Source organism: Halomonas sp. GFAJ-1 (genome assembly GCA_002966495.1).
Taxonomy (GTDB): domain Bacteria; phylum Pseudomonadota; class Gammaproteobacteria; order Pseudomonadales; family Halomonadaceae; genus Vreelandella.
Window position 1 is genome coordinate 2,188,264 of sequence record CP016490.1, and the last position, 115,343, is coordinate 2,303,606.

At 54.3% G+C, this 115,343-nt stretch carries 95 protein-coding genes, 1 tRNA gene and 2 CRISPR repeat arrays (2 of these 98 only partly in view); of the genes, 60 read left to right on the top strand and 36 right to left on the bottom strand.

The genetic code is table 11. The annotated features are described in order from the left end of the window. The 6 genes from BB497_09840 to BB497_09865 all read left to right on the top strand — a co-directional run. A protein-coding gene (locus BB497_09840; GenBank protein AVI62971.1) for a type III-B CRISPR-associated protein Cas10/Cmr2 crosses the window boundary here: on the top strand, positions 1–573 show its end. It extends 1,416 nt beyond the left edge of the window; the window shows 573 of its 1,989 coding nt (coding positions 1,417–1,989); its start codon lies beyond the left edge, outside the window; the stop codon is at positions 571–573. 24 nt (positions 574–597) lie between these two features. Beyond that, positions 598–1,818: a hypothetical protein gene (locus BB497_09845; GenBank protein ID AVI62972.1), complete on the top strand. Its 1,221-nt coding sequence runs from the start codon at positions 598–600 to the stop codon at positions 1,816–1,818. A gap of 70 nt (positions 1,819–1,888) precedes the next feature. Then, positions 1,889–2,773, top strand: a complete 885-nt coding sequence (locus BB497_09850; protein AVI64323.1) for a type III-B CRISPR module RAMP protein Cmr4 — start codon at positions 1,889–1,891, stop codon at positions 2,771–2,773. After that, positions 2,760–3,290 (top strand): type III-B CRISPR module-associated protein Cmr5, encoded by a 531-nt coding sequence (locus tag BB497_09855; GenBank protein ID AVI62973.1) that lies wholly within the window; start codon positions 2,760–2,762, stop codon positions 3,288–3,290. The genes BB497_09850 and BB497_09855 overlap by 14 nt, the downstream gene beginning before the upstream one ends. Further along, entirely contained in the window at positions 3,290–4,483 is a 1,194-nt protein-coding gene (locus BB497_09860) for a type III-B CRISPR module RAMP protein Cmr6 (GenBank protein AVI62974.1), read from the top strand. Before BB497_09855 ends, BB497_09860 begins: the two co-directional genes overlap by 1 nt. 839 nt (positions 4,484–5,322) lie before the next feature. Continuing rightward, a CRISPR array of direct repeats spans positions 5,323–5,969; the repeat unit is 22 nt; unit sequence GAAGTCAGGGAAGTGTCCGGAC. Between the two features lie 305 nt (positions 5,970–6,274). Continuing rightward, positions 6,275–6,568 carry a putative CRISPR-associated protein gene (locus BB497_09865; protein AVI62975.1) on the top strand — a complete coding sequence of 98 codons (294 nt, stop codon included), beginning with the start codon at positions 6,275–6,277 and terminating at the stop codon, positions 6,566–6,568. A gap of 150 nt (positions 6,569–6,718) precedes the next feature. Here BB497_09865 and BB497_09870 read toward each other — a convergent pair whose 3' ends face one another. After that, on the bottom strand, positions 6,719–10,501 hold the full coding sequence (locus tag BB497_09870) for a hypothetical protein (protein AVI62976.1): 3,783 nt from the start codon (positions 10,499–10,501) through the stop codon (positions 6,719–6,721). Between the two features lie 140 nt (positions 10,502–10,641). Here BB497_09870 and BB497_09875 point away from each other — a divergent pair, with 140 nt between their 5' ends. From BB497_09875 to BB497_09885, 3 genes are all read left to right on the top strand, one after another. After that, positions 10,642–11,607, top strand: a complete 966-nt coding sequence (locus tag BB497_09875; GenBank protein ID AVI62977.1) for a hypothetical protein — start codon at positions 10,642–10,644, stop codon at positions 11,605–11,607. A gap of 91 nt (positions 11,608–11,698) precedes the next feature. Next, complete coding sequence (locus tag BB497_09880) at positions 11,699–12,484, top strand: hypothetical protein (protein ID AVI62978.1); 786 nt, start codon at positions 11,699–11,701, stop codon at positions 12,482–12,484. A 10-nt stretch (positions 12,485–12,494) separates the two neighbouring features. Beyond that, the gene (locus tag BB497_09885) at positions 12,495–13,205 is read left to right on the top strand and encodes an Appr-1-p processing protein (protein AVI62979.1); all 711 of its coding nucleotides are present in this window, start codon (positions 12,495–12,497) and stop codon (positions 13,203–13,205) included. Positions 13,206–13,268: 63 nt separating this feature from the next. Continuing rightward, a CRISPR array of direct repeats spans positions 13,269–13,986; the repeat unit is 36 nt; unit sequence GTCTTAATCCCTTCAAAGTCAGGGAAGGATCCGGAC. A 120-nt stretch (positions 13,987–14,106) separates the two neighbouring features. On the opposite strand, the gene BB497_09890 is transcribed toward BB497_09885, so the two are convergent. The 4 genes from BB497_09890 to BB497_09905 all read right to left on the bottom strand — a co-directional run bounded on the left by BB497_09890 (position 14,107) and on the right by BB497_09905 (position 15,887). Then, positions 14,107–14,430: a CRISPR-associated endonuclease Cas2 gene (locus BB497_09890; GenBank protein AVI62980.1), complete on the bottom strand. Its 324-nt coding sequence runs from the start codon at positions 14,428–14,430 to the stop codon at positions 14,107–14,109. Continuing rightward, a complete protein-coding gene (locus BB497_09895) occupies positions 14,427–14,780 on the bottom strand; it encodes a hypothetical protein (protein AVI62981.1) in 354 nt (117 codons plus the stop codon). Before BB497_09895 ends, BB497_09890 begins: the two co-directional genes overlap by 4 nt. A 600-nt stretch (positions 14,781–15,380) precedes the next feature. Further along, entirely contained in the window at positions 15,381–15,659 is a 279-nt protein-coding gene (locus BB497_09900) for a hypothetical protein (protein AVI62982.1), read from the bottom strand. Positions 15,660–15,662: 3 nt separating this feature from the next. Beyond that, positions 15,663–15,887: a hypothetical protein gene (locus BB497_09905; protein ID AVI62983.1), complete on the bottom strand. Its 225-nt coding sequence runs from the start codon at positions 15,885–15,887 to the stop codon at positions 15,663–15,665. A 180-nt stretch (positions 15,888–16,067) separates the two neighbouring features. On the opposite strand from BB497_09905, the gene BB497_09910 reads away from it, so the two are divergent. Next, entirely contained in the window at positions 16,068–17,303 is a 1,236-nt protein-coding gene (locus BB497_09910) for a CRISPR-associated protein (protein ID AVI62984.1), read from the top strand. A gap of 611 nt (positions 17,304–17,914) precedes the next feature. Here the strand turns inward: BB497_09910 and BB497_09915 are convergent. The 5 genes from BB497_09915 to BB497_09935 all read right to left on the bottom strand — a co-directional run bounded on the left by BB497_09915 (position 17,915) and on the right by BB497_09935 (position 24,033). Next, positions 17,915–17,991, bottom strand: a tRNA-Arg gene (locus tag BB497_09915). A 72-nt stretch (positions 17,992–18,063) separates the two neighbouring features. Then, positions 18,064–19,395, bottom strand: a complete 1,332-nt coding sequence (locus BB497_09920) for an AAA family ATPase (GenBank protein AVI62985.1) — start codon at positions 19,393–19,395, stop codon at positions 18,064–18,066. A gap of 344 nt (positions 19,396–19,739) precedes the next feature. Beyond that, positions 19,740–20,891: an iron ABC transporter permease gene (locus BB497_09925; protein ID AVI62986.1), complete on the bottom strand. Its 1,152-nt coding sequence runs from the start codon at positions 20,889–20,891 to the stop codon at positions 19,740–19,742. Further along, on the bottom strand, positions 20,888–23,371 hold the full coding sequence (locus BB497_09930; GenBank protein ID AVI62987.1) for an ABC transporter permease: 2,484 nt from the start codon (positions 23,369–23,371) through the stop codon (positions 20,888–20,890). Before BB497_09930 ends, BB497_09925 begins: the two co-directional genes overlap by 4 nt. Next, positions 23,368–24,033 (bottom strand): ABC transporter ATP-binding protein, encoded by a 666-nt coding sequence (locus BB497_09935; GenBank protein ID AVI62988.1) that lies wholly within the window; start codon positions 24,031–24,033, stop codon positions 23,368–23,370. Before BB497_09935 ends, BB497_09930 begins: the two co-directional genes overlap by 4 nt. Before the next feature lie 493 nt (positions 24,034–24,526). Here BB497_09935 and BB497_09940 point away from each other — a divergent pair, with 493 nt between their 5' ends. From BB497_09940 to BB497_10005, 14 genes are all read left to right on the top strand, one after another. Further along, positions 24,527–26,044, top strand: a complete 1,518-nt coding sequence (locus BB497_09940; protein AVI62989.1) for a hypothetical protein — start codon at positions 24,527–24,529, stop codon at positions 26,042–26,044. Between the two features lie 30 nt (positions 26,045–26,074). Beyond that, positions 26,075–29,155 carry a virulence factor SrfB gene (locus tag BB497_09945; GenBank protein AVI62990.1) on the top strand — a complete coding sequence of 1,027 codons (3,081 nt, stop codon included), beginning with the start codon at positions 26,075–26,077 and terminating at the stop codon, positions 29,153–29,155. Continuing rightward, positions 29,152–31,893 carry a hypothetical protein gene (locus tag BB497_09950; GenBank protein ID AVI62991.1) on the top strand — a complete coding sequence of 914 codons (2,742 nt, stop codon included), beginning with the start codon at positions 29,152–29,154 and terminating at the stop codon, positions 31,891–31,893. The genes BB497_09945 and BB497_09950 overlap by 4 nt, the downstream gene beginning before the upstream one ends. Continuing rightward, positions 31,883–32,998 carry a hypothetical protein gene (locus BB497_09955; GenBank protein AVI62992.1) on the top strand — a complete coding sequence of 372 codons (1,116 nt, stop codon included), beginning with the start codon at positions 31,883–31,885 and terminating at the stop codon, positions 32,996–32,998. The genes BB497_09950 and BB497_09955 overlap by 11 nt, the downstream gene beginning before the upstream one ends. Beyond that, the gene (locus BB497_09960) at positions 32,995–34,995 is read left to right on the top strand and encodes a serine/threonine protein kinase (protein ID AVI62993.1); all 2,001 of its coding nucleotides are present in this window, start codon (positions 32,995–32,997) and stop codon (positions 34,993–34,995) included. The genes BB497_09955 and BB497_09960 overlap by 4 nt, the downstream gene beginning before the upstream one ends. 32 nt (positions 34,996–35,027) lie before the next feature. Beyond that, entirely contained in the window at positions 35,028–35,726 is a 699-nt protein-coding gene (locus BB497_09965; GenBank protein AVI62994.1) for an ABC transporter ATP-binding protein, read from the top strand. Then, on the top strand, positions 35,710–36,939 hold the full coding sequence (locus BB497_09970; protein AVI62995.1) for an ABC transporter permease: 1,230 nt from the start codon (positions 35,710–35,712) through the stop codon (positions 36,937–36,939). The genes BB497_09965 and BB497_09970 overlap by 17 nt, the downstream gene beginning before the upstream one ends. 52 nt (positions 36,940–36,991) lie before the next feature. After that, entirely contained in the window at positions 36,992–38,500 is a 1,509-nt protein-coding gene (locus tag BB497_09975) for a hypothetical protein (GenBank protein AVI62996.1), read from the top strand. A gap of 37 nt (positions 38,501–38,537) precedes the next feature. Then, positions 38,538–39,287: a hypothetical protein gene (locus tag BB497_09980; GenBank protein AVI64324.1), complete on the top strand. Its 750-nt coding sequence runs from the start codon at positions 38,538–38,540 to the stop codon at positions 39,285–39,287. A gap of 30 nt (positions 39,288–39,317) precedes the next feature. Then, positions 39,318–39,812 (top strand): hypothetical protein, encoded by a 495-nt coding sequence (locus BB497_09985; protein ID AVI64325.1) that lies wholly within the window; start codon positions 39,318–39,320, stop codon positions 39,810–39,812. Positions 39,813–39,827: 15 nt separating this feature from the next. Next, positions 39,828–41,117 (top strand): hypothetical protein, encoded by a 1,290-nt coding sequence (locus BB497_09990; protein ID AVI62997.1) that lies wholly within the window; start codon positions 39,828–39,830, stop codon positions 41,115–41,117. 116 nt (positions 41,118–41,233) lie between these two features. After that, positions 41,234–41,686: a hypothetical protein gene (locus BB497_09995; protein AVI62998.1), complete on the top strand. Its 453-nt coding sequence runs from the start codon at positions 41,234–41,236 to the stop codon at positions 41,684–41,686. A gap of 215 nt (positions 41,687–41,901) precedes the next feature. After that, entirely contained in the window at positions 41,902–42,873 is a 972-nt protein-coding gene (locus BB497_10000) for an AraC family transcriptional regulator (protein ID AVI62999.1), read from the top strand. 109 nt (positions 42,874–42,982) lie between these two features. Further along, positions 42,983–43,930 carry an ABC transporter substrate-binding protein gene (locus tag BB497_10005; protein AVI63000.1) on the top strand — a complete coding sequence of 316 codons (948 nt, stop codon included), beginning with the start codon at positions 42,983–42,985 and terminating at the stop codon, positions 43,928–43,930. A 7-nt stretch (positions 43,931–43,937) separates the two neighbouring features. On the opposite strand, the gene BB497_10010 is transcribed toward BB497_10005, so the two are convergent. The 7 genes from BB497_10010 to BB497_10040 form a co-directional block, all read right to left on the bottom strand. Next, positions 43,938–44,756, bottom strand: a complete 819-nt coding sequence (locus BB497_10010) for a lipolytic protein (GenBank protein AVI63001.1) — start codon at positions 44,754–44,756, stop codon at positions 43,938–43,940. 99 nt (positions 44,757–44,855) lie between these two features. After that, positions 44,856–46,541 (bottom strand): choline transporter, encoded by a 1,686-nt coding sequence (locus BB497_10015; GenBank protein ID AVI63002.1) that lies wholly within the window; start codon positions 46,539–46,541, stop codon positions 44,856–44,858. Between the two features lie 81 nt (positions 46,542–46,622). Continuing rightward, positions 46,623–47,078, bottom strand: a complete 456-nt coding sequence (locus BB497_10020; GenBank protein AVI63003.1) for a hypothetical protein — start codon at positions 47,076–47,078, stop codon at positions 46,623–46,625. Further along, positions 47,078–48,034 carry a 3-hydroxybutyryl-CoA dehydrogenase gene (locus BB497_10025; protein ID AVI63004.1) on the bottom strand — a complete coding sequence of 319 codons (957 nt, stop codon included), beginning with the start codon at positions 48,032–48,034 and terminating at the stop codon, positions 47,078–47,080. Before BB497_10025 ends, BB497_10020 begins: the two co-directional genes overlap by 1 nt. Then, positions 48,031–48,951 (bottom strand): NADPH:quinone reductase, encoded by a 921-nt coding sequence (locus BB497_10030; GenBank protein ID AVI63005.1) that lies wholly within the window; start codon positions 48,949–48,951, stop codon positions 48,031–48,033. Before BB497_10030 ends, BB497_10025 begins: the two co-directional genes overlap by 4 nt. A 320-nt stretch (positions 48,952–49,271) precedes the next feature. Continuing rightward, complete coding sequence (locus BB497_10035; GenBank protein AVI64326.1) at positions 49,272–50,351, bottom strand: hydrolase; 1,080 nt, start codon at positions 50,349–50,351, stop codon at positions 49,272–49,274. Between the two features lie 245 nt (positions 50,352–50,596). Continuing rightward, positions 50,597–51,994 (bottom strand): glutamate decarboxylase, encoded by a 1,398-nt coding sequence (locus BB497_10040; GenBank protein AVI63006.1) that lies wholly within the window; start codon positions 51,992–51,994, stop codon positions 50,597–50,599. A gap of 364 nt (positions 51,995–52,358) precedes the next feature. Here BB497_10040 and BB497_10045 point away from each other — a divergent pair, with 364 nt between their 5' ends. Genes BB497_10045 through BB497_10065 form a run of 5 tightly spaced genes read left to right on the top strand, consistent with a single transcriptional unit; the run spans position 52,359 to position 58,807 of the window. After that, complete coding sequence (locus BB497_10045) at positions 52,359–54,071, top strand: aspartate-alanine antiporter (protein AVI63007.1); 1,713 nt, start codon at positions 52,359–52,361, stop codon at positions 54,069–54,071. A 36-nt stretch (positions 54,072–54,107) separates the two neighbouring features. Then, entirely contained in the window at positions 54,108–54,401 is a 294-nt protein-coding gene (locus tag BB497_10050; protein AVI64327.1) for a hypothetical protein, read from the top strand. Between the two features lie 47 nt (positions 54,402–54,448). After that, complete coding sequence (locus BB497_10055) at positions 54,449–55,465, top strand: multidrug transporter (protein AVI64328.1); 1,017 nt, start codon at positions 54,449–54,451, stop codon at positions 55,463–55,465. Further along, positions 55,458–57,281: a transporter gene (locus BB497_10060; protein ID AVI63008.1), complete on the top strand. Its 1,824-nt coding sequence runs from the start codon at positions 55,458–55,460 to the stop codon at positions 57,279–57,281. The genes BB497_10055 and BB497_10060 overlap by 8 nt, the downstream gene beginning before the upstream one ends. After that, positions 57,278–58,807, top strand: coding sequence for a transporter (locus BB497_10065; GenBank protein ID AVI63009.1), 1,530 nt, complete (start codon positions 57,278–57,280; stop codon positions 58,805–58,807). Before BB497_10060 ends, BB497_10065 begins: the two co-directional genes overlap by 4 nt. A 55-nt stretch (positions 58,808–58,862) precedes the next feature. On the opposite strand, the gene BB497_10070 is transcribed toward BB497_10065, so the two are convergent. Next, entirely contained in the window at positions 58,863–59,351 is a 489-nt protein-coding gene (locus tag BB497_10070) for a pyridoxamine 5'-phosphate oxidase (protein ID AVI63010.1), read from the bottom strand. Between the two features lie 329 nt (positions 59,352–59,680). Here BB497_10070 and BB497_10075 point away from each other — a divergent pair, with 329 nt between their 5' ends. Continuing rightward, positions 59,681–60,922, top strand: a complete 1,242-nt coding sequence (locus tag BB497_10075; protein ID AVI63011.1) for an alanine racemase — start codon at positions 59,681–59,683, stop codon at positions 60,920–60,922. 85 nt (positions 60,923–61,007) lie between these two features. Here BB497_10075 and BB497_10080 read toward each other — a convergent pair whose 3' ends face one another. The 6 genes from BB497_10080 to BB497_10105 all read right to left on the bottom strand — a co-directional run bounded on the left by BB497_10080 (position 61,008) and on the right by BB497_10105 (position 68,916). Then, a complete protein-coding gene (locus tag BB497_10080; GenBank protein ID AVI63012.1) occupies positions 61,008–62,354 on the bottom strand; it encodes a sodium:proton antiporter in 1,347 nt (448 codons plus the stop codon). 74 nt (positions 62,355–62,428) lie between these two features. Next, positions 62,429–63,964 carry a histidine ammonia-lyase gene (locus BB497_10085; GenBank protein AVI63013.1) on the bottom strand — a complete coding sequence of 512 codons (1,536 nt, stop codon included), beginning with the start codon at positions 63,962–63,964 and terminating at the stop codon, positions 62,429–62,431. Between the two features lie 29 nt (positions 63,965–63,993). Next, entirely contained in the window at positions 63,994–65,673 is a 1,680-nt protein-coding gene (locus BB497_10090; GenBank protein ID AVI63014.1) for a urocanate hydratase, read from the bottom strand. A gap of 54 nt (positions 65,674–65,727) precedes the next feature. Continuing rightward, positions 65,728–66,690 (bottom strand): formimidoylglutamase, encoded by a 963-nt coding sequence (locus BB497_10095; GenBank protein AVI63015.1) that lies wholly within the window; start codon positions 66,688–66,690, stop codon positions 65,728–65,730. Beyond that, on the bottom strand, positions 66,680–67,894 hold the full coding sequence (locus BB497_10100; protein ID AVI63016.1) for an imidazolonepropionase: 1,215 nt from the start codon (positions 67,892–67,894) through the stop codon (positions 66,680–66,682). The genes BB497_10095 and BB497_10100 overlap by 11 nt, the downstream gene beginning before the upstream one ends. Positions 67,895–68,199: 305 nt before the next feature. Then, complete coding sequence (locus tag BB497_10105; protein AVI63017.1) at positions 68,200–68,916, bottom strand: histidine utilization repressor; 717 nt, start codon at positions 68,914–68,916, stop codon at positions 68,200–68,202. 186 nt (positions 68,917–69,102) lie between these two features. On the opposite strand from BB497_10105, the gene BB497_10110 reads away from it, so the two are divergent. The 3 genes from BB497_10110 to BB497_10120 are packed head-to-tail and all read left to right on the top strand — an operon-like array spanning position 69,103 to position 72,529. After that, the gene (locus BB497_10110; protein AVI63018.1) at positions 69,103–70,611 is read left to right on the top strand and encodes an amidase; all 1,509 of its coding nucleotides are present in this window, start codon (positions 69,103–69,105) and stop codon (positions 70,609–70,611) included. Between the two features lie 44 nt (positions 70,612–70,655). After that, on the top strand, positions 70,656–71,489 hold the full coding sequence (locus BB497_10115; GenBank protein ID AVI63019.1) for an SAM-dependent methyltransferase: 834 nt from the start codon (positions 70,656–70,658) through the stop codon (positions 71,487–71,489). Continuing rightward, a complete protein-coding gene (locus BB497_10120; GenBank protein ID AVI63020.1) occupies positions 71,486–72,529 on the top strand; it encodes a 16S rRNA methyltransferase in 1,044 nt (347 codons plus the stop codon). Before BB497_10115 ends, BB497_10120 begins: the two co-directional genes overlap by 4 nt. Before the next feature lie 7 nt (positions 72,530–72,536). Here BB497_10120 and BB497_10125 read toward each other — a convergent pair whose 3' ends face one another. Continuing rightward, positions 72,537–73,058: a transcription elongation factor GreB gene (locus tag BB497_10125; GenBank protein AVI64329.1), complete on the bottom strand. Its 522-nt coding sequence runs from the start codon at positions 73,056–73,058 to the stop codon at positions 72,537–72,539. Positions 73,059–73,229: 171 nt separating this feature from the next. Here BB497_10125 and BB497_10130 point away from each other — a divergent pair, with 171 nt between their 5' ends. The 7 genes from BB497_10130 to BB497_10160 all read left to right on the top strand — a co-directional run bounded on the left by BB497_10130 (position 73,230) and on the right by BB497_10160 (position 79,089). Further along, on the top strand, positions 73,230–73,874 hold the full coding sequence (locus tag BB497_10130) for a hypothetical protein (GenBank protein ID AVI63021.1): 645 nt from the start codon (positions 73,230–73,232) through the stop codon (positions 73,872–73,874). A 132-nt stretch (positions 73,875–74,006) separates the two neighbouring features. Then, the gene (nudF, locus tag BB497_10135; protein ID AVI63022.1) at positions 74,007–74,678 is read left to right on the top strand and encodes an ADP-ribose diphosphatase; all 672 of its coding nucleotides are present in this window, start codon (positions 74,007–74,009) and stop codon (positions 74,676–74,678) included. Between the two features lie 13 nt (positions 74,679–74,691). After that, positions 74,692–75,138: a hypothetical protein gene (locus tag BB497_10140; GenBank protein ID AVI63023.1), complete on the top strand. Its 447-nt coding sequence runs from the start codon at positions 74,692–74,694 to the stop codon at positions 75,136–75,138. Continuing rightward, complete coding sequence (locus tag BB497_10145; GenBank protein AVI63024.1) at positions 75,139–75,873, top strand: metallophosphoesterase; 735 nt, start codon at positions 75,139–75,141, stop codon at positions 75,871–75,873. Positions 75,874–75,913: 40 nt separating this feature from the next. Beyond that, positions 75,914–76,501 (top strand): hypothetical protein, encoded by a 588-nt coding sequence (locus BB497_10150; protein ID AVI63025.1) that lies wholly within the window; start codon positions 75,914–75,916, stop codon positions 76,499–76,501. 246 nt (positions 76,502–76,747) lie between these two features. Beyond that, entirely contained in the window at positions 76,748–77,641 is an 894-nt protein-coding gene (locus BB497_10155; GenBank protein AVI64330.1) for a sulfate adenylyltransferase small subunit, read from the top strand. Next, the gene (locus tag BB497_10160; protein ID AVI63026.1) at positions 77,641–79,089 is read left to right on the top strand and encodes a sulfate adenylyltransferase subunit CysN; all 1,449 of its coding nucleotides are present in this window, start codon (positions 77,641–77,643) and stop codon (positions 79,087–79,089) included. The genes BB497_10155 and BB497_10160 overlap by 1 nt, the downstream gene beginning before the upstream one ends. Positions 79,090–79,174: 85 nt before the next feature. Here the strand turns inward: BB497_10160 and BB497_10165 are convergent, their stop codons facing one another. The 3 genes from BB497_10165 to BB497_10175 are packed head-to-tail and all read right to left on the bottom strand — an operon-like array spanning position 79,175 to position 81,464. After that, positions 79,175–79,981 (bottom strand): sulfate transporter, encoded by an 807-nt coding sequence (locus tag BB497_10165; GenBank protein ID AVI63027.1) that lies wholly within the window; start codon positions 79,979–79,981, stop codon positions 79,175–79,177. Positions 79,982–80,025: 44 nt separating this feature from the next. Beyond that, positions 80,026–80,739, bottom strand: coding sequence for an ABC transporter ATP-binding protein (locus BB497_10170; protein ID AVI64331.1), 714 nt, complete (start codon positions 80,737–80,739; stop codon positions 80,026–80,028). Positions 80,740–80,759: 20 nt separating this feature from the next. After that, positions 80,760–81,464, bottom strand: coding sequence for an ABC transporter permease (locus tag BB497_10175; protein ID AVI63028.1), 705 nt, complete (start codon positions 81,462–81,464; stop codon positions 80,760–80,762). A gap of 259 nt (positions 81,465–81,723) precedes the next feature. Between BB497_10175 and BB497_10180 the strand changes: the two genes are divergently transcribed. The 3 genes from BB497_10180 to BB497_10190 all read left to right on the top strand — a co-directional run bounded on the left by BB497_10180 (position 81,724) and on the right by BB497_10190 (position 85,248). Next, a complete protein-coding gene (locus tag BB497_10180) occupies positions 81,724–83,055 on the top strand; it encodes a transposase (GenBank protein ID AVI63029.1) in 1,332 nt (443 codons plus the stop codon). A 264-nt stretch (positions 83,056–83,319) separates the two neighbouring features. Further along, complete coding sequence (locus BB497_10185; GenBank protein ID AVI64332.1) at positions 83,320–84,438, top strand: hypothetical protein; 1,119 nt, start codon at positions 83,320–83,322, stop codon at positions 84,436–84,438. A 135-nt stretch (positions 84,439–84,573) separates the two neighbouring features. Beyond that, positions 84,574–85,248 carry a peptidase gene (locus BB497_10190; protein AVI63030.1) on the top strand — a complete coding sequence of 225 codons (675 nt, stop codon included), beginning with the start codon at positions 84,574–84,576 and terminating at the stop codon, positions 85,246–85,248. Position 85,249: 1 nt separating this feature from the next. Here the strand turns inward: BB497_10190 and BB497_10195 are convergent, their stop codons facing one another. After that, entirely contained in the window at positions 85,250–86,275 is a 1,026-nt protein-coding gene (locus BB497_10195) for a tRNA 5-methoxyuridine(34) synthase CmoB (GenBank protein ID AVI63031.1), read from the bottom strand. Between the two features lies 1 nt (position 86,276). After that, on the bottom strand, positions 86,277–87,020 hold the full coding sequence (locus BB497_10200; GenBank protein ID AVI63032.1) for a tRNA (uridine-5-oxyacetic acid methyl ester)(34) synthase TrmP: 744 nt from the start codon (positions 87,018–87,020) through the stop codon (positions 86,277–86,279). 114 nt (positions 87,021–87,134) lie between these two features. Between BB497_10200 and BB497_10205 the strand changes: the two genes are divergently transcribed. From BB497_10205 to BB497_10225, 5 genes are all read left to right on the top strand, one after another. Continuing rightward, positions 87,135–88,865, top strand: coding sequence for a glucose-6-phosphate isomerase (locus tag BB497_10205; protein ID AVI63033.1), 1,731 nt, complete (start codon positions 87,135–87,137; stop codon positions 88,863–88,865). A gap of 187 nt (positions 88,866–89,052) precedes the next feature. Next, a complete protein-coding gene (locus BB497_10210) occupies positions 89,053–90,948 on the top strand; it encodes a DNA topoisomerase IV subunit B (protein AVI63034.1) in 1,896 nt (631 codons plus the stop codon). Between the two features lie 168 nt (positions 90,949–91,116). Then, entirely contained in the window at positions 91,117–93,036 is a 1,920-nt protein-coding gene (locus BB497_10215; GenBank protein AVI64333.1) for a chemotaxis protein, read from the top strand. 83 nt (positions 93,037–93,119) lie between these two features. Then, the gene (locus BB497_10220; protein ID AVI63035.1) at positions 93,120–95,366 is read left to right on the top strand and encodes a DNA topoisomerase IV subunit A; all 2,247 of its coding nucleotides are present in this window, start codon (positions 93,120–93,122) and stop codon (positions 95,364–95,366) included. A 3-nt stretch (positions 95,367–95,369) separates the two neighbouring features. Then, positions 95,370–96,296, top strand: coding sequence for a phosphoserine phosphatase SerB (locus tag BB497_10225; protein ID AVI63036.1), 927 nt, complete (start codon positions 95,370–95,372; stop codon positions 96,294–96,296). Here BB497_10225 and BB497_10230 read toward each other — a convergent pair. Further along, a complete protein-coding gene (locus BB497_10230; protein AVI63037.1) occupies positions 96,285–97,025 on the bottom strand; it encodes a hypothetical protein in 741 nt (246 codons plus the stop codon). The two genes, BB497_10225 and BB497_10230, sit on opposite strands and share 12 nt — an antisense overlap. Positions 97,026–97,272: 247 nt before the next feature. On the opposite strand from BB497_10230, the gene BB497_10235 reads away from it, so the two are divergent. The 3 genes from BB497_10235 to BB497_10245 are packed head-to-tail and all read left to right on the top strand — an operon-like array spanning position 97,273 to position 100,998. Further along, positions 97,273–98,118: a cation transporter gene (locus BB497_10235; GenBank protein ID AVI63038.1), complete on the top strand. Its 846-nt coding sequence runs from the start codon at positions 97,273–97,275 to the stop codon at positions 98,116–98,118. A 16-nt stretch (positions 98,119–98,134) separates the two neighbouring features. Further along, a complete protein-coding gene (locus tag BB497_10240) occupies positions 98,135–99,841 on the top strand; it encodes a 2-isopropylmalate synthase (protein ID AVI63039.1) in 1,707 nt (568 codons plus the stop codon). A 35-nt stretch (positions 99,842–99,876) separates the two neighbouring features. Continuing rightward, positions 99,877–100,998 carry a hypothetical protein gene (locus tag BB497_10245; protein AVI63040.1) on the top strand — a complete coding sequence of 374 codons (1,122 nt, stop codon included), beginning with the start codon at positions 99,877–99,879 and terminating at the stop codon, positions 100,996–100,998. 134 nt (positions 100,999–101,132) lie between these two features. Here BB497_10245 and BB497_10250 read toward each other — a convergent pair whose 3' ends face one another. Beyond that, positions 101,133–102,155, bottom strand: a complete 1,023-nt coding sequence (locus BB497_10250; GenBank protein ID AVI63041.1) for an EF-P beta-lysylation protein EpmB — start codon at positions 102,153–102,155, stop codon at positions 101,133–101,135. A gap of 151 nt (positions 102,156–102,306) precedes the next feature. Here BB497_10250 and BB497_10255 point away from each other — a divergent pair, with 151 nt between their 5' ends. Beyond that, on the top strand, positions 102,307–102,873 hold the full coding sequence (locus tag BB497_10255; protein AVI63042.1) for an elongation factor P: 567 nt from the start codon (positions 102,307–102,309) through the stop codon (positions 102,871–102,873). A 101-nt stretch (positions 102,874–102,974) separates the two neighbouring features. Then, entirely contained in the window at positions 102,975–103,955 is a 981-nt protein-coding gene (locus BB497_10260) for an EF-P lysine aminoacylase GenX (protein AVI63043.1), read from the top strand. Positions 103,956–103,958: 3 nt separating this feature from the next. On the opposite strand, the gene BB497_10265 is transcribed toward BB497_10260, so the two are convergent. The 3 genes from BB497_10265 to BB497_10275 all read right to left on the bottom strand — a co-directional run bounded on the left by BB497_10265 (position 103,959) and on the right by BB497_10275 (position 106,729). Then, entirely contained in the window at positions 103,959–104,792 is an 834-nt protein-coding gene (locus tag BB497_10265; protein AVI63044.1) for a phosphatidylserine decarboxylase, read from the bottom strand. 10 nt (positions 104,793–104,802) lie between these two features. Beyond that, a complete protein-coding gene (locus tag BB497_10270; GenBank protein AVI63045.1) occupies positions 104,803–105,645 on the bottom strand; it encodes a thiosulfate sulfurtransferase in 843 nt (280 codons plus the stop codon). Between the two features lie 64 nt (positions 105,646–105,709). Beyond that, positions 105,710–106,729 carry a ribosome biogenesis GTPase RsgA gene (locus BB497_10275; protein AVI63046.1) on the bottom strand — a complete coding sequence of 340 codons (1,020 nt, stop codon included), beginning with the start codon at positions 106,727–106,729 and terminating at the stop codon, positions 105,710–105,712. A 146-nt stretch (positions 106,730–106,875) separates the two neighbouring features. Here BB497_10275 and BB497_10280 point away from each other — a divergent pair, with 146 nt between their 5' ends. Beyond that, positions 106,876–107,469, top strand: coding sequence for an oligoribonuclease (locus tag BB497_10280; GenBank protein ID AVI63047.1), 594 nt, complete (start codon positions 106,876–106,878; stop codon positions 107,467–107,469). A gap of 5 nt (positions 107,470–107,474) precedes the next feature. Here BB497_10280 and BB497_10285 read toward each other — a convergent pair whose 3' ends face one another. Next, on the bottom strand, positions 107,475–108,587 hold the full coding sequence (locus BB497_10285; protein AVI63048.1) for a tRNA epoxyqueuosine(34) reductase QueG: 1,113 nt from the start codon (positions 108,585–108,587) through the stop codon (positions 107,475–107,477). Between the two features lie 140 nt (positions 108,588–108,727). Here BB497_10285 and BB497_10290 point away from each other — a divergent pair, with 140 nt between their 5' ends. The 6 genes from BB497_10290 to BB497_10315 form a co-directional block, all read left to right on the top strand. After that, positions 108,728–110,221, top strand: coding sequence for a bifunctional ADP-dependent (S)-NAD(P)H-hydrate dehydratase/NAD(P)H-hydrate epimerase (locus BB497_10290; protein ID AVI63049.1), 1,494 nt, complete (start codon positions 108,728–108,730; stop codon positions 110,219–110,221). A gap of 11 nt (positions 110,222–110,232) precedes the next feature. After that, complete coding sequence (locus BB497_10295; protein ID AVI63050.1) at positions 110,233–110,730, top strand: tRNA (N6-adenosine(37)-N6)-threonylcarbamoyltransferase complex ATPase TsaE; 498 nt, start codon at positions 110,233–110,235, stop codon at positions 110,728–110,730. Beyond that, positions 110,721–112,199: an N-acetylmuramoyl-L-alanine amidase gene (locus BB497_10300; GenBank protein ID AVI63051.1), complete on the top strand. Its 1,479-nt coding sequence runs from the start codon at positions 110,721–110,723 to the stop codon at positions 112,197–112,199. The genes BB497_10295 and BB497_10300 overlap by 10 nt, the downstream gene beginning before the upstream one ends. Before the next feature lie 46 nt (positions 112,200–112,245). Further along, positions 112,246–114,162, top strand: a complete 1,917-nt coding sequence (locus BB497_10305) for a DNA mismatch repair protein MutL (GenBank protein AVI63052.1) — start codon at positions 112,246–112,248, stop codon at positions 114,160–114,162. 37 nt (positions 114,163–114,199) lie between these two features. Further along, entirely contained in the window at positions 114,200–115,138 is a 939-nt protein-coding gene (locus BB497_10310) for a tRNA (adenosine(37)-N6)-dimethylallyltransferase MiaA (protein ID AVI64334.1), read from the top strand. 137 nt (positions 115,139–115,275) lie between these two features. Further along, positions 115,276–115,343 carry the 5' portion of an RNA chaperone Hfq gene (locus BB497_10315; GenBank protein AVI63053.1) on the top strand. 181 nt of this gene lie beyond the right edge of the window, so 68 of the gene's 249 nt are visible here — the first part of the coding sequence; its start codon is at positions 115,276–115,278; the stop codon falls past the right edge of the window.

Sequence of the window (115,343 nt, forward strand, 5' to 3'; positions counted from 1 at the left end):
CTTTCTGGGGCGGCGCTGTTCTGTCATATCAAGCGTCCTCTGGTCAGCGTGTTAATGGATGCTCACCATGTACTCGATGATATCGCCAAGGACACCACCGGCCGCGATGCCCTGGCCGTGCGTGTGTGGCAGCCAGGCGGGGTGCATGCCACTTGGTCGGTGCCCTGGGAAACGGCACTGGACAATAACGCTGTGGTCATCGAGCAGCTTGCGGCTACCCTGCGCGAGCAGGACAACGCCCGCTTTACCCATGGTTTCCTATTCCGGATCAAGGCCCTTGGTGAGCAGCTCGGCTGGCTGGCGGAAAAGGACGACGCCGAAGCGCACAATTTGCTACGCCAACTGGTGCGTGCCGAGATGCTCCACTCTGGGCTGGAGCTCAATACCAGCTTCAACAGCCAGGCACTGGATAAGCTGATTGAACGGCTGTTGAGGCAGGCCCGTACAACGGTCAGGGATTTTGATGCCGCAACCGGTACCGCCACTTTTGCCACCACGCCTGCACTAATGGGCGATACCTTCAAGGTGCTGCGTTTTCTGGCCCGTGAAGGCCATATCGACCGTGACCGCTAACCGTCCGCTTTCAAGGAGACAATCATGACGGAACCCACTAGCCGCGACCAACTAAGTTGCTGGCGTTTTCAGGCGGTCGATTCCTGGTTCTTCCGCGAGACCCGAGCCCACGATGCGGTGGGGGTAAGCGAGCTGAACAGCGTCTTTCCTCCGCCGGTGCGCACACTGTTTGGGGCGGTGCGCACCTGGCTGGGTGATCAGCAGGGCGTGAACTGGAAGGCATTTGCCGGTAACCCGGAACACGCCTGGCTGGGGGATGCCGACTCTCCCGGGCAGCTGTCACTGGTGGGCATGCAGCTACGTGCCCGGGATAACAAGGGGAAATGGCAGAGGCTATGGCCTTGCCCTGCCAACCTGCTGCAGGGAAAAAAAGCCGCTGATAAGCGTGAGGATACGCCTAAGCTGACTATCACACGTCTGGTGCCGGGCAAGGTGGAATATACCGATCTGGGCCATGTGGCACTGCCAGAGGCCGACCCTGCGGCACCTAAACCGCCGCCGGGCAGCAAGGTGCTGGAAGATGCCTGGCTCACTGATGCCGGGGCCAGTGCTTGGCTGGCCGGAAAGGTGCCGTTGCCCTCGGATATCTGGACACTGGATGACCTGGTGGCCAGCGAGCCACGCCTGGGCATTGCCCGTAACAACCAAAGCGCCACCGTGGTCAAGGGGCAGCTCTACCAGACCCGCCACCTGCGCTTTACCCGCGATGTCACGGTGGAGCTATGGCTACGCGGTGTGCCTGATGCTTTGCTAGGCACTGCCACCGCTCACCCGCAGACCCTGCGCCTGGGGGGTGAAGGCCGAATGGCTGAAGTAACTGTCACTCGGGAAGTCCGCATGGCCCTTCCAGCCGCTGGCACCCCAGCACAAACCCAGCAGCTGGCGCTCTGGCTGACCAGCCCGTTACCGTTGGCCACGCTGGATGCAGATGCTGGCTTGCCTGGCTTTAAAGACAAACGGGTAACGGTAGGCAACGCATCACAGGATGTGTGGGAAGGGGAGTTGAACGGTATCCCGTTGCAGATTATCGCTAATTGCCGCCCTCGGGCTTACCGCGAAGGCGGCTGGGATCAGCAGAACCACCGCCCGAAAGCCGTGCGTAGCTACCTGCCACCGGGCAGCGTGGTGTTCTGCCAATGCCTGGATGATACTCCTTGGCAGCAGGTGGTGGACGCCCTGCACGGCAGGTTTATTGGCGGAGAACCGGATTGGGGCAGGGGCCATTGTCTGGTAGGCCTGTACTGACAAGAAAGTATTGAAATAGCCAGTAAGAAATGGATAGACCAAGCATTTAAAGGAGATACTCATGGTAGCAATGGCACACCGTTTGATCGGGCTGATGACCCAGACCCCCCTACACGCCGGCGCAGGCAGCGCCACCGAAGTGATTGATCTGCCTATTCAGCGTGAAGCTCACACGGATTGGCCCTGCGTGTTCGGCTCTTCCATGAAAGGGGCGCTGCGTGCCGCTGCCGAAACTCATGGCGGCCTGAATGAGCAACGCATCACGACCCTGTTCGGTCCAGATGCTGCCAATGCCTCGGAGCACGCCGGTAACCTGCTGGTCAGTGATGCACGGCTGCTGCTGTTGCCGATACGCTCGCTGACCGGTCATTACCGCTGGGTCACCTGCCCTGCACTTTTGCGCCGTTGCCTGCGTGATGCCCAGCGCTGTGGCCATGTGATGGACGCACCAACGCTTCCAGCGGTGGCTGAAGGTGAAGCTCTGGTGGCACGCGCCGTGGCGAACCAGGCGCTTTATCTGGAAGAATTCAGCTTTACGCCCCGGGTGGAGGATACTCTGAATACGCTAGCCGAGTTGATTGCCGTGCTGGTGGACGCTGATCGCGAGGAGGAACTTGCTAGCCAGCTGACGTTGGTGGACGACGACAGTTTCCGTCATCTTTGCCGCAGCGCGATTCCGGTGCAGCCGCATATCCGCATCAAGAATGACACCAAGACTGTCGCGGACGGGGCACTTTGGTACGAAGAGAATATTTCGCCGGATACGCTGTTCTACTGGACACTGACGGCTCAGCCTTCGCGCAATACCAAGGATGAGGAGGCACCCGACGCCATGTTGAACGATTTGCTGGGTACATTATTCCCAGTAGGGCAGGCCTGGCTGCAGGTCGGTGGCAACGAAACCGTAGGCATGGGCTGGTGCCAGGTACAGGAGGTGCGTTATGGCCAAGTATAAAAAGAAAAAGCAGCCTCACGAGATGGCAAGTGTTGCTGAGGTAGCAAAAAAACAGACACAACCGTCAAGCCAGCCGCAGACTGGAAAAAACACCCCACAGCTGATGACCCAGCAGCGTGCCAACTTTGCCTTGCAGGCGGTACAGGATGCTATCGCCAATCCGTCCATCGAGAGCAAGGAGTTCAAAAGCCAGGTGCGCCGTTTGCCCGGTATGCTCCAGGTCAACGGCTTTGGCCAGGCGATTGCCTTTTATTACGCCAAGGGAAAAAGTGGCAAACTGCCCGCCTGTGGCGAGGTCTACGCCCTGTTGGAGCGCTGGCTGTGCGAGAAGAGTCCTCACTCCCCTTACCGTGGGGTTGGCGCGGCTGAACCGCGTTTGCTGACAGCTATAACAAGCGCCGACCAGCAAGCCTACCGCCAGGCCCAGGCCGAAACCCAGGCGCTGCTGCAGTGGGTCAAACGCTTCTGTGAAGGCCTGATCGTCAAGGAAGATAGCGAGCCACGCGAGGAGACCTGATGCAGCCGTTATATAAGGATGAGCACCATACACCACCGCGCACACGCGGTACTGGCCACCCGGGCCTATGGTTCGAGCGCTTTTACAACCGCTACCAGCCGGACTGGCAGGTTGACGCCACCGCCAAGCGCGATTTTCTCCAATCCTTGTTGGGGCACGGTGAAAACGAACACCAGTGTCAGGTGGGAGATGTCAACGCGCTGCAACAGCAGGCTAATGCTCTGGCCTCGATTGCCCAGCAGCAGGGTGGGCTGGCGATTGAACGCCAGTCCAGCTGGCACTTTTTGACCGGGCTTGGCAACCCGCACCCGGTGGAAAATGGCCTGACCTGGCACTCTGTGCTAGGAGTCCCTTACCTGCCCGGTAGTGCCGTAAAAGGCATTACCCGCGCCTGGCTGGAACTTAATGGCTACGATGCCCAGGTTCGCAAGCGCCTGTTCGGCAGCGATGACAAAGACCCTCGCGAGGCGCGCACCTTCGCGGATGAGCCCGAGTTGATCAGCGGTGAGGTGATTTTCTTTGATGCCCTGCCGGTTGAGCCTGTCACCCTGATGATTGATACCATGACGCCGCACATGGGCAAATGGTATGAGAGCGGCGACAAACAGCCGGGCAGCGCAGCCAACACCCCTGCCGACTGGCATGCCCCTAACCCGGTGGTATTCTTGGCGGCGACCAAGGTGGTAATGCGTTTTGCCGTGGCCCCGCGCCTGCGCCCGGGAATGACGGATGATCAGCGCGAAGAGGCCAAGGCATTGGCAGAACTGGCCAGCCAGGCCTTGAGCGATGCCCTTGAACACTTGGGCGCAGGGGCCAAGACCGCTGCCGGTTATGGCACCTTTGTGGCGCTGGACGAAGATAATCAGCGTAAGGCCGACAGGCGCCTCAAGGACTACGAAGCCGACCGTCAGGCCCAGGCCGAGCAGGCCGCCCTAGCGCAACTATCGCCGGAGCAGCGTACCCTTGAGGCACTGAAAAAAGGCATGGACGTACCGGCTAACCAGAACGCAGGCAGCGGCGGGGAGTTTCACCGAGAACTGTTGACGACATTGGAAGGTGCGGTGGACTGGCCCCAGCCTGAGCAGGATGAGCTGATCACCGAAGTGCGCAGGTTCATGAAGCAATACAGGCTCAAAAACAAGGAGAAGGAGGCCAAACGCATCATCCGTGAGGTGCTTAAACGCGAGCTGTAAGCAAGGCTTCCAGCAACGCAAAAAGCCCGCCAACCGTCAGGTCAGTGGGCTTTTCTCATCTATTTGAAATCCCTTACCATGGCGCGAGCCTTATTGACCATGCTAACGGCTTCCCGCCAGGCATAACCGGCGTGATTAAAACCTTCTATCAGCGTTTTTGGTGTCTCGGATTCTTCTTGTAGCCATATCGCCATGGTAGAAACGGAAATACCGACCAGATGCGAATAATCCCGCCTCTTGTCGGCAGCGACCGGCGTTTTTCATTGTTGCGAAAACTTCATCGCAATGGCCTTGTTGGCTGCCGCAATACCAATATTACCCAGCCCCCACAGCAGAGTGATTTGCGACAGTTTCAAACCACAGAAAAAGCCCAACTCCCGAGGAGTCGGTAGCAAAGTAACCCCAATGAGAATCTTCCGGTATTTTTTTGTGATGGCTTTACAGGCGCTGTTGAAAGGCCTGAATCTTCTTGTCATTCAGCATGAAAAGGTTAACGAAGCATAGATATTCGAGTAAAGCAGCAAGATGAACCACCTGCTGTCTCGCTGCTACTCAAGCGCTGATTTAAACGCGCAGTAGTGCCAGCACTAAAATCGCTACCAGGATAACGTCACCCATGTGCACCTCCTTTGTCACTGCGATATTGCCATGGTCTGAACCCCTTGATTCCCGGTCCAGAGCGTGAAGACCTCATCTTAATTTCTTTGCAAGCAGTGAAGGGGCCGTAAAAATTATTGGCCAGTCGTGTTGGTCGGTGCGTTCCAGGGACTGACTCAACCTCAACACTGTCATTACTGAGAGGGTTGGCGGGAATGACGGGGTGCAGGGCATGCGTGTACGTCTTAATCCCTTCGAAGTCAGAGAAGTGTCCGGACGGCGTTGATAGTTACATTGTACGCTATGGCTTGGTCTTAATCCCTTCGAAGTCAGGGAAGTGTCCGGACAATGCGCTTATTCTTATACTTAACTCTACTAGTCTTAATCCCTTTGAAGTCAGGGAAGTGTCCGGACGCACTGGCGAACCGGGCATATCGTCACCCCTAGTCTTAATCCCTTCGAAGTCAGGGAAGTGTCCGGACACGGCGTCATGATGCAGAACATGGCGTCCTTGGTCTTAATCCCTTCGAAGTCAGGGAAGTGTCCGGACCAAAACGTTGACATCTTCAATCAGGCAACCCGTCTTAATCCCTTTGAAGTCAGGGAAGTGTCCGGACGCCAACCTCAAGGAACCCCAACCATGCAGAGTGTCTTAATCCCTTTGAAGTCAGGGAAGTGTCCGGACAATAAACTGGCTGAAGTTGTCCAGCAGTATCTGTCTTAATCCCTTTGAAGTCAGGGAAGTGTCCGGACGGTTCGGCAGTGGTGGCGCCGTGCTGGCGCAAGTCTTAATCCCTTTGAAGTCAGGGAAGTGTCCGGACGTAGACCGCCTGTTGAAGGCTTGGGAAGTCGAGTCTTAATCCCTTTGAAGTCAGGGAAGTGTCCGGACCGCAGGCTAAAAAATAGTCGTTTCATATCAATTAGTTGGAAGCGATTTTTTATGACTGTTTTTGACATAAAAAGTTTGCTATTTATCTAAAAGTGTGAAGGTAATTTTTAGCCATTGCCAGCATCATCATGCCGCAGATATGGCAGTGGTGCAAGTTGCGCTTGCCAACGTCTTTCACATTACACCTACACCTTTCTCTGAACCTACAGAACAGTGCGGTCTGAATGTGAATCACTAAAAATTTTTGCATAGATTGCCGAAGGGCAGACTCAGTTACTATAGGGCATCAGAAGGAGGGAGCCGCTATGTCAACAACTTGGATTATCTCACGTCACCCAGGCGCTATTGATTGGTTGAATTTAAAAGGTGTTAACGGAAAGCTGTTGGATCACTTGGATATAGAGTGTGTGGCGCCGGGCGATACGGTAATCGGTACGTTGCCAGTTAATCTTGCGTCTCGTGTCTGTGAAAAAGGAGCTGCGTATTGGCACCTGAGCCTTGAACTGCCCCGGAAGTGGCGGGGGTGCGAGCTGACGCCTGATCAGATGGAAGCCTTTGGCGCTACGTTAACGGCGTATCAAGTTCAGCCAATCGTGTGAGGGTTTTCAGCCTTATTGTCCCTAAAACGCCAGAGAACATTAACATATGGTCCTATGGGGATTGCGAGCCTGAACACTTCTCTGACGTGTTATATGCGTCGCCAGAGCTGGCGGCAGAAGGCTTACTTGCAGGCAGCTCTGGCTAATGCGTTAATGAAAATTAAAGGGTAAGCATTCAGCTAATAAAGCATAGCGGGCGTCATGTGGTGCCTGTGGTGACAGTTGCGCAAGCTTATTACGTGCCTGGTGTGGGGCTGAGGCTAACGTTTGGTTAAGTGTTTTAGGGGCCGATACCTTGGCTTGAAAAGCAGGTAGCAAGGAGGTGGCAAGTGCGTTAAGCACTACGCCCATCCAGTGCAACGTGATACCACTAGCGCTATCAAAGCAGATAGCCAACGCCGCATGAAAGTGCTGTTCAGCTCGCACTTTATCAGGTGTGGCTGCCAGCAACAGCAGCCAACCACGATACGCATGAATCAGCCCCCACGGATGGCCGGTGTGCCACTGCCAAGCATGTGACTGCTCCCGATAAGCTATTATCACGTCTTGCAGCTTATCAGGATACCCAAGGCAGGCACGCAGCAGCAAATGATGCAGATACACGTCGCTGCCGCTTCCGCCTGCAGCGAAACGCCTTGCCACCCCTGGCAAATCCTGTCTTCTTGTGATGCTGAGTAGCAGGGCTTCTAGTTCGCTTCGCGGTTCTAAGGCGGGGCGAGACGTGTCATCTAAGCGTGCCATTACTTGATAGCTACGTGTTTGCTGATGCTCGCGCGCCGCCTGCTGAGCATCTGAGAGCGGTGCCAGAACCGCCAATGCTTTTGTAAAGTGCGCATCGGCATCTTTTAAACGGTGTTCAAAGGCGGCCAATTGGCCCAGTGTTGAATGCAGCTTAACGTGATTGAGACGCCCAGCGACTGCAATAGGCTTATTAACCCATTCATTGAGCATAGGAGCCATGACCCCAAACTCAAAGTGATTAGTGGTAGTAACCGCTGCTCTCAGCAGCGCCTGACACACCGCTGGCGCATTCTCGTCTTCGAGCTGTTGGCTGAGTTTTAACAACGTCTTTAGCGCGTCCATATCCACGTGGCCATGATGGTTAGCCAACGCCAGCCGAGCGCTGACAAACTCTAGCCTCAGCTCACCACTCAATGTTGTATCAGCAGGCATAAAGCGCTCCAGCCAGGCCAGTGCCGCTGAAAGGGTTACTAGCGAAGTATCTTTGTAACGTAATCGTTGCTGGACTTCATTAAGCAGCCTGTGCCAATGGCCGCGCTCTTTTTTTACCTTTTCTCCTAGCCTTGTCAGCCATCGTTCTAGCAAACCATAAGGACCATCACGTTCGGCAGCGCCGCATAATTCGTACCACTGATCGGGTGGTAACTGGTCATGGTAGGAGAGCGCTTGGTAAAGATGTGCCAGTGTATTATCGGCATATGGGTGCAGCAGACATGGCCCTAGCAGTTTGGCCTTTTTTAGGCGATCATCGCTAACGGCTGACGGGCTTCCCCAGGTATAAGCAACGGCATCTGCATACGCCAGCTGCGGGTGCGTTTTGCCCACAATAGATAACCTGAGTGAAAGACGGGCAAAGCGCGCCTGATCAAGTGCCTTAAACTCACCCTCTAACGTTTGTGAAAGTGCTTTTAGGTGGTTGTGGTCGGGCGTGTAACCGCTGCGTTGCTCAATGCTGACGTCCACACGCGTCGGTTGATTCTCTTCTACTGGTAGCATGTATAGCACCCAGCGTACTAGCTGCGAGACATGGTTCATCCAGTAGCTACCAAAGGCAATAGGGTCTTTTACAGAAAAGCCAAAAATGCCCACTTGGGGCGTATCAATCAAGTGCTGCAAAGCCCGGTCGACAGCCTCCGGCGGCTCATCTTTGCCATGAAAGTGAGGAGAAATAGGGGGTAAGCGGGCGTCGTGCGCTTTGACAATAGCGACAACACGGCCCAATCCTACCTCTTTTAAAGAAGCCGGCTCCGCTGTGCTGTCAAATTCACGGCCTGTTTCGTCAATAAGAATTTCCCAGCGAGAGGCGGGTGAAAGGCTGGCGAGGCTTTTTGGGTGGTGGCTACCAGTCTTCCATTTAACGGGTGTTAGAGTAGAACGGAACGTGCGGGTGCCTGTTTGGTGCCGCTGTTGACGGCGCAGCTGATCTTTGCGCCACTTGTCAAGTTCGATACTGAGGTGTCGAAAAACGCGAGCCGCGCTATGTTGTTTGATCGTTTTTAGCCACTCTTTGACGCTCTCACCATCTCCGTGCGTTGCTAGTTTTTGCTTAAGCTGTTGATGCAATTCATAAGCGTGGCGGCCATGGCGCTGAGCCAACTCAAACGTCGATAAACCATGTGGGTGATTCAAGGCAAGAATGTCGCGTTGGATTTGTTCAATATCACGGCACCGTTCCGGATCGTTTTCTCCCCAAGCGGTATAGATAAATACCTTATGGCAGTGTTGTTTCAATGTTTCTGGCAGGTTATGACGCGAAGGAGAGCGCTGCGGTGCCAGTGAAGGTGTTTGTGGCTTGGGTGGCGCCTTATCCAGAGCGACGCAATGAGAGCGTTTGTCTACGGCCCCGTCATTGGCATCCCCAAGACGCTGGGTAGTTTCCATTGGCTGGCCGGATAGCTTTAGTGCCGCCAGCAATTCATGGCGGTTAGTGCATAAAATGCTCTTGCTAGCAGTCACTCGGTCAACAAAAGCCAACCACTTCTCTTCACTTATCTGGCGGCGAAACTGCGGGCCGACAAAAAGCAACAGCTGCGCACGCCCAAAGTGATCTTGAAGGCTAGTAAGCTGTGTTTGGATGGCGCGCATGTCGGGTGTGGGGGGCGCCGTTACTTTGACCTCTATTACATGGGTACGGCTATGGTGTTGAATAAGCAGATCGGCTTCGCGCTGTGTACTACTATTACGCTTATCTTCACCACCTTCCACGTTGAGTGCAATGCTGTGAGCAGGGACACCTCCTTCTTGTATCCAGTCATACAATAATTGCTCAAGCCACTCGCTGGTTAGCCATCGTTTAAGCGTACTGGCTTGTGGGGATAACTTGCCGTTGCCTGGGAAGGTGAGTCTGCCGGTGTTCAGCATAAAGTGACCAGGTAATAGCGCGTCAAACGCGTTTACCCATTGCTGGATGTCAGCAGTCAGCGGTTGTCCTATTAGTAAAGTTATTTCGGCATCCGTTAATGTGACTGCGGCGACGTTAAAGGTAGGGTCGCTTTTGTTTGCATACCACACTTCATTTAAAAGTTTAAATAGCGCAAGCAGCGCGGCATCATTATCGTCAAGCGCCTTAAATATCTCGCCAGCCAGCGTAGTCCGTATATCAGCAGCCAGTGGCGACTCATCGGTTGATCGTGCTGTGACATTCGTGTTGTAAAGTCGTGCGACATCTATTGCGGCGACTTCAAGCAGCGGGGTGCGAAGGGAGGCTTCAGTGGGGCTTTCAAGGTGTGCGATTTCAGGCTGACAGGGCGATAGCGTAAAGTGCAACAGCTCATTGGTGCCGGCAGGTTTATAGTCGACTCCGTCCCAGGTCAGTCGGGTTAGCAGCGCTAATGAAAGCGCTTTTGTGCCGCCGGTCATATTTAGCCAGCAGCGCTTATCCGCAAATGCAGAAGCGTTGAGAAGAGGGCGTAAGACCTTGTCTACCCACTGCTGGGCGTCTAATGGGTGCTCGCCTGGCAATGCAGCTGAATCAACCAGTTGGTCGGTACGATGAATTAATAGTGCTGGTAGGCGCTGATGAAGCACGTTGGTGAGACGCTCAGCGGCCACGCGTGCGGGTTCAAAGTCGCTCACGATCAACACAAGCTCTTCAGGCTCGCGCGTTATGATTGCCTCAAGGTTAGGCAATGAGTAGTTTGACATCACACAAACATAAACTAGGGGTTTGCGATGAGCTGTAGAGTCAGCCATAGGGTGCGTCCTTTCGGTGGCGGAGTGCGAGCTTTTGGAGACCTTAAACAGAATATGTTGACGATACCATGGCTCCTCTACACGCTATATTCCTAGAAGTCATTTCATATATTCAAGGTGTTAATGCAAGGAGTGCTCTTATGCCCATCGCTTTTCCTGATGCTATGCCCATAGCGCGTTATCGCTTAACGCTACGTGCTGAAGCGCCTTTTCGGCTGACGGGGTATCCAGGTGCCATGCTGCGTGGGGCTTGGGGACATGCCTTGCGCCGTTTGGCGTGCAGCACAGGGCGTGATGATTGTCAGGGATGCCCAGTACGGCCAAGTTGCCGTTATGTTCAGTTGTTTGAGCCTGTACCGGATAAGGTTCGAGAGGTGGCGCGGGATATTCCACCACCCTATATCGTACAAGCGGCGCTTTCACAGCCTAAAGCGTTGTCGGTAGGAGATAGCTGGGCGTTTGAGATGGTGCTATTTGGCAAAGCGCTAGCAGAGCTACCGCTGATTGTGTGGGCATGGCAGCTGGCAGCACGCGCTGGACTGGGTGATCAACAGTCACCTATGCGCCTAGTGAGTGTCGATTATCAGGTCGCTACCCATCACTGGGAGACGGTTTGGGAGGCAGGAGAGACAGCATTGGTGCCCACCCAAGCGCCACGTATACGTGCGCATCACGCAGTGCTCAACCTGGGGTCGGCGCTTGAACCAGTGCCTACTAGCGTGAAATTAGCGCTTATCACGCCGATGCGTTTGCAGCATAAAGGAAGGATCTGTGAGCCACACCAGCTCACAGCAGATGTGTTTTTTAACAGCTTATGGCGAAAGCTAGCGTTGTATCTTGGCCATTATGCCAGCATGACGTTACCAACCATGCCTTCAAAACAGGGGTTACGGCTGCAGCCGCTCTCTTTGGAGCGCCAACGGTGGGCGCGACACTCGCGAAGGCAGCAACATGCCATGCGATTAGATGGCGTGACGGGCACACTAAGCATACATGGCGCGTTACAGGAGTGGTGGCCTTGGCTGTTGCTTGGCCAGTATACGCATCTAGGTAAGAATACTAGCTTTGGCTTAGGGCAGTACCACTTGGTGTTAGAAGCCGCCTGATCAACGCGATTAGGCGCAAAAATTTTCGCTCCCAGCGTTGACGAATGATAGGCCTTACTGTGTGTGCACATCCGCTGTCGAGGAGTTGCCCATGCAGAAAGGCCACAAAGTTGTTCACGTTGCACGTCCTGAATTGGGAGTGGGCGAAATTGAATCCGTGGTAGGTGAACGGTTCAACGTACGCTTTGGATCTTCTGGTTTCAGTGGTATCCCTACGAGTGCCCTTGCCCCTGCGGCACTAGCTGCTACAAGCAAGACGGACGCTCCTTTGGCGCTAACGCCCGAAGCTCATCTGCAAAGCGTTAGCCAACGCTACGGCATTGGCTCACTCTGGCACATAACAAGCCGTGAAAACGTAGCGACGATTTTAGGCAGGGGCCTTATGAGCCGCCACCTTATGCAGCAGTCAGGGCTGGCTATGGTTGATATCTCCGACGCAACGGTTCAGGACTACCGTGTGGCTAAGGGTATCCGCAATGGGCTATCACTCCACGACTACGTACCGCTATATTTGCGCGCCCAGAATCCTATGCTGTTTTGCCGTCGTGCTTACAACCGTACGCTGTGCCTGCTGGAAATCGACATTTCGGCTTGGTTGCAACAAGGCGTGCTTTTCACCGACGGCAATGCGGCGTCCTTAAATACATGTTTTTACGAGCGCCTTTCGGATTTGCGGTTCCTGGACTGGGATGCACTAAATGCCACATATTGGACCAATGTGCCCGATGGCAAACGTAAGCGCTGTGCGGAAGTGCTCGTACCTAATCGCCTGCCGGCGCGCTTTATTTTGCGTGTGCACACAGCGTCACTGGAAAGCGCTGCTTGGTTAGCGCAGCAGGGTGTTCAGGCGACATTTTCACCGCACCGTTTCTTTTAAGGAGTAGGCCATGGCCTTTCATATTATTGAAGGCAATATATTTACCAGTGACTGTCAGACGATAGTGAATACTGTTAACTGCGTTGGCGTGATGGGTGCCGGTATTGCGTTAGAGTGCCGCCTGCGCTATCCGAAAATGTATGAGCGATATGTAGAGATCTGTCAAAAAGGCCAGTTAGATATTGGCAGGCTATGGTTGTACCGAACGGATAGCCGTTGGATCTTAAACTTTCCGACCAAGAAACACTGGCGCTACCCCTCAAAGGAGGCTTATCTACGTCAAGGGCTAGAAAAATTCACCGCCACTTATGCCCAGAAAGGAATCCGCTCTATTGCGATGCCGCTGCTAGGTGCCGATAAAGGGGGGATTGATCCAGAGATTAGCCTAAGCCTTATACAAGAGCATTTAGCGAACGGCCATGAAGGCCTGCATATAGAAGTGTACCGCTATGATCCCACTGCCCATGATGACGTATTTGAACGCTTCAAAGCGCGCCTTCTCCGCGAAACCAGTGTCCATATCCAAAACGCGAGTGGTTTGAAGCCAAAAGCACTGGAAAATCTACGTGAGGCCTTGCAAAGAGATGACATTGTTCAGCTTAACCAGTTATTGCAAGTAAAAGGTGTTGGGCTAGCAACGTTGGAAAAAGCATTTCGTTACGCGCAGGCACCAGACGCTACAGCTCACGATCTGTTTGCGGCTGAATCCGCGACTAATTGATGGTGAATATTGTAAGTACGGTTCTTGGCACTACGCCACTAGGCGAACGGCCAAGGCTTTCCCTTGCTAATCCCTTCAAAGTCAGGGAAGGATCCGGACCTAACCCGTGAGGGGTGGAATCGACTTGCGCAGTCTTAATCCCTTCAAAGTCAGGGAAGGATCCGGACTTTCCTGTACGACCTGGGAGTCCACCCAGCGAGTCTTAATCCCTTCAAAGTCAGGGAAGGATCCGGACAGGTGTATCTAGTCTGTGCCGTCATCGTCGGTTGTCTTAATCCCTTCAAAGTCAGGGAAGGATCCGGACGATGCTAATGGCTCTGGCGATTCCGGCGACGGTCTTAATCCCTTCAAAGTCAGGGAAGGATCCGGACCTTAAATACGATGACCCTACCTTCCTAAGGGGAGTCTTAATCCCTTCAAAGTCAGGGAAGGATCCGGACATAACGAAGACATTGAGCAGTGGGCGGCTATCGTCTTAATCCCTTCAAAGTCAGGGAAGGATCCGGACATATTGCGTCGTTATCCTACTAATACCACTAAGGTCTTAATCCCTTCAAAGTCAGGGAAGGATCCGGACTGAAAATGGTATTCAGACCGTTTCCATCAAAATGTCTTAATCCCTTCAAAGTCAGGGAAGGATCCGGACTGAATCTCGAAAATCCTGAGCGCCGAAAATTGTCTTAATCCCTTCAAAGTCAGGGAAGGATCCGGACGATCAAGAGGTTTGGATCATGCCAAACACTCAGTCTTAATCCCTTCAAAGTCAGGGAAGGATCCGGACCCCGAGGCCTTTAAAAAGTCGTTGACTATCAAAGGGTTGGAAGCGAAATTTTATGACTGTTTTTGCCATGAAAAGTTTGCTTGTTTTCCTTGGATGTGCTAAGTGGATTTTTAATGAGCCTCAAGGGGCATCTTGCCCGAAAAAACCGCGCTGCTCAAGCGTTGGAAAGCCTTCGATATGCAGCCCCGCGGGTAACGGCATCTTTCCCCACCAAACGATATTGTGTTCGGCCAACAGCGGATAACCGCGAACATCGTCGGCCTTTGGGTCTATCGCCAGGGCGAGTTCCGATTTGAGCCGCTGTAGCTGGCGGGGGGTGCCATGCCATGCAAAGACGGAGGCCTGCAGGGAAAAGGCGCAACGCTTGAGCAGGCCATGCACTTTGCGCAGGCGTTTAATGTCCCGGATGTCATAAACGATGATCTGCCATTGTGTATCGCTCATAGGGCTTCCTCAGGTAGGCGGTGTTGGTCAATTTTACGCGCCAAAGTGCGGGCATACCCGGCTAGGCAGCGGCGCCATTGACGCTGGGCGTCGTCCAGATGCGCGTAGTAGATTTCCCGCCCACCTTTGCCTAGCCAGCAACCACGCTCGCTAGGCGGTGAAAAATGCCGGCCAGTGAGAATACCCTCGTTGAACAACTCGACCACCCAGGCCTCAATGCGTGGGCGCAGGGGTTCCATCAAGTCGCAGGCCAACGATTTTCGGCCACTGACCAGTCGGTGGTAGCAGCCTAGCTCTGGGTCGAGCCCCATTTTTTTGAGTTGACGAACGCTTTCTTCATAAGCCAGCACATAGCTGAGCGAAAGAGTCGCGTTGACCGGGTCTGGCGGCGGGCGGCGCTGGCGCTGCTGAAACCCCAGCGAGGCAGGCAGTTTTTTGCGCCAGAAGGCAAACAGGGATTTCTGGCGTTGCCTTCCCAGCCCCGCAGAGTGGCCTCGTTGGGGGTGTCAAGGACCTGTGTTACGCCTGTCATGATGGAGGTATATGGTGTGTTGGCAGTCTCCCCCTGGGCACGCAGCACACTGGCAGTGACTTTGAGTTTGTGGCTGACTAGATGCCGAGACCATATCAGCCGGTCATTGGCATGGGATTGCCAGTGATATTGCACGCTGCGCCGGTGCGCTTGCTGGCTGTGGTTGGCATAGAGCGAGAAGCTGTTATCCGCGTGGCGCTGATTGACCACGATAAAGTCGATGCCGCGCTGGAGCAGCTGGCCTACCAGCTGCGTGGTCACTTGAACACTGTGCATGCAGATGAGTTGAGTCATGCGTGATAGCGGCAGGCTGCGAGGAGGCTGTTCCGGCTCGCGGATAATTAGACAATCAGTGGTGTATTCCAGGGACAGCTTGCGACGGTCAAGAATGACTCGGCTCATGTGGTTTACCTCTAGGTCAGCTAATCACCAATAAATCGCCACTGGGCGAACAAAAACCGGTGCCCAGTTGCCAAGCATGCTGGTAAGGCAGGGTGCGGGCAGCAAAGAGACTGTCTTGGATATCCAGTTCGCAAGCCAGGGTGTCCAGCCAGACCAGCATTTCATCGCGTTTTTCCTGCATTTCAAACACGGATTTCTGATACCCCTCGGCATGTCCCCGCAGGGCACGCAGGCAGCGACAACGCGTGCGGTTGTCGTGAATGTCATAGGCCACGACCCAGGCGGATAACGCCATGTATCACCGCTTGCCCACACGCTCATTTGAATCACCTGCCGCGAGGTCATTCATCCTGGCTAAATGTCTCTCTACCTTCTGCCAGGTGGCGCGGGTATCTCGCTTCAGTGACTCCTGGCTCTGGGTCAAACGTTGCTCATGAGTATCGGCTAGCCGCTGATCAAAAGTTCGCAGCGCCTTAGCCCTAGCACGTAAGAGCCTTTTCAGCCCTTGGCCGTGTGTCGCCATTGGGTGTCTCCTGGTTGAGCAAGTTACTGTCAGTGTGCTGAATCGCAAAACAACAAAGGAGAAAGGAAAATTTGTGGATGGCCTGCTAAAAATTTTTGCTAGTGGACGCCTAAAGCGAGCAGGCTAGAATGGCTCTGCTTAAGCAAACTAAAAATTGGCCCTATCTGACATGGAGATGTTATGTCCCTCACCCTTCTTGCTGTTACCGGCATGACCCCGCAGGTGATTACTGAAACGCTGTATGGTCTGCATCGTCAACGCAGCCCCTGGCCGTCTCGTATTCACATCATTACTACTGAGGTAGGTAAAGGAGTGCTGGAGCAGAGTTTGTTGGCGGACCGAAAACTAGCGTCGCTATGTGAAGAGCTAGAAAGGCCAGACTTTTCTCGTGAACAAGTGCGGATTGATGTCGTGCCGGATGCCGAGGGCAACCCCGTGGATGATGCCAGAACACTCGCGGATCATGAGGCATTGGCCGATTTTATTATGCAGACCGTACGTGAATTGACAGCAGACGAACGTATTGACCTGCATGCCTCCATTGCTGGAGGGCGCAAGACGATGACCTTTTATCTAGGCTATGCGATGAGCCTGTTCGGGCGCCCAGGTGACCGCATGTCACATGTGCTAGTGAGCGAGGGTTATGAGAGCCATCCCGAGTTCTTTTTTCCGACCGCTACTACACAATGGATCACTGATCGTCACGGTAACCAATGGGATGCGGCAAAAGCGGATGTCAGCCTGGCGGATATTCCGTTTATCCGTCAGCGCGATCAGTTGCCGAACCTTTTGCAGCAACAGGGTGATTCTAATGGTAAGCGGATGCGTTTTCGCCAGCTGGTGGAGCTGATCAACCTGGGTGCGCAGTCGCATCGCCTTGGTATCCGGCTAAATGCGTCGGAGCAGCAGCTGGAGATACTGGCAGAGGGTGAGTGTGTATACCGCCTGGCTTTTGCTGGCTTGTTTGACTGGTGTTGGTATGAGGTAGTGGCACGGGCAACCCGGGAAAACGATGGTTCTCTGCGGCGTCATACTGATGACGGTAGCGAGAACACGGCATATTTTGGTCATGCGGTGATGGCGCGTCTGGCGGTTCATCTGGGCTTGCCCTATGACGCCGAGCGGGACTTGCGGCCTCAGGTGGAAGAGTGGCTTGATCAACACGTAGCTACTTTGGAGGCGGCTCGTATCCGGTCGGTGGATTTTGAATCCAGCATGTTGCGCGGGCTGGATGTTAGCCAGGCAACCAACCGTATCAAACGTCGTTTGACTGCAGAGCTCCCGGCAGGCATCGCTACACGCCTAGCCCCTGGGCTGTATTTTGATGGTGCGGGCATTAAGCACACCCGTACGCGCCGGGGAGGGGGGTATGGGCTGAACCTTGACCCGGAGCAGATCCTGCTGAGTGAGGAGTAGCCGCAGGCGGCTCAACGGCTGAGCCAGCATTTCCCGTATACAGGCAGTACGCTTTTTTGCATGGATATTGATAAGGAAAGGATGCGCATTAATGGAGAGCTCGCGGGAAAGGCAATCGACGAAGGATTGGATGAGGGCGTATCTGGCCAGGCGAGGGTGAACCGCGCCGGCTTGACCAGTGCGGTTGGAAGATTGGCTTTGGGTGTCGCCTTAAACGTCCCTCCCTGCTGCATGGCGTAGTCAAGGATTAACGACAAGTAGCGCATGAGTGGGCTGGTGGATAAGTCGTCGGGTGGGTGGATGTTAACTCCAGAGACCTCATTAAACGGTGCATATAGCCAGTTGTACCTTTGCTCGGGCGTGCGTCCACAAAACGCTTCCACGGCGGACAACCACTGACGCGTGAAATAAGCCCCCCAAAAACGCAGCGCAAATAAAAATTTTCCAGACACAGACAGACACAGCAGCAAAAGCCAATCTGAGATTACAGTCAGCGGCTAAGGCCATCATAAGTAACCTAATGCTTGCAAAACTAGGGGAACCACTAGGGGAACCGAAGCAAAAAGCGCAGATGCTTCAAAGGAAGGGAAAGTATAACTCACTGATTTACATGGCGTCCCTGGCAGGAGTCGAACCTGCGACCTGCCGCTTAGGAGGCGGCTGCTCTATCCTACTGAGCTACAGGGACTTATGGCGCGCGTAGTATAGCGCGTCACAGCGCCACGGCCAACCGCATCGGTTTATGGGAGTTGGGTGGGGTCTAGCTGCCACTCTCCAGCCCGACCCTCTGCTGTAAAAACTGGGTATAGTAAAGGGGCATCACAATATTGGTTTGCGCTAGGGCTGAGGAACCCTGTGTGCCCGTTAGCTTAAATGTTTTGTTTGGTGAGCATTTTTCGATGTAGGACGCCAGTGATTTGGCTCGTGTGCGTTTCCCGCTTTTGACTTCGACTGGGACAATGCCCCCTTCATCCGTTGCTAAAATAAATTCAATTTCGGCGCGTGCGTCATTCCACGAATAGCTTGGATCGACGCCAATGGCCGTGAGCTCTTGCTGCACAAAATTTTCTGCCACATACCCTTTGTACTCATAGTTTTGTTGTTTGAGCTCTTTGTAACTGCTACCCAACATGTGGTTGAGCAGCCCAACATCAAACATAAATAGTTTCACCATATTCGCTTTTTTATAGGCCGCCAGAGGTGATCTTGGTTTACCTTCAGTGGGGTAGTTCGCCAAGGCCAGTCGGCAGCATGTTAACCAATGGATGGCGGTCTCAAAATCGCTATAACGTGATTTACGCTCATGCACATGTTTAAACTTAAAACGTTTAACGGACGCATCGGCAACCAGAGACAGCTGTGACGGAATGCTGTTGAATACTGATTCAATCAGCGTTGCATCAACTTTGCCCGCATATTTGCCAAAATCGCGACGATAGCCTTCGACTAAATCAGCATGAATTTTAGACACCTTTTCAACGCGTTCTAAAATGCTCGAGTCTTTATATTGATACCAAGTAGCTACTGCTTCCGGCATACCACCGGTAAAAAAGTAATCTGTCAGTTTATCCATCAATTTAGTGTGGACTGCCGGTGTGTTTGCTTGGCTATCAAAGGCTTTGATCAGCGCCTGTTCCTGTGATGCATAAATAAATTCTTGGAAGGTTAGCGGGCGTAGGTTGTATTGTTCTACCTTGCCAACAGGAAAGGTATTGAGCAAACCAATGTTTGAGCCACTGGCGGCGATAAAATAAGACGGCGCTTTTTCGGCAAAATACTTTAGTGCCGTAACGGCGCGTTCACACTCACCAATCTCATCTAAGATCAGTAGGTCAGTTTCTGGGTTAAATGTCTGGTTGGTCAGTAGCTCAATGTTCATCATCAGGTCGTCAGGTGACAGTGAACCATCGAACGCTTCTTTGTAAGCAGGACTTTCCAGGAAGTCGATACGGAGGATGTTGGTAAAGGTGTTGCCAAATAACTCCTGCAGCAAGAAAGTTTTACCCGTTTGCCTCGCGCCATCAATCAGTAATGGCTTACGCGTAGGTTGTTTTTTCCATGCTATTAAGGCGTTGAGTAAAGTACGCTGCATAGTATCGTCCTGCTCATAAATGGCTTACTGGTATACAGTATAGCTCAATAAACACTTTCATGCGCATAAAAGTGTAAAATATAGCATTTTTATGCGCATGAAAGTGTTTGATTTTGCGCTCTGTTTGGACTAAACGGAAGCGCCTTTAGCTGCAGGTCTTCTTGCGGATCCTCCACAGCGGGGACAGTGTGGTAGTTTACTCAAGTTAACCAATAATTCCTTAGGACACGGCACACGAAGTCTTCATCCTATGAGACATTCCCAAACATGCTTACAAATCTGCATAGATCAATCGACTCTCCTTGCTTGGTCAAGCGAGTATCAGTCAATCCAGGTCATCAAAACTACTCATAGCCTGTCATTTCAAGGTAGCCAACGCCGATCTCTTCTTGGGTCGGTGTACTGCGTACGATTACGTCGCCTTCCCAGTAGGGAACGCTGGTGGGCATCCAGCGGTTGGGGTGGCGCGCTTCAATGGTCATATCAATCTCAGCGTTGGGGAGTGTTAGTTGCCAACGGGTGGGAATATCTCGCTCAGCCACGCGTGCGGTGGAAAGAGGCGTGAGTGTCAGGATATCGGTGCCTATTTGCTGGGTATTGCCTTCGGCATCAAATAAGTGAGCGAACAGGTAGTCGCCACCGTTTTCACCTCCGCCTCTTAGTCGGTAGGCCATTAGCTTGCGGCCGTCGTTTAAATGCAGCGAAAACCAGTCCCAACCGGTTTGTTCGGGGGTCAGCAGTTGGCTGCTCCACTCCCGATCCAGCCAGCCGTTGCCCTGAACCTCATGGGTTTCTCCGTTCAACGTTACGCTGCCTTTAACGGTTAGAAAGGGCTGGCTGTAGTAGTGAGAGCCTTGGCCTTCCACGGTCTTGGCGTTAAACCCGTTTTCGCCGTGCCATACTAGAGGGCCTTCTGCCTGTAGGGTAAGTTCATAGCCAAAACGTTCTTCGCCTTCACCGCTGTAGGCGTTTAGGGTGAAGCGTTCAAAGTTATCATCTGAAGGGCTTTGCAGCGTCCAGTCGTCAATCCACGCTTGAAAAGGAAGAGCGATTACGCCGGCTTGCCCTTGGGGTTGGGCGCTATGGCTGCGTGCAAAGCGTTCCGCGGCGAGATGGGTGTCTTGTTGTGAGATGCCCATATGCGCCATCCATACTTGGTCGCTGGCCCAAGGGGATGGGGAGGGCCGCTCCTGTGGCGGCATTAACGCCTGGCGAAAGAGCGTCCATTGCAGCCCTAGAGGTTCACCTGACTCATCTTCAAGGTTAGCGGTTAGGTACCACCACTCAATACGATAATCAGGGTGGGGGCCGTGATCGTCAGGAAACATCAGCGGCGTAGAAGCGTCAGCGTGGGCAAACCCTTCTGCCTGTGCGCCAAGCCCAGCAAAGCCCTCCTGAGCAGGCGGCGAGCTTTCAGTGCCGCCTTCGCTACAGCCGCTGAGACTCATTAACGCCAGGGCGCTAAACACTATTGTGCTTAACCAGTGTCTGTTCATGTGTTGCCCTCATTGAGTAGGGCGCGGGGCGACGTGCGCCAGAGCTGTACGCAGGGCAGGGCAGCGGCAAGTAGAGCAACGCCAATTGCCGTTAGTAGCATTGTGACGATATCCAGCGGGAATAGCTGCAGTGGGAGCCGCCACCCGAAGGCGGAGACGTTGATCACCGCCACTAACAACCAGGTAATGGCGATACCAAGCGGTAAGGCGATAAGGCCCGTTAATAGCGCAAGCCCGCCCAGCTGAAGTAACGGTAGTTTCACCAGCGTGGCGCGAGGAACGCCCAGCGCCCAGAGGGCTGCCAGCTGGCGCTGTCGTTGATGCGCCTGGGCCAGCAGCGTCGCGAGTAGCGCCAGAGCAGCCACGCCGAGCGTTAACCCATTAAGGGCGCGGGTAATGCTAAAAGTGCGCTCAAAAATTTGGGTGGCGATCCGCTTAACTTCTTGCTGGTTCACTAGTGCTTCGGCGGAGAGGTTGAATTCATTCATCAGGGTCTGGCGAAACTGATCTTCATCGGCATTCTCGTTTAGGGCAACACCGATTGAAGCTAGCTCCCCGTCAAAGCGCTGCGTTAACGCTTCTACCGTTAGCAGTATCTGCTGTTGGGGGTTGCCGTAGTCAGGGTAAATAGCGGCTATCTTAAAATTGTCAGCGCCTTGTCGGGTATTGAGTGTCACTGTATCGCCCGGTGCCAGGGCGCGCGCTATCGCCATCTGTTCGTTGATAAAGACGCTGTCGCTACCTAGCGCTTGCCAAGCGGACGCGGCATCGTCGTGAGTGTCCAGTAGTGGCCAGTTTGCGGTTAATAACGGCGAGGAGCTAACGCCAAACAGCGTAACCGTGCCTTGGGAGGTTAATTCAGTATTGGTGGGTGAAGGTGTGGCCAGTAGGTCTGTACTTCCTCTTGCGGTGGGTAACGTTGCCATTACGCTCTCTTGCGTTAGCAGCCACTCGTTCAGTGGGGCTAATGTCGACGGCACGGCATTGATATAGAGTGGCGCGCTTAGGCGTTGGTCTAGCCACTCTAAAAACGTCAGCCGGAAACCGCCTACCATGCTACTCACCCCCAGGTTAGTTGCCAGTGCAATCAACAGCGCCACCATGGCAAGCGATAAACGAGGCAGCTGTAGCTGCATATCGGCCACGGCCCACTGCATTAACGCAAAGCGGCGCAATACTTTTTGCAGGGTGTGAAGCACACCATAGAGTAGCGGCGGTAAACACAGGGCGCAGGTCAGCAGTAGCGCCGCCACTAGGCTAAAGCTCGCCACCAGACCGCTGCCAGCGGGAAGCCTACTCAGCCAGAATGCCAGGCCAAGGGTGAGCAGAGCCGCTAAGCCGCCTGCTTTTAGCATACGCGTGAGCTGGCGCTGATAGCCGCTGCGCCACGCGAAGGCGTGACCGAGTGCCAGTACATTTAATCGTGCCGCGCGCCACAGCGTTCCGCTGCCGGCGAGCAGTAGACCGCCCAGGGTAATCGCGACGCTGCCGAGCCAGTAGTGCCAGGGGAGCGATAACGACTGTTGAACATCTGCTCGGTAGAGCGAGGAAATAGTGCTCGCAACGTCTGGTAGAAGCTTTCCGGCGAGCCAAAGTCCGCTGGTTAGGCCAAGAGAAGCGCCGAGTATCCCAAAAACGAGCAGCTCCATGAGGATGGCGAGCGTTAAGGTGGTGGCTGGCACGCCCAGTGCGCGTAGCGTGCGCAGCGTGGCTAAGCGCTGTTCCATGGCCAACCCTAAAGCGGCTTGAACAATAAATAGCCCAACCACCAGCGAGAGTAGCGCTAAGGCCGTTAAATTAAGATGGAAACTATCGGTAAGCTGCTCTGGTGACGCCAGATTGGCTGCACGGGTTATCCGGTAGCCATCCGGCGGCTGGTCAAGCGCTCCTGTAGCGGATGCCAGGCTAAGCGTTGCCTGCTCACCAAACAGGTTGGAAGCCGCCGCAATATCCATGATGAGCGTGTCAGGCGGTAAGTCGTTACGCAGTGTAAGGGGCGGTAGCGCCTGCCCGGCAACAGTAGGCGTTGCGCCTGTGGCCTCCTCGCGGCGAAGCCCTAAGGATGGCAAGGTGTCTGGCGCTAGCTGTGTTTGCCAAGGTGGGGTGATGAAATCGTTGAGAGACCCATCACCTCCAGCACCTGAGGAGGGCAGTGTGAAAGGGTCAATGCCCAGTACGGAAAAGCGGGTGCCATTATGCGTGAAGGTGGCCTCTAGCAGCGGCGAAACGGGGAGGCCTGCACGACGAAGCGTTAAATAGTCGTCAATAGTTAGCGGGTTACCATTACGTCGGTCAAGCTGGTCGGTGTCAGCGCTGAAGAGCGCATTGGCTCGGGCATAGCTCTCTTTTGCTGTGGTGTTAATCGCTTGAACACTGCTCCATAGGGCGCTGGCCACCCACAGCCCCACCAGCAGCATTACAAGCTGTGCCGGGTGGCGCTTGTAGTGGCTCAGTAGCGTAATAAGCACGCGCCCTATCATGCGCTCATTTCCTGCAGTTGGCCTAGGTGAAGCCGATAGGTGCGGTCGAGTGGGGCGGCGACGCGCGCGCTGTGGGTCACCATCAGTAGGGCGCACTGCGTCTCTTTAACGAGTGCTAATAGCAGGTTGAGTACAATATCTGCCGTTTGCTCGTCCAGGTTGCCCGTAGGTTCGTCGGCTAATAGCAACGCTGGGCGAACGGCTAATGCGCGGCCAATGGCAAGGCGTTGCTGTTGGCCGCCGGAGAGTTGCTCTGGGTAGTTCGATTCTCGTCCGCCAAGCCCTAATCGTTCCAGCAGGTGGCGGCTCCATTCGGGGTTTTCTCGGCCCGCAAGACGTGCTTGCAACCGAAGATTATCGGCAACGTTTAAGCTGGGCACCAGATGGAATTGTTGAAAGATAAGCCCCAGTTGTTGGCGGCGCAGTGCAGAGCGTGCGGTCTCATTCAGGCCAGAAAGCGTCTGCCCATTGATAGTGACACTACCGTGGTCCGGCGTATCTAGCCCCGCGGCAAGGTGAAGTAGGGTCGATTTACCGCTGCCTGATTCGCCCATAAGCGCCACACTGCTTCCTTGCGGGAGGGTTAGGTCAACGTGGTTGAGCACATGAATATCGCCCTGCGGCGTGCTGAACGTTTTGCTGATGTGTTGCAGGGCTAACATGGCGCCGCTCCTGAGGGACTTTAAGCATCACTATAGCAAAGCCCCAAAAGAAGTGGTTAAACCTATACGCATGTGAAGATTGATTTTATTTTTGTATAGCCTTTGGTTGCGTTGGTGGCGGACATGATGCTAGTGCGCCTGGCATGACGCGTATCTGTTGAGCAATGGCTTACTCCAAAAGATAGTTTATTTACTAAACAGAATTAGTTAATGTGTATTAGTTTTTTCATGATAACGAACAAAAAATTGTTGGCTCGTATGGCCTAGCTAACCTTATGTCGTATCGAAAAAATTGACGCACATCAGATAAATAGTAGAGAACGAAAAAAAGAGAAGGCTGTTTGTCTATTGTGAGCTAAAAAGTGGCATTTTTGGGAAAGTGCCATTTGGGGAGCGCGCCTGCACGTTTTTTTTATTCTAAAAATCACCTCTCTATTTTTAAAACGAGTGCCTGTTGGTGCTGGGTAAAATATAAAAACTCAAGGGTTCAAGTATGCAGGGCGTATTACTACGCAGCGGTAAAAGTGAGCAGTTTTCAGCGTTGGGGGAGACTGGACAGCCTGTCTTTCGCTCGGCTCTTCAGCTCCGTGAGTCCATCCGGCGTGAGTCGCATAAACGGAAGTTGCAAGAGCCTGGTTTTCCAAACATGGAGCGCCATCTAGCAATTCCCCAAAGTGACCAGCAGGGTGAACTCCTAGATTGGTACAGCGCAATTGAAGGCGACGTTATACCGTGGAGCGCGGCCAGCGAAGAAGAGCGAGCACCGGCTCGACAGGAGTTGCGTCAATTTGAAAGCTTTTTAAAAAGCTTCAGCGACACTTCAATGGCCAAAGCAGATGGGGCACATAACGACCGCGGCGTGTTGGCGAAGTTGCTCAAGCAAGTCATTAGAATTCCCGATCAAGACCATGTTTACCTTGTAAACGGCACGCCCGTGCTTACCTTTTGGGGGTTTGAGTACCCCGATGCGAAGCGCTCTTCCGATCCCTTGCATTTTCTTTATCCACAAGAGCACGCACCTGCTCCGAAACCAACCATACCGCTAGCGGCAGCTACTCCGGTTGAGCCAGTTTCTGAGCCGGAGTCGCCTTTGATGGTTGCAAGGCGCCCCTGGTGGCGGCGTTGGTGGCCGTTAGCTCTCCTCTTGCCATTGCTACTTCTTCTAGGTTTCTTTGGACTGCGCAGTTGCACACCACAAGCTAATTTGCCTGGCGTTGGCACTGGTAATTTGCAAGCACCTGACTTCCAGGCACCCGGTACGGGCTCGAACAATCTACGTATGCCTAAGATACCCGATTTGCATTTTCCTGCTATTTCAATGCCGGATCTTTCTAGCCCGCGGTGGTGGGGAGGTGCCGGTAATAGCGGTTTGGCGCTGGATGGTCGTGGCTCAGGATTACCAGCCGTTGGTTTGCCGGAGATAGGAGCGCCAGATCTGGGTGTTCCTGGCTTAGGTATGCCGGAAGCTGGTATGCCTGAACTGCCCACTTTGCCTGAAGGCGGCGGGGCGGTAAGTGAGCTATCAGCGGAGGGAACCGCTCCTGAAATACCCGCTGGTAATCAGCCCGAAGCGCCGATGGCCCCACCCGAGCTGGGGCAAGAAATGTTGCCTGATAATGCAGCGTTAGCTCCTCCGGCCTCGTTTGAGCCGCTTACTATTCCCTCCCAGGCGGCGGATGGCCCCGCTAACTTTTTAAATGGTAACTGGCGTGCGGCAGGCGTCATGGATAGCGATACAGGACGCCCGTTACGTGTCTCGTATGAGTTTGAAGAGGGCAGGGGGCAAGTGCAGCTGCGTCAAGGTGGCGTTACCTGTACAGGCCCAATCGATGCGGCAATGCAGGGGGGCGCACTTTCGATCCAAAGTCAGGGCCAAGCTAGCTGTGAAGATGGCAGCCATTACGATATGCCCGAAGTGCTTTGCGAGCAGGGTGCCACTGACATGGCCGACTGCGCTGTCAGCTACGCCAACGAGACCTTTCCCATGCAAATGTGGAAAGACAACGAATAATTGCGGAATAGTTGAGAGAAGAGTTACGACATGTTGCCTGAAGTCACTCAGTTCCAAGACGTTGTCCCGTTGGTCAACGATACCGGTGTTCAGTTTGTAGATTTTGCCCTGACGCTTGAGCCTCGTAAGGAAGCCGGCGGTGAGTTTGCTAAATTGGCAGATGACCTTTTGGTACGCCTGCTCACCAATGAAGAAGATGGCACTACTTTTTATGAGCCGGAACCCAACAAGGTTGAGCGAGTTAGTAAGCCGTACCTCGACATGGATATGGAGTCGAGTTTGGCATTGTTGGATCGGCAGTGGGTGCCGATACCGTTTTTTCGGCACATGCCGCCGCATCGATTTGATGAGGGCCCCAGCAACTGGTCGCGTCTGCGTTTGGTAGCGCTGGATACGCCCGATGTTGATGGCCACACCCATCGTATGACGATCGCGTTTGATACGCGGAGTATGCTTAAGCGCGAAGGCACGGCTTACTTGGCACCCAATGAAGAAGACGTGCGTTCGGGAGAGACATTTAAGCTTGCCTTGACTCCCCATGAAATGGGCTGGTTCATGGACTTGGCTTGGGTTAAAGAGTGGCTCAATGATTTATACCGGGAAGGCCATCCGGAGATGGATCAGAATGAGCTGGAGGATGACATTAAGGCGCTACATCCCCAGGCCCACTACTTGAACCTGCTGAGTCTGTTGTGGAAACCGATTCCCGCCGAGCGTACACAGCGAAAGCCCAAGGTGCGAGTACCTGAGGTTCGCTTAGTAGGTAAAGATGCTAGCCAGAAAACCCCCATCTCTGTCGACCTTGTTTTGGATGTGGGCAATTCGCGCACCTGCGGTATTCTGATTGAGCACCATGAGCAGTCAGGCTCTGGTTTAAAGCAGAACTATGTTCTCGAGTTACGTGACCTGGTCGACCCAGAGTGCGTTTACAACGAACCTTTCGAAAGTCGTGTCGAGTTTTCCCAGACTTTCTTTGGTAAGGATCATCTCTCGGTTAAGAGCGGCCGCCATGATGCTTTCCGCTGGCCCACCATTGCTCGAGTGGGAGGTGAGGCGGGGCGCCTGGCTAGTCGTCGTCGCGGTACCGAAGGCTCGACGGGTCTTTCAAGCCCCAAGCGTTATTTGTGGGACGGCAGTCGGTACACACACGGCTGGCGGTTTAATAGTGCTTATGTCAAAGCAGATAAAGAGCCTTTCGCCACGGCCGCTCCTTTTTCCAACCTGATCAATGAGCGCGGCAAAGCGATCTATGCGGTCATGCGTGATGATGAGGAGGATGATCTTCCAGTCTTCAAACCGCACTATTCGCGTAGCTCCTTGATGACTTTCATGCTTTCGGAAGTGTTGGCGCAGGCGCTGATGCAAATCAATAGCCCGGCCCAACGCTCTCGTCAGGGCAATATCGATGTTCCGCGCCGCCTACGTTCAATCATCTTGACGGTGCCCCCGGCTATGCCGCTTGCAGAGCGCAGTATCCTGGATGAGCGTATGCGTGAAGCGGTGGGACTGATTTGGCAGGGCATGGGGTGGTATCAGGGTGAGGATGACCCCTTTGAGCCTGTTGAGGCTGACGCGCCGTCACCACCGCTGCCAAAAATTCGTGTCGAGTGGGACGAAGCGACCTGCGGGCAGCTGGTTTATCTATATACCGAAATCAATGAAAACTTCGCAGGCCATCCTGAAGAATTTTTCGACACTTTGGCGCGCCCAGAAAAACAGCAGCGGGATCGGATAACGCTTGCCAGTATCGATATTGGTGGTGGCACCACCGATTTAGTGATCACCGATTACCGTATCGAGAGCGATGAAAGAAGCGGCAACAGTAGCAATGTTCATATCGTTCCTGAGCAACGTTTTCGTGATGGCTTCCGTATTGCCGGCGATGACATTCTGCTTGATGTCATTCAGACCTTTGTACTGAAGAGCTTTGAAGAGGCACTTAGGCTGACGGGGGTGTCTTCCCCGGATGCCATGATGTCACGCTTGCTGGGTGGAGAAAGCCTGAGTGCTCAGGAGCAGGTGCTGCGTCAGCAGCTCAATTTGCAGGTCTTCACGCCTCTTGGGTTGAAATTGCTCAGTTATTACGAAAATTTTGATCCTCAAGAAAAAGAAAGTGAGGAGAACCCGCACGTCATCACTGCGACGTACCGAGAGCTGTTGGGTGATCACGCGGCAAGCGAGGCGGTTAGGGAATATGTACATGGGGCCGTGCGACGTGATGTGAAAAACCATAGCGCCACACCGTTCGAGCTAATGGACATCCCGATTACCTTTAACCTCCCTCACGTGCATAAAGCGTTTTTGGGCGATGGCATCAATATCGGTAAAACCCTCGGCGCTCTATGTGAGGTGATCCATCAATATAGCTGCGACATGTTGCTGCTAACGGGCCGTCCATCACGATTACCAGGTATCCAAGCGTTTTTACGCAAAATGCTGCCGCTACCCCCTGGGCGGATTCTGCCCATGCAGAACTATCGCACTGGTAACTGGTACCCCTTCCACTCTAATGGCGAGATTGATGACCCCAAAAGTACTGCGGCGGTCGGCGCGATGCTGTGCCTGTTGTGTGATCAGTTAGATTTACCCAGTTTTTACTTCCGTACTCAGGAGCTCAGGCCTTACTCATTGATTCGCCACTTAGGCTCGATTGATAACAACAACGTCATGAAAAGCGACGACGTGGTCTATCGGGATATCAAAGCCAATGAAAACGGCACCGCGATTGAGCTGCCAGAAGACGACGAAACAAAAGTACAGGTGCGCGGGGGGATTGTGCGTCTTGGTTATCGTCAGTTAGATGCCGAGCGTTGGGTGGCCTCACCGCTCTATACCCTTGAGCTGACCGAGTCGGGCAAGGATAAATATAGAGAAGCAGTAGTGAATGATGGAAACGGCAACCAGCCGGTGGTCGAAGTGGAACTCAAAGTCGTTGATAAAAAAGACAAAGTCGGCCTCATCAGTGATGAGCTAAAAGTTAGCCGAGTTAGCTCCAATACCAACAAGTCATTTAGCAAAACAGATATTAATCTTCAGCTCAATACGATGATTGATGCAGGGCTGGGCGATTCTAATTACTGGCTGGACAGCGGGAGTGTGAAGCGCAAATGAGCAATCTGACGGCTAAACAACACCAACTGGGCCAAGGCTGGAATGCTGTGCACGCCGGTGCCGGTCAAGCTATCGAGTGGATCGAAAATGTCCGTGGCAATGCCCCGCGTCTGGATAGTGAAGCGGATAACTTGATTCTGGAATTGCACAAGGCACGTAACCTAGCCTCAAGCCTGGGGCGTGCTGCGGGCACCCCAATGACCATTGGTTTTTTCGGGCTTTCCCAAGCAGGGAAGTCCTACTTGATCTCGGCAATGGCCGCGGGACACAACGGCAAGCTGGAAACCGATTACGGCGGCAAGCGTCTTGATTTCATTGAGCACGTAAACCCTGTTGGTGGGGGTAAGGAAGCCACTGGTTTGGTAACCCGCTTCAGTCGTACGGCGATGAGCGGGCCAGCAGATTCGCCTGTTGAACTGCGCCTTTTCAGTGAAGTTGAAATTGCCAAGATATTGGCTAACGCCTGGTTTAACGATTTCGACCATGAACAGCTGCACTATGAACTTGATGAAGCACGTATTGAGCGAATTCTCAGGCCGTTCGAAGGTGTTGATATTACGGCAGACGAACAGCCAGGGTTAAGCGGTGATGATGTAGTGTCATTATGGGATTACCTCACTGGCAGCTTTAAGAAATCGATTAGCAAACTGGAAGCGCGTTACTGGCCGCGGGTTCTCAAATTAGCGCCGCGCCTCTCCTGCGAACAGCGTGCTGATCTATTCTCTCTGCTGTGGGGCGAGCAAGAAGAGCTTACTCGTCTTTATGTGCAGTTGGCGTCCACCTTACGGCGCCTTGGCAACGCCCCTACCGTTTATGCGCCGCTGACGTGTCTCGTGACCCCCGAAGGCGAGGGCTATAGCCAGCGTGACAGCATTATGAACGTGGATATTCTTGAGCGTTTAGGAAGTGCCAGTGATCATAGTTTAGAGGTGCGCCCAGTAGAGCAGGAAGCGCCCGGCAAAGCGGTAGCGGTATCGGTAGCTCAGTTAGCAGCACTGACCGCCGAGCTTACGTTCCCGCTGATTGAGCCAACCCAAGACCCTCACGTTGAAAAAGTTGATTTATTAGACTTTCCTGGTTATCGCGGCCGCCTTAGCCTGAAGAGTGTTACTGAAGCTGCCAGTCAAGCCAGTAGCGAAGGGGGCAACCCAGTTTCACAGCTAGTACTGCGCGGCAAAGTAGCTTATTTATTCGAACGGTATACAGACAGCCAGGAAATGAACGCTCTGGTGGTGTGTACGAGCTCGGATAAACAAAGCGACGTGACCTCGGTCGGCCCGGTGCTAACGCGCTGGATTGAAAAGACCCAAGGCGTAACCAGCCAAGACCGTGCGGGTAAAGCGCCGGGGCTAATCTGGACGCTTACCATGTTTGATAAGCGTATCAGTGGCGCGTTGAACCTGACGGAAAGCCAGTTACGTGAAGGCTGGGAAGGGTTGATTAAGATGACTCTGTTGGAGCGTTTTGGTCAGTACGACTGGATGAGCCAGTGGGCGCCGGGTGAACCCTTCAACAATACTTTTCTAGTGCGCAAGCCGCGGCTGCCCGTTCCTTTCCTTGATAGCCGTGATAACGAAGAGCTGGGTATTAACGACGACTGCGCAGCGCCTCTTGTGCGTATGGCGTCTACCTTTGCTGAGAATGCCAGCGTTCAAAAGCACGTGCACGCGCCTGACGAAGCTTGGGAAGCGATGCTGGCGCTTAACGATGGCGGCATCAAGCGCATCAGCCAGTACTTAGGCCGCATTGCCACGCTGGACTTTAAGTTGGCCAGTATCGAAAAGCAGCTGAACGACACACTAACCTCTTTGGTTGAAAAACGCTTGGCTCCTCTTCATCACACCGATGGCAGTGGCGAAGTGGCTAAAAAACGCGAGGCCGCCAAGCTTTTGTGGCAAAGCCTAGGGCAGCGCCTGGCAACCCTAGGTGAGTTGCAGCACCAGTTGGAGCTACCCCAGCAAACAGTTCGCGATCTGTACTTGAGCGATAGCGAAGAAGAAGGTGTGCCAGCCACAGAAGGCGATGCAGATAAAGAGGAAGCTAAGCAGGCCGATAGCCTCTACTGCAATAGCGGCTTTAGCCTGAATGATGACCCCTTCTCCAGCGGCTCTCCCTTTGATGATAATGCCGCGGCTGCACCTGCCTCCAATAACGCGCCAGTGCTACAAGGTGCGGATCACCGCTTCGCACGCAAGGTTTTCCAGGCATGGGTGGCTCATCTGCGAGAAATACCCGGGCGGCAGGCGTTGCTTCAACTGTTGGGATTGGAAAAAGCCGTGGTTGAGTCGCTGACCGACGAGCTGATCACAGCCGCTAATCGTATGGAGCTACAGCAGCATTTGGATCAAGCGCTGCTAAGGCGTGCCCAAAGCAGTGCTAAACGTGATCAGTTGGTAGAGCGTCAAGTATTAGCCGCTCAATTGGTGCTGCGCGACTTTATTGCATGGCTGGGGTATCAGAATGTGCCGGTTGACCAGCGACCTAACAGCCTCGCGGGTAAAAAAGAAAAGCTGTTTTTGCCGAATCCCCCCATTTTGCCGGGGGAGCTACCGCACCTTGCGCCTCAACCGGTGAATCAAGCCGTACTTTACTTGGCCGACTGGCTTTCAGGACTGTGTATCGTGACGCAGGAAAATGCAGGTCATACCGCGGGACGGGAAATTACCATGGAACAAAACGAGCGCCTGGGTGCTGTACTGTCAACGTTTCGCCAACCGGAGGTGACCCATGCGGGTTGAACTGCGTCCGCTGGAATCCGGTACGCCGGGTCAAGGCCGTTTACTGCTCAAGGGATGGAAAGGAGCAACGACGACACTGCAACTGACGATTCAAGAAAGCCAGGATCAACAATTTCTGCATCCGGGCAAAACGTGGAGCACTAAGACTCACTCGTTTGAATTGGCAAGGTTGGAAGAAGCCGATGCCGAGCGTCTCCAGGTAGTGCTCGACAGCACGATTATTGATCCTCTTTTAGAGCTTCCCGGCTCTACGCAATATCTGCTGACACTGCAGGATGCTCAGGGAACGAAAGGTGAAGGGGTAATTCGGCTATCACGCGATTTAATGCCGTCCAGCGCTGCGGGTTCTACGCCTTCTGCAGCTGCCAGTACGGCCCTGCATTCGCCCCCTGTCACGGACAAAACGCCTGACCCAGCGCCAGAGACAGAACCTGAATTAAAAGCGCCGCCTAAGCCTGAACCCGTGCCGGTCGTGGAAACTCCGCCAGTGAACAAGACAAGCAAGCGGGGGCCTTTGTTGTTTCTATTGTTGGGGCTTGGACTCTTGGCTGCCGTGGCATTCGGTGCTTGGTACTGGTTTAGCAACAATGCCAATACCACGGAAACTGAGCCGACTACTCAAGAGAACATCGAGGAAGAAGGCAGTTTCGAAGAGGAGGAAATCGTACAAGAAGATAACGACGTTAGCGAAGCAGAGGCTGACCTCTCTTCTGAAGAAAATCTGCAAGAAAGCAGTGCTGAATCATCGGCCGGCCCGGCAATGGCATGTTCGATAGAAGCACTGGGTGAGCAGGATGAGTTGGCATTTGTACAAGGCTGTTCCCAAGCAGATATGACGTCAGAAGCGCTGCTGTCTGTGATCGAAGCAGCACGTGATGCCAATCAGTGCGGAATAGCGCGGCGTCTATACGCCAACCGCGCTATCGCTGGCGATGCCACTATTGCGCTGGCTTATGCTCGTGAATACGACCCAGCCTATCACCAGGCTAACACCTGCTTTAGCTCAGCCGATGCGGAAACCGCGGGCTATTGGTACCAGATCGTACTCGATGTTGAGCCTGAAAATAGTGAAGCACAGGCACGTTTTGAGGAGTTGGGCGGATGATGCGTAAAACGCTCGCGACCTTCGTTTTTTCGACGGTTGCTTTATCAGGCATAGGGCTGGGTGCCACTGTAGCGCTGGCCGATCCACGTCCGCTACTGCAAGAAGGTAAGCAAACTCTGCATCAGCGTGTGCTGACGACACCCGGGTGTGAATTAACGCAGACGGCGGGAAGCAGTGGCGAACTTCAGCCAGCGTTTACCCGTTTTTATGTTTATGAGCGCAGCGACGTTGATGGACGTGAGTGGCTGAAAGTTGGGCCGGATAGCTATGGTGACACGAGCGGGTGGTTACCGGCGGATTGCAGTGTTGCATGGAAAATGCAGTTAACGCTGGCGTTCACTAATCCAGCAAACCGTCAGCGCCTGTTGTTCTTCCGTGAGAGAAATGACCTGCAAGACATTCTCGATGAATACGAGCCTTCCAGTCAGGTAGTTCCTTTACATGCTGCTCTGGATCGTGATGAAGAGGTGTCTGCGGTTTTGGCACGGGAGCCTGAGTACTTTGTCGATCTTCAGGAACAGTTTTACTTGTTGCCCATACTCGAAGGTGAAGAGGTATTCACTGAAGCTGGCTTTCGTGCACGCTTATTGAACGTGGCGTCAGTTAGTAAAGCGGGTGAGCTGGATCCTGCTGGGGTTGAAACAGGCCCTGAAGGTGGCACGCAGGCCAGTCAGTTGCGTGAATTTAACGCAGGCGTTGTGTTCGTGATTGACTCGACGATTTCCATGGGGCCGTATATCGAGCGTACTCGTGAAGCAGTGAGCAAGATACTCGATCGAATCGAAGCGGAAAACCTTGATCAGCAAGTCAAATTTGGTTTGGTGTCTTTTCGCGACAGCGTAGAGATGGTGCCTGAACTTGAGTACGTCAGCCGCATGTATGCCAACCCGATGGAGGTTCAAGGCAGGGAAGACTTGATGGCGCGCATGGATAAGCTCCATGAAGCTACGGTTTCCACGCCGGGTTTTGAAGAAGATGCTTATGCCGGGGTGATGCAGGCAATTGATGAAGTAGATTGGAGCCAGTATGGCGCTCGCTATATTGTTTTAATTACCGATGCCAGCGCCATCGAGGGTGATCATGAGCGCTCCTCAACCGGGTTAAGTGCTGACCAAGTGCGGCTAGAGGCTGCTAATCCAGGTGTGGCCATTTACACACTTCACTTGAAAACGGCAAGCGGCGAACGTTTTAACGACCATGCTAGGGCTGCAGCCCAATACGCAAACCTCTCGACCTATGCGGGCACCAACACCTCTTTGTACTACCCAGTGGAAGCAGGCGATGTCGAGGCTTTCGGCGCTAAAGTGGATGCCTTGGCTGAGGCAATTACGTCTCAAGTGCGTGCGGCTTACCTGGGTGACGGTGCTATCGGAAGCGCCTTGAATGCGCAACAGTCTGACCCTGATGAGACTGACCCCGATCAGCAGCGCCTGCTGGAAGATGCGAGCCTCATTGGCCACGCGATGCAACTTGCTTACCTTGGCCAGCAGAAGGGGAGTGTAGCTCCGCCGGTTTTCGAGGCCTGGATTAGCGATCGTGATCTAGTACAGCAAAACCGTCCAAGTACTGACGTTCGAGTGCTACTGACGAAATCGCAGTTGAGCGATCTTAGTGATGTTGTAACGCAGATTTTGGATGCTGCCAACCAGGGGCTTATTTCACCTACTGACATGTTTGATCGGCTGCGTTCGGTGGCAGCAGCCATGGGCACCGACCCTAATCAGCTGCAGCAAAACGAGACTACACAGTTGGCCGAGTTGGGTTTGATGGGAGAGTACCTAGAAGACCTACCTTACCAGAGCGAAGTGCTCAATTTAGATGAAGCCACCTGGAAGAGCTGGGATGGTCTATCTCAAGAGCGCTTCATTCGTAATCTGAGCATTAAGCTGCGTCACTATCAGCGCTATAACGAGGATGTCGATCGATGGGTTTCGCTTGCTGAAGGCAGTGATCCAAGAGACGACGTCTATCCTGTTCCTCTTGAAATGATGCCCTGATATAGGCATTTAAAACAACTGAGGTAAACAGGATGTTGGCGATACAGGGCATGGTGGTGCAGCGTGGTCAAGGCACGCAAGCACATAAAATACGCTTGCCAAAATTATGCCTATCACCAGGTGAGTGCTTGGCGATTACCGGCCCTAGTGGGTGTGGAAAAAGCACCTTATTAGAAGCGGTGGGGCTGCTTTTGGCACCCAGCGCGCTTGAGCATTTTATTCTGGGGAAAGCACAGCACGACGTTGCAACGCTTTGGCGTAATCACGAGCAAGGTGAACTGGCTAAGCTTCGTGCACGTGATATAGGGTTTGTGCTGCAAAACGGTGGGTTACTGCCGTTTTTAAATGTGGCTGACAATATTGCCCTGCCGCGTCGTCTGCAGGGGTTGCCCAATAAAAGCGATCGTGTTGAGCAAGCCGTCGAACGCCTGGGTTTAACGCTGCTGATGGATAAACGTCCGGCAATGCTTTCCATTGGTGAGCGTCAACGGGTCGCTTTTGTGCGTGCTTTGGCACACGAGCCACATCTGTTATTGGCTGATGAACCCACCGCCGCACTTGACCCTCATAGCGCGCATGGGCTCTTTGCACTGTTTATGGAAGTAGTGGAAGAGCTACAGCTTGCCGCGCTAGTCGTCTCTCATGACTGGGATCTCGTTCAGACATTCGGTTTAGCGCGCTTTGATGCCATCACGTTAAAAGGGGAGACCGTCTTTGAACCCCGCAACTAAGCGTTTTCGACTGCTGGCATCGTTAGCATTAAAAGATCTCTGGCATGACCGCAAGGTGTCGATGTGTATTGCCGCGGCGCTGGTTGCCGTGATTGCGCCCTTATTATTGCTGTTCGGGCTTAAGCATGGGGTCGTCAGCCAATTACAGTCGGAGCTACTTAATGACCCTCGCAATTTGGAAATTCGTATGATTTCCAGCGGTCGTTATGATGCTGAATGGCTTGAAGAGCTGCGCAACCGCGCTGAGGTGGGTTTTGCAATTGGTATGACACGCTCACTTAATACCCAAGCAGATTTAGTGCGGGATCGCCGCCATTTCGTCGATAACGCTGAAATTATTCCCACAGCGGAAGGTGATCCTCTACTGGCATCACTTTCGCTATCTCAGCCCCTTCAAGGAACTGCGGTCGTACTGAGTGAATCGGCTGCTCGTCGCTTAAATGTGGGCGTTGACGAAGAGTTGAGTTTGTTTGTCAGCCGCCGTCTTGATGGCCGAGCAGAGCGTGGTCAGCAATCTGTCATTGTGAAAGGTATTTTACCCGCTGACGTTTTCCCCCGACCGGCTGCTTTTGTCACGCTACCGCTATTGATTGCACTTGAAGATTTTCGCGATGGCTACCGTATAGACTCCCTTGGGGTGGAGACAGGTGAGCAACGAGGTGACAGGGAAACACATTTTTCTCGTGCTCGTTTGTATGCCGCCGACATGGATCAGGTGGCGAAACTGGAACAGTGGCTCAATGCCCAGCATATCGATACGGCCAGCCGCTTGGCTGAGATCGAGAATGTAAAGGCCATCAACCATGTGTTGGGGCTGGTGTTTGGGGTTATTGCGAGTACCGCGTTGGTAGGTTGTTTAGCGTCAATGCTAGGCGCTTTCTTAGCTAACATCGATCGTAAGCGCAAGGATTTAGCAGTGCTTCGCCTATTGGGCTTTGATCGTCCGGCAATCGCGGGATATATCGTCTTGCAGGCCAGCACGCTAACGCTTGCAGCGTACGGGGTTGGACTTGCTCTCTATGGGCTGGGAAGCCAGATATTTAACCAGGCCCTGGCAATGAGTACGACAACCGGGAGCGTTGTCTGCCGGATCACCTTCGTGCACGGCGTGATGGCCCTTTTATTGGCGTTGTTAGTTGCCCTCGTCGTGGCGTTGATTGGCATGCTGCGCGCTTTCAGTATTGAACCTGCGGAGAGTCTGCGTGAATTATAAATCCCTTAGAGAGTTTTCCCGACATTGGGGTGGTGCAGGGTGCGCTGCTGTTTTGCTTTTTCAGGTGGGCACTGCCTCAGCCGAATGGGATGAGCGATTGTATAATCCCATGCCTCAAGATGATGATGTCATTCTGCCGATGCCTTGTGATGGCGCCATGGCGTTTCGCAAAGTGCATATTCCGGCGACTGGACCCCTTGATGATTTCCCAATCAATATCGGTCAGGACGGTACTGGCTGGGGGTATGTTGAGCAGCGTCGGCCTTCCTATGTTTCCGGTAATTTCAGTGAAAGCGAAGGCGTCTCGCGTTACTACCTACTGGCTAAGTATGAAACAACGCAATTGCAGTATGACGCCTTAATGAGGGACGAGTGTCCGTCACCTTCAACGCGCTTACGCTTGCCGGTGGTATCAGTGAGTTGGTTCGAGGCAACAGCGGCAGCGGACCGTTATAACCTTTGGCTGCGTGAGAACAGTGAAGATGCTTTGCCGCAGGAGGATGGAGTGCTGGGTTTTGTGCGCTTGCCCACAGAAATTGAGTGGGAATATGCCGCGCGGGGTGGCTTAGAAGTTGATGTTGCTGAGTTTCGTGATGGTCGATATCCCATGCCGGAAGGCTTGAATGCATATGAGTGGTTTGCTGGCCCCCAGTCGGCTAACGGTCAATTGCAATTAGCGGGTTTACTGCATCCTAACCCACTGGGCCTGCATGACATGTTGGGAAATGCGGCAGAAATGATGTTTGAGCCGTTTCGCCTCAATAAATTAGATCGCCAGCATGGGCAAGCAGGTGGATTCGTTGTGCGCGGCGGCAGTTATCTAACACCCCAGAGCGATATTCGCACAGCATTACGCGGCGAAGAGCCTTATTACCGGGACAGCGGCCAATCCCAAAGTGGACAAGTAGGCTTTCGCTTGTCGCTGGTGGCACCGACTTTGACCTCGCGGGATCGAATTGCTGAGATCGAAGCCAGCTGGCGCGAACTGGGCGCAGATTTAGAGTCTACAGACGGATCTCAAGATACAGCCGGAACGGTTGAGCAGCTGAGTAACTTGGCGTCTGAGCTTCAAGATAGTGCATTACAAGAGCAGTTGCGCGACTTAGAGAGCCAGCTAAGAGCAAGTAACCAGCGCCAAGAAGAAGCACGCAACTTAGCCGTGCGCGCGAGTCTTAATCTGGGGAGTTTTCTCTGCACTAAGTTAGAGGATGACGGCGTTTTCCTCGATTTTCTCCATAATAATTACCAAATTAACTGTGAGTCTGGCAACGCAGATGCAAGCTGCGGCATGCGTCAACAGCGCCTAGAAGAGCAGGATGCGAGGCTGCAGGCATTAAGCCGTTACTACGCCAGTAGCTTGGTCGAGTCAGCCACGTTGTACGGTGAAAGCTTGCTCAAAGAGCAAGTTGAAGTATTTGAGGAAATTATCACTCGTAATCGACAGCTCACTCCGCTTAAGCCCTATCTACACACTCACTGGGAAAACCAGCGGGAGTATCTGCAAGAGCAACACATTTCCACCAATGCCTGGCTGGAAAACTGCAAAGCTATGGCCAATTAAAAAAAACGCAAGGGAACTTACTATGCAAAGCAATCAGATGTCTTTTAAAGCACGCACGTTAAGTTTGAAGAAAGCACTAATGATGTCAGCAGTGGCTGGCAGTATGTTGGTGCTCAGCGGCTGTGTGACGACAGGAAGCTCGATGCTATCTGGTAACGGCAGTAACGCTGCTGCGGACCCGCGACTAACCCAAGGTAGTGATGCGCAGTTCTTTAGTCGTTCAGGTTATCAAGCCTGTGCAGCCGGTGCCGCAGCAGGCATGTTGGGTTGTGCTATCACCAATCCGAGTAATAGGACGCAGTGCATGATTATTGCCGGGTTAGGTGCTTGCGGTGTTGCCATGGGTGCCAACTATTATCTTGATCAACGTCGCAGCGAGTATGCCAATACCAGCGAGCGTTTAGAGGCAATGAGTGCGGATATTCAAGAAGACACTCGTAATGTCATCGCGCGGACTGAAACCGTGCGCGAGGTGATGGAAGAAGATAAAGCGCGTATTCAGCGCATTCAAACTGATATGGAAGCACAGCAACTTGACCAAGCGGCCGCGGAGCGTGACTTGGCAGCTATCGATAGCAATATTGGGATTTTGCGTCGTGAACTAGCTAACATGCGTAAGAAAGCAGATAGTTATCAAGAGGTTGCTGCCGCAGAGAGAGTGGAAGCCAGTCCCGCAGAAATGGCGCGTGTCGAACAGGATATCGACGTGATGAACCAGCAGGTGTTGGCACTGCAGCAAGAAGTGGATGAACTCTACAACATGCGCTCTGCTATCACGTTGGGTTAAGGAATCGAGCAAAACATTATGAAAAACGCCATGATAAGTAAAACCATAATGATAGCCAGCAGCGTGGTGTTGCTGGCCGGTTGTGCGACTACGCCGGAACAGTGTGATCCTTATAATCGCGATGCGAGCCTTGTAGCAAAACTCTCTTGTGATACCTCTGGGGCCTATCGTGCTCAAGTTGAGCAGCGCGAACAGCAGGTTCGTCTGGATCAAGAAGAAAACGCCTTGTTTCATCAAGTTTATAGCGACATTCGCGCCCAGCAGCAGGCTACCCGCGAGGACTTGAGTGTTCAGCAAGAAAAGCAGCAAGCACTCAATAGCTCTCTACAAACATTACTGACACGCTTGCAAGCGCGTAGTGGTGAGGAACTTGGGCTTCAGCATCGTCTTAATGCCATTGAGCAGCAATTGAACGCTAATCAAGAGCCTGCCCGTGACGAAGCAGAAATTGAGGCCCGCAGAGCGCGTTTAGCTGAACTTGAGCAGCAGGTAAGCCGTCTTCAGCAAAGCTTAGGCTATGAATAAGGCGGAAGAGTAACAATGCAACGGATCCTGCGTGATACCCAAGTGATGCTGGGTGGTACTTTTGAAAGCTATCAGGCCAAAGTCGCGCTTATTCATCGTCATTTTCCTCCTAGCATTGGCAGTATGTTCGCCCTACCACGTAACGGTCAGGGGGATACGCTGGAGTGGTGGACGGAACTGCCGGGTCAGCCGCTGGTGTTTGATGCTTTAACAAAAGATGAGCAATCTTTATTGTTGGAGCGTTATGAGCAACGCCAGCAGAGCTTAGGGCGTTTGGCCGATGAGCTGGTTAGACGCGGTGATAGTGACGCTGGCGAAAGCTTGCGAACCTTAATAGGCCCCGCTGAAAAGCAGCACCTTTATAGCCTCAACGGCGAACCCGTAGTGATTCGTTGGGGCGCGGATATGGTGAAAGCCACCGCGCCTATCGTTACGCCTAAGCCTGCTCCGGTGGTTACGCCCGTTGCCCCTGTAGCAGCGGCGTCACGCCGTAGATCGTTCAAGCCGCTGTTGTGGTTGTTGCCGTTACTTCTACTCTTTGCTCTGGGCTGGCTGCTGTATCTATTTTGGCCTTTGGATCGCTACTGGCCGCGCTGGTTTGGAAACGATTCAGGGGCCGTGCCTTACGCATGCCGTGAGGGTGAGCAAGGCTTACCACCAGAGTTTGTATTGATTTTTGATACGTCCGGTTCGATGAATCTCAATATTGCGGCAACACAAGAGGATGAAGAGTGGTATTTCGGCTTATCTGGGTTTCATCAGATGATGCTGCGTAATACAGGCAATGAGCGTCTCTTATCATTGGAGTCAGGAACCTCTCGATTAGAGGTCGCCAAGGATTCTGTATCTCATATTATTAACCAGCTTCACCCCGATATTGATACTGGCCTCATTACCTATGCAGGGTGTGGTTCTCCAGTCAAACAAGGGATATTCAGCTTTGACCAGCGAGAGCAGCTGATTGCCGGTATCCAGTCTTTACATGCCTATGATGGCACCCCCTTGGCTGAAAGCTTGGTGGCAGCAGCCGGCTTAGTGGATGGCCGGGAGCGGGATGCAACCATCATCGCTTTTGTCGACGGAACCGACGGTTGTGGGCAGGATCAGTGTCACATTGCAGCAGAGATTGCCCAAAATCAGCCACGGCTTACGATTAACGTCGTCGATGTGACTAAAGATGGTCTCTCTAATTGCTTGGCGGAACAGACCGGTGGTCAAGTGTTTAGCTCACAGGATGCTATTGAAATTAGCAGCATGCTGGAAAAAGCCAGCGCTCAGCTACTCAATGCTAACTATTGTGAGTAAGAAGAACTTGCCAGCCGGTCAGGTTGGTTCTACTGCGAGTAATAAACAAGCAGTTAACGGTGAGGCAATGATGCCTCTGCGCCAATGGCGCGACAAAAATTCAAAAGGAAACGGAAATGTCTCAGTTAAAAAACCAAATTGGTACGGCTATTGTGCCAGCGGTTATCCAGGCGCTTATGGTATGTGTCGTACGATTTTTTACTATTCCCTGGTCAATTTGGAAAGGAGCGGCGTTACGCCTGGCTGCAATGCGCCAAAGTAGCGATGAAGAAAAAGTTGCTTCTAGCAAGTCCGAATTTCCGGTTTTTGATTGGTTCAGGGCCGCTTGGGATGGTGCTATTTTTTTGTCTTGGTTTGTTGGCATACTGGCAAGTGTCATTGCGCTGATTGGCGGTAGTATGGGGTATGGGGGCCTCATGGCAGGTATAGCGGCGGGTATTACCGTGTTGGTGTATTTTTACTTCGCGGTTATTGGCATGTCGCTGCTAAAAGAAGGTTTAATCTTGGTGTTGTCAATTGCATTGAATATGGAACGCTTAGTCAATAAAGGCGAAAAACAGTCTTCATAGTTGTTTGGCACCCAATCAACTAGCAACACGGCAAGTTCTTCTTCGTTCGAAACGCCATAGGATAACGTGATCCTGAATGCAGCGGAGATCTCCCTGCACTCCTCTTCAACCCGTCGGCCACCGTCTAGGGTGGTCAACGGCTACATACTTCAGCAAGCCGGAAATGTGGCTGCTGCGCGGTTTCTCTCCGCAAAGCCTAATAAGGAGTTAGCCACGTGCGTTTGCATTACCACGGCCTTATGCCCGAGCGAATAGGGTTTGTTTTATTGCCCCGCTTTTCAATGATGGCATTTTTTTCCGCTGTTGAACCCTTACGTATTGCCAACCGTATGAGCGGTCGCCCCCTGTTTGACTGGACGCTGTTTAGTTTGGATGGTGAACCCGTCAGTGCCAGCAACGGCATGACGCTGATGGTTGATCAGCCGATTGGCGACTGTTGGGACTTACCCTCGCTGGCTGTCTGCAGCGGCTTTGAACCAGAAGCGTATCTAACGCGGCCTTTGGTCAGTTGGCTACACCGTTTAGACCAGGCTGGCTGCGCACTGGGCGGCATTGATACCGGCTGTTTTCTACTGGCTGCTGCCGAACTGCTGAAAGGTGAGCGAGTAACGCTGCACTGGGAGAGCCTGCCTGCTTTCCGTGAACGTTTTCCGCTGATTGACACATCCGATGAGCTGTTTGAGCTAGGGGAGCGCCGGTTTTCCTGTGCAGGCGGTGCGGCGGCGATGGACATGGCGTTAGAGGTTATCAAGCAGCGCCACGGCGCCAAGCTGGCGGTGGATGTCTCTGAGCAGCTAATTCATGAGCGCTTAAGAAATCGCCACGATCAGCAGCGTATGTCGCTGGCGCGCCGATTAGGCTCGCATAATCGGCGTTTAATTGAAGCGGTTGCGTTAATGGAGCGCCACCTGGAAGCGCCGTTACCCCTGATAAAGATTGCCGAGCGAACGGGGGTGTCGTTACGCCATCTTCAACGGCTATTTGAGGAGCATCTTCATCGAACGCCGCGTCAGTGGTATTTGTCACTTCGTTTGTCGCGGGCGCAGCGCCTGCTGATGGAAACCGATATGGACGTGTTAGAGGTAGGTATTGCGTGTGGCTTTGCATCAAGCTCCAGCTTTGCACGTGCGTATCGCACGCATTTTGGCTGTTCACCGGTAGAAGCACGACGCCAGTCACGTCAGTAGCTAAGCGGTAATTTGTCGCTTTATGAGTGTTTTATGTCGCTCAATGTCGTTTGAATTGTTGTTTAGTTGGCAGACTTGACGAGGTATATCGCCAAAAGAGGACATAATAATGCAGCGTACATTCATTGGTGTGAAAAGTATTGGCGCACTCAGCTTGGCAGGTTTCACGGCGTTGGCTGTCTCCGCCCCTGCATCGGCTGGCCTTGATGAGGTGCGGTTTGGTGTGCCGCCCTGGCCTGGAGTTACCGTGAAGTCCGAGGTAGCGGCACAGCTGATGGAAACGATGGGCTACCAAACCCGCCAACGAGATTTAGCGGTTAGTGTTATTTTGGCTGGCTTAACCCGTAACGATGTGGATGTTTACTTGGGCGGTTGGTATCCGGTGCAGACGGATATGGTAGAGCCGCTGGTGGCCGATAATAAAGTGGAAAAACTGGTCTCCAATATTCAGGGAGCGAACTCTGGTTTAGTGGTACCGCAGTACGTGTATGACGCCGGCGTAACGTCGGTGGCCGACCTGGACGCCCACCGAGACCGCTTCGACGGCGAGATACAGGGCATCGAGGCGGGCACCGGTATTAACACGGCGATCCTCGCGGCGATTGATAACGATATTGTGGGGCTAGGCGACTGGTCGCTCAGAGAGAGCTCTACGGCGGCAATGCTGGCGCAAGCCGAGCAGAAAATGGCCAACGGCGAGTGGGTGACCTTTGTAGGCTGGGAACCCCACTGGATGAACGTCAGCTTCGATATGGCCTATCTGGATGATGCCGAAGGTGCCGGTATTGCTCAAATTGGGAGCACTGTATGGACGATTGTGCCTGCCAGCATGGCGGCAGAAGACCCCCAGTTGCATAGGTTCCTTTCTCAATATGTGGTGGATATTGAGGATCAAAATGCCTGGGTGCATAGCTATAGCTACGAAGATCGTCCCGCGGATGAGGTGGCCTCTGAGTGGATCAGTGCCAATTTAAGCACTGTAGAGACTTGGCTGGAGGGGGTCATGGCGAAAAATGGTCAGCCGGCAATAGAGGCAGTGCGCGCCAATTACCAGTAACTGAGCGTTAATGCTCTAATCGTTGGTTGAGCGCCTGGCAAAAATCTTGCCAGGCGCTTTGCATTTCTGGCAGCAGGGCATGGGCATGTAAGGCGGCGTGCACCATCGTGCTGGCGCTGCGATACCCTACCTGCACACCGTTACGGCGCCAGGCAGCAACGGCTTGTTCAAGTGGAGCGGTTAATGGGTCGTGCTCAACGCTAAGCACTTCCAGCTGCGCTTTGGGTGGGAGTGCATCGATCTGAGTGTTCAACCCCGGGCAGAAAGAAAGCAGTGATAAGACATCGTTACGGCTAAGCAGCGGGGCATCAGGACCCAGCGTTTGTGGGTTAAGCGGGCCAACCGGCGGATAAATAAGCCCTAGCGGAACGCTATGCGTTAGCCGCGTTAACACGTCCAGCGCCAAGCGCCCGCCTGCGCTATCACCAACGATGGCAGCAGGCGTTATCACGCGGGTGGCGCTTAAGCACTCCCCCAGCATGTCGCTGTAGTCCGCTTCAGGCGCTAAGCAATAGTCGAGACTGACAACGTGGCGCGAGAGTCGGTCAGCTAGGCTTGCCGCAATACCATGGTGGCTGTGGACGGATCCCAGCGTAAACCCCCCGCCGTGAATATACATAATGCGACCCGGCTTGGCGGAGGCAGGAATAAAATGCCGAAGTACGCTGCCTTCCCAAGGCTCGTCGGTAATGCGCATGCCGGCTGGGTTAGGTGGGGCAAATGTTTGGCACAGCTGGTCGTAGCGCTGGCGCGCCTCTGCGGGCGTACTACGCGTGACGTTAGCTAAGCCTCGCTCAAAGCGGGTGATAAAGGTGTCGATATTCATAGCGATACTCGTTATTCACGGCTGCTTTCGTTAACCTCCCGAGGCTTATTGAGCACTAGGCGTCAACGAGAGACGCCTAGTGTCATCGTGTGCCTTAGCTCAACGTTTCTTACGGCCTGTATTAAGCGACTCGCGGAACAGCGAAAGCAGTACGCCGGCTGTCATTACCAGCACCACCACGCTCAGCGGTAGAGCAGCTGCAATCAGCGCTGTTTGCAGTGCGCTTAGACCGCCTGCCACCAGCAGCACCGCCGCGACTAAGCCAATCACTACGCCCCAGAAAACGCGAAAGCGTATGGGCGGCTCGTTATCGCCTAGCGACAAAATAGTGGTGAGCACTAACGTCCCTGAGTCTGAAGAGGTAACAAACCAGCTCATTAGCAGAAAGACCATGAGGGCTGAGAGAATCCACCCAAAGGTACCGCTACCCACAATCCCATCCGCCGTGGCAAACAGTGCAGCCGGTAGGTTCCAGGCGTTTACTAGCTCTATAATGCCAGCGCTGCCCGGTCCGCCCGTGGCATAAAGCTCCTGGTGCATGGCGTTGCCCCCGAAGATGATCAGCCAAACAAAGATGATCAGGGTAGGCACTAACAGAACGCCCAGTACAAACTCGCGCAATGTACGGCCCTTGGAAATGCGGGCAATGAAAAGGCCCACAAAGGGAGCCCAGGCGAGCCACCAGCCCCAGTAGAAGATTGTCCAGCCCTGTTGCCAGGCGGCGTCTCCCTCCTCATCGGCGTACCAAAGCCCCATGGGAATGAAGTTGATGGCGTAGTCGAGTAACGTCTCGCCGAAGGTCATGATGAGCCACAGCGTGGGGCCTGCAATGAGGAAAATGCCGACGACAATCAGGGATACCCAAATATTCAACTCTGAAATAAGACGAATACCGCCACGTACGCCGGATACAGCGGAAAGTATTGAGATAACTGAAATGCCAGCAATCAGCATCAGCTGAGTAGTTAGCCCAGGGTCAACCCCCACGAGCCGCTCTAACCCAACGGCCATTTGGCTAACCCCAAGGCCCAGAGATGTTGCCACACCAAATACGCAGCCCAGTACGCCCAGGATATCGAAGAGATGACCAATAGGGCCAAAAATGCGTTCACCTATAAACGGATAAAGCGCCGAGCGCAGTGCGAGTGGCAAGCCTTTTCGGTAAGCAAAATAAGCCAGTGACATACCCACGATGACATAGATGGCCCAGCCGTGAAGCCCCCAGTGAAAAAGGGTCACGCGTAGCGCATCGATAGCACGTTCGTGCCCAATCGCGGTAGCACCCGCCATATCTGCATGAGGGTTGTTGGGATAGCCAAAGGCGCCGGTATCGTCGAGATAGAAGACGGGTTCTGCGACGCCGAAAAACAGAATGCCAATGCCAATGCCGGCAGACAGCAACATCGCAAACCACGCAAAATTGCTGAACTCCGGGCGGCTATCGTCAGCGCCAAGCCTTACGCTGCCGAAGCGACTAAAGATGATAAAGGCACAGACGGCGAGTAGCAGCATGACGGTTACGAGGTAGTAGCCGCTGAAGGTGCTCTCAATCCAGGCGCGTGTGGTACCAAAGACGCCGCTCGCGGTCTCTGAACCAAACCCAGTGAAAAGTACAAAAAGCAGCACAAGCGCGCTCGCGGTTAGCGTCATGCCCTTGTGCATGCCTTGGAAAAAGCCGCCTTGCGCCAGCTCAGTCACCATGTAGTCAGTGCTGAGCTCGGCCTTTGGTGAATTGTTATGAGGCGGCGTGGGTCGATGAGGGGGGGTTGGCGTAGCGATATTCATGTCCTCCTGGGCCGGGCGTCGGGCCGGCAGTCCCGATGAACCGCCCGTATTGGCGGACGGTTCTTATTGTTTTTCGTGTTGTTATCGCCGTATAGCGATGATTCGGCTAGCCTGTGACGGCCAAGCCGAGGGCGCCGCTAGGGGCAGCGCATCAATGGCTTGCTCAACGGATAGGGGGAAGGGGGCAGGGCGGCCGGTATCACTGTCGATGCCCATTAGCATCTGCTCGCTGGTCGCTAACAGGCTGCCTTCCTCGTCATGCAGCTTGAAGAAAATATGCAGCCGTTTAGTGTCGCGATCCAGCAGCGTCAGTTCTACGCTGAGTGGCTGCCCTTCGTGAGCCTCGCGGCGATAGCAGAGGTGTGTTTCAAGGGTATAGAGGGTGTAGCCGTGGCGCGCACGGCCTGGTTCGTCTAGGCCGACGTGCTCCATTAACGCCTCGACCGCCAGCGAGAAGACCCGAGCGTATTCGGCATCGTTCATATGTCCGTTGTAGTCGACCCAGTTTGAAGCCACACGGCTCTCTAAAATGACCATTAGATACGTCCTTCCAAGCCCTCGGCTTCGGGCCAATACTTTTGTACCAAGCCCAGCAGCTCCACCAAAAAGTCATCGCGGCGGCGGTCAAGCTCAGCCACTGGACGCCCCGCAGCTTGGTGCTCACAGCCCTCCACCACACGGTCGATCAGCTCATCGGTGAGTTCCGGGGCTTCCAGTTTTGTCCAAGGGAGTTTTAGCGCTGGGCCAAACTGCTCCAGCATGTGGCGCATGCCCTGTTCGCCACCTGCCAAATGGAAGGTGAGGAAGGTGCCCATCAACGACCAGCGCAGACCGCAGCCGTAAACTACTGCGGCATCGATCTCTTCGGTCGTTGCCACTCCATCATTGACTAAGTGCAGCGCTTCACGCCAGAGTGCTTCCATCAGGCGATCGGCAATGTGCCCTTCAATCTCTCGGCGCACAACCAGAGGGCGCATAGCAAGCGCCTGGTAAAGCGTGCGGGCGCGCTCTAGTTGGTTAGATGCGGTCGCTTCACCGCCCACCAGTTCCACAAGCGGCAATAGATAAACTGGATTAAAGGGGTGCGCAACGATCACGCGCCCCGGCGCCCGTGTACAGGCCTGCTGCAAGTCGCTGGGCTTGAAGCCGGATGTAGAGGAACCGATCAGCACCTCTGGCGCGCTAGCCGCATCCAACGCAGCCAGAATCTTACGCTTGAGATCCAAACGCTCTGGCACGTTTTCTTGGATCAGATCAGCACCTTCCACCGCTGCTTCTAAGCTGTCTACAAAGCGCAGCCGCGTTGGGCTGGCGTCTTTAGCGAGACCATGCTTTTCCAGCGCTGCCCAGGCATTGTCAACGAAAGCGCGGGTACGCTGTGGTGCATCGGGGTCTGGGTCGAAGGCCACAACATCCCAGCCGTTTGCGAGCGCCCGTGCAATCCAGCCGTTGCCGATAACGCCCGTGCCGATAACCGTGAGCTGTTGGCTCATGATTGACCTCCATTAGCCTGACCTTCAATACCACCGGTATGCGGGTTACGTAGTTTGAGGTGCGCGCGCGTTTCAGCGGGTGTCATCACGCGGGCGCCCAGGTTCTCAATCAACGTAGCTGCGTGCTCTACCAGCTGGGCGTTGGTGGCTAGGGTGCCTTTTTTTAGGTAGAGGTTATCTTCCAGGCCAACGCGGGCATGGCCGCCTAGCAGCACGGCTTGGGCTGCCATGGGCATTTGATGACGACCGATACCGAAGGCGGCCCACTGGGCGTTTTCTGGCAGCTTATTGCGCATGGCTAACATGGTTTCAGGATCGGCCTCAGCGCCCCAGGGAATACCCAAGCAGAGCTGATAAAGAGGATCGCCTTCAATCAATCCCTCTTTCTGCAGTTGCCGGGCAAACCACACGTGGCCCAGGTCAAAACACTCAAGCTCCGGTTTAACGCCCGCAGCTTGTACCAAGCGGGCGTGTTCGCGAAGCCAGTCAGCGGGGTTTACGTAGACCATATCGCCAAAATTGAGGCTGCCGCAGTCGAGCGTACACAGTTCGGGCAGTAGTTCACCGACCGGCTCATGGCGCTGAGCCGGTGTTTGAATGTCCGTGCCGGGGCCACCACGGGTGGGGTCATTAGCGTCAGGAATCCAGTCGCCGCCACCGCCTGCGGTGATGTTCATAACGATATCCACGTCGGCTTCGCGCACACGCTCCATCACTTCGCGAAAGTGATCTAGCGAGTGGCTGATGCCACCCGTTTCTGGGTCGCGCACATGAATATGCGCTATGCTAGCCCCGGCTTTCGCGGCGGCAATGCAGTCATCGGCTATTTGCTTCGGCGTGATGGGTACGTGTTGGCTTTTTGTTGTCGTGTCGCCAGCGCCAGTGACTGCACAGGTTAAAATCACGTTTCTATTCACTTGCTGCTCCTTTTAGGGCTAAGGGTTTGGCCCTATTGTGGCAACAAGTGCTGACTCTGAGTGTGCGCTAAGCGACGCAAAGAAATTGCAAGGCGACATAAGTGGCTCGACTTAGTTACTGATCTCGGGTTCAGAAGGTACGAGGTGCGTAGCTGCATTATTTGCAAAAAGAAATGCCGCCCCTAGCATAGGCTAGCAGGGCGGCGCTGAGTGTAGACCTTAAAACGTACGTTTAGACCAGTGGTAGGCGATGGCAAGCTAAAAGAATAGTGTTGTTCACTATACTATTAGTAAATCGGTCGTTTTAATTAACCTTTGACTCAGTTAGCGAGAGCGGCTGTCGCGTTATGCATGTCACTATGAAGATCACTGAGTGACACATGCTTGATCTCTTCAATATCGGTCAGTTCTGTAAGGTCAATACTCATATAGTTAAGACTGTCATATGTGCGAACGTAGAGCTTCCTCTGCGCCAAATCAGTAAGCGTGACCCATGACGTATACTCTGAAGTATAGACGCGGTTGTCATGCACACCCGGTGCCGTAATGTTGGCGATACCGTCTTTAAAACGGTTATCTATTGTGATGCCTCGGGGGCGGTCAAAGTTATTCATTATTTGCGACAGCGTTGTGATAGCTCTCTCGGGGGTTTCTGCTTTTTCAGCGAAGTTTGCATAGTAAAAAGCACGCACAAACCTGCCAACTGAGGTGTTAGAAGAAGGTAGTGCGGCTGTTGCTATACCTGAATCTGGTTGCTCTAAACGAACACCTTGGGCGTCAAGGCGTGAGTGGTCAATATTGCTTAAGTGAGTGTAGTTATTCATGTTTGTCATGTGCCAGGAGAACTCTGGGCCATTCGTCATAACACCTAAAGGGTTATCAATGATGTTTTTTTCACCATTAAAGAACTCAATAACCGCCGACTCTCCGCTAGCATCATGAATAACATAGTGAAACGGCGTACTGAGCAGGTGTCCGGGAAGTAACGACGTTACCATAGTCGGCTGCTCTGCTAGTGCATCTTTCACCGCTGAAACCGTATCAAACTGTGACAGAGCCCAGGCACCGAGATCTATGGCCGCTAGTACCGCTTGGGTGTTATCCACCATGTCGGTTGGGCCTTCTGCACTTGGGAACGCCAGAAGGCTGAACGTTAAACCCTTGTCGTTGAGACCCTCAACCACTTTAACATCACCGGATATTGGGTCGGGCACGCCGATAGAGACAAAAGCGTTTTGCCCTGTAAAATCAAGCGCATGGTGTTTATCTGCTTGTGAGCCGTACGTAGCGCCCTGTGGGAAGTACGATACCTTATAAGGAAGCTCCATAGGCAGCTCCAATGTCCGCCCAGCATAGGCGTTGTTGTGAGCATCACTGTAGAGTAGTGATGTGCACGCCAGGAGTGCGGGCGCTATCAACAACCCTGATACAGCCACCGTTAGCGCAGATAGTGTCGATTTTTTACGTTGGGACATGTCGTGATCCTTGCAGAAAGGCATAGCCTTGAAACACACAATAGAGGGCAGCGTTTATTAGCGTTGTGAGTGGCAGCCTTCTGACTGTTTTACACTGCCACTCCTGGCTTCCGCAGGCTATCAGATGCTCCAGCCAGCGCTCTGTGATTAGGCGCGAGCTACATATTTAATCAACATTTGCTGGGCGCGACTTTGTACGCCGTTGCGGCATGGGTATGTAGTTCGGGAGGCTTGCTGTTGCCACCGTACTCCTCTAACCACTTGCAGGCGTTGATGATATCGTTGGCTAACCCTTTGAGAACGTTCTTGTTTAGGTGTGGGCGTACGACGATGCGCAACGAGCGAACTTCTTCAGCGGCGGGTGGCATGGTGTAGGCGGATAGCACCCAGCCACGCTCGCGCACTTTGGCGGACACGTCGAACTCATTAAAATTGCTGTACTGCTCTTTAAGCGTAAGGGCGACCACAGGGATGCGTTGGGTCTCATTCATGATGGTGAAGTAGCCACTGTCTATCAGCAGGTCGCGCAGATACTGAGAGTTCTCGACCGTTTTGGTCATGATGCGCTGATAGCCATCAAACCCCAGTCGTATGAAGCCATAGTATTGCAAAGCGATCTGAACGGCATTGCGCGAGAAGTTAAGCGTTGCTGTAGGCATCTCCCCGCCCAGGTAGTTCACATAAAAAATTAGATCCTTATTAAAGACCTCTTTTTCACGGAATATCACCCATCCAAGACCAGGCGGTACAAGCCCAAATTTATGTCCAGAAGCATTGATGGACTTTACACGGGGAAGGCGGAAATCCCATTCATATTCCGGGTAACAGAAGGGGTTAACAAACCCACCTGAGGCGCCATCGATATGCATAGGAATAGAGATGCCCGTGCGCTTCTCATAGTCATCTAGCCAGTCATGAATTTCCTGAATATCATCATCTTCACCGGTGAAGGTCTGACCCGCAATCGCCACAACGCATATCGTATTTTCATCGACATACTCTTCAAGATGCTCGGCGGTCAGGCGGTAGTTGCCAGGTTTGAGGGGCACGATTCTTGGTTCAACGTCGAAATAGCGAAGGAATTTTTTCCACACAATTTGGACATTTCCGCCTGTGACCATATTCGGGCGTGTTGTGTCTTTACCAGCCTTTTCCCGGGCCTGTCGCCAGTTCCATTTATGAGCAAGCCCTGCAAGCATGCAGGCTTCGGATGAGCCGACGGTAGCCGCGCCGTAGGGCTCAACATCCTGTGGGCCGTTCCACAGCGTATGCAGCCACTTCACCATTCGGCGTTCCATGTTGAACAGTTGTGGATACATATCGTGGTCGATATGGTTTTTAAGAATGTGTTCTTTGGCTAGCTCGACCTCTTCCGGCTCCATAAATGTTGTAACAAAGGATGACAGGTTCATCTCCGGGCGAGCATCTGTCCATGCTTCACTGTTAACAATCGCTTTAGCAGCACGTGGATGAATACCTTGGCGTGGCATATGATCTTCAGGGACTTCCATGTTAAACATATCCCAAGGCGACATTTTGCTTGATTCAGTATGGTTCTGATCACTCATTTCTGCTCTCTCCATGATGTCTTTCTGTAAAGATAAGCCTAAGGCTATCGAAATTTAAAGTTTTTTTATTCAAAAATAAATTATTATTTGGCTTCTCTTTGATGATTGTTTTAGCTTGCTATCTTTTTGGTAGGATTTTTTTATCCTGAATGTAGGAAAGGAAATGATTTTTTTGTTATAAAAATTATTTTTCTTATAATCTGCGAGCGCTGCTATAGAGATGCTGCTTAAATTTTATTGCGTGGATCTGTAGCGTAGTTGTATTGTAAATAAAAACTAAATTAAGCATTGATGGCGATTTTTGACGACTAGCGTTAAATATGAGGTAACGTTAAATTAACGCTAGCAGGGAGCGAACAAGACGATGGTTAATTATTTAGTTGAGTGGATACCGACCACTCTTCGCAATCATCAGGAGCTGGCGATTTTTATTACGTTAGCAGTCGGCTACTGGATCGGAGCGAGACGGTTTGGATCATTTAGCCTTGGCGCTGTAACGGGAACGCTGCTGACCGGTATTGTGGTTGGGCAACTAGGTATTGATATATCAGATCAGATTAAGTCTATCTTTTTTATTATGTTTCTATTTGCCGTTGGTTTTGGCGTGGGGCCGCAGTTTGTTAGAGGTATCGCCTCTGATGGCTTGCCTCAAGCACTGTTTGCTGTGGTGGTTTGTTGCGTCATCTTGGCCTGTGTTGCAGGAGCCGCCATGGTAGCGGGATACGGCCCGGGTCTGGCCGCTGGCTTACTGGCAGGCTCACAAACGATCTCCGCTTCTATCGGTATTGCGACGGATGCGATGGCGCGCACTGGTATGTCGCCAGAGCAAATAGCTGACCAAGAAAATCTCATTCCCGTTGCCTACGCCATTACCTATATTTTTGGCACCGTTGGAACAGGCTGGATATTGGCGTATCTGGGGCCAAAACTGCTGCGCGTTGATATCGCGGCGGAGTGCGCGCGTTATGAGCGCGAGCACTCCATTGGAGCACCTTCAGGAGGAATGGGAAGTGCCTGGCATCAGCATGAAATTCGCGCATTTCGAATTCCTGCAGGTGGTCGCGTGGAGGGAATGACCCTTGCCCAGGCTGAGGCGGCAGCCGGCGAGCGGCTATTTATTGAAGGGGTGCGCCAACATAATCAGGTTGTCGAGCCTACCCCCGACCTGGTGTTGAAAGCAGGCGATGTAGTGGCTGTTTCCGGTCGTCGGCAAGCGCTGGTAGCGCTATCAAATATGACCGAAGAAGTTGAAGATCGGGCGCTTATTGATATCCCTGTGGAGGCTGTGGATGTTTTGGTAACCGCTAAATCCGTTGATGGTTGTCAATTGATTGAACTTGCCAAGGAGCCTTTTGCCCGCGGTGTCTACTTAAACAGCGTTCGCCGTGGCTCGGCTGGTGTAGAGGTGCCGATACTGGCGCAAACCAAGCTCCATCGGGGTGATATCGTGCGCATCACGGGTACCGCTACCCATACTGCGAGAGTGGTTGAAGCGCTTGGCTATGCAGATAGGCCAGCCACAATCACTAACATGGTATTAGTGGGGCTTGGGATCTGTGTCGGGGGGCTAATAGGCTCGCTGATTCTACCTCTCCACGGGGTGCCGATTACGCTTGGAACTTCTGGCGGTGCGTTGATAGCGGGTATTATTTTGGGCTGGTATCGCACGGTGAACCCAAGAGTGGGCAATGTGCCAGAGTCAACACTCTGGTTTATGAACTCGGTGGGCCTTAACGTCTTTATTGCGGTGGTGGGCATTAGTGCTGGTCCTACTTTTATTGCAGGCCTTCAGCAGGCGGGGTTCGGTATTTTCTTTGCAGGCCTATTTGCAACGGGTATGCCCATGGTACTTGCGCCTCTAATTGGTAAGTATATTTTCCGCTTTGATCCTGCTATTAATCTTGGCTGCTGTGGTGGTGCTCGAACGTCCACCGCTTCTGGTGCCATGGTGTCAGAGGTGGCCAAAAGCAACGTACCTATGCTTGGTTACACCGTACCTTACGCAGTTTCCAACACGCTGCTAACGCTATGGGGGCTCGCTATTGTCTTGCTTCTCAATATTGGGTCAGGGGGATGAGTAGTGCTGACGCTTAATAGGTTGTTAACTGCTGCGATGATTGTAAGGCACGTTTTTAAGCAACTGACCCTAGGGAGCGTGGCGCTTGTGCTGCTCACTGGCTGCACCATGCAGGCCCATGCGCCATCGATGCCACTGTATGGTTCCTTCTTTCCTGTATGGCTGCTGGCTTCTTTGCTCGGCATTATGGGTGCCGTACTTATCAGAGTGGCCTTTATACGTGTCGGATTAAATGAACATCTTCCGGCCCCGGTGCTGGTGTACTTATGTTTAGCGATCCTATTTAGCGTGATTATTTGGGCGCTATGGACTGGAGAGCTGGCACTATGAGCGAAACAAAACATAAGCCTGCATTGAACCGCATTCCAATTAAGGCGATGTTCGTCCGCATAGTAGGTTTTGCAATAATAGCTGCAGCCGCCATGGCTGTTATATGGGTTATTACGCTCCGAGAAAGCTCGCTCAGTACCGACCACGCTTCCATTAGAGCGACGACCGTGCCCATTGCTAGCCACGTTCCGGGGCGTGTTGTGGATGTCTTCGTCGAGAATAATACGTTTGTCGAGGCGGGAGACTTACTCTTTCGTATCGACCCTGAGTTTTACGAGCTAAGAGTCGAGCAAGCGCAAGCAGTTCTACGTACTGCCGAGGCAGAAGTTGCGACAGGTCGCCGCTTAATTGCCGCCCAAGACACAAATGTGGACATCGCCACTCGCCAGATTGATCGAGCCCGCAATCATGTAGAGCTCACTCGTCAGACGCTAGAGCGCCTGGAAAACCTATTGCCCCGCGGTATGGTTACGGCTCAGCAAGTCGATAACGCACGCTCTTTGTATCAAGATGCTCTGATCTCGCTGGATGAGACGTTGAGTCAGCAGGCCGCCGCTCAAACGTTGGTGGGTTCGCTAGACGCTGCAATGGCGCAGGTTGATCTGGCACGCTCAGCGCTAACGATGGCAGAGCGAGAGCTGCGCGATACCCACGTCTATGCCCCTATTTCTGGTCGTATTACCGGTGCAGATATTGGAGTAGGCACCCATGTCATGGTGGGCGTTCCCCTATTTACGCTGATTGATACTGATGAATGGAGAGTGTCTGCGCTGTTCCGTGAAACAGAGCTGCCAAATATTCATATTGGAGCGCCGGTCGATGTCTTTGTCATGTCGGCACCCAATCAGCGCTTGAGCGGGCGGGTTGAAAGTCTAGGATATGGCGTCAGAACCACGGATGAGATCAATATCATTGGTTTGCCGATTGTGGATAGCTCGGTTGACTGGGTACGTGTGGCGCAGCGCTTTCCAGTGACCATTCGTCTTGATGATCCACCGGAGGAACTGATGCGCATTGGTGCTTCGGCCTCGGTGATCATCCGTTCGGTGCAGTTGCATGAGTAGCGCGCCCCAGCGATCCCCTCGAGGGGTTGGCGGCACGCTGCTTGCAGAGCTGAAGCCGTTTGATGGACGGCTAGTGATGTCTTTGCATATTGCGTTACTGTGCGGCATGACCGCCGTGCTGACCATGACGCTTCAAGTGCCGTTGGCGCTGCTCTCCTGCTATCTCATTTTTCTCATGTACCGAGATAACGCAGGGGAGAATATTGTCATCGGCGTTGGTCTGATTCTGGCCGTAACGATCATTATTGCGCTTAGCGTGGTGCTGATGATGCTGGTGGCAGGCTCACCTGCTTTGCGGCTAGCCATGATGGGGGGCGTTACCTTCGGGAGCATGTGGCTGGCACGTGCGAGTAAATTGGGAGAGCCCGCGGGTCTACTTGGGTTTATTCTCGTCTTCATCCTGTCTGCTTACGACTATATCGGCATGCCAGGGCTGGTGGTGCGCGCATTAACCTGGGTATGGATGGTGGTGTTTGTGCCTATGGTGCTGCTTGCCGCCTTGGGAGTGTGTGCTGGTCGCAGTCCATATCGCTTGGTGCAGAAACGGCTGCGTGAACGGTTGGAAGTATCGGCGCACCTATTGTCAGGCGGAGATCCCGTCGATGCTGAACCGCTGCTGCAAGAAGGTAACACTGCGGGGGAGAAGCACCTTGGGATGGCACGCCTTTTGGGCCAAGTATCGCGGGAATCGCATGAGCGGATGGCGCAACAACTGTCGGCTAGCTTCCAGCTGCTTGCGGTCGCACAGTCAGCGGCAGTGGCAGGAAAGCGTTCACCGGAATGGAGTTCGCTTTTGTCTCAGTTGTCACAGGGTGAGGCTAAAACGCCTTTACCCACAGAGGAAGATCCAGTGGCGCAGGCTATACGTGCTTATGCCGAGCCTCTGGCTACTCAGCCGAACTCGGCACCACACGCTGCAAAAAGCGCATTTTTCCATCAGGATGCGTTTTCTAACCCCACCTATATCAGGTTCGCTCTTAAGGTGTTGTTGGCTGTTTTTTTGACCTACACCTTGTATACCAGTATCGGTCTTTTTGAAATTCACACTGCTATGGTGACCTGCTTTGTGGTGGCGCTTAGCTCCTCCGGTGACACCCTTCAAAAAAGCACCCTGCGCATTATTGGCTGTCTTGTTGGCGTCGCCATGGGCGTTTTTTCTGTGTATTTCGTCGTGCCTCACCTGAGTGATCCAGGGCACCTCTTTTTGTTGATCACGATAGGCAGCTTTATAGCCGGCTGGGTAGCAACGGGATCATATAGAGTGCAGTACGCTGGTTTCCAAATGGCGTTGGCGTTTTTTATCTGTGTGCTGCCCGGTTCACCGCTAAGCTTTGGCCCAAACTATGACCTGGCGGATGCCGGCTACCGTATCCTCGGCATTCTTGTGGGTATCGCCATCATGGGGCTAGTATTTTCATTGATCTGGCCGGAAAAAGCGGGGGATTCTCGAGCGTTGGAGACCGATAAGGCGCTCGCGAGTATGGCCAGAGTTCTGAGGGGTGAGGACGCGCTAGAAACCGTTTATGGCCATCTTGATACCGCTCAGCATGCGAGTGAAGTGATGAAGTTTGAGTGGCCTCGCTTTGAAAGCGCAGCAGACGCCGCAGGTACCCAGCGGCTTGCGGTAGCCTTACAGTTGGCACAGCTGCTACCTCTTATGAGCGCCTCTGCCGCCGCGCCGCTGGCTGCTGCCTTGGAAGCATCTGCGAATCACGAACGCTTTGAAACACTCAACGCTGTGGGAAGCGGTGATGTCGCGCTCGACCGTGCGTTTGCGCTGATCCATCTATTGTCTGAAGAGGGGGAAAAAGCATGAGGAGAGCGCTTCAGCGATTAATGCTCGTCGCAGCGTGTGGGGCAATAACGGGCTGTGTGCAGCAAGGAGGATACTCAAATACATTGGCGTCTATCGACGAGATGCCAATGCATCTCGGTGATAATAGTGCTGCTTTGCCCGCGACCTTACAAACTACCGAAAGCTCCTTGGCTCCTTTTCAGTTTTCTACCCAGTCGTCTCTCGATGTTGATATTGATTCTGAACATCGCTACACCCTCCCAGAGCTGATTGATATTGCACAGCGTAATAGCCCCGCCACCCGCGCTGCATGGCTGCGTGCCCGTGAGGCTGAGCTGGCGATAGACGTGGTGGATTCTACACGGCTCCCTCAGTTATCAGCCAATGTGCTGGCAGGGTATGAAAGGGTTTCTCGTCCTGAGCCGGGCATTCCTGAGCTTGGGATCGGCTCAGGTCGTCTTACTGCGACAGGGTATCAGCTGTTTCCTAACCTAGCCGTAGAGTGGCTGCTGTTTGATTTTGGTGCTCGTGATGCGGCTCGCGAAGTGGCAGAGCAGACTGCTATCGCCAGCAATGTTATTTTTGATGGGGCACACCAAAAGGTAATATTTGATGTTAGCGAGGCCTACTTTCAATTAATGGCAGCTAAGTCTGAGGTGGAAATTGACCAGGAACGCCTAGAAGATGCGCAAACGTTGCGCGAAGTAGCACAAGGTCGGCTTCAAGAGGGAGTGGCTATTAGGGCTGAGGTGGCGCAGGCTCAGCAAATAGAGGCTCGGGCTCAGTTCGATCTTACGTTGGCGAACAATCGGGTAGAGCGTGCTCATGCCGCTCTCATCCATGCCATGGGGCTTCCACCGATGACAGCACTGGAAGTTGCTGATCTGTCGGGGAGAACGTTACCACGCGAGGTGCCCAGGCCGCTTGATGAACTCATAGAGACCTCTTTGGCCCAGCGCCCTGATATTCAGGCGGCTCTGGCACGCGTGCGCGCATCGCAATCAGGCATTGATCTTATAGCCGCAGGCTCTCGCCCCAAAGTAGCCGCCGTCGCTAACATTGGGCAGTTACATGGGCACGTGGAGTTGAGTGACAGCCGCTTTGGCAGCATAGGCTCGATGAATCGTCCATTGGATGAAATTCTGGCGGGCGTAGTGTTTACCATGCCGCTTTTTGATGGAGGGCGGCGTCAAGCCCAGCAGGCACAGGCGAGAATCCAGGCCGAGGCTGCCGAAGAAGATCTGCGAGAAATTCGCAGCGCCGCCGCTTACCAGATAGTTGAAGCGTATAACCTACTACATAGCAGCTTAGCGGCTTACACAGCATCTGGCCCATTGGTAGAAGCCGGACGCGAAACTTATGATACATCGCTTGGCCTTTACGAAAATGGCCTAGCAACGCTGGCAGAAGTTAGCTTAGCTAAGATTGCTTTGAACGATGCGCGTCTGATTCAGACACGTGCTTTTTCCGATACGTTTGCAGCGTCAACAGCGCTCGCCTTTGCCACAGGTCGTCTCAACCACCGCACTGCACCCGCCACCTTTTAATCCTGAATTGAAAGCTCCCTGTGTCTATCTAAACACAGGGAGCTTAAACAGACGTTTAGCCACCAAATTTTTCGTTTTCACCTAAATTTGGGGTTTCATCTTTTTTAATATTTGCTTTAGCGATCTCATAAAGCTGGAATGCTTTGCTCTCTTTTGCCTTCCAGTGCTCGCCCATTTGCACCTTGATTTCCATAAGAGCGACATCGGGGTCATCTTTACCTTCAGGGAACCAGGCAGCGATGAAAGGGTTCCAGTATTTTTCAATCAGCTCGCGGTTATCGGTCAGGCTCGCTTTGCCTGAAAGCGAAACATACACACCCTCTTCTTGGTCAGAAAAGCTGAGGCATACATCGTGATCACTCTTCGCTTCAAACACTTTTTCAGCGCTTCGGCGTGTAAAGAACCATAGCGTACCGTCATATTCATCCTGGACTAGGTGCATCGGGCGTGCGCGGGGCACCTCATTATCCAACGTCACTAACATGCCTACCTTGATATCTTTGATCATTTTCCAGATCTTCTGCTTATGTTCCGGGCTGGACATAGCGCCACACTCCTTATGAATTTGAAAATGAGTAATTGCCAAATAGGGGTGCTACTACACACCACTTGGCTAGAATTTATACCAAAGCTATTTTTTATGATTGCTTTTTGTACAAACCCTGACAACAGCGTAGCTATCATTGTCGATATCAGCAAATCGATTTGAGTTTGCCCTTAGCTCGTTGGCGCGCTGTTAGGTTTTTCAGAAGAATGTTGTGTTTAAAAGCTGCTTTTTTTACCAAACGCGGCATGTGCTCTCGTGGGTAATTCTTAAGATGAGTTAATGTGATTGGTGGGTTGTTAACAATAAAACTAATCAAGGATTCGATCATGAAATATCCACGTACCTTATTAGCTGTGGCCATCACGGCTGCTGTTACTAGCACAAGCTATGCGGCTCCGCTGCTAAGCGATCAGGCTCTGCTTGTTGATAGCCCCGAGCACATTAGTGCCAATGCCTGGGTAGAGGTCTCTCAATCTGCTTTCGAAAGTAACGTTCGTGATGTTCAGGAGTTATTGGGGGAAGAGGCTGAACTCTGCGCCATCATGAAAGCCGATGCTTATGGCCATGGCATTGCTAATTTAATGCCTTCCGTTATTGCGTTAGGTATTCCTTGCATTGGTGTCGCGAGCAATGAAGAGGCTCGTGTGGTTAGGGCCAGTGGTTTCGAAGGGCGTTTAATGCGGGTACGCAGTGCAACACCTGCTGAGATACGTGGCGCATTTGATTACGATATGGAAGAGCTATTCGGCGACATAGCTGCTGCACGTCAGGCTTCTGAGGATGCGGCTGAAGCGGGTGTTACGCTGCGCTACCATTTAGGCTTGAATGCTGGGGGCATGGGGCGTAACGGCATGGCACTTGAAAGCGAATCAGGACGCCAGGAAGCCTTAGAGCTTCAAGAGTTAGCATCGTTGGAGCTGGTGGGCATCATGACTCACTTTGCCTTTGAAGATGAGGACTTTGTTCGCCAGGGGCTAGAGGTTTTTCATGAGCAGAGTGATTGGCTAATCGAGACGGCCAACCTAGATCGTGATGGCTTAATTCTTCATGCAGCTAACTCGTTTGCCACTATGGAAGTGCCTGAAGCACGCCTTGATATGGTGCGTCCTGGCGGTCTGCTATATGGTGATTTGCCCCATTATGAACAGTTCAAGCCTGTGATGTCTTTCCGAACGCGTGTTGCATCGGTGAACGATTATGCTCAGGGCAGCGGAGTGGGGTATGACCATGTAAGGGTGTTAGAGCGTGACAGCCTGCTGGCGAACTTGCCCGTTGGCTACTCTGATGGTTATCGGCGTGTGTTCACGGATGCCGCATTCGTGCTGATCAACGGTGAGCGAGTGCCAGTATTTGGGAAAGTATCAATGAACACGACCATGGTGGACGTTACTGATATAGAAGGTGTGGCACCGGGTGATGAAGTGGTGCTCTACGGTCTCCAGGGCGAAGAGCGTATTACCATTGAAGAGCTTGAGGAGCTCAACGACGCACTATTAGCTGATCTTTATACGGTGTGGGGGAACTCCAACCCAAAAGTACTGAGACCGAGTGACCGCGATAACGAGTGATTCTGTGAATTAGGCTTCGTGCTATGAAACCACCCCGCTTAAATGAGCGGGGTGGTTGTGTTTTGGGGAAAGGTCTGGGGGAGTGTTAGAGCATCATGGCGGCTACCCACCCAAAGGCAATCAGCGGGATGTTGTAGTGCAGGAACGTTGGCACAACGCTGTCCCAGATATGGTCGTGCTGGCCATCAGCATTGAGACCGGCGGTAGGGCCAAGCGTCGAGTCGGAGGCTGGCGAGCCGGCATCGCCCAAGGCGGCTGCAGTACCTACCAGCGCCACCGTGGCGAGTTGTGAAAAGCCAAAGTTAAGCGCGAGTGGTACGTAAAGCGAGGCGATGATGGGTATCGTTGAGAACGAAGAGCCGATGCCCATCGTAATAAAGAGACCGACGAGCAGCATAATCAATGCTGCCAAGCCTTTGTTATCACCAATTATTTCCGTGGAACTACTCACCAACGCTTCAACTTCACCACTGGCCTGCATCACGCTGGCGAAGCCAGCCGCGGTAATCATAATGAACCCGACCAGGGCCATCATGCGCATGCCTTCGGTAAAGATGCCGTCCTGCTCGTGCCAACGGAAGACGCCACTCAGTGATAGCAGGGCAAAACCAAAGATACCCCCCAGCACCATTGAACCGGTGTAGAGCTGAACGGCAACAGTTCCAATGAGTGCAATTGCCAGCACAGCTTTTTGCCAGCCTTTCAGATGTTGGGCCGCTTCTGCTTGCGTCTCGTCGCCTTTGGCGAGGTCACGGTCTTGATAGTGACGGCTTTTGCGGTAGCTAAATAGCACAGCCACTGCAAGGCCAAGCGCCATCCCGCCGATAGGAATCACCATCGCCATGGGTACCATACCTCGGGTGACTTCCAGCCCAAATTCGGCACCGCTTTCGTTCAGGTTGGTCAGCAGGATGTCGTTGAGAAAGATGGCACCAAATCCCACTGGTAGAAGCATGTAGGGGGCAGTAATACCAAAGGTGATCACGCAGGCGACGAGTCGGCGGTCAAGCTCAAGGTGGTTCATCAGCTTGAGTAGTGGCGGAACCAGTACCGGGATGAAGGCAATGTGCACCGGAATCAGGTTCTGAGAGCTGACTGCTGCGGCTAGCAAGGCGGCTAGTAAGGTGTAGGTCACCATACGTCGACTGCCGCCTGAATTATCTACCTGAAAGCGCGCAATGGCGCGGCTTGCCATCACCTCGGTGATACCCGAACGTGAGAGTGCGACGGCGAAGGCACCCAGTACGGCGTAGGCCAGGGCCACGGTGGCACCGTTACCGAGGCCATCGTTAAAGGAATCAAGGATGGCATTGACGGGCATGCCCGCATAAAGCCCGCCGACCAATGTTGCGACGATTAAAGCAAAGACAACGGAAACGCGAGCCAAGCTGAGGCTGACCATCACTAAAATGGCCAAAACGATAGCATTCATGGAAGCTACTCTTGTCGTTGGAATTGAATGCGGTGAAGCCCCGCAGTCGTTCGCTGCGGGGCTGGAAAAGCCGCTTAGTGCTGGCTTGGCAGGGTGCCAGGCCGAAGCAGGTGGCTTAGTGTTCTGGCGGCTAAAAGGTCGCTGGCTGCTTCAATGTCTGGGGCAAAGAAGCGATCCTGGTCGTAATGGGTAACATGCTTACGCAGCAACTGTTTGGCTTGCTCCAGTGGCTCGGTGGTGTTTAAACCGTGGCGCATATCGAGTCCTTGGCAGGCACTGAGCCATTCGATCGCGAGAATGCCACGCACGTTGTCGGCCATTTCCCACAACCGCTTGCCAGCCGCCGGGGCCATAGAAACGTGGTCTTCCTGATTGGCCGAGGTAGGCAGGCTATCCACGCTATGCGGATGCGCTAGCGCTTTGTTTTCACTGGCAAGGGCGGCCGCCGTCACCTGGGCGATCATAAACCCGGAGTTGACGCCGCCTTTTTCGACCAGGAAGGGCGGCAGTTGGGACATGTGCTTGTCCATCATCAAGGAGATGCGTCGTTCCGCCAGCGAACCGATTTCAGCGATGGCAAGCGCCAGGTTATCGGCAGCCATGGCGACCGGCTCAGCATGGAAGTTACCACCGGAGATAATGTCGTCGGTATCTTCAAACACCAATGGGTTGTCGGATACCGCGTTGACTTCAACCGCCAGTACGTCAGCCACATGGCGAATTTGAGTCAGTGCTGCCCCCATTACCTGCGGCTGACAACGCAGGGAGTAAGGGTCCTGCACTCTATCGCAGTTGGCATGGGAGTCGCCGATGTCGCTGGTTTCGCCGAGCAGATGCCGATAAGCCGCCGCTGCGTCGATTTGGCCGCGTTGGCCACGCACTTCATGAATGCGCGCATCGAACGGCGAGCGCGAGCCTAACGTGGCTTCAACCGTCAGAGAGCCGCAGACCGTGGCGGCGGCATATAAGTCTTCGGCATCGAACAGGCCGCGTAGCGCGTAAGCGGTGGATACCTGGGTGCCGTTGAGCAGTGCCAGGCCCTCTTTGGGAGCCAGCGCAATGGGGCTAAGACCGGCGACTTTGAGCGCTTCCTCAGCGGAGAGCCATTCGCCTTTGTGGCGTGCTTTGCCTTCACCAATCAGTACTACACTCATATGTGCTAGCGGCGCTAAGTCACCAGAGGCGCCCACCGAACCCTTAAGCGGAATATGCGGGTATACCTCGGCGTTGATCAAGGCGATCAGCGCATCGAGGACTTCCCGGCGAATGCCAGAAAAGCCCCGCGCCAGACTGTTAACCTTAAGCACCATGATGAGCCGTACAAGGCTATCATCCATCGCAGCGCCAACGCCGGTGGCGTGGGAGAGCACTAGCGAGCGCTGCAGTGCTTCCAGGTCTTCATCGGCGATACGTGTTTGAGCAAGCAGCCCAAACCCAGTGTTAATGCCGTAGACCGTGCGGTTCTCGTCGACCACACGGTTGACGCAATCCACGCTTTTTTGAATGGCTTCGTCAGCACTGCTTGGCAGGCTAACCTTGACCGGTGATTGAAAGACCTGGCGCGCCTGCGCCAGTGTCATTTTGCCGGGCTGAATATCAAGGTGGGGCATGATTCGTACTCCTTGTCGTTGTTAAATTTCTAGCGGTTCAGCATCGGCAAATCGAGGCCGTTTTCACGGGCAGATTCTTTAGCGATTTCGTAGCCTGCATCGGCGTGGCGCATAACGCCGGTACCTGGATCGTTACGCAGCACGCGGCCAAGGCGTGCGTGGGCATCATCGGTGCCGTCGGCGACAATAACCACACCCGAGTGCTGGGAGTAGCCCATGCCGACACCGCCACCGTGGTGTAGCGATACCCAAGTGGCACCCCCGGCGGTGTTAAGTAGGGCATTCAACAGCGGCCAGTCGGAGACGGCGTCAGAGCCATCCATCATCGACTCGGTCTCGCGGTTGGGGCTCGCCACGGAACCGGAATCCAGGTGGTCGCGACCGATAACCACCGGTGCTTTAAGCTCGCCGTTTTTGACCATCTCGTTAAAGGCTTGGCCAAGACGAGCGCGATCTTTCAGGCCGACCCAGCAGATACGTGCCGGAAGGCCTTGGAAGCTGATGCGTTCGCGCGCCATATCTAGCCAGTTGTGCAGGTGTGGGTCGTCGGGGATCAGCTCTTTGACCTTCTGGTCGGTTTTGTAAATATCTTCCGGGTCGCCGGAAAGCGCTGCCCAGCGGAACGGGCCAATTCCCTGGCAGAATAAAGGACGGATATAGGCCGGTACAAAGCCTGGGAAGTCGAAAGCATTCTCAACCCCTTCTTCTTGAGCCATCTGACGAATATTGTTGCCATAATCGAAAGTCGGCACGCCCATTTTCTGGAAGTCGAGCATGGCTTGAACATGTACTGCCATCGACTGCTTGGCGGCTTTAACGGTGGCTTGGGGTTGTGATTTACCACGGGCGACGTACTCTTCCCAGGTCCAGCCTGCTGGCAGGTAGCCATGCAGCGGGTCATGGGCGCTGGTTTGGTCCGTTACCATATCGGGTTTTACGCCACGCTTGACCAGCTCGGGCAGCACATCTGCCGCGTTGGCACACAGGCCAATCGAGATCGCTTTGCCTTCTGCGGTGTAGCGCTCTATGCGCGCCAGTGCATCGTCCAGGTCATCGGCTTGCTCATCCAGGTAGCGTGTGCGCAGGCGGAAATCGATGCTGGTTTGCTGGCACTCGATATTGAGCGAGCAGGCACCGGCGAGGGTGGCGGCGAGAGGTTGAGCGCCGCCCATGCCGCCAAGGCCCGCAGTGAGAATCCAGCGGCCTGTCAGGTTACCATCAAAGTGCTGGCGGCCCGCCTCAACAAAGGTTTCGTAGGTGCCTTGAACAATGCCCTGGGAGCCGATGTAGATCCAAGACCCGGCGGTCATCTGGCCGTACATCATCAGGCCTTTTTTATCCAACTCGTTAAAGTGCTCCCAGTTGGCCCAGGCAGGTACCAGGTTAGAGTTGGCAATCAGCACCCGCGGGGCGTCTTTGTGGGTTTCAAATACGCCTACCGGCTTACCAGACTGAACCAGCAGGGTTTGATGATCTTCCAGGCGTTGCAACGTCTCAACAATTTTGTCGTAGCACTCCCAGTCACGCGCTGCGCGGCCAATACCGCCATATACCACCAGATCCTCTGGGCGCTCGGCCACGTCAGGGTGAAGGTTGTTCATCAGCATGCGCATGGGGGCTTCGGTCAGCCAGCTTTTACAGCTAAGCGTGCTACCGGTGGGGGCGCCAATCTTGCGAGATGCGTCGTGACGTTTGTCGTTAGGTAACATGGCGAAATTCCTCTGGTTAGTCGATTTGTTGTTGATTGCTGTAAGCAGGGCTCGCTAGGTGTCGAGCGCCAACTGAAAAACAAGCCGGGCCGCCGCGCGGGCAGTACGGCTATCGGTGTCGTGAGCTGGGTTTAGCTCGGCTAGGTCGGCTAGGCGTAGCTTGCCGCTGTCGCGGATGGCCTCGATCAGCGGTTCAATCACTGAGAGTGAGACACCTCTGGCGGCAGGAGCACTTACGCCAGGTGCTTCGGATGCAGGTAGAACATCCAGATCGATCGTTAAATAGAGGTGGTCACAGCGCACCATTAAGCGCTCCAGGTCGCGTCGAATGCTCTCCAGTTGGGCGGGCTGAAAGTCTCTATCTTCGCGAACCATCACTCCGAGTTCCGCTGCGCGGCTAAACAGAGCGCGGGTATTGGCAGCGCGGCTTACGCCTAAGCAGGCGTAGCGAAATGGCCAGCCGCGTTGGGCGCATTCATCAGCAATTTGCGCAAAGGGGGTGCCCGAAGAGCGGACGTGGGAGGGGTCCCGAAGATCGAAGTGGGCATCAAAATTGATAATGCCTATGCGCGGTGCTTTCTCACCCTTATCTGTGAGGTGTTGGGCAAGCCCCAACCAGCTGCCATAGGCCACCTCATGACCACCACCCGCGACAATGGGAAAATGATCCGCGTTGAGTAACGCACTTAAATGATCGGCAAGGTGCTGTTGTGCCGTTTCTAGTGCGTCGCCTTCGCAGCGTATATTCCCGGCATCATAAGCTGGCCCAGTACGGTGCCAGGCAAGTGGTGCCAGCGCTTTACGCAAAGCTGTCGGGCCTTTAGCTGCGCCGGTACGTCCTTGGTTGCGGGCAACCCCTGCATCACTTTCAAAACCCACCAGTGCGCAGCCCGGAATTGCCGTTTGGCTGAGTGGCTGGATCTTTTGATGCCAACGCTCGCTGTTGGCTTCAGGGTCTGTTCGGCCTTGCCAGAGTGACATGTCGATCATTGTTGCCGTTGTCTTATTAGCCGCCATGGGTCACTACTCCCTGAAGCAAACGTTGGCGCAAACGCCCCGGCTGCACTGCATAGGCGAGCTCGGCGGGGGCTTCAACATTCCAAACACACAGGTCAGCTGCTGCACCCTCGTAGATTCGCCCTTGTTCCTTCAGCCCCAGCGCGCTAGCGCCATGGGCGGTCATTCCTGCAAGCGCTTCTTGAGGCGTCATACGGAACAGTGTGCAGGCCAGGTTGAGCATTAGTGTGGGCATAAACAGCGGGGAGCTGCCGGGGTTGGCATCGGTTGCCACTGCCATGGGCACACCTGCATTGCGTAGCGCGGCGATAGGTGGTTGTTGCGTTTCACGCAGGGTGTGGAAAGCGCCGGGCAGAATGACGGCTACGCTGCCTGCCTCACGCATGGCGGCGATGCCGGCGTCATCCAGGTATTCGATATGATCAGCGGATAACGCCCCGTGGCGAGCGGCCATGGCCGTGCCACCTAGGTTGGAGAGCTGTTCAGCATGGGCCTTAATGGGGAGGCCGTGGTGCTGTGCCGCTTCGAAGACGCGTTCACACTGTGCTACGGAAAAAGCGATTTTTTCGCAGAAAACATCGACAGCATCAGCCAGACCTTCAGCCACTGCTGCGGGAATCATTTCTTGGCAGACCAGATCGATATAGCCGTCGCTATCGTTTTTGAATTCAGGGGGGAGGGCATGAGCACCCAATAGTGTGGTGACCACCCGTACAGGCAATATCTCGCCAAGCCGCCGTGCGACGCGCAGCATTTTTAGCTCGTCTTTGACGGTTAGCCCATAGCCAGACTTAATCTCCACGGTAGTGACGCCGTCGGCGATCAGGGCTTCAAGGCGCGGTTTAGCGAGCATAAGCAGGGTATCTTCGCTAGCCTCGCGGGTGGCGCGAACGGTGCTGAGAATACCGCCGCCGCGTTTAGCGATCTCTTCATAGCTTGCCCCTTCCAACCGCGCTTCGAACTCCTCTGCTCGGGAGCCCCCAAAGACAAGGTGCGTGTGGCAATCCACAAGCCCTGGGGTCATGACACCGCCGTGGCCCATCTCAATGCAGCTACTGGCGAGTTGCTCATTGAACTCAGCCATGGGCGACAAGGAGATTATGTGCGCTCCCTCGGTGATAACGGCCATGCGGCCGGGCAGTGTCCACACGCCATCGAAGACGCTGATGTCGCGCCAGAGACGACGATTCGTTGCATTCGCCATAGGGAGCTCCTCTCAAGAAATCTTATTTCAAATGCATAATGTATATACAATTAAGGTCAATTGAAGTGAATTCGTCAAGGTGCCTAAAAATAAGAAAATGGAGAGCGGTCAAGCGAAAGATCAGGAGTTTTTGTTCTTTCCAATAAAATCAATTGTTTAATTTATTTATGTGGTTTGGGACTAAATTTTAGCACATAAAGAATTAGACTAATGTCTAGTCTTTATAGGAGGCGGGGGTTCGGTCGTTTCCTTAATGTATATACATTTGTGCGTCGCGCAAGTCGTCAATACCTGCACCGGGGGTTTTATGAGGCTTGGCGATGTACCGAGGAGCGCAGCTTGTACCGGTTGCCTGGGTGCAGTAAGCGGGCATAGCTGATGAGCTGCTCACCGGACCACGTTCGCCGGATCATGCTCAGGCAGGGGGTTGAGGTATCGATAGCGAGCCATTCGGCGGTTTGCTGATCAACGAGCACGGCTTCAACGATGTGCTCTACGTCAGTGATTGGGCAGGCCGCTACCAATATTTCGTTGGGTGTATGTACCGAAAAATCACTCTTTAAATAATTGGGTACCCAGCGGGGGTTAACATAGCGGTTTTCAAGCTGAATGGGCGTGTCGTTTTCCAAGTGCACCAACAGTGTTTGAAACACGCGACTGCCAAGACGCACGCCCAGGCGCAAAGCGATTTCGTCATCAGCTTTAATGGCTTCGCAGAGCAACACGATGCTGCTGTAATGATGCCCTCGGGAGCGTACTTCATCGGCAATGTTGTACACCTCAACCAGAGATGACTCTGCTTTGCGATCTGTTACAAAAGTGCCCAGCCCAGGTTGGCGGGTTAGGTAGCCTTTTTGGACGAGATCACGAATCGCTTTATTGGCCGTCATTCGGCTTACCCCAAAATCTCGGGCAAGCTGCTCTTCGGGTGGGATCTGGTGGTGCGCAGGCCAGGCACCGCCCTGGATTTTCTCTAGCAGGTGCTGCTGTATTTGCAGATAAAGTGGGGGAGCGCTGGTCATGAAGTGCCTTTCAAATGAATCTATTGTCTAACCATATCCAGTGTACCTTGTGCGATAGCTAAGGGCATCAACTCGACACTTACTGGGGCGTTATCTCAGCGAGGAGATAGTAAGACTGGCGTCTAACAACCGCTTGTTATCCTTGCTAGTCTTGAATGAATGTCTCAACAACAACGAGCGAATACGATGCACGTTCATGAGTATCAACAGTACGATGCCACCGGCCTCGCTGAGCTGATTCGTGGTGGTGAGGTTAGCTCAAAAGAGGTGTTCGAAGCGGCGATGAGTGCGATTACAGCGCTAAATCCTACGCTGCATGGGGTGGTGAGAGCGCGTTTTGAGCGAGCCAGCCAGGAGCTGTTGAACGTTACTGAGAAGTCCCCTTTTGCTGGCGTTCCCACGTTAAGCAAAGACCTATTGATGGCGCTTGAAGGGGAGCCGCTCGCTTTTGGCAGCGCCGCCCTAGCCAACTGGCGCCCTAAAGAGGATTCGCTACTGATTAAGCGCGTGCGAGAGGCCGGTTTGGTGGTGATGGGGCAGACCGCAACCCCAGAGCTTGGGCTAATGGGCATCACCGAACCAAAGGCGTTTCCACATCCACAAAACCCGTGGCGGGAGGGGTACTCCCCCGGCGGTTCAAGCGGTGGTGCCGCCGCGGCGGTAGCCAGTGGCATGGTGCCCATTGCGCTAGCGGGGGATGGCGGTGGCTCTATTCGCATTCCCGCCAGTTACTGTGGCCTGTTTGGTTTTAAACCTTCCCGTGGCCGGGTGCCACTCGCGCCTGCCCACGGTGAGGTGTGGCAAGGGGCGGTGGTTGAGCATGCGCTGACGCGTAGCGTGCGGGATAGCGCGGCGCTGTTAGAGCATATTAATGGCATGGCGCCCTCTGGGCCGTACCCCACTCCCCGTGAGACGGGCTATGTGGCTGCGTTATCGTCTTCCAGCAAGCCGCTGCGTATCGCTGTGTCGCTAGGCGGTTTTTTGAGTCGCGGCCTTGGCACCCAGGTAAGTGCGGAGGTGACAGCCGCCGTTGAGAAAGCTGCCCATGCGTTGGCCGCCATGGGGCATGAGGTAGAGTGGTGCGACCCGCCGGTTGAGGGTGATGCCCTGGCGGACAGCTATTTAACGCTCTATTTAGGCCACCTAGCCGCAGACCTGCATTGGGTGAGCCAGCAAACGGGAGTGCCGGTGCATCGGCTAGCCATTGAGCCTTCCACCCGAGCTGTCGGTAGGCTGGGAGCCAAGCTTTCTGCAAGAGATTATGAGCTTGCCAAGCGTTACTGGCATTTGGCTGCTGAGCAGATGAGTCACTTTCACCAGCGCTTTGATGCGTTGGTTATGCCGGTGGCTGCAGATACCGCCCCTAAAATGGGTGAGCTATATCCGACTGCCGCCCGCGAGCGGTTAATGGCGCTGTTAGCCATACCCGGGGTGCCTTCATTGGCACTAAAAGCGGGCATGTTAAAACGCTTAGCGGTGGATGCGCTTCGCCGGACCCCGTTTACACAACTGGCTAACCTTACCGGCCAGCCGGCGATGTCTGTGCCTTTTCATGTGGCAGCTAATGGCTTGCCCGTTGGTGTGCAAGTGGTGGGGCGCCTTGGGGAGGATAAACAGCTGTTTCAGCTAGCGGCCGCCATGGAGCAACATGACGATTGGCAATGCCGTATTAGCCCGCAAGCGTTTGGCGTTTAAGCAGGGTAAACTACGCGGCTTTGAAACAACGCTTGGCGCTCTGCATGAACCCCACAGATACACCTATAAGCTACGAGTTAACGTCGGCGGGAGATCGCTACTTCGATGGCTTAGTCGATAAGTTCTCGCGCTCACTTTATCAAGCACCCCGGGGCGAGCTGCGCTTGGCTATGCTGGATTACTTACTGCCCGATATGCTGACGCTAAACGCGCAGCCTGTGCTTGATGTAGGCGGCGGCTTGGGGCAGCTTTCAGCGTGGTTTGCCGAGCGTGGGCACGCGGTGACCATGGCAGAGCCTTCCCTGGATATGCTAGCTCATGCAAGCGTTTGGCATGCTGAGCGTATTGCCGCAGGCGCCATGCTGCCCGAACAGCTTGATTACCTGTCGGCGCCGCTTCAAGCATTGCCCCAGCAAGCCCCAGGGCCATGGCCGCTGATTACTTGCCACGCAGTGCTTGAGTGGTTGGGAGAGCCTCGGCAGGCCATGCAAACCCTCGCTAGCCTCTTAGCCCCTGGCGGGCAGTTAAGCCTAATGGTGTTTAACCGCGATGCGCTGCGTTTTTCTAACGTGGTGAAGGGCAACCTGCAAAAAGCATTCAGTGACCAGTTGGAAGGTAAGGGCAAGCGGCAGCGCTTAACACCGATTTCCCCGGTTACCCATGATGAAATATGCCAGTGGGGATCGGAGAACGGCTTAATCATGGATAGCGTTGCAGGGGTACGTATCTTTCAAGACTACCTACGCCAGCCCCCTGGCAAAGAGAGTGAGCAGGCATCGCTGCTGGCGCTAGAAAAGCAGTATTGTCGCCAAGACCCTCACTGGCGGCTAGGCCGCTATCTACTTTATACCTTCACCAAACCCGAGGCTGACCAATGAGTGCTCAACTGCCCGCTTGCCAACTCCTTGAACGTTATTATGGGCAGGCAGCCCAGCTTTGGCCGATTGCCCCCCCGGAAGACCCTTGGCTGATCGATCGCTCCAAAGCGATGGTGAGCGATAATGTGGCGCTGCGTGGACAGTGGGAAGGCCGCGATAAAGCCGCCGTTAGCCCGTTCGATGTGCCTTTTATTCAGCAGGCTGGGCAGGTGGTACTATTTTGGCCAAAAGCCCACCAGTTGGGGATCTGGTGGCTTGAGTGGCTGTGCCGCATGCTGCCTGAAAATACACCGATTGACGTGGTGGGTGAACACCAGGGCGGTATCAAGCGCGTGCCAAAAATACTGAGCGGGCTGGGGATGCGCTGCGACAAGCTGGATAACGCTCGGCGTTGCTCTTTGTTTGCTACCCGGACCGTGGCTATTGAAAATCCTGACAGCGCATGGCAACGCTTTGAAGCATTGTCGCTGACGCTGATGAGCCATCCTGGTGTGTTTGGTCATGGCAAAGTGGATGAAGGAACCCAGCTACTGCTGCACGCTGTAGAAACAGCCCTAGAGCCCCTGCCCCCAAAAGCATTAAAGGTGCTGGATATGGGCTGTGGCGATGGCATTTTGAGTGCGTGGCTAGCGGCCCGTGGCCATGAAGTTACCGCCGTGGATGTAAGCGCTTTTGCAGTAGAAGCCTGCCGCCGAACGCTAGCGGCTAACCACCTTAGCGGCCAGGTATTGGAAAGTGATGTTTACTCGGCGCTTGAAGGGCAGCGTTTTGACCTGATTGTGAGTAATCCACCGTTTCACCAAGAGCGCGAGATTAGTTATGGATCCAGTGCGCGGTTGATAGAAGAGGCGCCTAATCATTTAACCGGTAAAGGGCAGCTGGTGTTAGTGGCCAATGCGTTTTTACCTTATCCCGGCCTGCTTGAGCGCACGTTTGGCAGCTTCGAAACGCTGGCGGATAATCGACGCTTTCGGGTTTACCGTGCCAAGCCGGAAGACAGTAGCAAAACCAGCGTTCAGGCGTCCAAAAAACGGCGCTGAACGCAGATTAAGCTTTGCCAGTGTAGCGAATGGCGGTAATGGTGTAGAGCGTTTCGCCGTTGGGCGTAAGCACCGTTACGTCGTCGCCTACCTCTTTGCCTAGCAGCGCTTTGGCCATGGGGGCATCGATACTGATCCAGCGTTTTTTAGTATCGATTTCATCGTGGCCAACAATCCGAATGGAGAGTGCTTCGCCTTCCTCATCTTCCAAATCTACAAAGGCACCAAAAAACACCTTATCGGTGTTGGCCGGTAACCTATCAACGACCTGCAGCTCATCCAAACGATTGGTTAAGTAGCTAATCCGCGCAATAACGCGATTTAACTCTTTTTTGTTGTAGGTGTAATCCGCGTTCTCGCTACGGTCGCCCTGGGCGGCGGCCTCGCCTACCTTGGCCGATATTTCTGGCCGCTTCACCCGGGACAGGTGATCTAAAATGCTGCGCAGGCGGGCAGCGCCTTCGGCGGTAATTAAATTGCTTTTGGGCGCTTGGCGCGGATCTTTAGCTGGGTCGCGCCAGCGCGTCATATTGCGGCCTTTCATCGGTTTTCTTCGCCTTGAACAAAATGACTAGCTTACGCTAAGGGCGCTCACTATCACATAGCCGATGATCTACTGGCGAATCATTCAAACGTTCGTTACATTGTGAGGGGAAGCTATTCCAGTCATCCATGTATAAAAATAATCTAGGAGCTTTTAATGCGTACACACCCTTTTTCTCGCTTACTGATCGCTGCTGCCCTAGGCAGTACCCTGGCCTTAGCGCCGTTAACTGCGTCGGCCTATGACGGTGAACTGTTCTCACTGAAAAATCGTTGGGAAAACACCGTGACTGATATGCCGGCGAATCAGCGCGAAGGCACACTAAGAGCGCTGGCAAGCGAAGCCGAAAACCTTGCGAGCCAGCACCCAAATGAAGCTGAAGTGCTGATTTGGCAGGGTATTGTGCTGGCTTCCTATGCCCGTGAGCGTGGCGGTCTAGGCGCGTTAGGCACCGCTGGCGATGCCCGTGATGTGTTAGAGCGAGCAATTGAGATCGACCCGCAGGGTGGCAATGGCTCGGCGTATGTAACCCTTGGTGCCCTGTATGATCGCGCGCCGGGTCGCCCGCTAGGGTTCGGCAATAGCAATACTGCTGAGCGCATGTTTCAGCGAGCGTTAGAGATCCGCCCTGACGGTATTGACGTTAACTACTACTATGCGGCGTTCTTAAAAGAAGAGGGCAACACACAAGCCGCCCGCGAGCATGCTGAACGCGCTGTCAACGGTACCGCGCGTGATAGCCGCCAAGCATCTGATGAAGCACTGCGCCAAGATGCAGAGGCACTGCTGCAAATGCTATAGTTTTAGAGGTTTTTTTAAGTCAGCTTTTCAAGATGGTTTTTCTAGCCAGTTTTTCTAGCCAGTTATAGCGGCATTGGCATTCCCGGTGGTGAGCATTGATAATAGATCGATTGTTATCATCGGGAGTGCTTCATGGTGAATAGTTCGAACCCCTCGGCACCGCCTCAACTTGGCCGTAGCGACGTTGAGCTTCTTAAGCGCGATACTCTCTATCAAGGTTTCTTCCGCCTGGAAGCACTGGAACTGCGCCATCGTCTGTTTGAAGGGGGCTGGAGCGGCACCATGCGCCGTGAAGTGCATAATCGCCATGATGCGGTAGGCGTTCTGCTGTATGACCCCGTTAAAGATGCTCTGGTGCTGATTGAGCAGTTTCGTGCAGGGGCCATTGATGACCCGCTTTCTCCTTGGAAATTAGAACTGGTGGCCGGGCTTGCGGATAAGGATGAACCGCTTGAAGAGGTCGCCCGCCGAGAAGCGCTGGAAGAAGCGGGATGCCACGTTGGCCAGATCACTAAGCTGCACACCTACTACCCAAGCCCCGGCGCCTGTAACGAGCGGGTGACGCTCTTTTGCGGGCTGATCGATAGCCAAGGGCTGGGCGGTATTCATGGATTGGATGAAGAGCACGAAGATATTCGTGTTCATGTCGTTAATTATCCCACTGTATGGGAACTCCTGGAGCAGGGAAGGCTCGACAACGCCATGTGTTTGATTGCGCTTTACTGGTTAGCAGGGCAGCGCGCGTCGCTGCGCGCGGCCTCTCATCGCGCTGTATTGCCAAACACAGATGCCAAGCGAACCTGATTAAGGAGTGAGCATGGCCAGAGCTGCCTATGTCACCGATTTAAAATCTCTGCAGGGTGAGTGTAGCGCTAATTACCTGCGCTTGATTCGTCTGGTAGGGGATATGGAGTGTGGCCAGCAGCGCGATATTGCGCTGCATGGCGACGACCAGCACTTTGGCGATCTACATCTGACCATTGTGCAGCAGGCCCCCTATACCACCATGATAGAAGTTTCCCAGAGCGGCCCTCTGGATGCGGTGATTGAAGGGCCGCGGATGCGCGTCCACCTCTACCATGACGTGCGTATGGCCGAGGTGACGGACTTTCAGCGCGAGCGTCACTTCAGCGGCCGCTACCGTTACCCCAATGCCAAAATGCACCAACCCGATGAAAAGCTGCAGCTCAACCGTTTTTTGGGCGAGTGGTTAGCCCACGGTTTGGCCCATGGCCACGCCTATGATGTGCCGGAGACACCTTAAATGCGGTTGGTGCAAATTACCGATGCTCACTTACATGCCGATAAAGAAGCACGCTCTAGAGCCGGTGTGCCTTGGCGACAATTTCAGCAGGTGCTTGAGCGCGTCATCGCCGAGCGGCCCGACATCGTCGTGTTCACCGGTGATGTCAGCCAGGATGAAACCTCTGCCTCTTACTCGCTGGCCTGTCAGGCACTGGCTACGCTGCCTTGCCCATGGTTCTGGATTCCTGGCAATCACGATCAGCCTGAGCTGATGCTGGCGGAACATCCGCTGCTTGAAGAAGTGGATCTAGAGCAGTGGCGCCTACTGCTGCTAAACACTCGGGTTGAGGGGCAGCCATACGGTAGGCTAGGCAGCGAGCAGCTCTCCACCCTTGCCGCACAGCTTGAATTCGACGACAGGCCGACGCTAATTGCGATGCATCATCCGCCAGTAGCCGTGGGGGCAGCGTGGATGGACGCCATTGGTTTGCAAGACCGTGATGCCTTTTGGCAAGTGTTAAGTGCCTACCCCCAGGTAAAGATAGTGCTATTTGGTCATGCCCATCAGGCCTATGCACAGAAGCATAGCGTGGCGGGAGCGGACATCGGCGTGTATGGCTGCCCAGCCATGGCGGATCAGTTTATGCCCAGTGCTGAAAGCTTCGCGATTGATGAAGCCTCTCGGCCTGGCTATCGCGTTATCGATTTACAAGGCAGCGAATGGCAGACTTGGGTAGAGCGCGTAAGTTATTAGCCGCTTCCCAGCGTTGACTGCCGTAGATACGGAACAAGAAATGAAAACCTTCATTTTCATAGTGGGCTTATTACTGATAATTACTGGCTGTGCTTCCAGCTATCCTCTAGGGATGAGCGAAGAGGAGTGGCAAGCACTTTCACCTGAGCGGCAGTTGCAAATACGTGAGCAGCAAGCAGCATTAGATATGCGCAAGGCTGAAGAGCGCCGCGCCGCCGCAGCAGCTCGACAGGCAATCGCAGAGGCAGAGGCGCTAGCCTTAAGAAGTGCGCTACAAAATGCTGCTTATGGTCAGCGTATCCAGTGCGTTTTTGAGGGACACGCATATTTTGGCCGTGACTGGCAACCCATTGAGCCAGTGGCTTTTGATGCAGTAGTGGGACACACCATTGATGTTCCTCTGGTGTCAGTAAGCACTTACCGCAACCGGCAGGGGTATGCGCGCTTTGATGGTCAGCGCGCTCAACTATGTCGCCGAGACCCCGCCTTATACGGTTCTAATAACCGCTGCGCTACGCTAGCCGGGACTCAGCGTCAGTTAGGGCGCGGTGTTGCCAGAGATATTTTCGCTGACGACTTTGTCCGTGGGCGCATGTCATGTGACCTTCCTCCTAGAGGAACGTGGTAAAGCAGATTCTCTGGTGCAGACAGTTTTATTTTTTTGGTTATAAAAAGATAGTTATTAATTCTTTTGGGTTATTATTGGCCCAGCGTTACCCTACTCATCATTAGCCACCCCTGGGTAATACCCAGTGTGACGGCAAACAGTGTTTGCACATGCAAGCTTCGTTTTGTGAGGGAGTAGGTAATGAACCAGTTTTCTGCGCCGTCGACGGTTCGGCAAGAGGTGCCCGGCGTACCTGATGCCGCGCGTTTGACCCACTTAAAGCAGCTAGAAGCTGAATCGATCCACATTATCCGGGAAGTGGCCGCCGAGTTTAGCAACCCGGTCATGATGTACTCTATCGGTAAAGACTCCTCGGTCATGCTCCATCTGGCTCGCAAAGCGTTCTACCCCGGCACGCCGCCGTTTCCGCTGATGCATGTCGACACCACCTGGAAATTTCGGGAAATGATCGAGTTTCGCAACCGCATGGCAGAAGAAGCGGGGATGGAACTGATTGTGCATACCAACGAAGAGGGGCGGGCGGCCAATATCAACCCCTTCGATCATGGTAGCGCCAAGTACACCGACATTATGAAGACCCAGGCGCTGAAACAAGCCCTGGATAAGTACGGCTTTGATGCGGCCTTCGGCGGCGCCCGCCGTGATGAAGAGGCGTCTCGCGCCAAAGAGCGCGTTTACTCTTTCCGCGATAAATACCACCGCTGGGACCCGAAAAATCAGCGCCCTGAGCTCTGGAATGTGTACAACGCCAAGGTCAATAAAGGTGAGTCTATCCGCGTGTTCCCGCTCTCTAACTGGACCGAGTTGGACATCTGGCAGTACATCTACCTTGAGTCGATTCCTATCGTGCCACTCTACTACGCCGCCAAGCGCCCGGTGGTGGAGCGTGACGGTATGCAAGTAATGGTCGATGATGACCGCCTACCCCTCGAGCCAGATGAAGTGCCGGAAGAGAAGTTTGTTCGGTTTAGGACATTAGGTTGCTACCCGCTGACCGGTGCAGTGGAGTCTGAAGCAGCTACCTTGCCGGAAATTATTCAAGAGATGCTGTTGACCAAAACCAGCGAGCGCAGCGGCCGGGCCATTGATCGTGATCAGGTAGGCTCGATGGAGAAGAAAAAACGTGAGGGGTACTTTTAATGGCTCACCAGTCCAATTTAATCGCGGATAATATCGAGCAGTACCTGCACGAGCATGAAAACAAAGATTTGCTGCGTTTTATCACCTGCGGCAGCGTTGATGATGGCAAGTCCACGTTGATTGGTCGATTGCTCCACGACTCGAAAATGATCTTTGAAGATCAGCTGGCGGCAATCACTCAAGCGTCCAAAACCAGCGGCACCACCGGCGATACGGTGGACTTGGCGCTATTGGTAGATGGCCTGCAGTCTGAGCGTGAGCAGGGCATTACCATTGATGTCGCCTACCGTTTTTTCTCGACGGATAAGCGTAAGTTCATTATTGCCGATACCCCAGGGCACGAGCAGTACACCCGTAATATGGCCACAGGTGCTTCTACTGCGAGCCTGGCGATTATTCTGATTGATGCCCGTTATGGCGTGCAGACCCAAACCCGACGCCATAGCTTTATTGCTGACTTGCTGGGTATCCAGCATTTGGTGATTGCGGTCAATAAGATGGATTTGGTGGGCTTTTCTGAGGCGCGCTTTAATGAAATCGTTGCCGAGTACCGCGAATTTGCCACTAACCTGAGTGCGCCGGACATCCGCTTTGTGCCGATGTCGGCCCTTAACGGCGACAACGTGGTAAATCAAAGCGAACAAACGCCCTGGTATTTTGATGCGAGTACTGATGAACGCTACGAAGGTAAAACGCTCATCGAAATGCTGGAAAGCGTGGAAATTAGCCGCGACCAAAACCTCACGGATCTAAGGCTGCCAGTGCAGTACGTTAACCGCCCGAACCTAGATTTTCGCGGTTATTGCGGCACCTTGGCGGCGGGCGTCGTGCGCCCTGGGCAGTTAGTGAAGGTGCTGCCATCGGGTAAAACATCGCGCGTCGCCCGTGTGGTGACCTTTGATGGTGACCTAGAGGCTGCCTACCCAGGGCAGGCGATCACCGTCACCTTAGAGGATGAAATTGACATTTCCCGTGGGGATTGGATTGTCAGCGCAGACGCTGAGCTGCCGCTTTCCAATGCGTTCAACGCCGACATTGTCTGGATGCATGAAGAGACGCTCACCCCCGGCAAGCTTTATGACTTTAAGCTTGCCACCCGTGATCTTTCGGGTCAGGTAAGCGCGATTGAGTACCAGATCGATGTCAATACGCTGGAAAAGCACACCACCGATGCGCTGGGCTTAAACGCCATTGCCCGCTGCGAGGTCGAGCTGACCGCCGCAATTCCAGTTGATAACTACCGCACCAGCCCCGGTACGGGCAGCTTTATAATCATTGATCGGCTAAGTAACGTGACCGTCGGTGCAGGCATGATTCGTAGTGCGGCCAATGCCCGTGAGCAAGCTAACGCTACCGATTGGGTCGCTTTTGAGCGGGATTTGAATGCCCTGGTGCGCAAGCACTTTCCCCATTGGGAAGCGAAGGATATCCGCGACCTACTTCGTTAGCGCGTTGCCGTAAAGCAATAGACAGCAGCAACAAAAAGCCGCCTTGATCACTGCGATCAAGGCGGCTTTTGCGTACTGGCAGGGGTTACTCCGCGTTAGGGAGGAACAGCTGCTGTCCGCCAACGGTAAAGTCTGCGATGGCCTGTTGTCCTTCGACAGATACCAGCCATTGGTGCCACTGAGCCGCTAAATCATGTTTTAAGTGGGGGTATTGCTCTTCAGATAGCATTAGGCTGCCATACTGATTAAACAGCGCACTGTCCCCTTCAAACAGCAACGCTAAGTCCTGTGGATTCTGAAAGGCCGCCCAGGTCGCACGATCAGTGAACGTGTAGGCGTTCATGCCGGCTGCGGTGTTCAGCGTCGGCCCCATGCCGCTACCCAGCTCACGGTACCATTTACCCTGTGGAGTAACGCCTGCGTCTTCCCATAGCCGCTGCTCGGCACGGTTTGTGCCGCTGTCATCACCCCGAGAGGCAAAGGGTGAGTTGCTTGCTGCAATCCGTGCTAATGCATCGGCTACGCGCTCGCTTTCTGTAATCTCCGCTGGATCGTCGTTTGGCCCTACAATCACAAAGTCGTTATACATGACGTCCAGGCGCTCGCTGGCATAACCAGCGGCGATAAACTGCGCTTCCCCAGCCGAGTCATGTACCAGCAGGCTGTCGGCATCGCCTCGCCGGGCAATTTCAAACGCTTGGCCAGTGCCTACCGCGACTACGCGCACTTCAATGCCGGTCTGTTCGGTAAACACCGGAATAATCGCGCTAAACAGGCCTGAATTTTCGGTGGAGGTGGTAGAAGCGAGGGTGATGAAGTCATCTGCGGCAAGTAGTGATGCGCTCCACGAGAGCCCTAACAAGCTAGCGATAACCGCTGTGGGTGTTTGCATGGGGTGGCTCCTTGCTTAAGCGTGAATGATGATATGGGCAGGCGTCACCAAACAAGCTCGCCACGAATAAACGCACCTGCCTGGGGTGAGGCGGGCGCATTAAAAAACTGCTGGGCAGGCGTATGCTCCAGCGCGTGCCCGTTATGCATAAACAGCACGTCATCGGCTAAACGACGCGCTTGGTGCAGGTCGTGGGTCGTCATGATGATGCGGGTACCGTTCTGATGGAATTCATTAACTGCGTCTTCAACCGCTTTGATGGCAGCGGGGTCGAGTGCGGAGGTGGGTTCATCTAAAAACAGTACCGCTGGATTAAGCAGCCAAGCGCGGGCCAAGGTTAGCCGCTGCTGTTCGCCGCCGGAAAGCACCCGGGCAGGGCGCTTGGCGAGCGCTGCCAGGCCAAATTTATCCAGTGCTTGCAGGGCGAGGGTTTTGCGTTGGTGGCGCGGCACTTGGCGCACTGCCAGGGCGTAGGTCAGGTTATCCAGCGCTGAGCGGCGCAGCAGTACCGGGCGCTGAAATACCATTGCCTGTACCGGTGGCTTGACTCCCCAAGTGATGTGGCCGCTGCTAGGGCGTAAGAGGCCGTGGGCTAGGCGCATTAATAGACTTTTGCCTGCGCCGTTAGGGCCCATGATCAACGTGCGCTGACAGCCAGAAAACAATAGCGTAGTGGGGGAGAGCAGCCGGTGACCGCGGTGTTCAAAACTCGCCTGCTCAAGGCGTAGCGTCGGCACGTTGGATGTCACAGCCTGCACGCAAGGCGAGAGCGGCGCGTTCATCCTAGCCGTCTCTTAGCTGTTTCGCTGACTAAATGCGCTACGGCGTTAATCAGCGTTACCAGGGTCAGCAGCACAATACCTAATCCCAGTGCCTGCGCCAGGTTGCCTTTACTGGTCTCCAGCACAATGCTGGTGGTCATCACGCGGGTAACGCCATCAATATTGCCTCCCACTATCATCACCGCACCCACTTCTGCGCTGGCGCGGCCAAAGCCTGCCAGTATCACGGTTAACAGACCAAAGCGCGCATCCCAGAGAAGTGTCGGCATCATGCGCAGTTGGCTAAGCCCCAGTGAGCTGAGTTGTTCGGCGTACTCGCCGTGCAGCGCTTCAACCTGTTGGCGGGTCAGCGCAGCGATAATAGGGAATACCAGGATAACTTGAGCAATCACCATTGCCGTAGGCGTAAACAGTAGCCCGAACTGGCCCAGTGGCCCCGCACGGGAGAGCAGTAGGTAAACGCATAGCCCCGCCACCACAGGGGGCAGTCCCATCAACGCATTGAGCAATACAATCAGCGCATTGCGGCCAGGAAAGCGCCATAATGCCAGCGCCGCGCCTAGCGGCAGCGCCAGTAAGCTTGCGATAATCACCGCAAACAGCGATACCTTAAGCGATAAAAGTACAATCGAAAATAGCCCATGATCCATTCCCAGAATCAGCGTAAGCGCCGTATAAAAAGGGTTGTCACCTGGTGGCATAACATCCTGCATTATTGTGTCTGTTAAAGCGCATAGTGTACCTAAAACTGCTTTAATGCACGGCGGCCTGACGTACATGCACTCACGGTATTAAACGTAGGGCATGGTATTTTAAGTGCTTTTGACAATGCGCTGTACAACGTTTGAACAAATTCCTGCCGCATTCTGCGATTCGATTCTCTGAATGAATCGTCAGTCAAGGCAGGGCAAGGCGTTAGCCTTGCTTGCCTGTATGTCTGTATAAATATATAGTTATCTGATGCTTATTATTCGTTCTGACACCCTCACCCTTCAGGTTACCAGCGCCGATCAACGACAGGCGCTGGCGAATACGCTGGCGCTGTATCGGCGGTTGGTGCGCGATCTGATGACCGTGGCTTATACCCACTGGCCGACGGTGGGGGCCTCGCAGGGCAACCAAGCAGTAAAGATCATTGAGGCGCTGATTCATCCGACCGCCAAGCGCCCGCAGGTACGCTATACTTACTTTGCCAACCGCTACTACAAATTTCCTTCCTATCTTCGCCGCGTGGCCATCATGGATGCAGTGGGCCAAGTTCGCTCCTTCGTCACGCGATTTGACCAGTGGCGATGTGGTCAGCGCAAACATCCACACGCCAAGCCACCTCGCCTAACCTCCAGCACCAAAACCTTTCCAAGCCTTTACGGCAGCCAGTGCGCCAAGATTAATGCCGATGCCACCCATGCCTTCATCAAGGTGCGCTGGCAGAATGATTGGATCTGGATGAGATTTGGGCTAAAAGGCACCTGCCGGTTTCGAGGCAAAGGCAAGGCAAAATCCCCACTGCTGACCACCAACGGACGACAGTGGCAACTATCGTTGCCTGAGCAATTCGAGCCACCGAAGCCAGTGAAAGGTGCTCCTGATCGTGTGCTAGCAGTGGATGTGGGCATTAATACAGCGGCCACCTGGGCGGTCGTCGATACTCAAGGCACTGTCCATGCGCGAGGCTTTATCTCGCGCACGGATAAAGACCGGGAGTATCGACTGATGGCCCGCATTCGCCAGACCGCTAAAAAGCACACCCGCCACGGTAGTCGGTTGCCGCCAGGGTTTTGTCGCCGCGACCACCAACGGTTGAGCCATCTCGCCGATAACCAAGCCCATCAGATCAGTCGGCAACTGGTCAACCTAGCGGTTGATCATCACTGCCAGGCCATTGCAGTCGAAAACCTGAAGGGCTGGCGACCTAAGGCGGGCCAAAAGCGCACGCCGATGAAGGCGCGGTTTCACCGCTGGTTTCATCGTCAGCTTGTGGCACGCATCGGTAGCAAAGCCGTCGAAGTCGGGCTGCGTTGTGTCGCTGTGTATGCCCGTGGTACGTCCCGCCACGCCTTCGACGGCTCTGGGCAGGTAAAGCGCGATAAGAGCAACTACAGCCAGTGCACGTTTCGCTCCGGCAAGCGCTACCACGCCGATCTTAACGCGGCCTATAACATCGCCGCTCGCGGCCATGTTGTTTTTCAGGGCGGTCAGCGTAAGCCGACTGCCCGTGTGAGATCGCAGATGTCGACTCATATACCGCGAACCCCGGTCACGCTCTCCACGCTTTGGCCACAAAGCGCGTGAGAGTGATAAGAATCCGTGATTCTATTCTTGGAATGAATCGCCGGAGGGTTCAAGTGCCTTGTTACCAGTTGCTTGGCTTGTGGCGCTTGACGGTGGTAACGGATGCGCCAAACTGGTTAACAGCTGTTGACCTCTATCTCATCAGGAAAAGGAGAGCATGATGAACCACTTAATGCGCGCTAAACGTAGGGCTAGGTTCGCCAAAGGCGTTTTTCCGCTACCCGGTAAATACTCGCCGTGCCGCTGCCCCGGCTTGTACGCTTAATGGCGTGGTATCACCCATGGGTAAGCTTTGCCAAAAGGCTCACTCACGTTATTGCAAAGCCCATGAAGCGGGACAGCGGGCGCGGTGGGATGGTTGTGCATCCTTATCGTGGTTACGGTTCTCAGCGTGAAATATTTGTTATGGGCCGGGTGTTTCGTCAGGCGGCCCTGGGGCGTGCGATACCTCGCCGAGGAATGCTGCGGGACACAGCCGATGTGGCCCGGCGTATCTTTCGGCGTGGTTTACCTGATGCTCAGGTTGAGATCCATGTGGGCGGCAATCAGCTATGCATGACAACCGATCGCGACGGCTATTTTGACGCTCATTTGCCTATCAGTTCCACCCTGCCGGTGGATGTTTCCTGGCACCGAGCCGATATCTTGGTGCACGCCAAAGGGCAGGCGCCCGTTCGCACCAGCGTTGAGGTTTACGTGCCACCGCCTGAGGCTGACCTGCTTGTCATTAGCGATATCGACGATACGGTTATGTTCACTGGCGTGGCAGAAAAGCTCAAAATGCTTTACCGCTTATTTGTGCGTAAACCTCATCGTCGCACGGCATTTCCTGGGGTTGCTTCTCTCTATCAGGCGCTCTATCGCGGTAAAAGCGAAAAGGCTGAGCGGCCTATTCTGTATGTTTCCAGGGGGCCTTGGGCTATTTATGAAATGCTGGAAACCTTCTTTCAGCTTAACCGCATTCCCGTTGGCCCTATTCTCTTTCTGCGCGAGTGGGGGATATCATTGCGCAAGCCATGGCCGCGGCGAGCGGAAGCCCATAAGCGTGATCTTATCGATCGTATGTTGACGCTCTATAGCGATATGCCGTGTATCTTAATTGGTGATAGCGGCCAGCACGACCCGGAGGTCTATACCGAGGTCGTCAAAGCCTATCCAGGGCGGATTAAAGCGATCTATATTCGGCGGGTAGATAAAGACCCTAAGCGCGAAGCGGCTATTCAACGCTTGCGTGATGAATTGGCTGATACCGCGTGTGAATTGGTGCTCGCGGCAGACAGTATCTTGATTGCTGAGCATGCTTATGCCCAAGGCGATATTTCTGCCAGAGGGCTGCAGGCAGTGCAGCGGGATGTCGAAACACACCGAAACAACCCGGACTGAATGGCAAACCAGCTCTGCCATATGCAGCGCTGCGGCGAACGTGATAAAACTAAATGCCTATAAACGGGTCATTTAGTTAGACCTTTCATCAGGGGTGAATATTATGTTCGCGGCGTTTTCAGGCTCAGTGCTTCTATGTTCATCGTATTAATTGCGTTGGCGCTGGCAGTTTTTGTGCTGCCCAACCTGTGGGCGAAATGGGTGCTAAAGCGCCATACCCGTGGGCGTGACGATTACCCGGGCACCGGGGCGGAGCTAGCCGACCACTTACTACGCAGGCTAGGAGTTGAAGGCGTAAAAGTTGAGCGCACGGAGTATGGCGACCACTATGACCCCGAAGCGCGGTGTGTGCGCCTTTCCCCCGACCACTACGATGGCCGCTCGCTTACCGCCGTCACCGTGGCTGCCCATGAAGTGGGGCATGCCATCCAGCACCATGAAGGCTATACGCCCTTGCTAGCGCGCAGCCGTTTAGTGCAAGTGGCTCAGAAAGCCGAAAAGCTGGGCGCTATTTTAATGATGGCGGCCCCTTTCCTGTTTGTGCTTACCCGGCTGCCAGGCGGGTTAGCCGTGGTGATCGCCATGGCGGTGATTAGCTTTGGTACCGCCGCGCTCGTGCATCTCGTAACGCTACCCGTGGAGTTCGATGCCAGTTTTAACCGCGCACTGCCACTGCTCAAAGAGTACGTCCCCCCCTACGATATGCCCGGTGCTCGCCACGTACTCACCGCTTGCGCGTTTACCTACGTAGCTGCATCACTTGCCAGCGTGATGAACTTGGGCCGCTGGCTGGTGATTTTGAGGCGCTAGGTTATGTTGCAGCGGATAGGCCAAGCTTATTCGCTAATATCACCGCTCGCCGTGGGGCGGGATAGCCTTCAATGGTGCGCGTACGGTCGTTGGGGTCGAGAAAATCCGCCAGTGATTGATAGGTCATCCATTCGGTTGAGCGTTGCTCGTCAAGCGTTGTTACCGCTTCATCCACCACGCGCACGTTGGTAAATCCACACCGTTCTAGCCAGTGGCAAAGCGCTTTTGAAGAGGGCAGGAAATAAACGTTGGGCATTGCGGCGTAGCGCTCGCCGGGCACAAACACCGTTTGTTCATCGCCTTCCACCACCAGCGTTTCTAACACCAGTTCGCCGCCGGGGGCTAGCGCATCTTTCAGCTGCTGTAAGTGCTCAAGAGGTGAAGGGCGGTGGTAGAGTACGCCCATGGAAAATACCGTATCGAAAAAGCCCAGTTTTTCCGGTACGTCTTCTATGCCCACCGGCAGAAACTGCGTACGGCCTTCATCAGCGTTGCCGACAAAGTGGCGCACCGCCTGAAACTGCCAGTAAAAGCGCGGCGAAGGGTCAATGACCAGTACAAAAGCTGCGCCCTCACCGGCCATGCGCCAAGCGTGGTAGCCGCTGCCGCCGCCCACATCCAGTACCTTGCGGTACTTTAAGGGGGCGAGGTGCGGGGCGACGCGTTGCCATTTCCAGTCAGAGCGCCACTCGGTGTCGATATCAATACCACCAAGCCGAAAGGGGCCTTTGCGCCAGGGGGCGAGCTTGCGCAGCAGGTTAAAGCACTGGCGCTGCTGGCTATCAGTCAAGGCCACGTCGACCGTCAGCGTATCGCTGGTCAGATCGACGTGGCGCTCAGCTGGCAGGCTGGGCAGTTTAGCGACTGCTTTTTCCCAGGCCGAAAGGTCGCCGTGGCGCTGGCGGTCTAGCCCATTGGCGAGCTGCTCGGGTAGCTTGGCTAGCCACGGTGTTAACGTGGCGTCTTGCGTTGCCTGGTCTAAAAACGCTTGATAGAGCACGCGATGGTCGTCGGGCAATAGCGGCACGTCACCCCTCCTTAAAGGCGATTAGCGAGGTGAAATTCAGGTACTGGAACCAGGTCATTGAGCGGGGGAAACCCGCCTTGACTAAGCGGCCATGGAGGGCATCTAAGGTGTCAGGGATCAAGACGTTTTCCAGCGCGGTGCGCTTTTGGCTGATTTCCATATCGCTGTAGCCATTGGCTCGTTTGAAGTCGTGGTAGCGCTCCACCCGCCAGGCGTTGTCGCGCTCGTCGGCATCGATGGTTTTTTCCGACAAAATCAGCACGCCGCCGGGTTCTAATGCGTCGTAAAGCCGTGTTAACAGCGCATCACGATCAGCGGGCGGTAGAAACTGCAGCGTAAAGTTGAGAATGATCATGCCCGAAGGCGCATACTCAAGCGTGCGTATGTCGGCTTCTTCCACCTGCATGGCGTGATCAGGGCACTCTTCTTGAAACGTTTGCTTGGCCCTAGCCGCCATGGCAGGTGAAAGGTCGACCCCGGTGTAGCGAAACGCATCGGCAGGCAGCGCGCCCGCCAGCGCCAACCCCGACGCCCCCAATGAGCAGCCCAAGTCGTAGACGTGGGCGCCGTGGCGCAGGTGGCGCTGGGCAATTAAGCTCAACATGCCAAGGATTTGCCCATAGCCGGGCACCGAACGGCGGATCATATCAGGGAAGCACGCGACCACCTGTTCGTCGAAGGAGAACCTTGCCACCTTATCAAGGGGTGTTGAAAAGATAGCGTCGCGGTAAGATGCATCACTCATGGGCTAGCCAGGTTTGTTAATGAGGCTGCGTAGTTTACGCGGCCTTGGTTAACCAGAACAGACCTGCCCATCACAGATTCCTGCCACATGGAATGACGCCACAGGAGAGGGCACATGGCATCAGCAACACGCGCAACCCCAGATACGCTACCCGCATGGCAAACGCTTACGCAGCATGCTCAGTCGCTGCAACGCGTTCATTTGAGAAATCTATTTGGCGACGATGCCAGCCGCTGGACTAACTTTACGCGTCAAGTGGCGGGGCTCACCCTGGACCTTTCCAAGCAGCGCTGGGACGACGACACCCTAGAACACCTGTTAGCACTTGCCCATGAAGCAGGCGTGCCAGGGGCGATTGATGCCCTGTTGAGCGGTAAGCGGGTAAATGTAAGCGAAAATCGTCCAGCGCTGCACACCGCTCTTCGGCTACCTGCCGATGCCGTGCTTAATGTGGAAGGCCACAACGTGGTCAGCGACGTGCATGAGAGTCTTGCCCAGATGGAGCGCCTAGTGCAGCGGCTGCACGCGGGGCAGTGGCGGGGGGCGACCGGCAAACCGATCCGGCATGTGGTGAACCTGGGGGTGGGCGGCTCGGACTTAGGGCCGCTGATGGTCACCCACGCCCTGGCGGACTATCGACCGAAGGATATTCACCCGGTAGAGGTACATTTTGCCTCCACTATGGATGGCTCCCAACTGGCGGATTATTTAAGCCGCTTTAATCCGGAAACGACTATTTTTGTGCTCTCGTCAAAGTCGTTCACCACCATCGATACGCTTTCTAATGCCAACACAGCCCGCGACTGGCTGCTAGGGCGGCTTTCCAAGCATAGCGATGTGTTGGATGGCGGCCAGCAACCCCGTACCCATGCCAATCCCGTCAGCGCGGAGCTGGTCATTCGCCAGCACTTCATAGGGGTTTCCGCTAGCCCCGATAAAATGAGCGAGTGGGGAATTGCGTCAGATCATCAGCTGATGTTCTGGGAATGGGTAGGAGGGCGCTACTCGCTATGGGGCACCATTGGCTTGCCTATTGCGCTGGTAGTTGGCATGGAGAACTTCCGCGAACTGCTGGCGGGTGCCCATGCGATGGATACTCATTTCCGCAATGCGCCGATGGAAGACAATCTGCCGGTGCTGTTGGGCTTGGCAGGTATTTGGAATGTCAATTTTCTAGATATTCGCGCCCATTCGATTCTGCCTTACGATGGACGGTTGGAGTACTTTGCTGCCTATCTTGAACAGCTGGAGATGGAATCCAACGGCAAGTCAGTCACCAGTCAGGGTAAGGCGGTGAACTACTCAACCTGCCCGGTACTATGGGGGCAGCTTGGCCCCAACGCGCAGCACGCGTTTTATCAGTTGCTTCATCAAGGCACTCAGCCGGTGGTGTGTGATTTTATTGCCCCGTTGAAACGCTACGATGAGGTAGAAGACCCGGATACCCGCCGCCACTTGAAAGCCCAGCACCGGTTGGCGCTGGCGAACTGCTTCGCCCAGTCCCGGGTACTCATGCTAGGAGATGACGCCTTGGAAGATGATGGCCCCCGCCCAGAGCACAAGCGCTACCGAGGCAATCAGCCCTCTTCTACCGTGCTGTTGGATAAACTAACGCCAGCGACCCTGGGTGCGCTGATTGCCCTGTACGAGCACAAAGTATTTGTGCAGGCGGTGATATGGGACATCAATCCATTTGATCAATGGGGCGTAGAACTCGGCAAGCAAATTGCCACTGATACCCAGGCAATCATCGATGGTGAGGGTGATATATCCCGCATGGATGCCTCTAGCCGTGGGCTAATCGAGGCGTTTTGGGCAGCGGAGCAGGAGTCAGCGAGCAAGTAATGGCGCTCCGCAACCTCTGACGAGGGGGATGCCCTCTATCACATTGCTTGCGATAAGCATGGCTAGATATACAGCTTTTTGCTTTTCCGCTATCCTGTGCCCATTTGTCAGCCGCGCTTGTCACTAGCTGTGCGGCTGGCACGTCTACTTTTCTCAGGAACCGTTATTTTTCAGGAACTGACGCTACATGACCCAGTTTGATGCCTCCCAGTACGGCGCGAGCTCTATTGAAGTCCTGTCCGGGCTCGAACCGGTGCGTAAGCGTCCCGGTATGTACACCGATACATCGCGGCCCAACCACCTCGCTCAAGAGGTGATCGACAACAGTGTCGATGAGGCGCTCGCCGGTCACGCCACGGCGATTAGCGTGGTGCTGCATAGCGATGGCGCTATTGAGGTTCAGGACAATGGTCGCGGCATGCCCATCGACCTGCACCCCGAGCACGGCGTGTCGGGCGTTGAGCTGATCTTCACCAAGCTGCACTCGGGCGGCAAGTTCTCCTCCACCAGCTACCGCTTTTCAGGGGGCTTGCACGGGGTAGGGGTGTCGGTGGTTAATGCTCTGTCGCGCAGGCTAGACGTTGAAGTTACGCGTAACGGCACGCGTCACGCCATGGCGTTTGAGTTTGGTGAAAAAGTCGAAGAGCTGCATGAAATTGGTAAAGCTGCCAAGAAGGCGACCGGTACGTTGGTGCGTTTCTGGCCCGATGAAAGCTACTTCGATAACCCGAAGCTTGCACTCTCCAAGCTAAAACACCTGTTGCGCGCCAAAGCCGTGCTGTGCCCTGGGCTGTCCGTCACGCTGGTAGAACCCGACGGAACCAAAACCGAGTGGGCCTATGCAGATGGCCTGCGCGACTACCTAGCCGAAGCCACCGACGGCTACGAGGTATTGCCCAAAGAGCCCTTCATTGGTCACTTTATTGATGATGAGCACGGCGTGGATTGGGCAATTCAGTGGCTACCCGAAGGCGGTGAGGCGCTGCTGGAGAGCTACGTTAACCTGATCCCGACTCCCCAAGGCGGCACCCATGTCAATGGGTTTCGCTCTGGCCTGTTAGACGCGCTGCGGGAGTTTTGTGAATACCGTAGCCTGTTGCCTCGGGGCATTAAACTTACCGCCGAAGACCTGTGGGAGCGTGCCTCTTTCGTGCTCTCGGTGAAAATGCTCGACCCCCAGTTTGCTGGGCAGACCAAAGAGCGCCTCTCATCTCGTACCATTGCAGGCTTTGTTTCTGGCGTAGTGAAAGACGCCTTCTCACTATGGCTTAATCATCATGTTGAGCAGGCTGAACAGCTGGCTGAAATGGTGATCAGCGCCGCACAGCAGCGTCAGAAAAAGTCCAAAAAGGTCGCCCGTAAAAAGGTTACTTCTGGCCCTGCGCTGCCTGGCAAACTCGCCGACTGCTCCGGCCAAGACCCCGCCCAAAGCGAGCTTTTTTTAGTTGAGGGTGACTCCGCTGGCGGTAGCGCTAAGCAGGCGCGTAATCGCGAAACCCAAGCGATTCTCCCACTGCGCGGCAAAATTCTGAATACCTGGGAAGTGGAGACCCACGATATTTACGGCTCTCAGGAGGTGCACGATATCGCCGTGGCGATCGGTGCCGACCCAGGCAGTGCGGATCTGGAGAAGTTGCGCTATCACAAAGTGTGCATTCTCGCGGATGCCGACTCCGACGGTCTGCACATTGCAACGCTGTTATGCGCGCTCTTTGTTCGCCACTTCCCGAGTCTAGTTGATGCAGGCCACGTTTATGTAGCGATGCCACCGCTTTACCGCATCGATTTAGGTAAAGAAGTTCACTACGCCCTGGATGAGAGCGAAAAAGCCGCCATTCTCAAACAGCTGGCCAACAAGCGTGGAACGCCCAATGTTCAGCGCTTTAAAGGCTTGGGTGAAATGAGCCCGCTGCAGTTACGTGAAACCACCATGGCCGTGGAAACCCGCCGTTTAGTTCAGCTCACCCTAGAAGAGGGCGACGGCACCATGGAAATGATGGATATGCTGCTGGCCAAAAAGCGCGCCAGCGACCGCAAAAAATGGCTGGAAGATTACGGCAACCTCGCAGACATTGAGGTATAGCTCTGTCTTTGTGGTTTTGTAAAGCAACGTTAAGGCTTTGGGGTATTAAGCCGATAATAGAATAAGAGAAACTGTCACAAATACGCCTAATTACAATATCACTCTAAAAGGGGAACGACATTGTTTAAAACTATCTCTAGGCAGCTAACGTTGGCTGCATTTGCACTTATGCTATTAATGGCGGCAAGTATCTACGCCGTAATGGCATGGCGAGGGCAGCCTCTGGTGATTGAGTCCAGCCAGTCGCTGGTAGATCGAACGGGGGGCTCAATTGTTAACGCCCTGAATGCACAGCTTGCCAGGGTTGAAGGCAATACATCGAGCCTTGCCGCGTTGGCTGAATCACTTCCTCGCGAAGAAGACCTTTATCTGCAAGCCTTCCCTAGGGTGGTGGATGACAATGGTAATGCTGCCATTGCCGGAGGTGGTATTTGGCCCGAACCAAATGCCTTTGAAGCGGGAACTGAGCGTTACAGTTTCTTTTGGGCGCGAGATGCCGAAGGTGGCCTTGAGTTTTTGGATGACTACAACGCCCCCGGTGCTGCTCCTTATCAGGATGAAGAGTGGTACAGCAGTGCTCGTGGTGCTGAGCCAGGGCAGTGTGTTTGGTCAACGGCTTACCGTGACCCTGCGACTGGGGTAGCCATGGTGACCTGTAGCGTTCCTTACTATCTTGATAACGCTTTTGCTGGCGTGGCCACGATTGATATGCAGCTTGACGGCGTCGCTGATTTTTTAACCGAGAACGGCGGCGCTACCGGCGGCTATGCGTTTGTGCTGGATAGTGCTGGCAATGTGATTCACTTCCCCGGGGCCAACCTGGCCACGGCGGATATGCAAGGGTTAGCTAACCTGGTGGGTGAGATGCCTTGGTTGCAACCGGTCATTGATGGCATCAATGTAGGGCGTGAAGAAATTGAAGTGAAGACCGCGGGTGTATTGGATGAGCCTGCTTCGGTGCGCTTATTTAACATGCAAGATACCGGTTGGACGCTTGGGTTAATGACACCCCAAGATGAGATCACAGCGCTTGCCCAAACGCTGACGCGGGATTTGTTAGTTGTGATTCTTCCGCTATTAGCACTGTTGCTGACATTTGGCTGGTTGGGCGGACGAATTCTGTTAAGGCAAATTCGCAGTACTACCTTGCAAATTGATCAGCTGGGACAGAGCGGCTCTAGCCGTGAGCTGACCATTTATCGGGATGATGAAATCGGTGAGTTGCGCAGCGCAGTCAACCGCTATTCAGATAAATTGCAGCACTTGTTTGGCGAAGTGCGCGGCGTCGCGGATGCCATCGCCAGCGAATCAACTGAAATAGCCTCGGGCAATACCGAGCTCTCCAGTCGGACTGAGCAGCAGGCAGCTTCACTGCAGGAGACATCCTCTACCATGGAAGAAATGGCTGCGACGGTGAAGCGGAATGCCGATAATGCCCAGGAAGCGGATCAGCGCGTAAAAGAGTCAGCGGAAAAAGTGAAGCAGGGCGGCGAGCAGGTCTCGCGGCTAGCGCAATCCATGGTGGCCATTAACGAAAGCTCTGGAGAAGTCTCCACCATTGTGAATGTAATTGAAAATATCGCTTTCCAAACCAATATATTAGCGTTGAATGCTTCTGTAGAGGCAGCGCGCGCAGGCGAGCATGGGCGTGGGTTTGCCGTGGTGGCAAGCGAAGTGCGCGAGCTGGCTTCTAGAAGTGCCGCGTCCGCAAGAAATATTAACGGATTAATTATGAAAACCTCTGAGCAGATTGAGACAGGTAGTAGCTATGCTCGTGAAGCCGAGGCGGCGATGAAAGAGATCATCCTTTCCATTGAAGAAGTCACTGCACGCATTAGTGAAATCAGCCAAGCCTCTAATGAGCAGACTAATGGTATTGACGAAATCAATCGTGCGGTAACTCAAATGGATACGGTTACCCAGCAGAATGCTGGCTTGGTGAGCCAAGCGGCAGGTGCTGCTAATGAGCTGTCGCTTCAAGCCCAGCGCTTAAAAGGGCTGCTCGACGAGTTCCACGGTAGCTCTCAAGAAGCAACACCAATGGCTACGTTGTCTAACGAGTCAAACGAAAGGTATCAACTAACCTAGCGTGCCATGTCAAGTGGCTACGTGCCCGCTTATCAGCCGCCCCGCAAGGGGCGGTTTTGTTGTCAAGGTAGGATATGATCGACATGGATATTCAAGTAGCGGAGGGTGATGTCGAACGACTCTCCCTGCGCGACTACACCGAAAAAGCGTACCTCGACTACTCGATGTACGTCATTTTAGATCGGGCCCTGCCCAACATTGGCGATGGCATGAAGCCTGTGCAGCGGCGAATTATTTATGCCATGCGCGAGCTAGCGCTGCACGCCAATGCCAAGTACAAAAAATCGGCGCGTACTGTCGGTGACGTGCTGGGTAAATTTCACCCCCACGGCGACAGCGCTTGTTACGAAGCCATGGTGCTGATGGCGCAGTCGTTTAGCTACCGCTATCCACTTGTAGATGGCCAGGGTAACTGGGGTAGCCCGGATGATCCCAAGTCGTTTGCCGCCATGCGCTACACCGAGGCCAAACTTTCCAAGTTTGCTGAAGTACTCCTCAGCGAACTTGGTCAGGGCACCGTGGAGTGGACGCCTAACTTCGACGGCACCATGCAAGAGCCTGTTGTGTTGCCGGCCCGATTACCCCATGTGTTATTGAATGGTGGCACCGGCATCGCGGTGGGTATGGCGACGGATATACCGCCCCATAACGTGACGGAAGTTGTCGAAGCGACCTGCCATCTGCTGCGCAACCCCAACGCCACGACTGCTGATTTAATGGCGTTCGTCCCTGCGCCGGATTTCCCAACGGATGCAGAAATCATCACCCCGCCTGCGGACTTAAGAAAGCTCTACGAATCCGGGCGAGGCTCCGTCAAGCTGCGTGCGCGCTATATTCGTGAAGACGCCAACATTGTTATCACGGCGGTGCCGTATCAAGTGAGCGGTGCCAAGGTGTTAGAGCAAATCGCCGCGCAAATGCAGGCTAAAAAGCTGCCCATGGTGGCTGATCTGCGCGATGAGTCGACCCACGAAGAGCCCACTCGCTTAGTGATTGAACCGCGCTCTAGTCGCGTTGATGTTGAATCGCTAATGGCGCACCTGTTTGCCACCACGGATTTAGAAAAGAACGTGCGGGTGAACATGAACGTCATCGGCCTGGATGGCCGCCCACGGGTCATGCCGCTGCCTGAGATGCTGGGTGAGTGGTTACAGTTTCGCCGCAGCACAGTGCGTCGCCGGTTAGAGCACCGCCTGGGCAAGGTCGAAGATCGGCTGCATATTCTGGAAGGTCTGCTGATCGCTTATCTAGACCTTGACGAAGTGATCCGTATTATTCGCGAGGAGGACGACCCGAAAGCCTCGCTGATGGCTGCTTTTAGTCTCTCCGAGCGTCAGGCTGAAGCCATTTTAGAGCTGCGCCTGCGTCACCTTGCCAAGCTCGAAGAGATGAAAATTCGCGGCGAGCAGGATGAGTTAGAGAAAGAGCGAAAGTATCTACAGGGCCTACTGGGCAGCGAAGCCAAACTCACTACGTTAATCGAGAAAGAGATTCGTGCGGCGGGCAAAGAGCACGGCGACGACCGTCGTTCACCGCTAGTGGAGCGTGCTGAGTCCAAGGCACTCTCTGAAGTTGAACTCATGGGTGCCGACCCGATTACCGTTGTGCTCTCGGACAAAGGCTGGATTCGCGCAGCGAAAGGCCACGATATCGACCCCGAGGGGCTCTCCTACAAAGCAGGGGATAGCTTCCACCTGGCGGCCCGTGGCAAAACTAACCAGCCACTGGTGCTGCTGGATGACACCGGGCGTGCTTATACGCTGTCGGCGCATAACCTGCCCAGCGCAAGGGGCCAGGGCGAGCCGGTGACAGGCCGTGCCAATGTGGCGGCTGGGGCGAAAATGGCCGGGCTGATGTTCGCACCGCCCGAGCAGCGCTTTGTGCTTGCCACCGATGGTGGCTATGGGTTTGTGGCACGGCTTGATACGCTCACGGGTAAAAATAAAGCCGGTAAAGCGGTGCTCAGCCTCCCCAAGGGGTGCGGCGTAATGGCACCAATAGAAGTGCCTGCTGGCAACGAGCTGTGGGTTGCCTCCGTTTCTAACGAAGGTAGGTTGCTGCTGTTCCCACTGGATCAATTGCCCGAGATGTCTAAAGGCAAGGGTAATAAAATGCTCGATATTCCTGGCCCCCGAGCCGCGCGGCGCGAGGAGTTTGTACGCGATATTGCCGTTGTGGCGGATGATAAAGAGCTGATTATCCATGCGGGTAAGCGCAAGCTGACGCTAAAAGCCGACGATCTCGCGTATTATCGCGGTGAGCGGGGTAGGCGAGGCAGCAAGCTGCCGCGGGGTTTCCAAAAAGTAGACCGTTTAGAAGCAGGGGAGTAATAGATGACACGCGGTGATGTTCTTTTAACCGTATTAGCGCCGCGGATCACCGCGGACGCCCAGCGGCAAGTGGCTGAGTTAGTCGAGCAGTTTGGTTTGCAGGCAGGGGCTCCCAAGCAACTGGCAGATGCATCGCTGCCGGGAGAAGCGCATGACTGCGTGGAACAGCACCTCTCCGGCGACCGGATAGACACGGAAGCATTGCGCAAAGCCGCCTTATCATTGGGTGAGTCGCTGGGGGTGGATATTGTCATCCAAGAGGATCACCGTGATCTGGCTAAACCACGGCTAGTCTGCTTTGACATGGACTCTACCCTGATTAAGGCCGAAGTCATTGATGAGCTAGCGCGCCGCCACGGCGTGGGCGATGAAGTGGCTGCGGTGACCGAGCGTGCCATGCGTGGCGAGCTGGATTTTCAAGCCAGCTTCCGCGAGCGTATGAGCAAGCTCGAAGGGCTGGACGAGTCCGTACTAGCCGGGATCGCTGCTGAGCTGCCGCTGATGGAAGGCGTCGAGCGTTTAATGAAAAACCTCAAGCACTTTGGCTACCGCACGGCGATTCTATCTGGGGGCTTTACTTACTTTGCCCGCCACCTCCAAGAGAGGCTGGGCTTTGATGAGATTCATGCCAACGAATTGTTGATCGTAAACGGCAAGGTAACCGGCGAAGTGCAGGAGCCGATTGTCGACGCCGAGCGAAAAGCCCTGCTACTAGAGCAGATCGCTCAGCGGGAAGGCTTTTCACTTGCGCAAACCATTGCCGTGGGCGATGGCGCCAATGACCTGAAAATGCTAGCCAAAGCAGGCATGGGAATTGCCTTTCGTGCCAAGCCCGTTGTGCGTGCCCAGGCGCGTCAGGCAATTTCTACCCTAGGCATTGATGGGGTGCTTTATCTCATGGGCTACCGCGCCAGCGATCTAATCAGCTAAGCGAATACCCGCAAAGTCTTTGCGTAGTGCTTCTAGCCTCGCCGCTTCGGATTCCGTTAGGGGCGGCGAGTTCCAGAGGGAGTTGCCTTCACTATCCCTTACTCCTTCAAGCGTAATCGTTAACATTGCGTCCCGAGGAATTTGAGGGTCGCCCCAGGGGCCAAATCGGTTTGGGGCGAGACTCCATTGGCCGGTTTCGCCCGGCGCTAACCCGCCAGAAATAACGTATAAAAACGTCTCGTCGACCCACGGTGTATCGTGCTCAGGGCTTGATAGCTCGCCTCGCAGCATCAGCTGGGATAGTGTCTGCTCAGTCGCGTTCGCCACTGCTAGTTCAATCACAGGCTCCGGGGCGCCGTAGGGACTAGTGCTGAGGTAGTAGTCGGCCTGATCAATGCTCACTTGGGTAAGTTGCTGGCGGTCTTGTTCGGCGTTGGCTTCTTTTTCTTCCAGGCGGTTAAGCGTTCGTAGTGCTTGATCGCGCTCTCTTGCCCGTCGCTCACGCAGCATTTTGTCGGCGCGCTCAATAATTTCATCGCCCGTTAAGCCGTGCATGTAAGCATTCGCGGACTCGGCAATTTCAGCGGCGTTCATGCGGTGGGGGTTGAGGATATTGACCCCGCTAAACGACGACATTGCAATGATGGTCAGCGCTTGGTCGAACTCGTTGCGTTTATAGGCAGGCAGCGATTCGCGCACTTTATCGACAGAGACAACCGCAGCGGGCATTGAACTTGTGTCTATTTTGGGGTCTGAACAACCCGCTATCACCAGCATCGTTAGTGATAGGGCAGGTAGCCTAAGTAGGCTCCACATATATCCACCTCAAACCAGGCTGTTAAATCGGGAGGAGCTTACCGGAAAGTGATATCGACCACTAGCGGCTACGCCGAAATCAAAACCTACCAACACCTGTGGAACGGCCAATAGTTTGGTATAAAGTGTGCCGATTACACCCCTAGAGAACCCCTGCTCCATGAGTGAATCCTTTACTACTTGGCAAGCCCGTTTTGAGAAGCTGCGCAGCAATAAGCTGTTTGAAACAGTAGTCATTGCCATCATCGTCGTGTCGGCCTTGATGATAGGGGCGCGCACCTATGAAGAAGCAAGTCAGTTTGAACAGTGGCTTATGTACTTAGATGTCGCGGTCACGGTGTTCTTTTTGGTTGAGCTACTGATCCGTATGGCGGCAGAAAAAAACTTAATCAGCTTCTTTAAAAAGGGCTGGAATATTTTTGATTTCTTGATTGTGACCGCCAGCCTCATACCCATGGATGATTCGGAGATGGTGCTGCTGGCACGCCTGTTAAGAATCTTCCGGGTGCTCCGCTTGGTGTCGATGATTCCAGAGCTTCGCCTATTGCTGGTGTCATTGGTTAAGTCGATTCCGCGCATGGGCTATGTTGCGCTGCTGATGTTTATTATCTTTTATATCTACGCCGCCATTGGCAGTTTTATCTTCCATGACGTGGATGAGCAGCTGTGGGGAAATATTGCCCTCGCTATGCTGACGCTGTTCCAGGTAGCTACCTTTGAGAGCTGGGCAACCGCGGTGCTTTACCCCACCATGGAATACTACCCCTACGCCTGGATCTATTTCCTGACGTTCATTTTTCTCAATGCGTTTATTTTCCTGAATATGATGATTGGTATTGTGCTGGACGTTATGCAAAAAGAGAGCGCACTGATTGACTTCGAAAGCGGCGAGGGGGAGGCTGCAGAAATGCAAGGATTGCGTGCCGATGTAAAAGAGTTGCGCAGCCAGCTGGATCGTATGGAAGCCGCGCTTACCCAGCGTGCCGATACACCCAAAACCGACTGACGTTAGGAGCCCTGCCATGATGCTGCCTGAGCCTTCAAAAAAATATCGCCCCTTCGTGGCCGTAGAGCTGCCTGACCGCCAGTGGCCTAACCAGCGTATTGAGACAGCGCCTATCTGGTGCAGTGTTGACTTGCGTGACGGCAACCAATCGCTGATTGACCCTATGGATCAAGAGCGTAAGGAGCGCCTATTTGATAGGTTGCTCAAGGTCGGTTTTAAACAGATTGAGGTGGGTTTTCCTTCGGCATCGCAAACGGACTTTGATTTTGTGCGCTCGCTGATAGAGCAGGATAAGATTCCTGACGATGTGACGATCCAGGTGCTTACCCAAGCGCGCCCACACCTGATTGAGCGCACTTTTGAAGCTTTAGAGGGCGCCAAAAATGCGATTGTTCACGTCTATAATGCGACTGATCCGATGTTTCGCCGGATAGTCTTTAACGTTGATAAAAAGGAGTGTGTGCAAATAGCAGTGGATGCTACGGCACAAATTCGTGACTTGATGGCGTCTCATCCTGAGACGAACTGGACGTTTCAATACTCACCCGAGCTGTTTACCACCACTGAGATGGATTTTGCGGTAGAGATCGTCGAAGCGGTGATGGACACCTATGCGCCGAGCGTTGATAACCGGATGATTGTTAACCTACCAGCGACGGTCGAGGTGGCCACGCCGAATAATTACGCCGACCAAATTGAATGGTTTTGCCGCCATGTGAAAAATCGTGACACACTGATTGTGAGCGTTCACCCCCATAATGATCGTGGTACAGGTGTGGCGGCAGCAGAGTTAACGCTAATGGCGGGCGCTGACCGTGTGGAAGGGACGCTGTTTGGTAACGGCGAGCGTACCGGTAACGTGGATATCGTCACCTTGGCCATGAACATGTACACCCAGGGCGTTCACCCCCAGCTCGATTTCTCCAATATTACCCCGATCATGCGTGAGGTGGAGTACTGCAACCAACTGCCGGTGCATCCGCGTCATCCGTATGTGGGCGATTTGGTATTTACCGCTTTTTCAGGCTCACACCAGGACGCGATCAAAAAAGGCATGGCGGATCGCCGGGCGAATCCTGATGCCATTTGGGACGTGCCTTACCTGCCTATCGACCCGCTTGATGTGGGCCGTAGCTACGAGGCGGTGATTCGCGTTAATAGTCAATCAGGCAAAGGCGGCGTTTCTTATCTGCTGGAGCAAGAGCACGGAATAGAGTTGCCACGCCGTCTCTCTATCGAGTTCAGTCAGGTCGTGCAGGAAGTAGCGGAGCGTACGGGCAAAGAGATCACCTCTCAGATGATCTATCAAGCCTTTGCCGACGAGTATTTAGAGCAGCGCACGCCCTTTGGACTAGTGAGCCATCGTCTCTCTTCTGAACCTGATAGCCCCAAGGTGATGTTAGAGGCTGTCGTCGAGAAAGAGGGTGAACGACAGCGGTTAACTGGGCAGGGTAATGGCCCGCTCGCGGCCTTTATAAAAGCACTGATGGCCAATGGGCAGGATGTAGAGATTATCGACTACCACGAGCACTCCCGCGGCCAAGGTGCTGACGCTGAAGCCATTGCCTATGTAGAAGTCCGTATCGACGGCAAAGCGGTGTTCGGTGTGGGCACAGATGAGAGCATCACCAGCGCTTCCATGAAAGGCGTCCTTAGCGCTATTAACCGTCACCACTCGACCCAACCGGTGGCAGCGAACGTGACGGCAGAAACGCTGGGTTGATCAAAGCGATTGCCAATTAAGTGGGGTGGCTAATAATGCGGCCATGGCAGCTCATCGTGTTAACCGCGATTTTGATCGCAGGGCTGCTATCGGCTGTCGCTTCTCATGAGCTTTTTGATTCTCGTCTGGTGCGCTTGGAAGTGCAGCGCGCACTTCCAGCGCTAGCGCCCACCCTTGAACAAGAGTCGCCAGAGATCAATGCGCTGTTTCTCAGTTATACCGCCGACCAGGCGCTGTGGATGAGTGCTTCGCTGGCGCTTATGCGCCACGGCGATATAGCGCGAAGTGCCCTAATCGACTACGGGCTTTCTCCTCAGTTTCAGGATGTACTCGTGCGCTATGGCGCGGATGCAGTACTGCCCATCAGCTACTTCCGTGATCACGATATCGCCACCCTGCGCGCCCAGCACTGGGTCGGCGAGCGCTATCAGCAGGTGCGCCGCTGGTGGAGCGATGCAGAAGAAGAGGAGGGCGCTGAGTTCACGCCTTACCGCCGCGGCCAGATGGGGATTGCGCTGTTGGATGCCAATGGCCATGCGCTGCTAAATCAGTTTGTGGTAGGTGACGAGGGTAACGTGGAGTGGCTGCAAGGCGAACGGGTGGTGTCGGGCGTGGGAGATTTCTTTACCAGTGGACTACGCGACCTGGAGAGCCAGTGGCGGCGCGGTGAGACAATAGGCGCAAGTGACCTTGGCTGGGCCGGCGTTGACATATTAGTCATGGCCAGCACGATCAAAGTGTTAAAGGCGGGTCGAACTGCCCACGCCGCACGGGTAGGAAGTGTTGAAGCCCAGGGGGCACGTGCAGGGCTGCGGCAAGGCATTGTCGCCTCTGGAGGGCGGTTCGCCACGCTGCCGCGCATGGCCAAGGTGGCAGCGGTGGCGACCACGGCCTATATAGTCGTTCGCCACCCAAGCTTGGTGAGCGCACTAGGGGCTAATCTATCAAAATGGCTAGGCTGGCCGGTATGGCTGGGCCAGTTTCTCATCTGGCTGATCGTCTTATTGCCGGTACTGATCATTACGCGCTTTTTCTATCGCTGGCTGCTCACGCCGTTACTGTGGCTGTTATTGCCACTCATGCGGTTATGTTTTAAGGCGGCTAGCCGCTCCTCGTTGGCCAAGCGCACTCAAAGCCAGGCAGCGGAGCGAGGTTGAGTAGGAGCACAGTTGAAAAAGTCTTATCTTGACTAGACAAAGCTTAGCTAACCAAGCCGCACCCTTGGGAGGGAATATGGAAGCTATCAATATACATGAAGCTAAAACACGCGCATGCGAGCTATAGCCAATATTCATAGCGGTGTTTTGCTGGCCTTGCCAGGTATCTCTCTCACCAGCCGGGGCATTAAGAAGCCGGGTAAGTGGTCGAGCAGCTGCTTTACCAATGCTTGTGCGTCTTCGTCGGGAACATCAAAGTGGGCTGCGCCTTGCACGGGATCAAACACATGCAAATAGTAGGGCAGTACCCCAGCTTCAAACAGCCGCTCGGAGAGAGTTGCCAGGGTTGGCACGTTGTCGTTAACGCCTTTGAGCAGCACGCTTTGGTTAAGCAGTGTCACGCCTGCGTGTTTTAGGCGGGCGCAAGCATCGACCACAGGTTGGTCAATTTCATTGGCGTGGTTAATATGCAGTACTACCACTTTTTGTAAGCGAGTCGCCGCGAGCCAGCTAAGCAGGGCATCATCCACACGGTCGGGTATAACCACCGGTAAGCGTGTATGGATGCGCAGCCGTTTTAGGTGTGGGATGCTTTCGAGTTGTGCCACTAGCCACGCCAGTTGACGATCGCTGGCGGCCAGCGGATCGCCGCCAGAGAGAATCGCCTCGTGAATGGAGGCGTCGTTGCGGATATAGTCGAGGGCCTCCTGCCACTGGGCGCGTGAAGGCGCGTTGTCGCTATAAGGAAAGTGACGCCTGAAGCAGTAGCGGCAGTTGATAGCACAGTTAGGGCTTGCAATAAGCAGCACACGGCCAGCGTATTTGTGAATAAGCCCTTTGGCTGGTCGGTGTTCGGCCTCTTCCAGCGGATCTAATACGTAGCCCTTTGGTGTTAGGGTTTCATCGCTAACAGGCAGCACTTGGAGCAGTAGTGGGTCTGCCGGATTATTTGGCTCGATACGTGCCAGGTATGCTTCAGGGACGCAGATATCAAACAGCGCGTGCCCAGCAGAAGCGCCGGGCAACCACTGGCTGTTCAAACCAAGGCGTTTGCAAAGCGCATTTGGGTCGCGGATCGCTTGGGAAAGCTGCTGCTGCCATGAAAGAGATACCTGGGCAGGCGTCTGCTTAGCGGCAATAATGATGTTCTCCTGCAAAAAAGCCCTCCTTCGGGTTATCATGCGCGCACTTATTTAACGACGCCATTTGCAACGCTGCTGGCACATAAGCAAGCTGACGGCGGCATAGTGTGGCTTCGCGCACCACCTGTTGAAACAAATAACTGAAATGGATAATTGAGAGACATTTATGGCGAACTATTCTACCAACGAATTCAAGGCCGGTCTGAAAGTAATGCTCGACGGCGATCCTTGCTCAATCGTCGAAAACGAACTGGTCAAGCCGGGCAAGGGCCAGGCGTTTAACCGCGTTAAGCTGCGTAACCTGATGACAGGCCGTGTGGGTGAGAAGACGTTCAAATCTGGTGATTCGCTGGAAGGCGCTGACGTCATGGATTTGGAGATGGAGTATCTCTACAACGATGGAGATATGTGGCACTTCATGAAGACTGATGGCTCGTTTGAGCAGTATGCAGTAGAGAAAAAAGCGCTAGGCGATACCATCAAGTGGCTGAAAGAGCAGGTGCCCTACACGATTACGCTGTGGAATGACAAAGCGATTTCCGTTACGCCGCCTAACTTCATTGAACTAGAAGTCGTTGAGACTGATCCTGGTTTGAAAGGTGATACAGCACAAGGCGGTTCTAAGCCTGCGACGCTTTCATCCGGTGCTGTGGTTCGTGTCCCTCTGTTTATCAACCAGGGTGAAGTATTAAAGATTGATACGCGTTCTGGTGACTACGTGTCTCGAGCATAAACACCGCTTTAAGGCACGGCGGTCAGTTAGCCGGGAAGCATCTGTTTTATAAAGCCACGCGATGAGTCATGCGTGGCTTTATTACGCTTGAGGATACTTAAATGAGAGCTAACTGGCAGCCAACAGCGACGATTGAAACACTGCACGAGCGTGCTCGCTTAATAGCTATTGTGCGGGCTTTTTTTGCCCAGAGAGGCGTGCTGGAAGTGGAGACGCCGGTCTTAGGGCAGGGGGGCAGCACAGATGTGCACCTAGCGTCGCTTTCTACGTTAGCGCGCACCGATAAGGGCCAGCGCAAGCTGTGGCTGCAAACCTCTCCAGAGTTTCATATGAAGCGACTTTTGGCGGCAGGAAGTGGGCCAATCTTTCAGCTCGCCAAGAGCTTCCGTAATGGGGAGGTGGGGGCGCGGCATAATATCGAATTTACCATGCTGGAGTGGTACCGCCCTGCATTTACGCTGGCGCAGCTGATTGATGAGACCACCACGCTGGTTGCCAATGTGCTACCAAGCTTTACAGGTCCGGTGGTGCGTTATCGCTATCGGGAGCTGTTTCATACGTACTTAGCAGTGGATCCATTTACTACCTCGCTAGAGACCTTGCGTACCTTGGCTGCAGAGCGTGGTCATATGTCTGCTCAAACGCTAGTAAAAGAGGGGCGTGATACCTGCCTGGATCTGTTGATGAGCATGGTGATTGAGCCGCAGCTAGGTCAACAGGAGCTAAGTGTTGTGCTTGATTACCCGGCTAGCCAAGCGGCGCTGGCACGCCGACATCAGGATGCCGACGGCGAGTGGGTCGCCTCCCGTTTTGAGCTTTACCTAAACGGTGTTGAGCTGGCAAATGGCTATGATGAGCTGATTGATGCTGAAGAGCAGCGCCAGCGATTTGACGAAGATAACGCGGAACGGCGTAAATTGGGCCTGCCAGAAGTAGATGTGGATGAGCGACTGCTGGCCGCACTTGAGCGTGGTATGCCAGAAAGCGCGGGTGTGGCGCTGGGGATTGACCGTTTGATTCAGCTGGCAATGGGCAAAGCACGCCTGGAAGACGTGCTCGCATTTTCAACGCCTAACTGTTAGCCATTAAGGTGAACCCAGGCGTTGCCCCATTTCTACTTTGGTGCCGAGCGGGTTGTTGTCAAAGTTGATGGGTTTGGCAAAGCACATAACCACGGTAGAGCCGAGCTTGAAGCGGCCCATTTCAGCACCTCTTTCCAGCACAATAGGCTGCCCAAACTGCATGCGCTGGGGGTGACCAGAAAGTGGTGTTACTTGGCCCGACCAAACGGTTTCAATCGCGGCGACAATCATCGCGCCAACCAGCACCATGGCCATGGGGCCATTTTCGGTATCAAAAATACATACCAAACGTTCGTTACGGGCAAACAAGCCTGGCACGTAGTTGGCCGTTGCTTGATTCACTGAAAAAAGCCTCCCCGGCACGTAGATCATCTCCCTCAACGTCCCGGTAACCGGCATATGCACCCGGTGGTAGTCGCTAGGTGAGAGATAAACGGTGGCGAAGCTCCCGCCCATAAACTCCTCCGCCAGCGCGCTGTCGCCGCCTAGCAGGGTTTGTGCAGAGAAGGTGTGCCCTTTAGCCTGAACCAGCTGGCCTGCGGTTAAGTGGCCGTACTGGGAAAGCGTGCCATCGGCTGGGCTTAGCAGGCCTTCGCCCAGTGGGCGGGCATCTGCCTTTAAGGCGCGGGTAAAAAAGTCGTTAAAGGTAGCGTAGGCTGTCGGGTCTGGCTCCAGCGCTTGGCTCATGTCCACTTTAAAGCGTTTGATAAACGCCTTAATCAGGGGGTCTTTTACCCAGGGATTATCGCACTGGGCGAACCTGCCGGTCAGGCGCGAAAGCGCGTGGTGGGGCAATGGGTATTGGAGTAGCGAAAAGGCTTTTTGGGAAAATGTCACAGTATTATCTTCACTTCTCAATCGGTGTATCGTCGCGGTTGCCCCATTCACCCCAGGAACCCGCGTAGCCACGAATGTTGAAGCCTAGCGCCTTACCCACCAGCCACGTAAAGCTACTGCGGTGGTGGCTCTGGCAGTGGGTAGCAACTTCCATATCGGGTGTCAGCCCCATGGCTTGTAGCTCGGTGATTAGCTCGGCGTAATCGCGAATACGCAGCGCGCGGTTGTGGTCCATGGCGTTAACCCAGTCCATATTTACCGCGCCCGGGATATGACCAAGGTGCTTGTTATTACCTTTCTCGCCGTCGTACTCCGCTTTGGAGCGAGCATCCCACACCGCGAACTGTTTATCATCCAGCTTCTGTTTGATTTCATCACAGGTGATCAGCGCGTGCGGATTAAGTATCTCGGCGTGGTAGCTGCTTGGCGTGGGAGCGGCTGACTCAGTGCTTTCTTTTAAACCGGAGTCTCGCCAAGCGTGAATGCCGCCATTTAAATAGGAGTAGCGGGTGTGGCCAATCAGCTCTAGCGTCCACAGCAAACGTGCCGCCCAGCCACCGCCTTCATCATCGTAAGCGACCACGTGGGTATCACGGGTGAGCCCCAGCGCGCTAAATAACTGCGAAAGAAACTCAGTGCTGGGCACATCGTTGGGTACTGGCCCTTCGCCGCGCATCAGATAGCGAAAATCTAGGTAAATAGCGCCGGGCACGTGGCCCTGGCGATAGCTATCGCCGTTCGCTGGTACGTCGATGATCAATAGTTGTTCGTCGCCCAGATGCTCATGCAGTTGCTCTGGCTCAACAATTAACGGCAGTACATTGGTTTCCGATGAGTGACTGACGGTGCTCATGTACGGCTCCCTGTCCTTGAACGTAAGGCATTAAAATTTAAGGCGATAGCGCTAAGCGTTAGCGTTAAGCGTTCAGACTATCGAGAATACGTCGGTAGCTAGCAAAGCGTTCTGGATGAATCTTGCCTGCCTCAACGGCTTCAAGTAAAGCGCAACCCGGCTCATTTCGGTGGCGGCAATCACGGAAGCGGCAGTGGCCAATATACGGATGAAATTCAATAAACCCGTCGGTGACCTCCTGCTCGTTAAGATGAATCAATCCAAATTCACGAATCCCAGGGGAGTCGATTAGCTCACCGTCGCTCACCTCATCACTGCGCATGGCATAGAGCCTGGCCGTGGTGGTGGTGTGCGTGCCTTTACGCGAGTCTTCCGACAGCGCGCCGATGCGCAGGGTTTCATCGGGAAGCAGGAGGTCGATAAGCGATGACTTGCCAACACCGCTTTGCCCAACAAATACCGACGTGCGCCCTTCCAGCTGCTGGCGCAGCGCTTCAAGGCCGGCATCGTTGGCAATAGTGGTTCGCACTACCGGGTAGCCTAGGTTGCGATAGCGCTCCAACAGCTTACCTAGCTCACCGCCATCTTCAGGCAGCAGGTCGGTTTTGTTAAGCACTAACACTGGCGCAATACCCGTCGCCTCGGCGGCGACCAAGTAGCGATCAATTAGATTGGGATGGGGGGCTGGCTCAACGGCAAATACAATCAGCAGCTGGTCGATATTAGCCGCCACGGGTTTAAGCTGGCCGCGGGGGTCAGGGCGTTTAAGCACACTGTCGCGCTCTTCTCGTGCTACCACCACGCCGGAGCCATCCTGGCCTGCCCGCCAAATCACTCGGTCACCGGTCACTAAACCATCTAAATTGGCGCGCAGATGACAGCGAATGGGCATGCCGTCGGCATCGCGCACTTCTAGCGTGCGGCCAAAGTGTGCCATTACCCGGCCCGGCTGTTCGGCACCGTATTCGCCAGCGGCAAGTTTCTCTGCGTCCTTTACATCGCGCTTTTCTGCACGCTGGGCACGTTCCGCCTGGACTTTATCGACGCGCCACTGCTGCTGGCGACTTAATTTACGTTTGCTCATGACCACCCGATGCTCGGTACAATAGGGGCATTGTACCCACCTGGGCACTCGACTGTCCTGTATAGGGTGCTGGTGACGACAATATAAGCGACACTTTTACTCAAATCGCCTTATCGAGTGGCGATACCGGCCAAGGAATGAACGTAATGAGCAAGCAACTTGCTGACAGTGTCACACCCCGTGATGACTTATTGGTGTGGATTGATTTGGAAATGACCGGCCTGGACCCTAACAAAGAGCGCATCATCGAGGTGGCGACGCTCATTACCGACGCGGATTTAAACGTGGTGGCGGAAGGGCCGGTGATTGCGGTGAAACAGCCTGATAGCCTGCTGGCACAAATGGATGACTGGAACCAGAAAACTCACGGCGAGTCTGGCTTAGTCGCCCGTGTCAAAGCAAGTCAGGTGGAAACAGCCGAAGCCGAGCAGCAAACCCTAGCGTTTTTGCAGCAATACGCGGTGGCGGGGTCGTCGCCCATGTGTGGTAACAGTATTCACCAGGACCGTCGTTTTCTAGAACGCGAAATGCCTGCGCTGCTCGATTTCTTTCACTACCGCAACCTGGATGTTTCGACGCTAAAAGAGTTAGCAAAACGCTGGAGTCCTGGTGCTTTGGTAGGCTTTAAAAAGCAAAACGTGCATTTAGCCATGGATGATATTAAAGAGTCGATTGCTGAACTGGCCCACTACCGGAGTACATTTTTACGCGTTGACTCTGGAAATGATGAAGAAGAGTAAGGCGGTTAATAAGCGTCACTGGTAATGCGCGCATTGCGCTTGAGGTGCTGCTCTTCAAGAGCCCAGGTGACGTGCTCACGCACGAGTTCGCTTGGATAGGCCCTACGCGCCCATAGGGCGGCTTCCACGGCCTCGCTCCAGGGCGCGTTGCCCAGGCCAACGGCGATATTGCGTAGCCAGCGCTCATATCCAATGCGCCGTATGGGGCTGCCCGCCGTTTTGTCTAAAAACTCCTCTTCGCCCCAGGCGAAGAGGCTGCAAAGATCGGCACGATCCAGGTCATGGCGCGGCGCAAAGTCAGCCTCCTGGGTAATGCGGGTAAAGCGAGTAAAAGGGCAAACCAGCTGGCAGTCGTCGCAGCCGTAAACGCGGTTACCCATGGCGCGGCGAAATTCAAGTGGGATCGCGCCGTGTAGCTCGATAGTGAGGTAGGAAATACACTTGCGCGAGTCGACCACTTTATCGTCAACGATGGCGCCCGTTGGGCAAGCCGTGCGGCAAGCACTGCAGCTCCCGCAGTGCTCCTGTTCAAACGGTGCGTCTACCGGTAGCGGCAGATCGGTGTAGAGCTCACCTAAAAAAAATAGCGAGCCCGCTTTCGGGTTGAGCAGCATGGCATTTTTGCCAAACCAGCCCAGTCCGGCCTTTTGTGCTAATGCACGCTCCATGACTGGCGCTGAGTCCACAAACGCCCGGTAGCCGAAGTCGCCGACTTCCTGCTCGATTTTTTTTGCCAATTGGGCTAAGCGTTTACGCATTAATTTGTGATAATCGCGGCCAAGGGCGTAGCGGGAGACATAGGCTCGCTGAGGTTGGCCAAGCACCTTGGCGCTTTCAACCTCGGCAGGCAGGTAATCCATACGTACGCTGACCACGCGGCGGGTGCCTGGCTCTAACTCTTCTGGGCGCGTGCGTTTCGTGCCATGCTTTTGCATAAAGCCCATTTCGCCGTGATAGCCCTGCTCAAGCCAGCTATTAAGGTGGGCCTCGTGGGCGGCAAGCTGGGTATCGGTAATGCCTACCTGCTGAAAGCCGAGTTCTCGTCCCCAGGTTTTGATTAGGTTGGCAAGACGCAGCAGCTCATTACTAGATAATGTAAAGGTGGTGGAGCTTGGCATGGTAAGTCAACGTTGGCGCTTTAAGCGCGCTATGCTACCGCATTAGTTGCCATCGCAAAATGTCGACGAAACATCTACGCCGTAACACTGTGATATTGCCGTTTATCGGCTAGCCCCATTACCAGATTCAAGGAGAGATCGTGCCCACGTTAAGTACTTCTTCGCTTCGCCCCCTTTATAAAGCGGCTCAAGTGCGTGAGCTCGATCGCCGGACGATTGCAGGGGGGATTGAAAGCTTTGCCCTGATGCAGCGGGCTGCCTCTAGTGCATGGCACAGTTTTCGTTCTCGCTGGCCCCAGGCGCGCAGCGTAACGGTACTGTGTGGCAGTGGTAATAATGGTGGTGATGGCCACGTGCTAGCGGCCCTGGCGATGCAGGCGGGGTTAAAGGTGCAGCGCATCACTCTTAAGCCTCTGCACGAATTAAAAGAGGATGCCGCCCGGGCGGCAGAGCTCGCGACTGCTGCAGGCGTGGGCTGCGAGGAGTGGCAGGCGGCTACCGCGCTGGTAGGCGAAGTCATTGTTGATGCGCTTCTTGGTACTGGGCTCGCAGGAGATGTGGAAGGTGACACGCGCCGCGCTATCGTGGCGATCAATGCTGCCCATCAACCGGTGCTGGCGTTAGATATTCCATCGGGTATCGCTGCCGATAGCGGGGCCGTGCTGGGGCTGGCGGTTGAGGCTTCCTGCACGGTTACGTTTATTGGCGATAAAATCGGCTTACACACTGGCGATGCGCCTGCCTATACCGGCGAGATTGACTTCCGCCCGTTAGGGGTGAAAGCCCAGGTGTTTTTTGACATTCCGCCGACTGCTTGGCGGTTAGACGACTCGCTGCTGCAGGAAACGTTTACGCCGCGTTCTCGAACCAGCCATAAGGGTAGCTTGGGGCATGTGCTGGTGATGGGGGGCGCTCCGGGATTTGGAGGAGCGGCCTTGCTTGCTGCCCATGCGGCGGCGCGTTTAGGCGCTGGTAAGATCAGTTTAGCAACCTCTCCTGACCATATAACGGCGAGCTTAGTGCGTTGCCCGGAAGTAATGGCTCATGCTGTCCGCGGCGCCGCGGAGGCCAGTGAACTGCCTGCACAGGCCGATGTTGTGGTGGTAGGCCCAGGGTTAGGGCAGGGGGCGTGGGGTCAGGCAGTGCTACAATGCGCTCTCCAGTCACAGGCACCGCTTGTTGTTGATGCCGACGCACTTAATCTGCTGGCTAGTCATTGGCCGGATCTGCGCCGCGATGACTGGATCTTAACCCCTCACCCTGGCGAAGCCGCGCGGCTGCTGGGTTGCACGGTGGCAGACGTTCAGTCAGACCGGCCCGCTGCAGCGCAGGCACTTCAACGCGCACGGGGTGGCGTTGTTATATTAAAAGGCGCGGGTAGCTTAGTGGCTGGGCCAACGGGCCTAGTCGTTTGTCCTTACGGCAATCCCGGCATGGCCAGCGGTGGCATGGGCGATGTGCTGAGTGGCATGCTAGGCACATTGGTGGCCCAGTGCAGTAGTCGTGAGCAAGCTGCGTGGTTGGGAGTAATGACCCATGCATTGGCAGGAGACGAAGCTGCAAAAGCAGAGGGGGAGCGTGGCCTACTAGCGAGTGATCTGGCATCCTATGCACGAGCGTTAATCAACCCGTGAAGGCGTCCAACATGCAAGTGCAATTGAGAGATGAAGTGACCCACGTTGCCTTCGGAGAGGCGTTGGGGCTGGCGCTAAAAGGCCACGGGCGTGTTTATTTAGAGGGCGACTTAGGCGCTGGAAAAACCACATTAACACGGGGGGTGTTGAGGGCTTACGGCTATCAAGGAGCGGTGAAAAGCCCAACTTACACCCTGGTTGAGCCTTATGAGCTAGTCGAGCAGCGTATTTATCACCTGGATTTATACCGCCTCTCTGACCCTGAAGAGCTTGAGTTTATTGGTGGTCGAGATGTACTGGCCGACGACGCGCTCTGTCTTATCGAGTGGCCAAGCCGCGGTGAAGGTTGGTTGCCTGCGGCAGATTTACGCATTGAGCTTAGCGTCGCAGGCCAAGGGCGACGGGCGCTGTTGACGGCAGGCAGTACCTTCGGTGAGAGCGTTGTGGAAGCCCTTGCCAAGCAAGCAGATAACATGCAACAGGAGCATGGTGTGACTCAATGGATATGAACGGCACGCTAAAGCACCTGGCTCGCATATTCGTAGCTGGGTGTTTAGCCCTCACAGCAAGCGTTTCATCGTTACAAGCGGCAACGGTTGAAAGTATGCGGCTATGGTCAGCCCCTGATCACGCGCGCCTGGTGTTTGACCTTTCTGCAGCGGCCACTGCCAATGTTTTCTCGCTGGATAACCCTGCGCGCCTGGTGATCGATCTTGACGAGAGTCGAATGGACACCGACGCCTCCACCTTGCCACTGGACGGCAGCGCTATTGATGCTGTCCGTACTGGAACCCGAGACGGCGGTGGCCTGCGGGTTGTGTTGGAGCTTAACCGTGAAATATCGCCGCGCCATTTTACGCTTCCCCCTAATGATCAGTACGGCCATCGCTTGGTGGTCGACCTTGAGTACCCGGGTGAGAGTGCGGTAGAAAATCCCATTGACCCTATTGAGGCGATGATCCGCGATCAAGAGATAATGGCCCAGCGCGCTAATGTTCAGGCGGATGCGCAGGTGCCCGTTAGCCAAGCAGCGCCGGCCGCTGAGCAGCGTCCAGCGGAAGTTCAGCCAGCCCAGGCGCACCCGCAGCGCGATATTATCATTGCCATTGATCCAGGGCACGGTGGTGAAGACCCAGGCGCAATTGGCCCTGCAGGCACCCGAGAAAAAGATGTCGTGCTGGAGATATCTCGGCGCTTAGCGGCAGAGATAAATAGTGCCACTGGCTTTAAAGCGGTATTAATTCGCGATGGCGATTACTATCTTGGGCTTCGTCAGCGCACTCAGCTTGCCCGAGAGCAGAAGGCCGACTTTTTTGTCTCTATTCATGCTGATGCCTTTACCAGCCCACGCCCTCAGGGCAGCTCGGTGTATGCGCTTTCTCAGCGGGGTGCATCGTCAGAAACTGCTCAGTGGTTGGCCGATAGCGAAAACCGTGCAGATTTAATCGGCGGTGTTGATGGCAATCTTTCCCTGCGCGATAAAGACCAGGTACTGCGCGGAGTGCTGCTTGACCTCACCATGACCGCCACATTAAACGACTCGCTCTCTATTGGGGGGCAGGTGCTAGAGCAACTGGGGCGCGTTAATCGTTTGCATAAGTCGCGAGTCGAGCAAGCGGGCTTTATGGTGCTTAAATCACCGGATATTCCTTCTTTGCTGATCGAGGTTGGGTTTATTTCTAATCCCGATGAAGAGCGACGTCTTCGTGACCCAGTGCATCAGCAGGGGCTATCCACTGCTATCTTTAAGGGCATGCGCGAGCACTTCGAACGCAACCCGCCTCCGGCAAGCCTGCTGGCCTGGCAGCGTGACAACCATCGCCGACCCAGTAGTAATGAGTATCGAATCCAGTCGGGGGATACGTTATCGGCGATTGCAATTCGCCATGGAGTGCCCGTTAACCAGCTCCGGCAGGCCAACGACCTAAATGGCGATGTGATTCGTGTTGGCCAAGTGCTACGCATTCCTAGTTCATGATGATGAGTTTCTGAGGTGCCGGTTGACTGAATTGATCGCTACGCCAATGCGTATTCATGTGCTTGACCCCCGTTTGGCTAACCAAATAGCCGCGGGGGAAGTTGTTGAACGTCCGTCATCGGTGACCAAGGAACTGATTGAGAATGCGATTGATGCGGGTAGCCAGCGCATTGAGGTGGAGATTGAGCAGGGCGGTGCTCGGCTGATCAAGGTGCGCGATGACGGTATCGGTATTGGCGAGCAAGACCTGCCGTTAGCGTTGGCGCGTCACGCTACAAGCAAAATCAACAGCCTTGAGGATCTAGAAGGGGTTAGCTCGCTGGGCTTTCGTGGTGAGGCATTGGCCTCAATCAGTTCGGTATCGCGGCTAGAATTAGTCTCGAATGCCGAGGATGACCCGCGCCAAGGCTGGCGAGTCGTGGCTGAGGGGCGTGGTATGGAGGCGCGGGTGACACCTGCTCCTCATCCTCGTGGTACTAGTGTCGCGGTGCGCGACCTATTTTTTAATACGCCAGCGCGGCGCAAGTTTTTGCGCACTGAAAAAACCGAGTTTGCCCACGTTGAGGAGGCATTTCGGCGCCAAGCGCTGTCCCGTTACGATATTGCCTGGGTGCTGCGCCATAACCAGAAGGTGGTTCACCAACTGCCGCCGGGCGCTACGCCTGCCGCTCGTGAGCGGCGCATTGCCTCGCTGCTGGGCAAAAGCTTTATCGAACACGCCCGCTATATCGAGCGCGAAGCGGGGGGGCTGCGATTAAGCGGCTGGGTAGGCCTGCCGACGCACTCCCGCTCCCAGGCGGATCAGCAGTATTTCTTTGTGAATGGCCGTGTGGTGCGTGACCGCTTGGTGGCGCATGCGGTACGCCAAGCCTACCGTGATGTATTGTTTAACGGCCGCCATCCTGTATTTGTGCTTTACCTTGAGCTTGATCCAGATGTGGTGGATGTCAACGTGCACCCTACCAAGCATGAAGTTCGCTTTCGCGATGGCCGCATGGTGCACGACTTTCTTTACTCTAGCCTGCATCACTGCCTGGCTGCTTCTAAGCCGGATGATGATCAGCAGCAGGGTCATGCTCAAGGCACGCAAAACCCCGAGCAGAGTGGTGCTGTCGCCAATGAAGCGCCGGGTGAGTCGGTAAATCAGCCCTCTGCGCCGCGCTGGCAGCAGCAGGGCATGCCGCTGGCAGATAGCCCTGAGCGCCACCCCGGTGCCGAGCGGGTGCGCCGCTTTATGCAAGGCTATCAAGCGCTGCACCCCGGCCACGAAGAGACCCTGTTAACACCACAGCCAAGTGGCCCAAGTGTTAATCCCGCAAAGGCCAATGAAGTACGAGAAGCGCCGTTAAGCATGCCTGAATACGATGCCACCGCGGCGCCCCCGTTGGGCTTCGCCCTAGGTCAGTTGCATGGCGTATATATTCTGGCGCAAAACGCGAAAGGCTTAGTGTTAGTGGATATGCATGCCGCTCATGAACGAATTGTTTATGAGCGTATGAAAAATCAGCTGGCGGCAGCCAAGGGGATTGATGCCCAGCCGTTGCTAGTGCCTGTTTCTCTGGCCGCAAGCCGCACGGAAGTGGCCACCGCAGAGAGCGAGCGCGATGCCATTATCCAGCTAGGCGTTGAGTTAGACGTAGCCGGGCCTGAAACCCTGCTAGTGCGGCAACTCCCTGCTCTGCTGGCCCAGGCGGACCCCGAAGCGCTGGTGCGTGAAATGCTTGAAGAGCTTTCGCGATTTGGCCGAACTCACCAAGTGGAAGCACGCATCCATGAGCTGCTTTCAACCATGGCTTGCCATGGCAGCGTACGTGCCAACCGGCGGTTAACCGTCGATGAAATGAACGCGTTACTTCGCGATATGGAGCGTACAGAGCGCAGTGACCAGTGTAACCATGGCCGCCCGACCTGGACGCAAATGAGCATGAAAGCGCTCGATCGGCTGTTTCTGCGTGGTCAATGAAAAAAGGGGTGGTATTTAAATGGAGGGCAGCGAGCTAATGGCGGATACACGCCCCTTGGCTATTTTTTTAATGGGGCCTACGGCGGCCGGAAAAACAGATACCGCCATCGCATTGCATGAAAAATTAGGGCACGAAATAATCAGCGTCGACTCAGCCATGGTGTATCGGGGCATGGATATTGGCAGTGCGAAACCTAATGCCGCAGAACTTGCCCGGGCGCCGCACCGTTTAATTGATATTCGTGACCCCGCTCAGCCCTATTCCGCGGCGGATTTCCGTGAAGATGCGCTGCAAGAGATGCGGCAAATTAGCGCGGCAGGTAAGGTTCCCCTTCTGGTAGGCGGTACCATGCTGTACTACAAACGCTTGGTTGAAGGCGTGGCTAATTTACCTGCCGCCGATGCTTCCATTCGTCAGCGCTTAGAGGCTCAACGCCAAGCAGAGGGGCTTGAAGGGCTGCACCGCTCGCTTATGAAGGTGGATCCCGCTTCGGCTGCGCGCATACATCCCAATGATCCGCAGCGCTTAATGCGTGCGTTAGAGGTGTACTACGCCAGCGGAAGGCCAATGAGTGTGCTATGGGCAGAGCAGGAGCCGGAAACCTTTCCTTGGCGGGTGCTGTCGATAGCTTTAGCGCCTAATGATCGCTCTGTTTTACACAGCAGAATTGCCCGACGTTTTAAAACAATGCTGGAAGAGGGCTTGATAGATGAGGTGGCTGCCCTCAGAAAGCGCAGCGAGTTTCATCTTAATTTGCCCGCTATGAAAAGCGTTGGCTATCGACAGGTGTGGGAATATTTAGACGGCGAGTATGACCAAGCAGCGTTGTTAGAGCGCGGAATTATTGCCACCCGCCAGCTTGCTAAGCGACAGTTAACGTGGTTAAGAAGTTGGCCATCGCTTACATGGGTAGATTCGCAGCAGCCAGACGCTTTGGATAAGGTGCTGAAATTCGTGCGTGAAAGCAGTCCTTAGCGTAAGATAGTCAGTTCGTAAGCAAGTGTTTTCGAGTGGCCGGTTGACCAGGCCTTTCGGGCAACAAGATTGCGGCGTAGCACCAGTAGGGCACGCCATTAATAACCAACCCCAACGACAGTTTTAGGGAGAGCAACATGTCCAAAGGGCAGTCCCTTCAAGACCCGTACCTGAATATTTTGCGCAAGGAGCGCATTCCGGTCTC

Bases quoted from the DNA above. Each gene is read 5' to 3' on its own strand.
- BB497_09860 (AVI62974.1), top strand. From the start codon at position 3,290: ATGCAGCCGTTATATAAGGATGAGCACCATACACCACCGCGCACACGC.
- BB497_10010 (AVI63001.1), bottom strand. From the start codon at position 44,756: ATGAATATCGACACCTTTATCACCCGCTTTGAGCGAGGCTTAGCTAAC.
- BB497_10045 (AVI63007.1), top strand. From the start codon at position 52,359: ATGGTTAATTATTTAGTTGAGTGGATACCGACCACTCTTCGCAATCAT.
- BB497_10025 (AVI63004.1), bottom strand. From the start codon at position 48,034: ATGAGCCAACAGCTCACGGTTATCGGCACGGGCGTTATCGGCAACGGC.
- BB497_09925 (AVI62986.1), bottom strand. From the start codon at position 20,891: ATGAACAGACACTGGTTAAGCACAATAGTGTTTAGCGCCCTGGCGTTA.
- BB497_10110 (AVI63018.1), top strand. From the start codon at position 69,103: ATGCACGTTCATGAGTATCAACAGTACGATGCCACCGGCCTCGCTGAG.
- BB497_10070 (AVI63010.1), bottom strand. From the start codon at position 59,351: ATGTCCAGCCCGGAACATAAGCAGAAGATCTGGAAAATGATCAAAGAT.
- BB497_10105 (AVI63017.1), bottom strand. From the start codon at position 68,916: ATGACCAGCGCTCCCCCACTTTATCTGCAAATACAGCAGCACCTGCTA.
- BB497_10210 (AVI63034.1), top strand. From the start codon at position 89,053: ATGACCCAGTTTGATGCCTCCCAGTACGGCGCGAGCTCTATTGAAGTC.
- BB497_10020 (AVI63003.1), bottom strand. From the start codon at position 47,078: ATGGTCATTTTAGAGAGCCGTGTGGCTTCAAACTGGGTCGACTACAAC.
- BB497_10130 (AVI63021.1), top strand. From the start codon at position 73,230: ATGCGTACACACCCTTTTTCTCGCTTACTGATCGCTGCTGCCCTAGGC.
- BB497_10085 (AVI63013.1), bottom strand. From the start codon at position 63,964: ATGCCCCACCTTGATATTCAGCCCGGCAAAATGACACTGGCGCAGGCG.
- BB497_09935 (AVI62988.1), bottom strand. From the start codon at position 24,033: ATGTTAGCCCTGCAACACATCAGCAAAACGTTCAGCACGCCGCAGGGC.
- BB497_09865 (AVI62975.1), top strand. From the start codon at position 6,275: ATGTCAACAACTTGGATTATCTCACGTCACCCAGGCGCTATTGATTGG.
- BB497_10215 (AVI64333.1), top strand. From the start codon at position 91,117: ATGCTATTAATGGCGGCAAGTATCTACGCCGTAATGGCATGGCGAGGG.
- BB497_10100 (AVI63016.1), bottom strand. From the start codon at position 67,894: ATGGCGAATGCAACGAATCGTCGTCTCTGGCGCGACATCAGCGTCTTC.
- BB497_10300 (AVI63051.1), top strand. From the start codon at position 110,721: ATGGATATGAACGGCACGCTAAAGCACCTGGCTCGCATATTCGTAGCT.
- BB497_10310 (AVI64334.1), top strand. From the start codon at position 114,200: ATGGCGGATACACGCCCCTTGGCTATTTTTTTAATGGGGCCTACGGCG.
- BB497_10075 (AVI63011.1), top strand. From the start codon at position 59,681: ATGAAATATCCACGTACCTTATTAGCTGTGGCCATCACGGCTGCTGTT.
- BB497_09960 (AVI62993.1), top strand. From the start codon at position 32,995: ATGATGCGTAAAACGCTCGCGACCTTCGTTTTTTCGACGGTTGCTTTA.
- BB497_09885 (AVI62979.1), top strand. From the start codon at position 12,495: ATGGCCTTTCATATTATTGAAGGCAATATATTTACCAGTGACTGTCAG.
- BB497_10180 (AVI63029.1), top strand. From the start codon at position 81,724: ATGCTTATTATTCGTTCTGACACCCTCACCCTTCAGGTTACCAGCGCC.
- BB497_10260 (AVI63043.1), top strand. From the start codon at position 102,975: ATGAGAGCTAACTGGCAGCCAACAGCGACGATTGAAACACTGCACGAG.
- BB497_10015 (AVI63002.1), bottom strand. From the start codon at position 46,541: ATGAATATCGCTACGCCAACCCCCCCTCATCGACCCACGCCGCCTCAT.
- BB497_10055 (AVI64328.1), top strand. From the start codon at position 54,449: ATGTTCGTCCGCATAGTAGGTTTTGCAATAATAGCTGCAGCCGCCATG.
- BB497_09890 (AVI62980.1), bottom strand. From the start codon at position 14,430: ATGAGCGATACACAATGGCAGATCATCGTTTATGACATCCGGGACATT.
- BB497_09880 (AVI62978.1), top strand. From the start codon at position 11,699: ATGCAGAAAGGCCACAAAGTTGTTCACGTTGCACGTCCTGAATTGGGA.
- BB497_09945 (AVI62990.1), top strand. From the start codon at position 26,075: ATGTTGCCTGAAGTCACTCAGTTCCAAGACGTTGTCCCGTTGGTCAAC.
- BB497_10145 (AVI63024.1), top strand. From the start codon at position 75,139: ATGCGGTTGGTGCAAATTACCGATGCTCACTTACATGCCGATAAAGAA.
- BB497_10185 (AVI64332.1), top strand. From the start codon at position 83,320: ATGGCGTGGTATCACCCATGGGTAAGCTTTGCCAAAAGGCTCACTCAC.
- BB497_10225 (AVI63036.1), top strand. From the start codon at position 95,370: ATGACACGCGGTGATGTTCTTTTAACCGTATTAGCGCCGCGGATCACC.
- nudF (AVI63022.1), top strand. From the start codon at position 74,007: ATGGTGAATAGTTCGAACCCCTCGGCACCGCCTCAACTTGGCCGTAGC.
- BB497_10220 (AVI63035.1), top strand. From the start codon at position 93,120: ATGGATATTCAAGTAGCGGAGGGTGATGTCGAACGACTCTCCCTGCGC.
- BB497_10245 (AVI63040.1), top strand. From the start codon at position 99,877: ATGCGGCCATGGCAGCTCATCGTGTTAACCGCGATTTTGATCGCAGGG.
- BB497_10060 (AVI63008.1), top strand. From the start codon at position 55,458: ATGAGTAGCGCGCCCCAGCGATCCCCTCGAGGGGTTGGCGGCACGCTG.
- BB497_10230 (AVI63037.1), bottom strand. From the start codon at position 97,025: ATGCCCGCTGCGGTTGTCTCTGTCGATAAAGTGCGCGAATCGCTGCCT.
- BB497_10125 (AVI64329.1), bottom strand. From the start codon at position 73,058: ATGACGCGCTGGCGCGACCCAGCTAAAGATCCGCGCCAAGCGCCCAAA.
- BB497_09995 (AVI62998.1), top strand. From the start codon at position 41,234: ATGTCTCAGTTAAAAAACCAAATTGGTACGGCTATTGTGCCAGCGGTT.
- BB497_10240 (AVI63039.1), top strand. From the start codon at position 98,135: ATGATGCTGCCTGAGCCTTCAAAAAAATATCGCCCCTTCGTGGCCGTA.
- BB497_10090 (AVI63014.1), bottom strand. From the start codon at position 65,673: ATGTTACCTAACGACAAACGTCACGACGCATCTCGCAAGATTGGCGCC.
- BB497_09855 (AVI62973.1), top strand. From the start codon at position 2,760: ATGGCCAAGTATAAAAAGAAAAAGCAGCCTCACGAGATGGCAAGTGTT.
- BB497_10200 (AVI63032.1), bottom strand. From the start codon at position 87,020: ATGAGTGATGCATCTTACCGCGACGCTATCTTTTCAACACCCCTTGAT.
- BB497_09990 (AVI62997.1), top strand. From the start codon at position 39,828: ATGCAACGGATCCTGCGTGATACCCAAGTGATGCTGGGTGGTACTTTT.
- BB497_10305 (AVI63052.1), top strand. From the start codon at position 112,246: ATGCGTATTCATGTGCTTGACCCCCGTTTGGCTAACCAAATAGCCGCG.
- BB497_10235 (AVI63038.1), top strand. From the start codon at position 97,273: ATGAGTGAATCCTTTACTACTTGGCAAGCCCGTTTTGAGAAGCTGCGC.
- BB497_10065 (AVI63009.1), top strand. From the start codon at position 57,278: ATGAGGAGAGCGCTTCAGCGATTAATGCTCGTCGCAGCGTGTGGGGCA.
- BB497_10140 (AVI63023.1), top strand. From the start codon at position 74,692: ATGGCCAGAGCTGCCTATGTCACCGATTTAAAATCTCTGCAGGGTGAG.
- BB497_10160 (AVI63026.1), top strand. From the start codon at position 77,641: ATGGCTCACCAGTCCAATTTAATCGCGGATAATATCGAGCAGTACCTG.
- BB497_09875 (AVI62977.1), top strand. From the start codon at position 10,642: ATGCCCATCGCTTTTCCTGATGCTATGCCCATAGCGCGTTATCGCTTA.
- BB497_09900 (AVI62982.1), bottom strand. From the start codon at position 15,659: ATGGCGTTATCCGCCTGGGTCGTGGCCTATGACATTCACGACAACCGC.
- BB497_10120 (AVI63020.1), top strand. From the start codon at position 71,486: ATGAGTGCTCAACTGCCCGCTTGCCAACTCCTTGAACGTTATTATGGG.
- BB497_10255 (AVI63042.1), top strand. From the start codon at position 102,307: ATGGCGAACTATTCTACCAACGAATTCAAGGCCGGTCTGAAAGTAATG.
- BB497_10095 (AVI63015.1), bottom strand. From the start codon at position 66,690: ATGGCGGCTAATAAGACAACGGCAACAATGATCGACATGTCACTCTGG.
- BB497_10040 (AVI63006.1), bottom strand. From the start codon at position 51,994: ATGAGTGATCAGAACCATACTGAATCAAGCAAAATGTCGCCTTGGGAT.
- BB497_09930 (AVI62987.1), bottom strand. From the start codon at position 23,371: ATGATAGGGCGCGTGCTTATTACGCTACTGAGCCACTACAAGCGCCAC.
- BB497_10175 (AVI63028.1), bottom strand. From the start codon at position 81,464: ATGCCACCAGGTGACAACCCTTTTTATACGGCGCTTACGCTGATTCTG.
- BB497_09955 (AVI62992.1), top strand. From the start codon at position 31,883: ATGCGGGTTGAACTGCGTCCGCTGGAATCCGGTACGCCGGGTCAAGGC.
- BB497_10115 (AVI63019.1), top strand. From the start codon at position 70,656: ATGAACCCCACAGATACACCTATAAGCTACGAGTTAACGTCGGCGGGA.
- BB497_09905 (AVI62983.1), bottom strand. From the start codon at position 15,887: ATGGCGACACACGGCCAAGGGCTGAAAAGGCTCTTACGTGCTAGGGCT.
- BB497_10205 (AVI63033.1), top strand. From the start codon at position 87,135: ATGGCATCAGCAACACGCGCAACCCCAGATACGCTACCCGCATGGCAA.
- BB497_10080 (AVI63012.1), bottom strand. From the start codon at position 62,354: ATGAATGCTATCGTTTTGGCCATTTTAGTGATGGTCAGCCTCAGCTTG.
- BB497_10280 (AVI63047.1), top strand. From the start codon at position 106,876: ATGAGCAAGCAACTTGCTGACAGTGTCACACCCCGTGATGACTTATTG.
- BB497_09985 (AVI64325.1), top strand. From the start codon at position 39,318: ATGATAAGTAAAACCATAATGATAGCCAGCAGCGTGGTGTTGCTGGCC.
- BB497_09850 (AVI64323.1), top strand. From the start codon at position 1,889: ATGGCACACCGTTTGATCGGGCTGATGACCCAGACCCCCCTACACGCC.
- BB497_09920 (AVI62985.1), bottom strand. From the start codon at position 19,395: ATGCAGCGTACTTTACTCAACGCCTTAATAGCATGGAAAAAACAACCT.
- BB497_10050 (AVI64327.1), top strand. From the start codon at position 54,108: ATGATTGTAAGGCACGTTTTTAAGCAACTGACCCTAGGGAGCGTGGCG.
- BB497_09845 (AVI62972.1), top strand. From the start codon at position 598: ATGACGGAACCCACTAGCCGCGACCAACTAAGTTGCTGGCGTTTTCAG.
- BB497_10190 (AVI63030.1), top strand. From the start codon at position 84,574: ATGTTCATCGTATTAATTGCGTTGGCGCTGGCAGTTTTTGTGCTGCCC.
- BB497_09870 (AVI62976.1), bottom strand. From the start codon at position 10,501: ATGGCTGACTCTACAGCTCATCGCAAACCCCTAGTTTATGTTTGTGTG.
- BB497_09940 (AVI62989.1), top strand. From the start codon at position 24,527: ATGCAGGGCGTATTACTACGCAGCGGTAAAAGTGAGCAGTTTTCAGCG.
- BB497_09950 (AVI62991.1), top strand. From the start codon at position 29,152: ATGAGCAATCTGACGGCTAAACAACACCAACTGGGCCAAGGCTGGAAT.
- BB497_09965 (AVI62994.1), top strand. From the start codon at position 35,028: ATGTTGGCGATACAGGGCATGGTGGTGCAGCGTGGTCAAGGCACGCAA.
- BB497_09980 (AVI64324.1), top strand. From the start codon at position 38,538: ATGTCTTTTAAAGCACGCACGTTAAGTTTGAAGAAAGCACTAATGATG.
- BB497_10285 (AVI63048.1), bottom strand. From the start codon at position 108,587: ATGCCAAGCTCCACCACCTTTACATTATCTAGTAATGAGCTGCTGCGT.
- BB497_10275 (AVI63046.1), bottom strand. From the start codon at position 106,729: ATGAGCAAACGTAAATTAAGTCGCCAGCAGCAGTGGCGCGTCGATAAA.
- BB497_10295 (AVI63050.1), top strand. From the start codon at position 110,233: ATGCAAGTGCAATTGAGAGATGAAGTGACCCACGTTGCCTTCGGAGAG.
- BB497_10270 (AVI63045.1), bottom strand. From the start codon at position 105,645: ATGAGCACCGTCAGTCACTCATCGGAAACCAATGTACTGCCGTTAATT.
- BB497_09910 (AVI62984.1), top strand. From the start codon at position 16,068: ATGTCCCTCACCCTTCTTGCTGTTACCGGCATGACCCCGCAGGTGATT.
- BB497_10165 (AVI63027.1), bottom strand. From the start codon at position 79,981: ATGCAAACACCCACAGCGGTTATCGCTAGCTTGTTAGGGCTCTCGTGG.
- BB497_10005 (AVI63000.1), top strand. From the start codon at position 42,983: ATGCAGCGTACATTCATTGGTGTGAAAAGTATTGGCGCACTCAGCTTG.
- BB497_10150 (AVI63025.1), top strand. From the start codon at position 75,914: ATGAAAACCTTCATTTTCATAGTGGGCTTATTACTGATAATTACTGGC.